This is a genomic window from Salipiger sp. CCB-MM3 (assembly GCF_001687105.1).
GTDB lineage: Bacteria > Pseudomonadota > Alphaproteobacteria > Rhodobacterales > Rhodobacteraceae > Salipiger.
The window spans coordinates 765,898-880,485 of record NZ_CP014596.1 but is presented as its reverse complement, the minus strand read 5'-3'; the positions used below and the strand labels follow the sequence as shown (position 1 = coordinate 880,485).

Sequence of the window (114,588 nt, the reverse complement as noted above, 5' to 3'; positions counted from 1 at the left end):
TCATCTCAAAGATTCAAAGCACCCCGGCGAAAGCTCGGCTTCGATGCGCGCGGCCATGGCCAGAAGCTGCCGGTCGCACCCGATCGGCGCCTCCAGCATCAGGCCGACAGGGAGCCCGTCTGCGTCGAAGCCTGCCGGAAGCGTGAGCGAGGGGGTTCCGGCGATTGTGGCCAGGGAGGTGTTCTGCACGACCACTGGGAGCGTGGGTCGCAATTCGCCCCTGACCTTGATCTGAGAATAGTCCTCGACCTTGGGTGGTTGTACAGGCGAGGTGGGCGCAGCGATCAGGTCGATTTCGTACTGCGTAAACAGGGCGCCGATGCACGCCTGCAAGGCCGAGCGGCCCTTGCGCACGAGATCGCGGTAGATGACGGCGCCGTCGGACGCGGCGGCCTCCATGGTGGCGAAGATCTCGACAACGTCCGGGCTGGCAAGCCCCTCGCGGAATTCCTGTAGGGTGATTTCGAGCTTGTCCGTGCAAAATTCCCGCCACCACGTCAACGCCTCAGTTTGCGCCGTTGGGGCATCGAACCGGCTCTGAATTTCCTCGTAGCCGAGTGCCGGAAGCGGTACGATCTCGACCGTGCCACCGGAAACGAGCTCTTCCAGCGCCGCGCGGAATCGGTCTTCGGTCGCTGGGCAATAGCCAGGCAACGCATCCGCCGGCAGACCGAGGCGCAGCGGGCGCCTCGGAACGGTAATATCGGCGGCATCATCGGGGCAGATCACGGCGTCGATTTCCGAGATATCACTGACCGAGTTAGCAAGCACACCAATTGTGTCGCGCATCCAGGAAATCGCGATGACGCCATCTGTTGAATAGCGTCCGGTCGAGGGACGCAGGCCGACGGTTCCGCAGAAGGCCGCCGGAATGCGGACCGACGCACCCGTATCCGTGCCGAGCGCCACTGGGACCAACCCGGCCGCAACCGCTGCCCCCGAGCCGCCCGAGGAGCCCCCTGCCGTCCTCCCCGCGTCGAAAGGGTTGATCACCCGCCCGTAAGCAGCGTTGTCCGATGTAATGCCGAAGGCCAGCTCATGCATGTTCAATTTCGCCGGAACCCAGGCTCCCGCCGCTTTCAGCCGGGCCACCACCGGCGCGTCTGCGCCCGGACGAAAGTTCTTGAGCGCGGGTGAAGCGCCCGTGGTCGCGAAACCAAGAACGTCGACGTTGTCTTTCACAGCGATCGGAAGGCCGGCCAACTGTCCGGTCAACCCTTCGGGCACACGGTAGTCCACCTGAGTTGTCGCGTTCAGAGGATTGCCCACGGCAATGGCACCAAGGCGGTCCGCGAGCCCAGCCGCGCCGGAGCGGGATATCTCGCGGCGGGCTTCATCGATGGTCATCCGATTGGCACATACATCTTTCATATCGTGTCCTCGCGATAGGCACGGCGCGTCGCGTCGCCCCCAGGGAACGCGCCATGCAAAAAGTTATGGGGTGTTCCGAAAGCGTTTCTCACAAGCGGCGAGAAAGCGTCCCGGCGGGCATTCTTGCAATGAACTTAGCAAGAGGCCCGGCGTACGCTTTACCCTATCGGCCAAAACGATTGACCAGATGCGCCGATCAGAAGGTCTTCCAGTCGCCCGACTGCTCAAATGCGTGGGCGGCGCGGTAGATGCTCTCCTCGTCAAAGTGCCGCCCCACCAGCATCATCCCCACCGGCAGCCCCTCCGACAGGCCGCAGGGCACGGACATGGCCGGGTGGTGGGTAATGTCGAAGGGACAGGTGATGCCGACCATCTCATGCGCGCGATCGAGGATTTCAGCCAGCGGCGCATCCGGTTCCGGCATTTTCTTCGAAGTGACGGCTGTTGTGGGCATCAGAAGAAGATCTACCTCGGCCAACTTAGCGTCATAGGCTGCGCGAAGACGGCGGCTGATGTTCATCGCCTTGCCGTAGAACCGCGTGCCGTAGGTGTCGGTGATGTAGCGGCCTGCGAGAAGGGCGATCTTGGCGGTGGGTGAGAGGTCATTCGCCGTGCGGCGCCAGCCACGGTAATGATCCATCATCGAAACCGCGTATAGATCTCGCCGCGAAGCGCCATAGCCGTCGCCCTCGAACATCGTCATGAACGAACCCTCGGTCACGATCGGCTCGAAGATGGCGCCCGCAATCTTGTGCATTGGCACCGAGACCTCGATCACCTCGGCTCCCAGCGCCTCGAGCCGCTTAGCCGCGGCGCGGACCTTCTCGTTGACGTCGGGATCGGCGAAACGGTCCTCGAAGCCCTCCTTGAGGACACCGATCTTCATCCCCCGGATGTCGCCGGTCAGCGCCTTGGTATACTCGCGCACGTCAGGTGCCTTTATCCGCGGATCAAAGCCGTCGTCACCAGCGATGACCTCGAGCAGCAGCGCGTTGTCCTCGACCGTGGCGGTCATCGGGCCGGCATGGTCGATCTCGATCTCGATCGGCATGATCCCGGTATAGGGCACCAGTCCGTGGGTCGGCTTCATGCCGTAGATGCCGCAGAAGGACGCAGGCATGCGGATCGAGCCGCCCTGATCGCATCCGACAGACATTTCGACCTCGCCGGTCGCCACGGTGACCGCGGATCCCGAGGAGGAGCCCCCCGCCGAGTAGCCGTGCCGCCAAGGATTGTGAACCGGACCTGTGGCATTGGTGAAGGAGCTTCCGGTCATGCACAGCAGCTCGCAATGCGCCTTACCGAGGATCTCGCCGCCCGCGTCGAGGATGCGGGTCACAATCGTCGCGTCGAACTCCGGTACATAACCTTCGAGCTGCGGCGTGCCGTTCATCATCGGGACACCGGCCAGCATGATGTTGTCCTTGAGCGAAACCTTCTTGCCCGTCAGCTTACCGCTTGCCGCACCTTTCACAGAGGTCTTCCAGTACCAGGCATTATGCGGGTTATCCTCGAGCAACGGCCGATGCCCGGGCGTGCGCGGATACTGCACCTCTGGCACTTCGTCAGGCATCCGGGACACCACCTCGTAGGAGGACAGTCTTGCGGCGATCGCAGCCTGGTATTCCTCAAGTTCAGCGTCGGTAAAGGCGATCCCGTAGTGGGCCGCAGTGGCTCTCAGCTCGTCTTTTGTCGGCGCATGTACGGCCATTCTCGATCCTCGGGTCGTCGTTGCGTTGCCGAGAGGGTACTGCGCGCCTGAACGCCCGGCTTTGCTCGGTGTGCCAAAAGACATGTATGGTCTGGCCAAACAGGTCGCCGCCGGCCGGACCGCAGACGGCCTGCCCCCCCTAGCGGCATGGCCCGGCGGAAAGCGGGCTGACGCACCTCCAGCAAGCCAGTCTCGCCGCGAGACCTGCGTCGCCACGGCGACGGCCGCAAATCGCGCGACCGTCCCGATACAGCCGGGCGGTCCGAGGACGGAACCGCCCCCTTGGATCAGCCGATTTCAACGCCGATTTTGCCACGGATCCCGCCCTCTTCCAGCGCGGCCTGCGCCGCAGGGACTTCGGCAAGCGGACACCACTGCGCCACGTGGCTCTTCAGGGTGCCTGCCGCGACCTCCGCGGCGATACGAAGGAGATCGTCCTGGCGGGACTCCGCAATGAAGAACTTCGCAACCTTTGCCTTCTTTTCGCGCGCGCTTTCGGCGTCTGGCGCTGCCACGGCGGAGATCAGCCGGCCACCCTCTTTGAGAATTCGCCAAGAGCGTTGCTGAGTCTCACCACCGATCAAGTCAAGTACCAGATCGACGTCAGCCAGAACCTCGTCGAACTCCTCTGTATCATAGGCAACCACACGCTCCGCGCCCTGCGCGCTGAGGAAGTCCTTGTTTCGCTCGGACGCCGTCGCGATCACCTTCGCACCCGCGCGCGCCGCCATCTGAACCGCATAGTGCCCGACGCCCCCCGAGCCACCATGGATCAGAACGGTCTCGCCCGCTTGCAGTCCGCCCTGACGGAAGAGCCCCTGCCACGCCGTAAGCGCGGCGATCGGGAGAAGTGCAGCCTCGCGCGGTGTCAGCCCGTCGGGCACCTCGGCGACCTCCTCGGTTCCCATGACGATACATTCGGCAAAGGCACCGCGGCTGAAGTCCGGCGCACCGAAGACCGGGCGCCCGATCCAACCCATGTCCACGCCTTCGCCCACCGCCTCGACGACACCACCCACGTCCCGCCCGCCGACATAGGGCAGCAGCTTCGGGGGAACCGAGGGGTAGCCTCCGCGCCTAATCATCAGGTCGACCGGGTTGATGCTGCTACCCTGTTGCCGCACCAGCAACTGCCCCGCAGCAGGCACGGGGCGCGGTATGTCGACAAGGGCGAGTACTCCGGTATCGCCAAAGGCCGAGAACTGGATCGCTTTCATCTGGGTCATCTCTTTCTCCTGGAACGGGATCGGCCGTTGACACGCGCCAAATAGTTCGGCATTTGCAAATTAGTTTGCCATGGCTATACCACTCTTACTGATGTTGACCAGTGGCCAAGTCCGACAATCCATCGTCCGCATAGCCTGGAGCAGCCGCCACATGGCGACGTCACAAAGCATCGCTTCTCACGCCAACACGTTCAGCCAGAGCACAGCCTCCGCGTCACGAAGCTCGAGTTTCTTCGTGGGCCGAGCCTTCTGTGCGCTGGCAATCTTCGCGGCCCTCCTTGCAAGCACTACACCCAGCCCACTCTACTCCGTGTATATAAGCGAATGGGGCCTGCCGCAGAGCGCGGGCACCACCATCTTCTCGGTCTACGCAGTCGGCACGCTGATCTCGCTGTTTCTGGCCGGGCGGCTTGATCGTCTTGTGACAGACCGGCGCCAGATCCTGCTGCCAGCGCTACTGATCACAGCGACCGGCGCGATCCTCTTTGCCTTGGCCGATCAGGTCTGGATGCTGCTCGTCGGACGGTTCCTGTCCGGCATCAGCACAGGACTGATCACCTCGACAGCCTCCACCGCTCTTTTCGACCTCGACAGCGAAGATAAACGCGGCCGCGCGGCCACGGTCTCGACAATTGCCTTCACCGGAGGCGCAGCGGCCGGTCCCTGTCTGTCCTCGGCCGCTCTCGCGACAAACGCTGCCCCGCTGGTCACACCCTTCCTGTGCATTGCCGCGGTCGCTGCATTCGCTTTCCTCGGACTTACACTGGCGCCTTGGCCAAAGGGCAAGCGCGCATCCAACACGCCGGCCCGCGATGCTAGGGCGTCGCTCGACGATCGGGAACGTGCGCGCTTCCTGCGTCTGGCGTGCCTGTCGGTCGCAGTGGCCTGGATGCTTGGCTCGATCCTCATGGCGACCGCAGTCAGCCTCGCGACCGACCTCTTCCATCTCAATATCCACGCCCTGGCAGGGCTACTTCCAGCCATCTTTCAACTCTTCGCAGGTATCGGCCAGATGTTGAGCGGGCGCATTCGCCCGCTGACAGCGATCTGCATTGGCTGCGGGACACTTGCGGCTCTGCAGGCCATGACGTTGGTCGGAGCGTTGGCCAGCGTATCGGCCATCTTCATCCTAGCCATGCCGCTCTGCGGCCTGTTCTACGGAGCAGCTTTCGTCGGCGGGGCGGCGCTCGTCAACCAGACCGCAGCCCCGGGCACCCACGCCTCGCAGATCGCTAAATTCTACGTTGTCGGCTACCTGTCGAACGCGATTCCGACCTTTGCCTTCGGTTTCCTGATCGACGGCCTCGGTCTCTCTACGGCCTTCACCATCTTCTCTTTGCTGCTCATCGCTCTGGCGCTGCTCACTAGCGCCACAGCGGCGCGGCGACGCAGCCAGCTTCCAGCCTAAATTCTGCGCACAATTGAGGGACTTTCGCGGCGCGCCTTCCCCAAGGCGCGCCATTTTCACGCGAATCCCCTTTTTTTGTGGGGAACTAAACCCAGATCACGCGCTTCGGCCATCGACGCAAAACTAAGCACACCTCGCGCCATGCGCATATTTCTCGCGCACCCGATCTCATTGTGATGGTTGCCTGACGGCCCTCCGTTGCGCAATTCGGACGCGGTGGAATTCTTGGATCATGCCCATCGGAAAGCGCGACATGATCCCCGTCACACAGCAGCTCAAGGCCATCACGACAATCGACTCCGCAGCCCTTCCTGCGCGAGATCGCTTCCAATTCTGGAACGAAGTTATCTGCAAGCATTTTTCCCCTGCCGAGAACACGCCACTGCAGGAAGCCGACGCCTTCCGGGCCAAGATTTCCATGCGCAGCCTCGGCAGCCTAGGCCTGAGCCGGCTGGCGACTAGCGGCATGGTCAGCCGGCGCGATCAGAATGACATTCGCCGCGACACGCTGGACTGCTTCTACATCGCCCTACTGACGGAAGGCGCGATGAAGGTCGACCAGAATGGCCGGTCAGGTCACCAGCAGGCTGGAGAATTCTGCATCTACGACTCCGCGCGTCCGTTTCATAACCACATGGACGGCTACTATGGTGGTTACTGGGTCAAGATTCCGCGCTCCGTGATGCTCAACCGCATGCCGAACGCCGAACGTCTGACGGCCCGACCGATGTCGAGCACCTCGCCGATAGGACGGCTTGCCACTAACATGCTGCGCGAGGCGCATGGCCTCGATCTGACAGGCGACTGTTCGTCGTCGAACCGCGTCGCCATGTCCTTAATCGACCTGCTTGCCGCTGCGTTCGAAAGCGAGGCCGGACTCTCGGACTTTGACACCAGCCGCCATGGTGCGCTGCTCGACCGCGCCAAATCGCACATCCTGGCACACCTCGAAGACACCGAACTGAATTCCGATCTTCTGGTGAAAGAGCTCGGCGTGTCGCGACGGACGCTGAACCGGGTCTTCGCGATCGAGGATACCACGCCGATCCGCTGGCTCTGGCAACAGCGTTTGCAGCGGGCTCATGAATTGCTCCTCGCGGGCGGAGAATACCGCGTCTCGGATGTTGCATTGAAATGTGGCTTCAGCGACTTCTCGCACTTCGCCCGCGCCTTCAAGAGCGAGTTCGGGATCACTCCGCGCAGTCTTCTCGCCCAGACTCACTGACCCCTTGCGGCAGGGCAGCATGAAAAAAAGCGGCCCGGGATATCCCGGGCCGTTCGAGTCAGGGCACGGCAATGTGCCCCCAGGGAGAAATTGTCAGACCTTGAAGACCATCGCCTCGACGGTTTCGATCATTACAGCGCAACCAATACCCATGCAGGCCGCCGCGGTGATGCGCTCGCGGGTGGCGGCAAGACCCGCGCTCTCGCGCGCCGCCACCACCAGCGTCGCCACACCGGCCGCGATGGCGAACTGGACCAGACCGAAGCCCAGTAGATAGGCCGGGATTACACCGGTCTCAGCCCCGAGAATGGCCTCGCCGTAGGCCCAGCCGTGGAACAGGCCGATGACCGGGACGACGATCCCGAGGGCCTTGACCTTGGGCAGCTCGGCGCGCAGCAGGACCGCGCCCAGAGCGACGACCGAGCCGCCGATGACCACTTCGGTGAGAGGCAGCGTCACACCCGCCAACAACAGCAAACAGCCAACCACCGTCGCCGCCGCGAAGCTCCCGCTCAACGCCAGCCGCTGACCGCTGCGGGCCGCTAGTAGGCCGACCAGCACAACGAAGGCCAAGTGATCGATACCGATGACCGGGTGCGCGAGGCCACTGATTGCGGACTCGAGGGCGTTGGTCGGCAGCTCCCCCCCCATGGCGTGGTGTGCATGCGCGGGCAGCGGTGCAAGAAGGCCGAGCGCGGCAAGGACAAGACGATGAGATGTGCGGAGCATGGGGCGGTCCTCTTTGCTGTCGGTACTGTGGCATCCGGCGCGTTGCATGCCGGGATACGCACAATCCAGACCTGCACAGCCTCGCCGATCAAGCGCGAATGCCATGCTGGCCGATCCATCCGGATAGATTGGCACATAGAGTCCAATGCCGGTTCTTGCTCATATTTTTATGGCTTTCTCACCATACAGAGCGGGGCATTTTGGCCAATCCAGTCGAGCAAACGGGCACACTCAGCACAGACAGGCACGGCCAAATCGAGTCATAGTGAGAGAAACAAGAACCACGAAACCTCGACTTCCTACGACAGGGTGAAGAACATGTCCGACCATCACCACGGCACCAAGCCGCCCTCCGATAAGGCACTGCGCGTTCGCGCGCTTGAGCAACTGCTCACCGAGAAGGGACTGATCAAGGAAGGCGCGGTCGACGCCATCGTCGATATTTTCGAACAGAAGCTGGGGCCCAAGAACGGCGCCATGGTCATCGCCCGCGCCTGGAGCGATCCCGAGTACAAGGTCCGGCTGATGACCGATGCCTCCGCCGCGATCGAGGAGTTCGGCTTCGCCGGTTTCCAAGGCGAATACATGGTGGTCTGCGAGAACACCCCCGAGATCCACAACGTCGTCGTTTGCACGCTGTGCTCGTGCTACCCGTGGCCGGTCCTCGGCCTGCCGCCGACCTGGTACAAGACCGCCCCCTACCGCTCGCGCGTGGTGATCGAACCGCGTGCGGTACTCGAGGAATTCGGTCTGACGATCCCCGACGAGGTAGAAGTCCGGGTCTGGGACTCAAACAATGAGCTGCGCTACCTCATCCTGCCGATGCGCCCTGAGGGCACCGAGGGCTGGACCGAGGCGCAGCTGGCCGAACTGGTCACTCGCGACTCGATGATCGGCACCGGCCTGCCGCTAACCCCCGATGCGCTGACCAAGGGAGAGACCGCATGAACAGCATTCACGATCTCGGCGGCATGCACGGCATGGGGCCCCTGCCCTTCGACGAAAATGAGCCGATGTTCCACGAGGATTGGGAGCGGCGTATCTGCGGCGCTCACTTGCTGACCCTGATGACCGGCCTCGCGGTCGCCGACGAGGCGCGCCACTCCATGGAACGGATCGAGGCACTGCACTGGCTGGCCTCGCCCTACTACGAGCACTGGCTCGACGGGACCGAGACCTACCTGCAGGAAAAGGGCATCGCGACCGCCGAGGAGCTGGCCTCGGGAAAGGCCAGCGCGCCGCTTCCCGAATGGGCCGCCAGGCTCGAGGCACTGGAGCCCGAAGCCGTCACCAAGATGTTCACCACCAACCACCCGGTCACCGGCGAGTCCAAGACCCCGCCGCGCTACAAGGAAGGGGACAGGGTCCGGTCGCTGAACATCAACCCGAAGACCCACACCCGTCTGCCGCGCTACACCCGCGGCAAGCCCTGCACCATCATCGCCTACCGCGGCGCCTGCCTCTATGCAGATGCCCGCTCGCAGGGCGACTACGAGGCGCTGGACCACACGTACACCGTCCGTTTCGAGGCGGCCGACCTCTGGGGGCCCGACGCCGGCGGCAAAGATGCCGTCTACATCGACCTCTACGAGACCTATCTGGAGGACCTGTGATGGACACGCGCAGTATCATCTCGGCGCTCGATCCCTGCCGCACCGACCTGACCTCTCTGGGACAGGCCGACGTCGGCGCCCCGGGCTTCGGCGAACCTTGGCACGCGCAGGTCTTCGGGCTTGCCATGGCGCTCGCGCAGGCCGGTGTGTTCAGCTGGGCGGAATGGGTCGAGACCTTCTCGACCGAGATCCGCACGCACCCGCAGAGCGGCATCGAGACCTCGGAAGAAGCCTATTACCGGCAATGGTCCGAGGCGCTGATCACCCTCCTGCGCAAGACCGGGGCGGCGACAGACGAGGAGATCTCCGAGACCGCTGAGCACTGGCGGCGCTCCTACATCGCCACCGAGCACGGCAAACCGATCGAATTTCGCCGCGACCTGCCGAACCTGCCCGACATCGACGATGACCACCATCACCACCATGCGCCGAGCACGCCGGCCGAGCCAGTCTCGGTAAGTCCCGCCGAGGCCTGATCCGCCGCACGTCCGACCGAGGCTCTTCCCCAGAGCCTCATCCGGGGCGCCAATTCCGCACACCTTCCCCAAACTCCCGCTGGCATCTTCGCCAGCGGCCCGGGCGAGCCATGCCCGCTCCAAGGCCACATCTGACGAGACCCGACTCCATGCACAAGACCGACATCAATCCCGTCATGCTCGAACGCGGCCGCTGGAACCGCGATGGCCGCGACCAGGCCTTCACCGAGTTCGACCTGAGCAAGACTGCGCTGCTGGTGGTCGACATGCAGCGCGCCTACCTCGACGAAGGCACCTGCGCCGAGGTGCCGGTGGCGCGCGAGATCGTGCCCAACGTCAACGCCATTGCCGCCGCACTGCGCGAGGCCGGTGGCAAGGTGATCTTCATCCAGAACACCTATGACGGCTCCGAGCCGGTGGTCTGGACCAGCTTCTACCACAATTTGCTGGGCAGCCCCTTCTCGACCGATCTCGTCGCCGCGCTAACGCCCGGCAACCCGCTGCATGACCTGGCCCCCCAACTCGACCGGCAGGAGGGCGATCTGGTTGTCCGCAAGACCCGCTTCTCCGGCTTCACCCCCGGCACCTCGCGACTGAACGAGGAACTGCAGGCGAACGGCATCGAGACGGTGATCGTCACCGGCACGCTGACCAACTGCTGCTCGGAAGCTACCGCCCGTGACGCGGCGCAGATGAACTACGACGTGATCTTCGTCTCGGATGCCAACGCCACGATAACCGACGAGGAGCACAACGCCACGCTCGGCAATCTCTATGTCGTCTACGCCGACGTGGTGCCCACCAGCGAGGTTCTGAGCCTCATCTCCGCGAACGCCGCCTGACCCTGCCGAAAGACAAACCGATGCACTACAGCTCCATCACCGCCCTCGCCCGTGACATCTCAGCCCGCAAGGTCTCGCCGGTCGAAGTCACCCAGCATATGCTGAACCGGATCGAGGCGCTCGAGCCGCAACTGAATGCCTATGTCACCGTGACCGCGGAACGGGCGCTGGAGCAGGCCGCTACCGCCGAAGCGGAGATTGCCGCGGGGAAATACCGAGGTCCGCTGCACGGCGTGCCCCTGTCGTACAAAGACATCCTTTACACCGATTTCGCCAAAACCACCGCCGGCACCCGGATTCACAAGGATTTCCGTCCGGGCTACACCGCGACCGTCATTCAGCGGCTCGAGGCCGCTGGCGCCGTGACGCTGGGCAAGGTGAAGACCACCGAGCAGGCCTATGCCAATCACCATCCCGATGTGACCGCCCCGTCGAACCCCTGGAATGCCGGACACTGGGCGGGCTCCTCCTCCTCGGGCTCGGGCGTGTCGGTCGCGGCGGGGCTCGCCTTCGCCTCGCTCGGCTCCGACACCGGCGGCTCGATCCGCTTTCCTGCGGCGGCGAACGGGGTGACGGGCCTCAAGCCCACGTGGGGCCGGACCAGCCGCCACGGCGCCTTTGAACTGGCCGCCTCGCTCGATCACATCGGACCCTTCGCGCGCAGCGCGGAAGATGCCGGCCTCGTCCTGCAGGCCATGGCCGGCGCGGATATCAATGATCCCACGGCGCTCACCGCGCCGGTTCCGGACTACGGCGCCGAGGCCGGCCAGTCGATTGCCGGGCTGCGCATCGGCATCGACCGCGCCTATATCTCCGAGGGCATCGACCCCGCCAACGTGGCCGCCATCGAAGAGGCCGCGCGGGTGCTGCAATCCCTGGGCGCGGTTCTGGTCGACGTGACGGTCGAAGACTGGAAGGCCGCCGCCAAGGCCTGGCTACCGATCTGCGCCCCCGAGACCGCCACGGCACATGAGGCCACCTTCCCCTCCCGCCGCGATGACTATGGCGAGACCCTCGCCGCGCTCATCGACATGGGCGACGGCTACAGCTCGCGCGAGGTCGCCCGGGCCCATCAGACCCGGCTGGGGTTCACTGCCAAGCTGAATGCGCTCTTCCGGCAGGTCGATCTGCTGCTCATCCCCGCCACCATCTGGCGGGTTCCGGATCTCGCCAACTGGGCCGACTACGCCGAGGGCGACAACTCCGAATTCATCCGCTTCACCGGCCCCTTCGACATGTCGGGGTCACCCACCGTCACGATGCCAGGCGGCTTCGACCGAAACGGTCTGCCCGTCGCCGTGCAACTTGTCGCCCCGAAGCTCTGCGAAGGGCGGCTCGTGAGAGCCGGTTCGGCCTTCCAGAAAGCCACCGACTGGCACCTCCGGCAGCCTCCTCTCGCCTCCTGAACCTGCCGAACTTCAACAGGGATCAGCCGCATCGGCTGACAGAAACCAGAAAAGGAAACAACAATGTCTTTCCGCAAATTCGCCACCGCCGGCCTGCTCGGCCTGCTCACCTCGGGCGCGGCGCATGCCGCTGCCGACCAGCACCCGAAGAAGGTCGGCGGCATCGAGGAATTCCGCCCGATCACCGACTTCTGCGGCGACAAGCCGATGCGTGTCGCCTACTCCACCGGTTCCTCCACGGACCCTTGGCGCCTGATCTCGCGTGCCGAGTTCGAACTTGAAGCCGCCAAGTGCGACAACATCAAGGAAGCTCGCTACGTTGATGCGCAGGGCAGCGTGGAGCAACAGATCTCGGACATCACCGGCCTCGCGGCGCAAGGCTTCGACGTGATCGTCGTGCGTCCCGACGGCGGTGAAGCGCTGCTGCGTGCGATGTCGCAGGCAATGAAGCGCGGCGCAAAGGTCGTGCCCTTCTACGGCGGGACCTCCTGGCCTGGCACTCCCGGCAAGGATTACGTCGGCATGGTCACGGCTGACCAGAACATCGAAGGCAAAATGGCGGCGGAATGGATCGTCGAGCAACTTGGCGGCGAAGGTAACGTTGTGATGCTCGGCGGCGCGCCTGGCGCGGTCTCGACCCGCAACACCTACAATGGTGCCATGGAGGTTTTTGCCAAGCACCCGGGGATCAAGATGCTCGAAGACGGCCCCGTGACAACCAACTGGGATCGCGCCGAGTACCAGAAGGTCATGACCAGCCTGCTCGCCAAGCATGACAAGATCGACGCGGTCATGTCGGACTACGGCATCGGGTCGATGGGCGCTATCCGTGCCTATGAGATCGCCGGCGAGAAGCTCCCGCTCTGGACCACGCGTGATGGCAACGAGCTGGCCTGCTACTGGCAGGAAAACCACGACGCCAACCCCGATTTCGAGCTCTTCACCACCTCGGCCGGAACCTGGCTGACCCGCCTTGCCCTGCGCAAGGGCGTTGCCGCCGCCAACGACGTCGAGAACGACGAGCCGACGATCATCATCGACCCGGTGATCGACAACACCGCCAGCGAAGATGCGAAGTTCAACCCGGTCTGCGATCCTGAACTTCCGATGGGTGCCCATGTCTCGACCTTCACGATGACGAAGGACGAGATGCGCGCGATCTTCGAATAACCCCACGACCGAAGGAGACCACCCAATGGGCAACCTCTTCAAACGCAACGAGTTCAGGGCGCTGGCCGCCCTGATCCTCCTGTTGGTCATCGGCGGGGTGATCGCCCCGTCCACGATCCGCCCCGCTTCCATCTCCGGGCTCCTGCCTTTTGCGGGGATCCTCGCGGTGGCCTCCATCGGTCAGCACCTCGTCATTCAGCAACGAGGCATGGACATCTCGGTGGCGGGGGTCTTCTCCCTTGCCGCCGTCGTCGTCACCGCTTTCCAATCCGGAGGGGGCGGCACGCTGGAGGCCATGGGTCTCGTCGGCCTCGCCCTGCTGACCGGCGCCGGCGTCGGGCTCGCCAACGGGCTGACCGTTACGCGTCTCGGCGTGCCTCCTCTGGTTGTCACCATCGCCATGAACTCCATCGTTTTCGGCCTGGTCCTGGCTCTGTCCGGCGGCCGTGCCTCGACGGTCGCGAAACCGATCGCCGACCTCGCTGCTTCGCGCGTCGTCGGTATCCCGGTGCCTTTCCTTGTCGCGCTCGTACTGGTTGCCCTGGTAGCCTTGGTAATCTCGCGCACCGCGCTTGGCCGCCGCTTCTCGGTGTCCGGGCTCAGCCCGAACGTCGGGCTGGCCCTCGGCTTCCGTGTCGAGCTTTTCCAAGTCGGCGCTTACATCGGGGCCGGCATTCTCTTCGCCGCCGCGGGCGTGCTCTTCGCAGGCCTGTCGAACGTTCCGACGCTTTTCGCTGGCAACGACTACATGCTGGCCACCGTCGCCGCCTATGTAGTGGGAGGCAACTCCCTCACAGGTGAGCGCGGCTCGGTGCTGGCGACCGGGATCGGCGCTTTCTTCCTGACCTATCTGGGACAGTTAGTGATCAGCCTCGGGTTCGACACCGCCGTGCAGTACCTCATTCAGGCAGCCATCGTCCTTCTCGGCGTAAGCCTTCCGTCCATCGCGAACCGTCTCAAGACCGCGTGACCGACATGAAAGCAGTTCCCATGACCGCAAACGCACAACCCGTCGCCGCAGCAGAGCCCGTTGCGCCGCCCGCCCTGATCCTCGACGCAATTACCAAGTCCTTCGGCCCGGTGAAGGCGCTCAAGGGTATCGACCTCAAGGCATGGCCGGGAGAGGTTCACGCCATCGTCGGCGAGAACGGTGCGGGCAAGTCCACGCTGATCAACTGTGCCGCAGGCGTGCTCACTCCCGACACCGGCACCGTGTCGATCAAGGGCGAGACCGCCCGGTCGCAGGCCGCGCAGGTGCGCGAGATGGGCCTGTCGGTGGCCTTCCAGCACCCGGCGCTGGCTCCCGATTTGACGGTGCTCGAGAACTTGCAGCTGGCACGACAGGACCTGACGCCTTCCGAGGCACAGGAGCTGCTCGACCGGGTCTCCACCAAGGCGTTGGCGATGGACCTCTCTACTCGCGCCGCCGACCTCTCGTTGGCGCAGGGCCACGTTCTGGAGATCGCCCGCGCGCTTGCGAGCCGCCCCGCCGTCTTCATCTTCGACGAACCCACCGAGCCTTTCCAGGACCCTGAGGTGCGGCACCTGTTCCATCTCATTGCCGAGCTGAAGGCGCAGGGCACCGCGATCATCTACATCTCGCACCGCCTGCACGAAGTCATGGCTATCGCCGACCGCGTGTCGGTGCTGCGTGACGGCGACCTGATTGAGACCCGGCCCGCCGCCGACTTCACCCCCGACGAGATCGTCAACCTGATCGTCGGGCGCCCCCTCGGGCAGGTCTTCCCGCCCAAAGGCAAGATCGGCACCGGCCCCAAGCTGCTCACCGTGGCAGCTCTGTCGGGCAAGGGCTTCCGCGACGTGTCACTGGCGGTACGTCCGGGCGAGATCATCGGTCTGGCCGGTGTCGAAGGACAAGGCCAGCGCGACTTCCTGCGCGCCCTCGCTGGGATCAATCCGAAAACCTCCGGCGACATCCGCGTCGATATGGACGAGCCGAAACCCGGTGTCGCCAACTTCCGCCGCGCCGGCGTGGCCTTCGTGCCCGACGACCGTCACGCCGAAGGGCTTGTCCTCTCGCTCACCATCCGCGAGAACGAGGGGCTCGGCCAGCTCGCCGCGATCTCGGACCACGGCCTGCTATCCGCCCGCCGCGAAAAGGAGCTTGCCGAGCAGATCCATGCCGATCTGCGGGTCAAGGCTCCGACCGTAGAGTCGACGGTCGGCCAGCTTTCGGGCGGCAACCAGCAGAAGGTTCTCATCGGCCGTGAGATCGCGATGAAACCGCGCGTACTGCTCGTCGACGAGCCGACCAAAGGGGTCGACGTGGGCTCGCGCTCGGACATCTACAACAAGCTACGCGAAATGGCCGATTCCGGCTGTGCGGTGATCGTCTCCTCGGCGGACGGCGTAGAGATCGAGGGCCTGTGCGACCGCGTTTTGGTATTCTCGCGCGGCTCAGTGGTGACCGAGCTGACCGGCGCGGATGTCAATGATGCCAAGATCACCGAGGCCAATCTTAAGGCTACCGGTATTCGCGATGGCTCGGACGCCGATGCAGGAGGCAGAAAACGCTCCGCCTTCTGGAGCTCCGACCAGATGCCCGCGGCGATCCTCGTGCTGCTGTCCGTTCTGGTGATGGGTGTCACGCAGGCTATCAACCCGTGGTTCCTCTCGGCATTCAGTCTGCAGAGCATTGCTACGCTGACCAGCATCCTTGCGCTGGCAGCCTTCGCCCAGCTCTTCGTGATCCTCAAGGGCGGCATCGACCTTGCCGTGGGGCCGCTCATCGGCTTTGCCGTCGTCCTGTCCTCGTTCTTGCTGGGGGAAGAACCGCCGGTCGGCTATGTCGGCGGCGCGCTCGTCGTCCTTGCCATATGTACGGCAGTTGGCCTGTTGCACGGTGTTCTCGTAGAGCGCCTCAAGCTGCCGGCCATCGTGGTGACGCTTGCGACCTATACTGGCCTGCAGGGGCTGTCGCTCATTCTGCGGCCCTCACCCGATGGGCTTCTCTCCGATGGCTACATGGAGACGGTTCAGATGCTGGTCGGCCCGGTGCCACTGGTCTTCGTGTTCGTCATCGCCCTAACCCTGGGCGCCGAATTCGGCCTCTTCCGGCGCCCGGTCGGCCGCGCCCTGCGCGCCGTCGGCTCGCGCCCCAAGGCTGCCGAGATGATTGGCCTGCAGCGCGGCAAGATCGTTGTTCTCGCCTTCGTCGGGAGTGGTCTTTTTGCGGGCGTCGCCGGGCTGCTTCTGGCAGCGCAGGTCGGGATCGGCTCTCCCACAACGGGCGTCAGCTACACCCTCATGAGCGTGACCGCCGTGGTGCTGGGCGGCGCACAGATCACGGGCGGGCGCGGCTCGTTCCTCGCCACACTGGCCGGGGCCTTGTTCATCCAATCGATCATTGCCGCCCTGCCCTTCCTGAACCTCGGATCGGTCTGGCAATATGTGTTGATCGGTGGCGCGACCTTCATCGCGGCAGGACTCTTCAGCCAGATGCGCAAGCCGGCCAAACCCGCGCACTGAGCGCAATCGCCCACACCGAGAGAATGGCCCGCCCGGATCGCTCCGGGCGGGCCATTCTCTTGGTGATCTCGTTTGCGACGCCGGGGACCGCTCGGCGCCTCACGTCACGCCCCCGGACAAGCTCAGGAACCGATCAGCTTGCTTGGCGGGATGTTGAATTCCTTGCGGAAGGCCCTCGCAAAATGCGACGAGTCCTTGAAGCCGAAGCGGAATGCCGCCTCGGTCACCTGCCGCACCGAACCCTCGGACATGGCGCGATAGCTTGCCGCCAGACGCTGCGACCAGATCCAGCGCATCACCGTCGTCCCTTCGGACGCGAAGAGACGATTGAGCGTGCGCGGCGAGATCCGGTTCTCCTGGGCGATCGAGGTCACCGAAATCGTGCTGTCTTCAAGACGCTCCATCAGCTCGGCCTTGATCCGCTTAAGCAGCATATGCTGGCCGGGAGTGGGGCGCTGCTCTTCGCCGCGCAGGTCCCTGGCGGCAAGGCACAGCAGGTCGAGAATGGGTGCCTCGGCATCGCGGCAGCGCTGGCTGCCGGGCAGCTCGTCGAGCGCGCAGACGTTTTTCATGAGACCGGCAGCTAGCTGCGCCATAGGTTGCGCGCCGTCGATATGCAGGGCGAACTGGCGGTCGGCACCGGATAGGCGACTGATGATCAGGGGGCGTGGGATGCGAAGCGAAATCGTCCGCGCCTTCTCGGGGAATTCGATCGCATAGATTTGGTCGGTGTCGTAGACAACCATGTCGCCGGCGCTGAAGGCGAATGAACTGTCGTTGTTGCAGAACCGCCCGCCCCCCTCGAGGCTCAGCACGCAGAGAAAGTCGTCGCGCTCGGACTGACGTATTTCCTCGACCCCGTGGCTGTAGGAAATCGGGCTGAACGTGGTATCCGAGAACTGTAACCCACCCCAGTCGTCGATCTTCATGCGCCCGCTGAAATCTTGCGCGGCACCGCCGGGCGAGACCACGGAAACATGGTGCTGGCTTATCATGTTTTGCCAGTATGCGAGCCGGTCGGCCCCCTCGAAATCGTCGGTCTGGAAGATGAGTGTCATGGCAGCTTCCCTTGCGGCCGTTCGTCCAAATCACACCTATTGAGGCGCTCTGGAACCAAGATTACCGCAGGCAAAGTCTCTATGGCAGTCGATGCCGGAAGCGCGCGGCGCAAAGCGCACACCAAACCCGCAGATGCTGCAAAACAAGCGAATTCGGGTGAAAACGCCCAACATCAAAGCGAAATGAATCTTTCACTCTCGGGGCGCATTTTCCCGGACCCTCGAAGCGAAAACGGCGCCCGTCCGGGCGCCGTGTCGATTATTGTGAGCGTTCCAGCCACTCGCCAATGCGTGTGACCATCTGGCCATAGAATAGTCTGTATGTGTCCTCAGTCACGAAGCCGATATGCGGCGTCGCGATAACGCTCTCAAGAACCCGGAATGGGTGATCGACGGGCAGCGGTTCCTGGTCGTAAGTGTCGAGCGCCGCGCCGGCGATCTGCTCTGCTTTGAGCGCCGCGATTAGGGCTGCCTCATCCACCAAGGGCCCGCGTGAGGCGTTAACTAGCCAGGCTGATGGTTTCATGAGTGCCAGTTCCGCCGCGCCGACCATGTGGTGCGAGCGTGCGCTGAGCTTCATGTGGATGCTGATCACATCGGAGCCCGAGAAAAGCTCTTCTTTGCTGACTGCGCGCACACCAAGTTTCGCCGCAAAAGCCGGATCGAGATTCTGGCTCCAGGCCACGACGTCCATGCCAAAGGCCTGTCCAACCTTGGCAACCGCGCGTCCGAAATTGCCGAGACCGACGATTCCGAGCGTCCGCCCATGGATGTCCTGCCCAACGTGCTGTTGCCAGCGGCCCGCCCGGAAATTGTTAATTTCCTGCGGCAGGCGCCGGATCGCCGAGAGGATCAGCCCCCAGGTCAGCTCGGTCGTGCCGTAGAGCAGGAACTCGGTGTGGCTGACATGGATGCCCATTTCCTCGCAGGCGGAGATGTCGATAGCGGCATTCGCCGCCGAGTTCGAAGCGATCATTTTGAGCTTGGGTAGCTGGCTCAGCAGCGCGCGGTCGAATTGGGTTCGCTCACGCATGACGCAGATGATATCGAAGTCCTGCAGCCGCTGGGCGAGCGCCTCCGGCTCAGAGAGGTGGTCGCTAAAGACTGTGATCTCGCAGCGTTCCTTCACTGTGGACCAATCGGCCATCTCCAGCGCGACCGACTGGTAGTCGTCGATTATCGCAAGTTTCATTTGGGCCTCATCAAAAAAGGGGCCACGGCGCGGCCGCGACCCCAGGGAGCAAGGAAAGGAAGGCTCAGCTGCGCAGGCGCGCGGTTTCCGCTTCGTCGATGCCACTGGCGAAGCCCTCCGCATCTAGGAGCACAGCCACGCGGTAGATGTCGCGCGCCCGCTCGACGGTCTCGTAGCCCTCGGCCACATCGTAGAGCACTGCCTGCGGATCACGGCTCGCAGGATCGCCGTAGCCGCCACCGCCGCTGTCGAAGCCGACGATGGTTTCGCCCGGCTGGAGCACAGTGTGAAGATAGCCCGGCAGCACTTCTTCGGTACCGTCGGCGTGGACCTTGATGTTGGCACCCGGGTAGGCGTCATGCCCTTTCTGGACGCCGCGCGGTCCGGTCGAAACACCGTTGGTCACCTGCATCACCACCATCTCGTTGCCGCGCGGGCCGAATTCGGTCCGGGTCGCGACGCCGCCGCGCTGGCGGCCTGCACCGGCGGTGCCGGGCACCAGCTTCATCGACTTCACGATGAGCGGCAGCCGCTGCTCCGAGATCTCGACGCTGTCGCGATAGCACAGGCCAGCCCCGGCAATCACGGTGAAGGTATCGATTCCATCCGCCGTTGCCGAGGCCGGACCGCCGCCGCCCATGAGGAACAGCTGGTTGACGTAATCCTCGTCGCCCACGCGCTCATCCTTGCCCGAGATCACCCCGGTCGAGACGCCCAGAAACATGTTCGATTCCGACAGGCCGTATCCATCGCCCAGCTCGGAGATCGAGCTTTGCGCCGTATTGCAGATCACGTCAGCCAGGAGCGTCGTCGAGGTAGATGCCGAGTGCGGAAACTTCGGGATGCCAACCACGCAGTTCTCGCGCAGCAGCACCTCGATACGGCGGAACGTTCCGGAATTCAGCGGCAAATCATGCTCGAGGCAGTTGACGATGCCGGTGATCGCCATGCCTGTGGCCGTGGCCTGACAGAGATTTACCCCGGCGTTCACGCAATCCAAGTTGTCGCGCAGATCGACGATGGCGCGCTGCTCGGCTGGGTCGATGGTGATCTTGACAAAAATTTCCACACCGTCGGGCAGAAACTCTCCCAGTTCGTCCAGCTTGCCGCGGCGCTCGAGTGTCGCGGGCGGCAGCTTGGCGATCGCCGCTGCTGCGCGGCGTTCGGAATAGTCGAGCCAGGCCTTCACGAAGGCCTTGACCCGCTCCGCGCCGAACTTTTCGGCGAACTTTTTCAGCGAGCGCTCACCGGTGCGGGCCGCGGCCAGTGCCGACTGCAGATCGCCATACCACTGGTCCGGCACCCGGATGCGCGCCTTGCACATCCGAATGATGTCTTCGTTATCGGTGAAATCCTTCTGGATCTGCACCATCGGGAAGACCAGCGCCCCTTCATTATAGACGTCGGTCGCCGCGGCGAAATAGGTGGTCGGCACCGAGTTACCGCAGTCCGCCTGATGGCACTTGACCACCGAGGTGAACAGGTGCTCGCCCTCGAAAAACACCGGCACGAGGATCGTATGGTCCGCGGCGTGGGTGTTGCCATTGTAGGGGTCGTTGTTGAGGAAGGCGTCGCCTTCCTTGAAGCCGGGATGAAAGTTCTCCATCGCCTGCCCCTGCAGGTTCGAGCCAAAAGCATGCACTGGCAGGGCCTCGGCGACGCCGATGATGTCGTGATTGGACGAGAGGATGGAACAGGAGAAGTCCCGCGCCATGCCGATCACCGAGGAGTTTGCGGTAAGGATCACGGTCGAGGTCATCTCGCGCACGATTGCGTCGAGACGGTTGCCCATGATCGCGAGTTCGACCGGATCGAAGCCGGTGTCCGGGAAGTCCTTAGGCATGGGTGCCTCCGAATTCGAAAATGTAGTTGCCCTGAGGCGAGAGACGCCCGGTCATTCCCGGCTCGACCACGATGGTTGTGGTCGGCTCTTCGATGATCAGCGGGCCCTTGATCTCGAAGCCAAGCGGGATGGTCGTGCCGTTGATCACCCGTGTCTTGGTGTGGCCGGTCTCGAGAAAGTAAGCGTCGTTGTCGCGGCTGTTTAGGTCGATATCAGAGCCCGGTCCCTGCCAGGACACCTGCGGCGAGGACAGCACCGCCGCGACGCGCAGACGCCAGTTGATCGCCTCGACCACCGTACCAAGACGGTCGACCGCATAGAGCCGCTTGTACTGCTCGGCGAAAAGCTTCTCGAGAAGCGCGACGTCGTCACAGCTCTGAGCCCATTCGACGGGCAGTTCGACCTCGAGTTCCCACTGCTGCCGTGCGTAGCGGGCTTCGACGAAGAGCTGATAGCGGAAAGTCTCGACGCCCTTGGCACGCAGCCCGCTCTCGAACTCACCGCTCTGGGCCAGCAACCCGTTCAGCGTCTCGCGCACCTGTCCGCTGTCGAAGGCATTCGACGCGGCATAGCAAGAGGTGGAGAAATCCGTTGCGATGTCCGAGAATTGGCCGCCCGCCGCCGAGATCGCGCCCGCCGTCTTGGGAATGATCACGTTCTTGACCTTCATCGAGCGCGCAATCGATAGCAGGTTCAGGCCGGCGGCGCCGCCGCCCGCGACGATCGTGCTGTCGCCGGGGTTCACGCCGTCATTGGTTGTGATGTCTTCGATCGCCTTGATCATGATCTCCGACGAGATCTGCAGGATCGCTCCCGCGGTCTCCCAGATCGACTTGCCCAGCCGGTCGGCGACGGTGCGCATGGCGGCCTCGGCCGCGGGCTTGTCGAGCTTCATACGCCCGCCGAGGAAGCGATCGGGATCGATGTAGCCCAGCACCACGGCCGCGTCGGTCACGGTCGGTTTGTCACCGCCTCGACCATAGCAGGCCGGGCCGGGCTCCGAACCCGCCGAATGCGGACCGACGCGCAACATGCCGCCGGCATCGACCCATGCGATCGAGCCGCCGCCCGCGCCCACCGAGCGGATATCGACCGTCGCCATGCCGAGCATCGTCGAGGCCATGGGCGTGCCGAGCCAGGTCTCTCGGGTGTACTTGATGGCACCATCGCGGATCAGGCTGACGTCGAACGTGGTCCCACCGGTGTCGACGATGATGACATCATCGTCGAGGTCTTCGGCGCGTGTGTAGGCGATGCCCGCGAGCGGCGCCATGGCAGGGCCGGACTTGGCCATGTAGACCGGCTTCTGCACCACGTCGTCGATGTGCATCACGCCGCCCGAGGAGGCGGAAATCAGCAGCTCTCCACCGAAGCCCGCCTCGGAGAGGTCAATTTTGAGGTCGCGCAGATGCTTCTGCATTAACGGCTTGAGCGAGGCGTCGATCGCCGTCGCCGAGCTGCGCGGATATTCTCGGATGGTCGGGTTCAGCGAGGACGACAGCGTGTAGGGTACGCCGGGAAGAATTTCCTCGATCAGCTCACCCAGACGCCGCTCGTGCGCGGGGTTGGCGATCGACCACAGCAGCGCCACGGCCACCGCCTCGACGCCCACGCGCCCCAGCTTCTCCAGCGTTGCGCGCGCGTTCGCCTCGTCTAGTGCTGTCTCGACGCCGCCTTCGGCGTTCATCCTCTCGGGGATCTCGAAGGTCAGGCTGCGCGGGATGTAAGGCGGCTCGACCTTGGCGTTGATCTCGAGCGCGTTGAGTTTGCCGCCCTTGCGAAACACCAGAACGTCGGGGAAACCTTCGGTGACCAGAAGTGCGGTCTTGGCGGTCTTGCGCTCGACGATGGCATTCGTCGCCCGGGTCGTGCCGTAGACCATCACCCGCGTTTCGGCGAGCAGCTGCGAAAGCGAGATGCCCAGTTGATCGGCAGCATTGGTGATCGAGTTCGACAGGCCGGTGAAGCTGCGTTCGGGCGTGGTGAGCGCCTTGCCGACAGTCAGGCGGCCCTGATCATCGGTGACAACGACATCGGTGAACGTGCCCCCGGTGTCGACGGAAATTCGGTACATGAGACCTCCAAGTCCTTGCTGGCCGAGGACAAATCCCCCCGGCCGGTTCTTTTGAAACTTTGTGTATTCTAACTACCTGACCCACCCCGCCGCCGCGCGTCCCGGCGCGACAGGGCATAGGTCTGGAAAGGTCACGCCGCTGCGGCGGCGCGGTCGGCCATCATCGTGACATTGATCCGCCGTCCCTCGTGGCTGTCGGAAAAGCGCGCGGCGTTGGTCTTGTGCAGGTATTTCGACGGGAAGAGCACGGCGCGATTGCCACGATAGGGCACAACGTGTTCCGCCGCCCCAGCCACCGCAATGCGGTCCCGGTTCAGCTCCGGGCGCGCGTTGTAATCCTCGAAGGCGATGTCTTCACCGATCCGCAGGTCGTAGAGCGTCATGCCCCCGACTCCGTCACCCTCCTGCAGGTGGGTCTCGTCAACCGGCCAGATGTTGAGGTTCCAGTCGCCCTGATCGGCGTGGATGTCGATGCCTTGGGACTCCTGCAGATAACGGAAGGCCCAGAGCTGCGCGACCTCCACCGGCTCGGCGAGCCGGCTGATCGTTGCCTGCATCTCGTGCGCAAGCCCCAGCACAAAAGGCGTTGCGAATCCCTCGTGCAGATGTGCCCCGAGATACCCGCGCTCGTCGCGCACGTCGAACCAGATGGCCGCCTTGAGCAGTTGGTCGAGCAGAGCCTGCCGGCCCTCTCCCGTCAGCACGTTATCGAGAATGTAGAAGCAGTCGCCCGGCTTGCCCGACAGTTCGACTCGCTCGATCAACATATCTGGCGACAGGATCTCGCAAGGCGGAGAAATCTCGGGATAATGGCTGCAACCGTCACGCAACGCGCGGGTCTTGCCGGTGAGGACACCCTTGCGCAGGTCGTCCTCAAGGTCAGCATCGAACCAATCTATCTCACCCCGTGCGCGCAGCCACGCAAGCTGATCCGAAAGGTTGCGGCAATAGGTGGGGGACAGGCGGGCTTCATCGCCAGCCACCCGTGCCTCCGCGGCACCTCCGGCCCAGAGGTCGGGCCGTCGCTTGATCCGGAACCCCCGCTCGAAGTGGCGGAACGCTCCTTCGATATCGCCCATACGCTTGCAGCACTGCGCGGCGTTGACGTGGATAGCCCAGGACTCGAATCCCATCTGGAAGACGGCCTTGTACTGGGCCAAAGCCTCGGCAAAGCGGCGTTGTCCCAACGCGTGATCCGCCGCCCCAAGAATGCGCTGTGCCTGAAGTTGTCGCTGCGACATGGAAGCCTCCATCTTGCCGATCTGCCATGCAGACTAGCCAATCAGAAGCACTGCGCCCCGCTCCACCGCGCCACAAGCGTTGCCTCCGCGCGCCAGAAACCGCAAAGGCCCCACCGTCACCGGCGGGGCCTTACTTGGAAATCTCAGAGGCGTCAGGAAGCGGTCTTGCGCTCGCCCGAAACGATCGATTGCGGCTTGCGGAAGGCTTTCGGCAAGGGCAGCTCGGAACCGCGAGTGATCCCGTCCGCCCGGTTGATCAGCACGAAGACCATGAAGATTCCGAGCAAAATCTGCTGCATGCCGAGCGGCAGGGCCAGCATGTCCCCATTGGGCAGCGCGACGCCCTCCTCGCCAAGCCGCAGCACCTCGGAAACGCAGCTCACTGCCACGACGCCAACGACGACGCCCGTGAGGCTTTCCGCACCGCCGACCACCAGCATGACCAGAAGCAAGAAGGTCAGGCTCATGTAGAAGACGTCGGCGGTAAGGATGCCAAGGAAGAAGCTGTAGACCGCGCCGCCGCAGCCCATGACCGCGCCGGAGAGCACAAAAGCCACGAGGCGCATGCGGTAGACCGAAATGCCTGTCGCCATGGCTGCGACCTCGTCATCCCGGCTCGCCCGCAACATCAGGCCGAACCGCGATTGCTGGAACAGCCAAGCGATGACCAGGGCGCCGGCCATGAAGACGAAGCTCGCCCAGATGCCGCCCAGCGAGGGTATGTTGGTCAGCGGTGCCGCACCGCCGGTGACCGAGTCCCAGTTCGAATAGATCCGGTTCACGACGAGCAGGAAAGCAAATGTCGCGATTGAGGCGGCGATGTCGGAAAGCCGCACTATGACTGCTCCCACGACAAGCGCTGCAACGGCTGCAGCCGCCATAGCCGCGAAGACCGCCAGCCATGGCGCGACATGTGCGCTCTGCACCCAGCCCGGCAAACCCGTTAGCATGATCTGTTTGAACATCGCGTCCATCGACAGCCACGCCGCCACATAGCCCCCGACGCAGGCAAAAGCTGCGTGACCGAAGGCGAAGACGCCCGAATTGCCGATGAAGATGTAGAAGCCTGTGACCAAGATGATGCGGATCAGGATTTCGGTCCAGAAACTCTGCACCGTCCCCGTGCCCATCAGCTGCACAAACAGCGACACGACGGCCAGTCCGGCAATCAGCCCGAACGGGGTCCAGACCGTTTCCAGCAGGGATTTCAGCTTGTCATTCTGCATGGATCAGACCCTTTTGTGGACGGATTTGTTGGGGAAGAGCCCATCGGGACGGACCACCAGAGCAAGGATCACGAAGCCGAAGGCAAAGGCATCGCGGAAGGGCTTGAGGTCGGACGGCAGGTAGACCTGAAGGAAAGTGATCGCCGCACCGATGAGAAAGCCTCCCACCACTGCGCCGACGAGCGAGCCCATGCCTCCGACGACCACCGCCACGAAGGCGTAGAGCGCCAACGGAGAGCCCCAAGCGTAGCTCACAGTGCCACTCTGCGGCAGGTAGAGCAGTGCCACGACCGCCGCCAGGATGCCGCTGATCGCAAAGGCGACACCGATCACCCGGTTGGCCCGCACGCCGAGATATTGCGCCATGCGGAAATCCTCGGCCGCAGCCCGCACTTCGATGCCGAACCGCGAGAACTTGAGGAAGAGGCTCAGCGCAATCATCAGCGCGGCGGTCACCCCGATGGTGATAAGCTGGATCATCGGGATGCGCAGGCCGGCGATGAAGATCGGTTCGGTCAGCCCGTACCAGAGGTTTACCCCGCGCGCTTGGCTGCCGTAGACCAGCAGCATGATGTGTTGAAGGATGTAACTCACGGTGAAGGACGCCATCATCAGCGTCGGCGCCGAGGCATTGCGCAGGGGTCGGAACACGAAGCGTTCGGTCAGCAGCGCAATGATCACTACGATCATCCCGACTGTGGGGATGACGAGGGTCCAGTGCCAGCTGCCGATGAACAGCTCCGAAGCGGCTGCCACCGAGGTGAAGGGCACGATCAGCGAGTAGGCCCCGGCCGTGATGAAATCGCCATGGGCGATGTTGGCAAGCCTCAGGATGCCGAACAAAAGGCCAACGCCCAAAGCTGCCAGCGCGAAGATCGATCCGAGGCTGAGTGCGTCGAGAATAGTCTGGAAGAACGCAATCATGTCAGACACCTTCCTTGTCGAAGCCGAAATAGGCGCGCTTGATCGCTTCGCCATCGGTGAGGTTCTCGGCACGGTCGCAAAGCTGCACCTGCCCGCCGCGCAGTACATAAATGCGGTCGGCATATTTCAGGACGCGTGCCGAGCTCTGTTCATTGATCAGAAGCGTCACTCCCCGCCGCGCCTTAATCTCGGCGAGGATCTCGTAGACCTGATCAACGATTTTTGGCGCAAGACCCAGCGAAGGCTCATCGATCATGATGAGCTGAGGGTCGGTCATGATGGCGCGGGCGATGGCTAGCATCTGCTGCTCGCCCCCCGAGAGCCGACCCGCAGGATAGTTGGCGCGTTGGCGCAGGATGGGGAAGAGATCCATCAGATCATTCATCATCCAGCGCGCATTGCCGGCATTGCCCTGCATGAAGCCGCCGAGCTTGAGGTTCTCTGCCACCGTCAGCGTCGAGAAGATCTGGCGCCCTTCCGGCACGAGCGACAAGCCACGACGCGCAATGTCTTCCGGCTTGCCGGAACTGATGTCCTGCCCCGCGAGGTAGACTCCACCGCGTTGAGCACGGGCGCCGCCAGCAATGGCGGCCATGAGGGTCGATTTTCCAGCGCCGTTCGGGCCGACGACGCAGACCGTCTCGCCAGGGTCGACATGGAGAGACACGCCGCGCAGGGCGGCGATCTGGCCATAGCTGACGAAGAGGTCGCGGACTTTGAGATAGGGTTCGGTCATTCGGCCACCTCCGCTCCGAGATAGGCGCTCAGGAAGGCCTCGTGTTTCTGGACCTCCTCGGGCAGTCCTTCGATGATGGTCCGCCCGCCGTCGAGGACATGCAGGCGGTCACTCAGCGACATCACCACATGCATGTTGTGTTCGATCAGCAGCACCGCACAGCCATGGACCGCCGGCAAGGATCGGATGATGCCCATCAATTCCTCGCATTCGGAGTCCGACATGCCGGCAGCGGGCTCGTCGAGCAGGATGTATTTCGGCGCCGAGCACAGCGCCCGCGCGATGTCCAGGCGTCGCTGATCGGTGTAAGGCAGGCTGCCGGCGATTTTGTCGTGCGCATCCGCCAGCCCCACCTGTTCGAGCACGTCCTGCGCCCGGCGCCGTGCCGCAGCTTTCGACAGCCCACTTGCGATCCCGGCGACCTGCGCGTTCTCGAGCACGTCGAGCTTCTTGAACAGCCGCCCGGCCTGGAAGGTCCGTGCCACGCCCGCGCCGCGTACCCGTGCCGGCGACCAGCCACGCGCATCTGCGCCATCGAGATGCAGCGTGCCCTTGGTGGGCTTCTGAAAGCCCGTGAGCACGTTGACCAGCGTGGTCTTGCCGGCACCGTTCGGCCCCACGAGGCCGACGATTTCCCGCGGAGCGAGCCGCAGGCTGACGTCGCTGATCGCGGCGAGACCATCGAACAGCACCGAGACGTGCTTGATCTCGAGCGCCTCCCTCGCCCTGGTCGCCGTTTCTGCGAGTGGTTCCGCCATTGAATTCAAAGCGTTGTTCCCTGTCTGAATGGAAAGGGCGTCAGGCGCGATGAGCCTGACGCCTGTAGAGGTTCTCTGTCAGTTCCCGACGCGGTAGAGGATGTTGTTGGGGATCTCCTCGTTGATGCCCCATTCCTCGACGTAGACCTGTTTGCCGTCGGTGAACTCGGAGATCTGCATCGGCATCGAGGTCTGGATGTGCAGCTGTGGCGTGAAGGTGCGCGGTCCTAGTGTGGTCGCCTCGTTGGTGAAGCCGTTCATCACCTCTACCACCGCCTGTGTCTCGGTCGTTCCCGCGGTTTCTACTGCCTTGGCCCAGAGTTCGAGCCAGGCGTAGATCGGGTAGGCGAACATGCTCGACGGCTTGTCACCGTAGGCGTCCACAAAGCTCTCGGTTAGTGCCGTGACCTCGGGACGGGCGTCGCCATCGATCAGCACCTGCGTTGGGATGTAGAAGTCGGTGAGGCCGGGCACGGCGGAAGTCCAGGCGACGCCGTCGAACATCGACGGACCCAGGAGCGGCACGTCGATACCTGCCGAACGGATCTGGCGCACTGCACCGCCCGCGCCGAGGTGCGAGCAGAGCATCACCGCCTCGGTGCCGTCATCGGCGATTGATTTCGACAGTTCGCTGACCTGCGCCGAGATCGAGGCGTCATCGAAGCGGAATTGCTCCCAGCCAGTGATCTCGCCACCAAGTTGCTCGTACATCCACTCGAAGCCGGCGCAGGAAGATTTCTGAGCCTCGCCAGCAACATCCTCCAGCACGAAGGTCTTTTTCAGCTCTTTCTTCTCAAGCGCCCAGTCGGCAATGATCGCGCCGTCAAGTTGGGAGGCGGTGCCGCCCGAGAAAGAGGCCGGACCAACGCCAAGAACGCCCGCCTTGGGGTCGACCGCACACATGAAGACCGAGATCTTGCCGGCTTTCTGAACCTGCACGGCTGCCGGAGCGCCGAAGTCGTAGTCGCAACTCACGACGACTAGGTCGGGATCCTCGGCCAGCACCTTCTGACCCGCCTTCACCGACTCGCCGAGGTCGGTCTTATTGTCGGCGGTAACAAACTCGATCTGACGCCCCAGAAGCCCGCCATTCTCGTTGCGCGCTTTGATCCAGAGCTGCGCGAAGCGATAGCCATCGGTGTCGGTCACTGATTGACGGCCCGAAAGGGCGATCGCGAAGCCGAGCTTGATCGGATCATCCTGCGCCAGGGCCCCTTGGGCTCCCGCGACAGATAGAGATGCGGCCAAGAGGCCTGATGTAATTGGTCTTTTCATGGTGAACTCCTGTTGGACGACATCGGAGGAGGATGTCATTTTTTCTTCTTGAAACGTTCGGGCGTTTCTAATCCCGAGCTCTCGGGGCGCTTCCCGCATCGGAGCCGCGGCAGCGCTGGCCCTAGGGTCAAGCGTAGATCCACTCGGAAATCAGAGCCTGCACCCACGCGCCAATTCACCTGACTGAGCGGGCCACGCTCCTGGTAAGGTCGTGCGCGGGATCCACGCATCAGGCGCGCCGAATGTCGCCCTGTCCGCAGCGCGCAGCTCCGCGCCGCCCCCGGGCCACCGGCGACGCCAACGACGGGTGCCTGCGTTCAGGCAGTTTCAGGAGGTCAGCAGCGAGCTAGGCGCAAGCTGAAACTCACGTTTGAAGGCTCGGGTGAAGTGGGACACATCTTTGAAGCCGAAAACGTAGGCCGCCTCGGTGACCTGTCGGACGGATCCGTCCGACAGCGCACGATAGCTTGCCAGCAGCCGCTGCTCCCATACCCAGCGCATCACTGTGGTACCCTCGGCCGAGAAGAGCCTGTTCAGCGTGCGCGGCGAGACATCATACATTTCGGCAATATGGCGAATGCTCAGCTCGCTTTCTCCGAGATGGTGTATGAGGTCCGACTTGATCCGCGACAACAGCCGCCCCTGCCCCGGCGAGGCCCGGCGGGTTTCTCCATAGCTCTCCCGTACCGCAAGGCACAGCACATCAAGGATCGGCGCCTCCGCCTCACGGCAATGCGCCGGGTCAGGATAGCCGTCCAGTTCAGCGATTCCCTTCAGCAGTCCCGACATGACCCGGACCATGGGCCGTTCGGCTTCCATCCGCAGCGCCATCTGCCCATCGGCCTGCGGTACGCGGCTCAGGATCATCGGCCGGGGAATACGCAGCGTGATCGTCGTGGTGCCTTGCGGAAAATACAGCGTGTAAAGCTGCAAGCTGTCGTAGAAGAGCAGATCCCCCTGCCCAAAGTCACGCTTGCTGCCGTTGATCTCGAAGACCCCAGCTCCAGCGATCACAAGCATGCAGATGAAATCGTCGTGCGACGCGCTGCGCAGCTGTCCGACGCCATGCGTGTAGGTCACTGCGCTGGTCCGGCTCTTCAGGACTTGCATCGACGCCCATTCGTCGATCTGACCGACACCCACGAAATCTGGGGCGTTCGTCGCGGCGACCGGGCTTAGAGGACCGCTCTCGACCGATATGTGGTGCTGGTTAATCAGCTCGTGCCAGCACACCAAGCGCTCGTTCGGGCTGCAGGTGCTGGTGTTCAGGGCGATGCTCATCGCGGCTCTCCTTCGGCAAGAGCGGCGCGGCAGGACGGGCAGGCCATCTCCGCGCAAGGAATGCCAAGGAAACAGCCGACCCTATGACCCAGCTGTCATGTCACAAAATGTGGCACCGCCGCGTTTCCCTGATCCCGCGGCATCGGCACGCGCGCAATGCCCACGGAATCGGCCCTATGACAAAAAAATAATCAAACACGAAACCAGACAAGCCGCTCCAACCGCCCCGTCAACGCCATTTCAGCGCCCGAACAGTCACAAACGGCACCTCCGAACCGGCTGGCACTCTGAGGCAAAAGAAGTGGCACGGGGGACAATTCCGAAAATCGCGGCGCTGGGGAACTCTCGGGGGACAAGAACAACGCCACGTATTCCAACAGCAATCCGCCAAGGGAGTTCCCCAGATGAAGGGTCTTTTCCGCCGTGATTTCTTGCGCCTTGCAGGCGCCACCTCCACCGTCACAGGACTTGGGCTCGCCTCCGGTCCGGCCATCGCCGGGCCCGGAGAGAAGACACTCCGTATGGCCTGGACTGGGGCCTCCCAAATCCTCGACCCCGCAGCCCAAAACTTGCTCGATGAATTCCAGTTCACCCGTCTCGTCTACGAGACACTGACAGAATTCGACGAAAACCTCGTGCCAAAGCCGCTTCTGGCGCGTAGCTGGTCGACCTCGGAGGACGGTTTGGTCTGGACCTTCGACCTCGTGGACGGCGCAACTTTTCACTCTGGAAAACCCTTCGGCGCGAGCGACGTAGTCTACACCTTCGAGCGGTTGACCAACCCAGAAGAGGCGCTCAACGGCACCAGCTTCTTCGATGCGGTGGCAGGCGTGAAGGCGCTCGACGCGCATCAGGTCGAATTCACACTCAAATACCCCTACGCCGACTTCTTGACTGCGCTGGCCATCAACTACGGCTCGATCGTGCCGGAAGGGGCAACAGCCGAGAGCCTCGCCTCTGCCCCCGACGGGACCGGCCCATTCCTCCTTGAGCAAATGATCCCGGGCAGTGTCATCGTCTATCGCGCGAACAAAAGCTACCGGAATCCCGAGGCTGTCGGTCTCGACGTGATCCGCCAGGAGACCGTCGCGCAGGGCAATTCGCAGGTGTCGCTGCTGCGCGGCGGCCAGGTCGACATGATCCCCTCGGTCGCGCCCCAATTCGTTCCCGTGCTGGAAAACTCTCCCGGTGTCGATGTCGTCCGCTCCAACGGTGCCGGTTTTCACAGCATCTACATCAACACCTCGGACGCGCGCTTCTCCGACGCCCGGGTGCGCGATGCGATGCGGCTGGTGATGGACCGCGAGGCCTTGGCGCAAATCGCCTACTCGGGCCTCGCCATGGCCAAGCCCGACAACGTGATCCTCTCATCAAACCCCTACTATGACGCCGATCTCCCAATTCCTGCGATCGACGTCGACAAGGCGAAGGCGCTGATGGCCGAGGCCGGCTACCCCGACGGTTTCGAGGCCAACATCTACACCACCAATGACCGGCACGGCTTGCAGCCGATGACCGTGGCCTACGCCGCCATGCTCGAGCAGATCGGCATCCGGCTGAGCATCGTGACCTGGTCCAATGGCGATCTGGGCACGCAGGGATACCGCAAAAAGGAGCTCGTGACCTTCTTCTGGGGACTGCAGCTGGGAGCCGACGCCTCGATCGCCCCCTTCTACGAGTCGAACGGCTCGTTCAATGGCGGCGCCAGCGAACCGCCCTATTTCTCGGACCCGGAGATCGACGCGCTTATCCTTGCAGGCAAAACCGAACTCGATCCCGAGAAGCGCGCGGAAATCTATACCAAGTTGCAAGAACTCACCGCGCGGCGCGGCTACATCCTGGTGCCCTATGAGACGCCGCTCGTCGTGGCTCTGTCGGACAAGGTGCGGGGCTTCCATCCCTTCCCCCGCGGCTTCCATGACTTCAAATACGTCACCCTGGTTTGAACCGGAGGCGTTCTTATGTCGCGGTTCCTCCTGTCACGGTTGGCCTTTCTTTTCGGCACACTCCTGGCAATCTCGCTCCTCATCTTCGTGATGGGATCGTTCCTGCCAAATGACGCCGCGCAGATGCGGTTAAACCTCTACGCCAACGACGAGAACCTGGCTGCGCTGCGCGCGCAGCTGGGCCTCGATCAGCCGCTCGCCCTGCGCTATCTGCGCTGGCTCGTCGGAGCCGTGCAGGGGGATTTCGGCGTCTCGACGAGCTTTAACGGCCCGATCGGTCCGATCGTGCTCCAGCGGCTGCAACAGAGCGCGATCCTGACCATTGCCGCGATGCTGCTGAGCGTACCTTGCGCGCTGCTGATGGGCACATTGTCGGGGCTGTTCCGCAACCGTTTGCCTGATCACCTTATGACCGTCGTCGGGTTGCTTGGCATCTCGGTTCCCGAGTTCGTGGTGGGCGTGCTGCTGATCACGGTTCTGGCCGACATTCTACACCTCGTACCCGCCGCCAGCATAACCGACGCCTCCCCCTTGGCAGAGCCGGTGGTTCTAGTGCTGCCAGTGCTCACCCTGACCTTGCTCATGCTGGCGCAGGTTGGAAGGCTCATGCGGTCGGGCACGGTGACGACGTTGCGCCGCGACTTCGTGCGCACCGCCCGGCTCAAGGGTATTGCCGAGCGACGCGTCGTGCTGCGTCATGTCTTTCCCAACGCTGTGCCGCCGGCGATCAGCGCCGTCGGGCTCAACTTCGGCTGGATGTTCGGCAGCCTCGCTGTGGTCGAGACGCTGTTTTCCTTCCAGGGCTTGGGCAGCCTGATCGTCTTCGCCGTGCAGAACCGCGACATCGCATTGCTGCAAGCGGCGGTGCTTGCGGTGGCCGTGGTCGTCTGCCTCGGCAACCTCGTCGCCGATCTCGTCATCATCAGCCTCGACCCCCGACTGAGGAGTGTACCGCATGGTCGCTGAGACCCTTCGAAAGCCACGGCTCCCGCTCCCGGTCTTCCCGGCCTTCCGGCGCCTAAGCCCCGCCGCCCAGATCGCCCTCGGCCTGCTGCTGGTCCTCGTCGCAATGATTGCGATCGGGCCTTCGGTTTCCCCCTACGATGCCTTCAACATCGCTCCTGCCGAAGCCCTGAAGGGCCCGTCTGTCGCGCATTGGCTGGGCACCGATCTCTTTGGACGGGATATCCTGACCCGCGTGTTGACCGGTGGCCGCACGACACTGACGCTGACCGCGATCTGTACGCTCAGCGCAATGACCCTCGGAACGCTGATCGGACTGGTCTGCGGTTATTGCGGCGGAACGGTCGACCTCGTCCTGATGCGCGTCATGGACGTTCTGCTGGCACTGCCCTCGTTGTTAATCGCACTTCTCGTTCTTGCGGTCTTCGGCAGCGGCCTCGACGTTCTGGTCCTGGCGATCACGGTGATGTTCGTCCCGCCAGTGTCGCGCGTTGCCCGCACCGCCGCCATGCAGGTCGCCCATCTGCCCTTCGTCGACGCTGCCCGTCTTCGCAACGAGCGCGCCTTGGGCATCATGTTCTACGAGATGCTGCCGAACATGATGCCGGTGCTCGGCGTCGAGGCTGGAATCCGGGTCAGTTACACACTGCTCAACCTCGCGGCTCTCGGCTTTCTCGGGCTTGGAGTGCAGCCGCCGACCCCGGATTGGGGCCTGATGATAAGCGAGGCCAATGGCTTTCTCACCACTGCGCCTTGGCTAGCGATCGGCCCGACCGCTGCGATCGTCCTCCTCGTACTTTGCGTCAACATCCTGATCGACGAGCTCACCACATGAACGTGTTGTCCCAAACCCTCGACGCGACCCGAGTGGTCCAAGTGAACGACTTAACGGTTCGCTACGGCACCTCCGGGCCGATGGCCGTCAAGAACGTGTCCCTGCGGCTGGGCAAGGGCGAATGCCTTGCCATTGTCGGTGAATCCGGTTCGGGCAAGTCGACACTGGGCCTTGCGCTCATCGGCTACCTGCCCGCCACGGCGCGCCTGATCTACGAGCGCCTGTCGATCGCCGGTCGTGAGACCAGTCAGGCCAGTGCGACTGAGCGACGGAAATGGTGGGGCCAGCGGATCTCGATGGTTTATCAGAGCCCGATGACTGCGCTGAACCCTCTGATGACCGTCGGCGCACAGCTACGCGAGGCAATTCGCGGCAGTTCGAGAGATCGGGACGCGGCCGCCAAGCGCGCCATCGCAATCTTCCGCCAAGTCCGCCTGCCGGAACCCGAGCGCATTGGCACGCGATACCCGCACCAGCTGTCGGGCGGACAACTGCAGCGGGTGGTAATCGCCATGGCTTTGGCCAACGAGCCCGACGTGATCATCATGGACGAGCCGACCACCGGTCTCGACGTGCGCACTGAGCGCGCAATCCTCGAACTGATAGATCGGCTGCGCGCCGAAACCGGCACAGCGATCATTCTGATCAGCCACAACCTCGGGCTGGTCTCGCGCCACGCCGACCGAGTGATGGTGATGCTCAGGGGTGAGTTGGTGGAGGAAGGCCCGAGCCGCGCAGTCTTCGGAGCGCCACGCCACGCCTATACCCGGAAGCTGATTGACGCGATCCCCAAGGGAGACCTAGCACACGGGGGACGCACTCGCGCGCCTGTCGGAGAGGCGCCCACGCCTCGGCAAGTTCTGCAGGTCAGTGACCTAGACGTCACCTTCCGTGGCTCCCACGGGCGGCAGGTGAAAGGGCTCGATAAGGTGTCTTTCGAGCTGCGCGAGGGAGAAATCCTCGCCCTTGTCGGGGAAAGTGGCTCGGGCAAGACCACACTCAGCCGGGTGCTCACCGGATTGCACGCGCCAGACCGGCCCGATTCCATCGATATCCGCCCTGCCCGCCCGCGCAGCGCAAGCATTGCAATGGTCTTCCAGGATCCGACCAGCACCCTCAACCCGGCGCGCAGCATCGGCTGGATGCTGAAGCGCACGCTGAAGCTCCGTGGGGTTCCACGTACCGAGCGCGATGGCCGGGCCCGCGCCCTCCTGCGCGACGTGCAGCTGCCAGAAACCTACCTCTCCCGTCGCCCTGGCCAACTTTCGGGTGGCGAGCGCCAGCGCGTCAGCATCGCCCGCGCGCTGGCACAGGATCCGTCGATCATGATCCTCGACGAGCCGACCTCTGCTCTCGACGTCTCGGTGCAGAAGGCGATCCTCGAACTCATGCTCGATTTGCGCGAGCGGCACCGGATGACGATCCTCTTCGTCACCCATGACCTTGGTGTCGTTCGATACATCGCCGACCGCGTGGCGGTGATGCTGCAAGGTCGGATCGTCGAAACAGGCCCGACGGAGGAGATCTTCCTGCGTCCTGCCCACGGCTACGTGCGCGACCTGATTTCGGCGTCGAGCACCCTAAGGGTGCAGTAAGTGCCGCTGCCGGGCCGTGTTCCCTGTTTGCGGCACGGCGGCGGCATGACTTTCAACCACAACCAGATGAGGAAACGAAGATGAACTCCCCCATCACCAAGACTTTCGATGCGGATACGACCAAAGCGCTCGAGCATGTCGACCGTGCAGAGATGGTCGATATCGCCTGCGACATGGTGCGCAGCAACAGCGTGAAGGGCGCCGAGGCGGCGCTCGCACACAAAATGGCCGAATGGTTCCGCGCACGCGGATACGAGGTTTGGTTGCACGAGCTGGATCATGGCCTTGCGCAGGTTGTCGCCACGCTCAAGGGCACCGGCGGCGGGCGCAGTCTGATGCTCAACGGCCACCTCGACACCGACCCTGTCACCACATTCGGCTGGAGCCGGGATCCCTTCGAACCGCATATAGACGGAGATAAGCTCTACGGTGCGGGTATCATCAACATGAAGGGCCCCGATGCGGCTCTGATCGAAGCGGCCGAGGCAATCCGCAAGTCTGGCGTCAAGCTCAAGGGTGATCTCGTAGTGGCGCTGGTCTGCGGCGAGCTTCAGGGCGGATACGGCATGGAAGAGCTGCTGAAAACCGGCTACCGCACCGATGCCGCGATCTGCTGCGAACCCTTCGGAACATGGAATGTGCTGACCATGAACGTCGGCACCGCGATCTTCGGCGTGTCGATCACAGGCAAGACCGAGCACATCATGTACAAGCACAACGCAGTGGACGCGATCCAGAAGATGCTCAAGGTGATCCCGGCGATCGACGCCATCGAGTTCACCTATGAGCCGCGCGCGGACCTGCCCGATATCCCCTGCATCCACGTTGGCGCGGTGATTGCCGGGCGCGGCACGGACTACAATCTCAAGGGGCCGAACTACGTTTCGGACTATGCCACCATCCTGTGCGACGTGCGCTTCCTGCCGGGCCAGACAATCGAGTCCGTCACCGCAGATCTCAAGCGTGCCATCGACAAGGTCGCGTCGGACGACCCCGAACTTGAATACAAGATCGACATCCCTGCTCCCGCCTTTTTCGGGACCGGCCTTACCAAGGGCCACGAGCCCTACGAGATCGACGCCGACGAGGAGATCGTCCAGCTGGTAGTCGAAAACCGCACACAGATCATGGGCGAGGCCCCGGAACTGGTGGGCGTGCATAACCCGGGCTCCTACTCGGGCGACGACACATCGCATCTGTGGAAGTTCGGTATCCCCTGCGTTCTCTTCGGACCGGGCCATCCGAACGGCATCCGCAGCGCCTTTGCCGACGAGTTCATGAGCATAGACGATATGGAAGCGCACAGCCGTATTCTGGTGAAGACGGCGATCGACTACTGCAACCGGGACGCCTGAAACGAAATCGGAGCGGCCGAGAGGCCGCTCCTCCCAATCCGCGCGCGGTCCGCTCCGTCTGATAAACACGGGGGCGCTTCAAACGGCCTCCTCACCTGCTGGGAAGCGTCTTGCGCAGCCAGTCAACGAACAACCGGACATTGCTCCGGAGCGGTCCCGACGGGATCGCGAGATAATAGCGAGTGCCCCATCCCTCCAGACCCTGGGGCCGCGGAAGCACTCTAAGACGCCCCTCCGCAAGCTCGCTGCCGATGATGATTTCCGGCACGAAAGCCGCACCCAGCCCCTGTTGCACCGCAGAAAGCTGAAGGAAGGGTGACCCCAAATCGACGTTTCGCAGCGCGGCCGGGTCGAGCCCCATCTCCCGAAGCAGCGTCTCCTCGCCCGCGTCACCCGCCGTCCAGACCCAAGGCAGATCGCCCGGCGCGCGACCATCTTGCAGAAGCCGCGGCGCGGCGACCGGCAGCAGAGGGCATTCCAGCAGGAGCTCCATGTCATACCCCGGCCAGTCAGGCTTCGTGCGGCCCGCGCAGATCGCAAGGTCGAGCTGCTCGCTCTGCAGCGCCGCCACGTCCGGCGAAGGCTGCACCGAGACACTTACGCCGGGATGCTGGTGCCAGAACTCATGCAACCGCGGGAGGATGACGGTCTGCGACAGATAGATTGTCGTTCCCAGACGGACCGGCAGCGCCGCCTGTTCCGCGCGCATATCCGCAACAGCCCACCTGATCGCGTCGAATCCCTCGGCCAGGGCAGTCGCGAAACGGCGGCCAGTCTCGGTCAACTCGACCCGGCGGCCCGCTCGCCGGGCAAGGGGCACGCCAAGATCGGCCTCGAGCGCGCGGACCTGCTGCGCCACCGCCGCCTGCGTGACATTCAGCGCCCGCGCCGCTTCGGCAAAGCTGCCATGGCGCGCGGTCTGATCGAAAGCGCGCAGCGCGGTGAGCGAGGGCTGCGCTACTCGGCCAGGGGATTGCATGATAGTTCACCTATCGTCCGATTATTATTCCCGAGTAGCGCATCCTCGGGCCACTGGATAGAGAAACCGCATACAACTCATTGCGTAGCTTCCCAGATGACGCGCGCCTGCTCCTTGTTGGGACAAAAGATCATGACCAGCGCTGCGAACCGATCCACCCTGAACCGTTTCATCGCCGCAAGCGGCCTCAGCAACCTTGGGGATGGGGTAGCGGTGGTGGTCTGGGCCTGGATTGGCACACTGCTGACCCGTGACCCATTGCTTGTCGCAATGATCCCCGTGGCGCTGCGCTTGCCCTGGGCGATCTTCGCCATTCCCGCCGGGATCATCACCGACAGGGTCAGCCGCAGATCGCTGATCCTCGGGGCCGACGTGCTGCGCGCCGCAGCGTTCGCGGTCGCGGCCCTGGCGATCTCCCGCGCCGCGCCGCTGGCCCCGCCGCCGGAGACAGGCGTCGCCGATGCGCTGCTCTTTGCCATCCTCGCCGGCTGCGCCCTGATGATCGGCGCGGCAGAGGTCTTTCGCGACAATGCTGCCCAGACTGTCGTGCCATCCATCGTGCCCGCCGCAGATCTCGAGATGGCCAATGGCAGGCTGTGGAGCGCGGAGCTTACCGCAAATTCTCTGGCCGGACCCGCGCTTGGCGCCTTCCTGATCGCAGAGGCCTTGGCAGTGCCCTTCGTCTTCAACATGCTGGCCTACGCCTGTGCCGTCATGCTCTTGTCGCGCATCCCGCTCGCTTCGCGTGGAGCGCAATACGCCAACCGGAACTGGAAGCGCGAGTTCCGTGAGGGCCTTGGCTTCCTCCTGCGGGCCCCGATGCTGCGCATGTTGGCGTTGCTTACCGGCCTTTGGAACATGTGCCACCAGATGATGATGATCGCTCTGGTGCTGCACATGCAGGAAAATCTGGGCACCGGCGCGCGCGCCTATGGGGCCGTGCTTGCCGCCGCCGCGGTCGGCGGGATCGCGGGGGGCCTGGCGGGTGGACGGCTCGCAATGCGTTTCGGTCGGGGACGCACCGCCCAATGGGCGCTCCTGCTAGGCTCGGCCAGCTTCCTGTTCGTCCCTCTGATGCCGGGGCCTGTGTCGCTCGCACTTCTGCTCGCGGGCTTCGGCCTCTTCGGCGTGACCTGGGATTCCGTTTCGGCCGCGTTCCGGCAGCGGATGGTGCCCGACGAAATTCTTGGACGGGTGACATCGCTCTACCGGCTGACGTCTTGGGGCATGATGCCGGTAGGGCTGGCGCTTTCCGGATGGATTGTCAAACTCGCGGAGCCATCGCTGGGACGTCCGCTTGCCCTCCAACTGCCTTTCGTGATCGCGGGCATCATAGCGGTCGCGCTTTCGGGCCTCGCCTGGCGCGCTGTCGGACGTGGCTTCACTGAACAACAGGCCGCCGCCACATCGGCGGAGGCCTGATTTCCAGTCTTTAGGCGCGCTCTCGACTGGGAACTTGAAGCCCTCCTCTCCACAGCGGAGCCTCGACCGTCTCGTCTCGCGGACGCCTTGGTCAGGCGCGCACGGCCTCCATCCCGCGGCGCCCCTGAAGGAGCACGAGGACAAGGGGAATAGCGAAGACGACCGCGCTAGCCAGCGGCACCGCGGCGTAGTCATACCCCGCCCGGATCACCGCACCGCCGACCACGGCACCAAGACCATTGCCGAGATTGAAAGCGCCGATGTTGACGGAAGAAGCGAGGCTCGGGGCGTCTTGCGCCGCGCCCATCACCCGCATCTGCATCGTCGGCACCAGGGCAAAGCAAAGCCCGCCCCAGACAAACAGCAGCACCAGCATGGCGATCAGATAGGTGTGGAGCACCGACATTGTGCCGAGAAGCACGATCAGGGCCACAAGCGTGCCGATCAAGGTGCCGCGCAGCGACTTGTCCGCAGCGATCCCGCCGAAGTGATTGCCCACCGTCATGCCGAGGCCAACGACGATCAGCGCGATGGTCACCAAGGCGGCAGAGGCGCCGACGCCGTCCTGTAGCATCGGAGCGACATAGGTGAAGACGGTGAACTGACCGGTCGAGGTCAGCACCGTCATGCCCAGGGCAGCGAGCACGGGCCGGCGCAACATGACCCGGATCTCGGCCTTGGCGTTGGTGTCCCCAGAGGCCGGCAGATGCGGCAGCGCCTTCATCAAGGCGAAGGCCGTGACGAGCCCCAGGGCGGCGATGAACATGAAAGGCACGCGCCAGCCGGTCAAATCGCCAAGGTAGGTCAAGGCGGGAACCCCGGCGACGTTCGCCACGGTAAGGCCCATGAAGACCGCCGCCACGGCGCCCGCCTGGCGGCCCGGCGCGACGAGGCCAGCGGCAACAATGGAGCCGACACCGAAGAACGTGCCCTGGCAGAGAGCCGTAATGACCCGCGCCGCGAGCAGAACCTCATAGCTCGGCGCAATCGCGGCCATGACGTTACCCGCGGCGAGGATCACGGCCAGCAGGATCAACAACCGGTTGCGCGCCATTCGGCCCGCCGCGAGCGTGACAATCGGCGCAAAGACCATCACGCCGAAGGCATAGGCCGTCACGATCAGACCCGCGGTGGGGATGGAGATTGCAAGGTCGTTCGCGATCACGGGCAGAAGGCCCATAGGAGAGAATTCCGTCAATCCGATCGCGAATGAGCCGAGGGAGAGTGCCGCAAGGGCAGGATTTAGCTTCATTCTGTCGTCTTTCGTATGTCTCTGGGTGCCGACCTGACACCCGATGTCTGCGTTCACGGCAAACTGGACGAACTCGGGCCCCGGGATTAGAGCTTGTCGCAGCACTTCATTTTTGAGGCATGGGCAAAGATGACCTCGCAATCTGACCGCTTCGGGGAAATGGAAGCCTTTCTCGCAAGCCTCGAGGAAGGCAGCTTTTCCGGCGCCGCGCGGCGCCTCGGTATGACCCCCTCAGGCATAAGCCGCACGCTAGACAGGTGTGAGGCCAGGCTGGGGGTGCGCCTGCTCACGCGCTCCACGCGATCTCTCAAGCTCACACAGGAGGGGCAGCGCTACGCCGTCCTCGCGCGCAAGATCCTCGCCGAGCTTGATCGGGCGGAGGATGAGATCACCGCGGGACTGGCGCCTTCGGGCCTGCTTAGGGTGTCGGCGGCCGTCTCGCATGGCCGGCTGCGGATCGTGCCTCAACTGGAGGAATTTGCCCGGCTCTACCCGGCGGTCGACATCGACCTGACGCTGACCGACCTGACGGAAGACCCCGCTCGGGGCGCCACGGATGTCGCAATCCGGTTCGGACGCCTTCCGGACAGCGGGCTGACCGCCCGCAAACTGGGAGAAGAGCCGATGGTCGTGGTCGCCGCCCCCTCGTATCTGGACGCAAGGGGGACGCCGGCAAAGCCCGAGGACCTGCGGAGCCACGACTGCCTGCTGTTCAACTTCGATCCATCCCGATCCCGTTGGCCCTTTTGCAGCCAAGGCAGGCGAACCGAGGTTCACGTCAGCGGCAGGTTCACCGCCAATAGCGGCGAAGCGCTCGGAATGCTGGCGGTTTCCGGCCTCGGAATTGCACGCGTGGCACGCTTTGCCGTGGAAGACGACCTGGCAGCTGGCCGCCTGCGTGAAGTGCTCCCGGGCGACACCATCGACGAAGGCCATGAAGTTCACGCCTTATTCGTCGGCGGGGACCCGATCCCCGCCCGGGTGCGGGCCTTGGTTGATTTCCTGGCCGACAGGATGGGGACGCGGTCAGGCCAATAGCGGCTTCCGGATCAGGCCCTCAGATAGGTCTCGTTCGCGAGTTTGATCGAGGTTTGTCGGCAGCGTAGCAGAGGATGAAATTGCCCCTGTCGCCGCGAGAAAAGCAAAAGGGCAGCACACAAGGTGCTGCCCTCCGGCCGGCATGAGGGAGCAGCCGCCTTAGTTGGTCGGCCAGGGCTGGCAGACCTCGTCAACGTTTTCGGCCGTGACCATCGGGTGCGGCACGTAGACGGATTTGGACATCTCGGCACCGTTGAAAAGATCGACGATGCTCTGCACCGCATAGGTCGCCTCGTCGACCGGCGATTGCAGGACGGTGCCGTACTGAAGGCCCGCTTTGATGTTCTTGATGCCGACCGGCTCGCAGCCGCCGCCAACCATCGCCATCTCGGTGGGGTCGAGCCCGGCACGCTCCGCGGCGATCAGAACACCCTGCATCATAATGTCTTCTGCGGCATAGACGCCGACAATCTCATCACCGTACTTGGTGAAAAGGCCAGCCGCGGCCTGTGTCGAAGTTCCAGTGTCCCAATTTCCCGGCTGCGCACCGAGGATCTCGAGATTGGGCGCCAGATCTGCCAACGTTTCGGTGAAGCCTTTGGTCATAGAAATGGTCTGCGCCTGACCCACGATGCCGGTGATCATGATCACGCCACCTTCCAGCGGTTTGCCCTTCGCCTCCAGCGCGTTGATCAGAAGCTGTGCCGACTTCGAGCCTTGTTCCTCGTAGTTGCCCCCGGTGTATTGCACCCAGAGGTCCTCGCGCGCCTTGTCGGGCTGCACGTCGGTCAGCAGCAGCGGGATGTCGGCGCGCTGAACCTTGCGCATCGCCGGGAAGAGCGCGGTGCCGTCGATGGTCCACAGCAGGATGGCATCGGGGCGCTTGGCGATCGCCTGATCGACCTGCGTCGCCTGTTGTGCCGGGTCGAACTTGTTGGTCACGACTTCAAGGTCGATGCCCTTCTCGGCGGCCAGCTTGCGGATCTGGTCGTTGTAGACGGCGCAATACTCGCAGATATCGTCTGCGCCGAGGAAGATGACCTTCTTGCCAGCCTGCGCGCCCTCTGCGGCGACACTTGCGGAGGCGAGGAGCGAGCCGGCGAGCAGTGCGCCGAAAGTCGATCGGATGATGTTCATTGGGTAGTCCTTCCTGTTGGTTATTCTGTTGGAAATTTCAGGCCAGTCTGGCCCGGAGCCAGGTGGCGGGTGCGCCCCCGGCAAGGACCGCGATCAGCAGCACGCCACCATTCAGCAGCAGGATCGCGGGGGAGCTGGCACCAATCAGCCCCAACCCGTTGTTCAGAACGGCCAGCACCAGCACCCCGATGGCGACGCCGAAGGGGCGCCCGACACCCCCGGAGAGCGCCACGCCTCCGAGGATCGCCGCCGAAGCACCCTGCAGCAGCAGGTTCGCGCCAAAGGTCGACGAGGCGCGGCCCAGCGTGATCGCCAGCAGAGCGCCCGCCAGTGCGGCGAAGAGCCCGCTCAGCACGAAGGTCGTTACCACCGCGCCGCGCACGTCCGCCCCGGCCATGCCCGCGGCCTTGCGGTGGCTGCCGGCGGCAATGATGTCCCGCCCCATTCGCGTGAAGGCCAACATCAGCCCCGTGACCACGAAGAGCACGATGGTGATGACCGAGCGTGGTGAGAGGACGCCGAACCAGTCCATGTTGAAGGCGTCGGTGAGGTCGTAGTTCTCGAAGTTGACGGCCTGACCGCCCTCAAGCCAGACGGCGAAGCCCGAGAGCAGGATCATCACGCCCAGCGTGGTGACCAGCGACGAAACACCAAGCTTCAGCGTCACGATGCCATTGAAGAGCCCGACCAACCCGCCGAAAGCGAGCGCGGCAAGCAGCCCCAGAACGGCATTGTCGGCTCCGCATTTCAGCATGATGAGGCCCGAAACCGCGACCATCGCGCCGCCCGAGAGGTCGAACTCCCCCGCCAGCATCGTCAGGGCCAGCCCGAGCGCGACGAGACCCAGCAGCGCGAAGCTCTCACCGAGCGCAAAGATATTGCCCGCCGCGAGGAAGTAGCTGTTGGCGGCGGTGAAGATCACTGCCATGCCAAGCAGTAGCAGCCAGCGCAGGGCGAGAAGCGGGTTTTCTGCAAGCGTTTTCATGAAGCTCTCCCTTCTCAGCGTTTCTTGCGGGCCAGCAGGGCGCCGGCTGTGACCGCCACCAGAACGGCGAGCCCTTTGACCATGAGCTGCACCTCGTAGGCGAAATTGTTGACGAGCAGGATGTTGGTGAGCACGGCGAGGAACAGAGTGCCCGAGGCCACGTCGATGATCCGACCGCGACCGCCGCCGATGGCGACACCGCCGACCAGCATTGCCGCGATGGCGCTGAAGTCGAGGTCCGCGCCGACCCGCAAGTTGCCCGTCCCGGACTGCGCCGCGATCAGTGCTCCGGCAATGGCCGCGCCGGCACCGGCCAGAACGTAAGACAGCACGACCATGCGGGTGACCCGCAGACCGGCCAGTTCCGCGGCGTCGGGATTGGTGCCACGCAGACGCAGCTCCCATCCGGCGCGGGTGCGCTGCATCAGCACCTCGCCCACGATCACGATGAGCAGAAAAAGCACCGCCTGCCACGGCACGCCCGGAATGAGGGTGCCGCTGCCCAGCCAGCTTGGCCCACCCTCCGCCAGCACGGTGCGCCCGTCGGAGACCCAGGTCGCCAGACCCGCGATCAGCGAGCCTGCGGCGATTGTCGAGATGATCGCGTTGCAGCGCAGCCAGCCCACGACAAGGCCCTGCAGCAGCCCGAAGACGAGACCCAGCGCAAGGCTCGCCGCCAGCGCGGGCAGCACGCCCCAGCCGGAGGCCGCGATATAGACGATCGAGGCGAAGGCCGCCGTGCTGCCAAGCGACAACGCAAAGAGGTTGCCGCTGATCGTGACGCTGGCCAGTCCGACCGCCGCAATCCCCACGGTCGAGGCCGCATAGAGGATCGAAGAGATGTTCGAGGCGCTGGCGAAGTTCTCGATGGAGGCACAGGCCGCCAGAAACATCACCACAGTGGCGATCTGGATCACCGTGGCCTGCACGCGCGCGGGGGCGAAAAGGCCTCCAAAGCCAGAGGTCCGGGAAAGGGTTGCTGCGCTCATGCCGCTGCCTCCGTATTTGGGGTGTCGGGACCATGCAGGATGTCGTGCAGGATCGCGTCGGCATCCATCTGTGGGCGCAGCGCGTCGCGAACCATGGCACCGCGATAGAAGGTCACAATGCGGTCCGAGGCATCGAGCACCTCCTCAAGATCAGTGGAGTAGAAGAGGATGGTGAGCCCCTCGGCCTCGGCCAGCCGCCGCAGCTGCGCGTAGATCTCGGCACGCGCACCGATGTCGACGCCGCGGGTCGGCTCGTTCAGCAGCAGAAGCCGTGGACCGAGCGCCGCGGCTTTGCCCAGCGAGACCTTCTGCTGGTTTCCGCCCGACAGGATGGAGACGTCATGCGGCAGGCGCGCCGGGTCGATGGCAAAGTTCTGCGCCAGTTGCGTCGCGCGCTCGCGGACAGCAGAGCTCACCATCCAACCATTGCGCGACACCCGGTCGAGGATCTGGCTCACGAGGTTGGTCCCGATGGCCGCCTCGAGGAAGACCCCGCGCTTGGCGCGGTCCTCAGAGACATAGGCGATCCCTGCGGCATAGGCTTCGGCGATCCCGCGCGGCGTCGCGGCTTTGCCGTCGAGCGACAGCGCGCCCCGCGCAGGATGCAGTCCGGCAAGGCTTTCGAGCAGCGTGTCCGCCCCCGAGCCGAGCTGGCCGACCAGCGAGACGATCTGCCCCGGCTGCACGTTGAGCTCGAGAGATGCGAAGCGTCCAGGAAGACTCCAGCCGGTGAGCGACAGGCGCGGCGCAACACCCTCGCGGGCATGGCTCGGCGCGATCTCTCCGGTCTGCAGCTCGTGTCCGATCATCGCCTCAACGAGCCGGGCGTTGGTCAGCTCGGCAGTGTTCGCAGTCATCACGTGCTGGCCGGAACGCAGCACGGTGACACGGTCGGTCAGCGCGAAGATCTCGTTGAGACGGTGCGAGATGATGACAATAGTCGTGCCCTGCTCGGCCTTGAGCCGACGCATCACGGCAAAGACCTTCTCGATCTCGCCATCCGACAGCGTGGCGGTAGGCTCGTCGAGGAGAAGCACGCGGGCGCCACGGGCAATGCCTCGCGCGATCTCGATCAGCTGGCGCTCGGCCAGCGGCAGCGTCTCGGCCTGCACATCGAGCGAGACATGCTCCAGCCCGACTGAATCCAGCACCTGCCGGACATGGGCGCGGAACGGGCCTCGGCGGTAGATCCGGCCTACATCGCGAGCGCCCAGCATCACGTTGTCGAGCACCGACAGGTGGGGGATGATCGACAGTTCCTGATGAACGATGGACAGCAGCGCCGGATCGACCGGCGTGCCGAGTTCGACCTGCATCCCGCCGATGCCGAGCTCTCCCTCGTCGGGCTCGACCAGCCCGCCGAGGATCTTCACAAGAGTGCTCTTGCCTGCGCCATTCTCGCCGCAAAGACCGTGGATCTCGCCTTCGGCGAGGTCGATGTCCATGCCCCGCAGAGCACGCACACCGCCGTAGCTTTTCTTCAGCCCGCGGGCACTCAGGATGGGTGCGCTCATGTCGCCTCCTTCCCGACCAGCGGCAGCTCGGCGAGCGCCTTGGACAGGTCGATCATGGCCCAGGGAAGGAACTCGGTGATGGCAAGGCCGACCATGTCGGTCTGCGCCGCGACGCCGCGCAACATGTCGACAATCTCGGGCAGTTCGAGCTTGCCCGTGGCGATGCCGTCGAATGCGCCAGCGGGCGCGTGCGGGTTGTTAAAAAGGAGGTAGTCGCGACCCTCAGGTGAGAGCACGTCGAGATCGAAATGGACCGCCACCTTCGTCGCCCCGCTGGCCTTCAGCCATTCGAGCACGGCCTGCGGGTCGGCGCGGAATTCGCTCGGGTCGATGTTGCGCATACCGCGCTCGGCAAGATAGGCCTGCTCGCCTTCCATCATGTCGTTGACGCCGACATAGAGCACGCGGGAAGGATCGACCGGGCGTGTCACGCAGGCGGTGAAGTCCGCGTCGCCGTCACCGAGAAGCATGGCGAGAACGTGAGCGTGGGCGTGGCTGAACTGGCTTTTGTTCATCACGTCCGGATGCGCATCGACCCAGATCACCGCGAGATCATCGCCGTATTTCTCAGAAAGGTAGGCGATGGGCGCGAGGTCCACGAGGCAGTCGCCGCCCACCGTCAGTACCGCCTCCGGGGCGTGAGAGGCGATGGCCTCCACCGCGGCGTCGAGCTGCGCTTTCAGCGCTGCCCGGGACTTGATCCCGTCCACCGGAGCGCGGTCCGCGCCCTCGGCGGTCGGCACCTCGATAGTCTCGACCGGACCGGTCGCATCCGGGAGCAGCGCCCCGAGAACCTTGGCGCCAACGCGGTAGGCCGGTTCGTCACCACCCTGCCATTGCGGCATTACGAGGCGCAGGGTGTTTGCGGGAGTGCGGGTCATGGGACCTCCGTCGTCTGGGTGTGTCATTGGCGACAACCCTGCCGATTTCGATGCCCCGCGGCTCGGCGCGCACGGTCAGATTCTCGGACTCACCGGCCAATCCGGATTGGCGCTACGGTCCGAGTCTGCGCACCTGCAGCGCGCCACACGCTCATGCCTCGTGCAAAATGAACGCTGCATGACTAATTGTTGTGCGTTCTTGGTGCCGACTTCCGCCTCCCACCGTGTTCGCTCTCGTCAAACTCAGACGAGTGCGTCAGAACCCTCCGATCCTTCCGCCATCACCGGGGAGATCAGAATGCAGCGCCTCAGCACCGCCGAACACGCGCCCGGAATGCAGTACGACTTCTGGCACAATATCGTCGAATCCTCCTTTGCCCATTGCGACGGGATCGCGCCGAACCGCCGCAGCTTTCGCGCCGAGATCGAGATCGCGCGTTGCGGCGACAGCGAGCTGACATCCCTCACCTCGGACGCCGTGCGCTACCTGCGCAGCGAGCGTCACCTGCGCCGGAGCGACACGGATGCCTTCTTTGTCTCGGTGATGCTCGAGGGCGGCGGCTATTTCCGCCAGAACGACCGCGCCGTGCATCATGCCCCCGGAACCGTGCTGATCTACGATTCCGCGCGACCCTACGAATACGAATATCCCGGGGCCTATCGCACGGCCCTGTTGCGCGTGCCACGACAGATGATGGAAGCCCGGATGCTCGGCGTGCGCGACCTTGGCGGTACGCTGATGTCCGCGGGCCGTCCTCAGGCTGCATTGATCCAGAGCCTCATCGTTAACCTGCTCGACACCGCGCGCGACGGTGACCTGCCGGAGCAGTTCATCGCACCGACGCTGGATCTCATTGCCGGAGCCTTCGGACAAGAGACCCCGCGCACCGAGATTGCGGGCCGGAACGATACGTTGAACCGGATCAAACGCTTCATGATCGAGAACATGGGGAACGAGGATCTCGGCGTCGCCGACATTGCGCAAGCGCAGAACATCTCCGCCCGCTCGCTGGGCCGTGCCTTCGCCGCCGAGGGCACCACGCCGATGAACTGGCTGCGCGATCGCCGCCTGACCGAGGCGCATGCGATGCTCTCGGAGGGGCGCGCGCGCTCGGTGACCGAGGCCGCCTATGACTGCGGATTCCGCGACCTGTCGTACTTCGGCCGCGCATTCAAGAAGGCCTACGGGAAGACACCACGTCAGGTCTGCGTCGTACGGCACTGACCGGCAGGCGTCCGTCTCGGTCAACTATCTGGCCGTCACGGACGAGCCTGCTCTACCCTGACATGGCATCTTCGCGGGACCAACAGATACGGAGATCGCCATGTACACCGTCGCTTTCATCATGAAGCGCAAGCCCGGCATGTCGCTGGAAGACTTCCTTGCCTATTACCGCGACCGCCACGGCCCGCGCATGGTCGAGCTGATCAAGGACAAGGGGCTGCTGGCCTATGAACACTTCCCGGTCGCGGCCCAGAAAGAGGGACGCTATCTGGCCGAGGATGGCCCCGCCTATGACGCCGTCTCCGTCTACAGCTTCGAGACCGAAGCCCAGGCCGAAGAGTGCTGGGAAATGCCGGAAGTGATCGAGGACAGTGCCGCCTTCATCGACTTCGACACGATGGTCGCGCTGCCGACCAATCGCCGCACGGTGTTCATGTTCGGCTGATCCCGCCAGCCGCCCCAACCTTCGTGACGCGCCCGCCTTCCAAGGCCGGGCGCGTTTCGCATTCCCCTGCCTTTTCTTGGCCGACCTGAGCGACTCTCTGGCCGCGGAGTCCAAGTTTCCCTGCGGCTCTCCGAGCATTCTGGCGTCATCCGGGCCGCTGCGGCCCGACACCAAGAAGCGCGCCACAAGGCCTCGTCAGGGAGACAGGAATGTCCGAACCACTGCTTGAAACACGATCCTTCGACTATGTTCCGGAAGAGGAACGGCACGGCAACGTCCGCTCTCAAGTACAACTCTGGTTCATGATCAACGCCCAGATCCTCACGATCTACACGGGCGCCGTCGGCGTCGCGACCGGTCTGTCGCTCGGCTGGGCGCTGGTCGCGATCCTCACCGGCTCTCTGGTGGGCACATTGTTCCAAGCCTTCCACGGCGCGCAGGGCCCGGTCATGGGCCTGCCCCAGATGATCCAGTCGCGCGTGCAATTCGGCTCCCGCGGGGTGCTGCTGCCGATCCTTGCCGCCACCCTCTCTCCCTTCGGCTTCGCGGTCTTCCTGATCCAGACCGCGTCCTACGCGGTGAGCGACGTGACCGGGATCGGCTCCTTCACGCTGCTCCAAGTCATCATCGCCGCAGTGGCGGGACTCATCGCAATTGTCGGGTTCCGGCTGGTGATGAAGGTCCAGAAATTCGCGTCCTGGCTCACCCTGCTCAACTTCGCGCTGCTGAGCATCGCCGTCGTCACCGTGCTGCCGATCGACACGCTGTTCCAGCAGGGCGGCTTCAGCACCCATGCGTTCTTCCTGCAGTTCGGCGTGTCCGCGATCTACCAGCTCGCCATCGCGCCGCTGGTGTCGGACTACACCCGCTACCTTCCGGCAAAGACCAGCGGCGCCAAGGTCTCGGCTTCGGTCTTCTTCGGCACCACGCTTTCGGCGGTCTGGTTGGAGGGCATCGGCGCCTTCGTAACTGCCGCTTTCCCGGACCTCGACACCATCGCCGCGGTGCGCCAGCTTGGGGATAGCTTCGGCTATGGGCTCGGGGCCTTCACCATGGTTGTCGCGGCATTGAGCTGCCTGATCACCATCTCGATCACCGCCTATAGCGGAACCCTTGCGCTGATCTCGGGCCTCGAGGCCTTCCGCCCGCTCCGCCCCACTCTCCGGCTGCGTACCGTGTCGATCTCCATCGGCATGATCCTCGCGCTCGCCTGCTCGCTAGCCATGTCGCAGGACACGCTGAACACCTTCGGTGCCTACCTCGCCATTCTCGGCTACGTCCTGATCCCGTGGACTGCGGTGAACCTGACCGACTATTACCTCGTGCGGCGCGGGCGCTACTCGATCACGGACATCATGCGCCCGGACGGCGGAATGTACGGCGCGTGGGGCGGCATCGGCATTGCGAGCTACGCCATCGGCTTCGTCGCAATGATCCCGTTCTTCAGCTCGGCCATCTACACCGGGCCGCTCGCGGCAAGCATGCACGGGGTCGATGTGTCGTTCATCGTCGGGCTGCTGGTCTCCTCGATTGTCTACGCCATCCTTGCCCGCAGGGTCGATCTTGCCACCGAGATGCAAAAGGTCCGTGAGGCTGCGCTCAACACCTTCGGCCACGCCTGAAGCGCTGACGCCCAATGAGAAAGGATGCCCGGACCGCAATCCGGGCATCACTCCGTTCCTAAGCCAGGAAAGCGAAAGCCCTGACGTCAGACAAGGGCGGTCGCCAAGAGTTGGCAGGCTCCTCGATACCGAGTGACCGGAAGACCGGGCTCACGTCGCGCTTCAGGTTACGCCTGCGCGTATCAGCACTGAAATCGCGGTCTCGAAGTGCTCGGTCATGGCAGCTTCGGCCTTGGTGCTGTCCTGCATCATGATCGCGGTGGCGATGCGTTCGTGGCAGCGAATGTTCTCTTCGCGGTTGGCCTCGGTGGCGCGTGCATGCCATCCGATCGACCATGTCTGCCTCGTGATCACCCCGTAGCTGTCTACCAGAAGCTCGTAGAGCGCGTTGCCAGAAGCGCGGGCGATCAGCGTGTGAAACCGAATGTCGAGTTCCATGATCTGCGTCGGCTCCGTCCGCAGGGCGGTGAACATCCGGTCTACGATCTCGAGAAGCTCCTTGGCCTGTTCGTCCGTGCGGCGCAGCGCGGCGAGCCCGACCGTGCGAAGTTCGAGCGTGCGGCGCACGTCGAGCACCTGCTGGATGGAGAGCTGCCCGGTATAGACCGTGTGATCGAGGAGAATCGACATCGCGTCGGCATTCATCGCGGCGACGCGGGCGCGGCGCCCATTGCCGAGCTGCAGCACTCCAAGCGCCGCCAGTGCGCGCATCGCCTCGCGCGCCACCGTACGCGACACGCCTAGCTGCGTCGCCAGTGCCTGCTCGCTCGGCAGAGCATCTCCAACCTTCATGTTTTCCTTGCGAATATAGGCCCGAAGGTCTGCGACGACGCGATCTACGAGACCCTTCTCCTGTGCGCTCATTTCCCAACCTTTCATACAGGTTCACAATTTTGATAACACCAAAAACGGATTTTAGCTTGATAATACCCTAACAGCCTGTCTACACCTTGTCCCGGGAAACCCGACGGAAGCATCACGCCGATGCGCTCTGCGCGGGACACGGAGAGACAGCTCGGCCCGCCGGGTCTGGAGGAAATCATGAAAATCACCGCGATCCGCACCTTCCGTGCGGAAGAATTTGCGAACGTGCTCTGGGTCCACATCGAGACCGACGCTGGCGTCACCGGGCTTGGCGAGACCTTCTACGGAGCCGAGGCCTGCGAGGCCCATATACACAACACGCTTGCAGTGCGGCTGTTGGGTCAAGACCCGCTGAACATCGAACTGCTGCACAAGGAAATGGTCAGCCTGCCCAACGCGCAGGCTTCGACCGGCGTCGAATATCGCGCCGCTTCGGCCGTGGACATCGCGCTCTGGGACATCTTTGGCAAGGTCGCGGACCTTCCCGTCCACAAGGTCCTCGGCGGCCAGAGCTGGGAAAAGGTCCGGGTCTACAACACCTGCGCCGGCACTCGCTATGTGCGTACCAATAAGATCAAACCGGTCGACACTTGGAACCTCGACGCCGAGCCCTCGCCCTACGAGGATCTCGACGCCTTCATGAACCGCGCTGATGAACTCGCCGAGGATCTTCTGTCAAACGGCATCTCGGCGATGAAGATCTGGCCCTTCGATCCGGCCGGGATCGAGAACAAGGGCATGTACATCACAGCCGAGCAGATGAAGGCCGCGATCAAGCCCTTCGAACTGATCCGCAAGGCGGTCGGCGACAAGATGGAGATCATGCTCGAGATGCATTCGCTGTGGAACCTGCCCACGGCGAAAGAGATCGCGCGGGCGGTCGAGCCCTATGCGCCGCGCTGGTTTGAGGATCCGATCCGAATGAACAACGCGCAGGCGCTGGCCGAATTCGCCCGCTCGACGCCGGTCTGGACCTGCGCCTCGGAGACGCTGGGCTCCCGTTTTGCCTATAAGGAATACATGGACCGCGACGCCGCGCATGTGGTGATGGCAGACCTGTGCTGGACCGGCGGGCTGACCGAGGGCCGCAAGATCGCCGCCATGGCCGACACCTACCACCGGCCCTTCGCCCCGCATGACTGCATCGGGCCGGTGGGTTTTGTCGCCGCGATCCACATGTCGTTCAGCCAGCCCAACACGCTGATCCAAGAGTCGGTCCGGGCCTTCTACAACGGCTGGTACCGCGAGCTCGTCACGGAGGTTCCGCGCATCGAAGGCGGCTATGTCTATCCGATGGAAGGGCCGGGTCTCGGCACCGAATTGGTACCGGCCTTCTTCGAGCGCGGCGATCTCAGCACCCGTGTTTCGGAGGTGAGCCCATGAGCCTGAAACTTTTCGACCTCACCGGGCGCACGGCGCTGATCACCGGCTCGTCGCGGGGCCTCGGCCGCGCCATGGCCGAGGGGCTGGCCGCTTGTGGTGCCAAGGTGGTGCTGAACGGTTCGAACGAGGCCCGCCTTGCGCAGGCCGTGGACGAGATGCGCGCCGCTGGCTTCACCGCCGAGGGTGCTTGCTTCGACGTGACCGACGAGACGGCCATCTGCACCGCTTTCGACCGCTTCGATGCTGAAGGGCTCGAGATCGACATCCTGGTGAACAACGCCGGGATCCAGTTCCGCAAGCCGATGCTCGAGCTCGACACCGCCGACTGGCAGCGGGTCATCGACGTCAACCTGACCTCGGCCTTCGTCATCGGCCGCGAGGCGGCAAAACGCATGGCGCAGCGCGGCTCCGGAAAGGTGATCAATATCGGCTCGCTGACCTCTGACCTCGCCCGCGCGACCGTCGCGCCCTACACGGTGGCCAAGGGCGGCATCAAGATGCTGACCAAGGCGATGGCCGCTGAATGGGGCGAGTTGGGCATTCAATCGAACGCCATCGCGCCCGGCTACATGCTTACCGACATGAACGAGGCGCTGGTGTCGAACCCTGATTTCGACGCCTGGGTCAAGGGGCGCACGCCGATGCGCCGCTGGGGCAAGCCCGAAGAGCTCGCTGGGCTCGCCATCTTCCTCGCCTCGGATGCCTCGAACTACGTCTCGGGGCAGCTGATCTTCGCTGATGGCGGCATGAGCTCGGTGCTGTGATGCGTGCCATCGTCATTCATGCCCCAAAAGACCTCCGTGTCGACGAGATTGCCTCGGCCCCTGCCCCCGCAGCGGGCGAAGTGCGCGTCGCAATCAGCCACGGCGGGATCTGCGGCTCGGATCTGCACTATTACCATCACGGTGGTTTCGGCTCCGTGCGGGTGCGCGAGCCGATGGCGTTGGGGCACGAGGTGTCGGGCATCGTCACCGAGATTGGCAGTGGCGTGACTGGGTTGGCCGAGGGCGACCGCGTGGCGGTGAACCCCTCGCGGCCCTGCGGCGCTTGCGAATACTGCCTGCGCGGGCTGGCCAACCATTGCCTCGACATGCGCTTCAACGGCTCGGCCATGCGGTTTCCGCACGAGCAGGGCCTCTTCCGAGCGCAGGTCACCGTGCCGGCAGCGCAGTTGGTACAGCTGTCGCCGAACGCGGATCTGGCGCTGGCCGCCATGTCCGAGCCTTTGGCTGTGTGTCTGCACGCAGTACGTCTCGCCGGCAGCCTGATCGGCAAGCGGGTGGTTGTCTCCGGCTGCGGCCCGATCGGATGCCTGACCATCGCTGCGGCCCGCCACGCGGGCGCCGAAGAGATCATCGCCACCGACATTTCGGCCACTGCTCTGAGCGCCGCCAAGCAGATGGGCGCAGACCACACAATTGACCTATCGCAGGGCTCGGATGCACTTGCGTCCCTGGGCACCGCCAAGGGTCAGGTCGATGTCGCCTTCGAATGTTCCGGCGCTCCGCCCGCCGTGGTCGCTGCCTGCACCTTCCTGCGCCCCCGCGGAATGCTGGTCACCGTTGGCCTCGGCCCCGAAACCAACTTGCCAATGAGTGCGATCGTGACCCGCGAATTGCAGATCGTCGGCAGCTTCCGCTTCGCGCCGGAGTTCGCGACAGCGGCCCGGATGATCGACGCCGGTCGCTTCGATCTGCGACCGCTGCTCACCAAGGTGCTGCCTGCTGAAGAGGCGGTTAGCGCCTTCGATTTAGCCACTGACAAAACCCGTGCAATGAAGGTGCAAATCAGCTTCCCAGCGCCTTGACCCGCACACAACCCATTGCAGTTGAAACAGGAACCCCAAGGGAGGAGCCCACGATGATCCTGAAGACAACCACCGCAGCCCTGCTTGCCGGCCTCTGCCTCTCCGGCGCCGCCTCGGCACAGGAATACAGTTTCCGCTTCCAGTCCTCGGACCCGGCCGGCAACCCGAACTTCATCTTCCAGCAGGGCTGGACGGAAACGGTCAAAGAGATGACCGACGGCAAGGTTAGCATCGAGCTGCTGCCGGTGGGTTCGATCGTCGACTACAAGGAAACGCCTGACGCGATCGCCGCCGGGATCATCGATGGCCATATCACCGACACCTCCTATTTCGCCGGTCGTGACCCGGCCTTCGGCCTCATCGCCAACCCTGTCGGCGCATGGTCCGATCCCGAGCAGATGATCGACTTCGTCGAAAACGGTGGCGGCAAGGAGCTGATGAACGAGCTGATCAATCCTTATGGGCTCGAGTTCATCGGCGTCTCCACCCCGGGCCTCGAAGCCTTTGTCTCGAAGGTGCCGCTCGACAGCGTCGCCGACCTGCAGGGCGTCAAGGTTCGCTCGCCCGAGGGGCTGATTGCCAACGTCTTCGCCGCCGCCGGCGCAAACCCGGTGAACCTGCCCGCCTCCGAGGTCTACACCTCGCTCGACAAGAGCGTCATCGACGCCGCCGACTACTCGGTCTTTTCGGTGAACCAAGAGACCGGCATGAACGAGATCGCGCCGCATCCGGTCTATCCCGGCTTCCACTCGCTGCCGCTGGTCGAGGTTTCGATGAACAAGGCCAAGTGGGACGCGCTGCCGCCGGAAATCCAGGAGCAGCTCAAGGCCTCGGTGAAGGAATTCCAGCAGACCCAGGTGAACACGCTGAAAGAGCGTGATCTCGAGGCGGTTGAAACCGCTGAGGCCGAGGGCATCACCATCCACAACTGGTCCGACGAGGAACGCGCCAAGTTCCGCGCCATCGCGCAGAACGAATGGGCGACCGTCGCCGAGGGCTCGCCGATGGCGAAGAAGGTCTTCGACACGCTGACCGCCTATCTCACCGACAAGGGCCTCCTCCAGTAAGCCCGTGGAGGCCGGCGGCACGGGTCGCCGGCCTTCCTGCATACCAATCTGACGGAGGACATGTTGATGAGCAGACCTGATAGCGCCCCCTCGGAACACGAGCACACCTCCGAGTTACCGACCCATGAGACACGAGAAGAGCCGATCCCCGAGGCGGGGCTGCTCGGCCGTGCCATCGACCGATTGGGCTTTATATTCGCGGTCGGGATCGTGGCGGCGGCGGTCTTCCTGCTGATGGAGGTCTTCCTGCGGTATGCGCTGAACGCCCCGACGATCTGGGCGCATGAGACCGCGACCTTCCTCTGCGGTCTGGCGTTTCTCTACGGCGGGCTGTTCTGCGTGTCGCGCGACCGGCACATCCGGGTGGTCCTGATCTACGACGCCCTCCCAGCGCGGGCCCGAAAGGCGCTCGACATCTTCACATCACTGGCCTCGATGATTGCCAGCGGGTTCTTTGCCTATGCGGCGTGGCTGATGCTCAGCAAGGCGGTATGGTCGCCGATGGGCGATCTGCGCCTCGAACGCTCCGGCAGCGCCTGGAACCCGCCGCTGCCCGCTTACCTCAAGATATTCCTTTTTGTTCTAATGCTTGTCATGTGCGCCCAGTTCGCGGTGATTGTCGTCAAGCAGCTCAAAAAGCCTGCAAAGGACATCTGACATGCAAGCCATGTTCGATCTGGCGGCGCTCGGCATCGGGCCCGCAACCCTCCTCATGTTCGGTCTCATGGTGGTGCTGCTGCTGACCGGCATGCCGCTGGCCTTCGTCACGCTGCTCGTCTCGCTAGTCTTTGCGCTCGGCTTCTTCGGCCCGCTGTCGATCACCGTGATCACGAGCCGGATTTACACCTTCGTCAACAGTTTCATCTTCGTCTCGGTGCCTATGTTCGTGCTGATGGCAGCGATGCTCGACCGATCCGGCGTCGCCCGCGACCTGTTCGACGCGATGAAGCTGATCGGTGGCCGGATCCGCGGCGGGGTCGCCGTGCAGACCATCTTCGTGTCGGTGATCCTCGCAGCCATGTCGGGCATCATCGGCGGCGAGATCGTGTTGCTCGGCCTGATCGCCCTGCCCCAGATGCTGCGGCTTGGCTATGATCGAAATCTTGCGATCGGTGTCGTCTGCGCCGGCGGCTCGCTGGGTGCCATGATCCCGCCCTCGATCGTGCTGATCATGTACGGTTTGACCGCCAACGTCTCGATCGGCGATCTGTTCACCGCGTCCTTCGTGCCCGGCCTGATGCTGGCCTCGCTCTACGTGGGCTACGTGCTGCTGCGATCCTACTTCTCGGAAGGCGTGGCGCCGCCCCCCACCAACGAGAAGATCCCATCTGCAGAAAAACTGCGCCTGCTCAAGGGGCTGATCCTTCCGCTGCTCGTGGTGACTTTCGTTTTGGGCTCGATCTACGCCGGTATTGCCTCTGTGACCGAAGCCTCGGCGGTCGGCGTGGCAGGGGTCGCGCTCTCTGCCGTGATCCGCGGCGAGTTCACCTGGAAGTTCCTGCGTGAAAGCGCAATGCAGACCCTCTCCACCTGCGGCATGATCGTCTGGATCGGGATCGGTGCCACGGCCCTCGTCGGCGTATACAACCTCATGGGCGGCATTAATTTCGTCGCTGGGCTGATCACCGGTGTCTCGGACAACCCGATCGTGATCGTTCTGCTGATGATGGCGATCCTCTTTGCCCTCGGGGCCTTCCTAGACTGGGTCGGGATCGCGCTGCTGACCATGCCGATCTTCGTGCCCATCGTCACGAGCCTCGGGCTCGACCCGATCTGGTTCGGCGTGCTGTTCTGCATGAACATGCAGATGAGCTTCCTGTCTCCGCCCTTCGGGCCTGCCGCCTTCTACCTGAAGTCTGTCGCGCCGCCCGAGATCTCGCTCGGGGACATCTTCCGCGCCCTGCTCCCCTTTATCGGGCTTCAGGCTTTCGCGCTCGCTATGATGCTCTGCTTTCCGCAGATCGCCGTCTACTGATGGGCTTCGACCGACACTGAAACAGGTACGGATCACATGAAGATCGTTTTCCACGGCGCCAATGCACTCACCTTTTTCGAAGGCTTCGAAACGCTCCTGGAGACCCCGCATGAGCTCGTCACAGTGTCGGACACGTTCGATGGAGCAGGAGACCTCGAGCACTACCAGACCGCCGAAATCATTGTCGGCACCCACAGCCGCGCCGAGTACCCGCCGACCTCGGCCAAGCTCTTCCAGCTTCCGGCGGCGGGCTATGACGGCGTGCATTTCCCTTCTCTCCCTGAGGGCTGCGCGGTCTGCAACTGCTTCGGTCATGAGAATGCCATCGCCGAATACGTCATGGCGGCGCTGCTCGCGCGGCACGTCCCGCTGGCCGAGGCCGACCGGCAACTCCGACAGGGCGACTGGCACTACTGGGCCGGCGGCCCCTCGGGCCTGCGAACCGAACTTGGCGCGCAGAGCATCGGCATCGTCGGGCACGGACACATCGGCCGCACGCTTGCGGCGCGAGCTCTTGCCTTCGGCATGACGGTACATGTGGCGAACCGCTCACCGGTCTCCACCCCGGACTATGCGGCCACTTATGGCCTTGCGGACCTGACGGAAATGGCATCGCACATCGATGTTCTGATCAACACGCTGCCGCTGAGCGACGGGACCGCAGGGATCATCGGCGCAGACGTCCTAAACGCATTGGGAGCAGAGGCCATCGTGATGAACGTCGGCCGCGGTCCGGTCATCGACGAGGACGCGCTCTTCGAGGTGCTCTCGACCAGAAGGATCGGTGGCGCGATCATCGACACGTGGTACGTCTATCCGACACCCGATCAGCCGAACCCAATGCCGGGGCACAAACCGTTTCACGACCTCGACAACGTGACACTGACGCCGCACATGTCAGGCTGGACCAACGGGACGATCACCCGGAGGCAGCAGGCAATGGCGCGCAACGTCGATCGCCTGGCAAGAGGTCAATCCTTGAAAAATCGTGTGCCCTGAGAAGAGATTAACCCTTCGGCGATGCCAGCAGGCCAGACCCGAACTCCCTATTCCATAGTTCGGCAATGCAATACGCCCCCAGATGACAGGGCTTCCGCCTGCTTTTCAATTCGCGCTGTATTGTCGCTGATTTGATTGTCGGACTTTAAGCCGACCTTCGTTGGTCCGGTGCTTTCGCGCGGCACCAAGCTCCACTACATTTTCCTGCCTGCAGTTGCGCCCGAAACAGATCACCTCAGGTCAAAAACGCATTTATCGCCTCCAGTGGCCGAAAGCTCTCCATGGCTTCTAGGAAGCCTAAATCACCCCATGAAGGCGTTGGGCGCCAGCGTGTTGCCGAGGAAGTAGAGGTTCTCGCGCAGCGCCTCGCGGGTGACAGAACCGCCCAGACAGACCCGCAGCTTCTCGCCCGGTGCGCCCGCGACGGTGAAAGCGTCAGAGGGCATGACCCCAAGCTGCCGCCCGGCCATGCGCGCGACGATATCGGCGCGGCCCGCGCCCTTGGGCAGGGTCAGCCAGATGTTGAAGGCATTCTCTGCGGCGGTGAACTCCGTCCCCTCCAGCGCCTCGCGCGCGATGGCCTGCCGCGCGGCGCTTTCGGCGCGGATAAAGCGGCGGATGCCGTCGGCGGTGCCATCCTCGATCCACTGCGTGGTCAGCGCCATCGACAGCGGCGAGGGCATCACCGACAGCGCCCGGATCGCCTGCGCCAGCCGGAAGGCGCAGCGCGGCGACGGTGCGATGGTGAACGCCAGCCGCAGCCCCGCGCCGATGCATTTCGCCAGCCCGCCAATGTGCCACGTCAGGTCGGGTGCCGAGAGCGCGATGGGCGCTGGGGACTTGGCGGGGATGAAGCCATAGGCGTCATCCTCGATCAGCGTCAGCCCCTCGGACCGCAGCACCTCGGCCAGCGCCAGCCGCCGCTCGACCGGGATGGTCAGCGTAGTGGGGTTCTGCAGCGTCGGATTGAGGTAAAGCGCCTTGGGCCGATGCTCGGCGATGGCGGCGCTCAACGCCTCGGGCGTCACGCCCTGCGCGTCCATATCCAGCCCGACCAGCGTCACGCCGAAGCGCGCCGCGATATTGCGGATGCCGGGATAGGTGACACGCTCGCAAAGCACCGTGTCGCCGGGCTTGGTGATGATCGACAGGATCGCCGCCATGGTTGCATGAGCGCCCGGCGTCACCGCGATGCGCTCCAACGAGGGCACCATGCCGCGCATGCTCAGCCAGCTCGAGGCGGCGGTACGGTCACGCTCGGATCCAATGGGCGATTGGTAGCGCAGAAGGTCGATGAGATTGGCCGAGACATAGTCGAGCCCGCCCTTCATACGCCCCACGAGCTCCGGATCTGTGGGCTCAGGCGGCATGTTCATCGACAAATCCTCGGCGCGCTTGCGCTCGGGGTCAGCGGCGGGCGCGGCGGCACGCTCGGCCACGAAGGTGCCGCGGCCCACATGGCTGTCGACCAGACCGCGCGCCTGCGCCTCGGCATAGGCGCGCGAGACGGTGGTGAAGTCGATGCCGAGACTGGCGGCGAGCCGCCGCTGCGGTGGCAACCGGTCACCACTGCCCAAGAGCCCCTGCTCGATATCGCGGGCGATCGCATCGGCGATGGCAAGGTAGCGCGGCTTGCCGCTGTCGGTCAGCTGGGGAGACCAGTCAATCATCTGCTTCAACTCCTGTTCGACCCAGCCTTAGCGGATCGATTCTCGGAATTGAAGGGCAATTGTATGCATCTACGCAAAACCTGAGCCCTGCGCGCCACGGTTTCAGACAGACATTGCCTGCCGAACCAGCGAAAGCTCAAAACTTCGTCTAAAGATTACGCGGAATGCATGTTTATTGTCATTATTATTGTATGCACATTGAACTGCTCATTGAGTGAATCATTTGCTGCCCAGCATCCTGTCTCCACGCAGCGACAAGGAGGGCAAGATGCCTCAGGTTACCAAAGAAGCACACAAGGACGGAGACTTTTTCGTCAACTATGAAGAAAAGGTCTTCGAAGATGTGAAGGCCGACGAAGGCGAGAAGGCGCTTGTGACCTTCCATACCGTCGCCTTCGAAGGCTCGATCGGCCTCGTCAACATTCTCAATGCAATCCGCCTCAATCGCAAAGGCTATGAGACGTCGATCCTGCTCTACGGCCCCGGCGTGACCCTCGGCATCCAGCGCGGTTTCCCGACGCTCGGCGACGAGGCCTTCCCCGGCCACCAGAACTTCGCGGTGAACCTCAACAAGTTTATGGGCGAAGGCGGCAAGGTCTACGCCTGCCGCTTCGCGCTGCAGGCGCTCTACGGCCACGGCGAGCCCTCGCTGCTGCCCGGCATCACCCCCATCGCACCGCAGGACGTGCTCGACTGCATCCTGCTGCACAAGAAGGCCAATGCGGTGATCCTCGACACCTGGACCGTGTGATCCCTCCTGTCCGGGGGCATGCATCCGCCCCCGGACGCCGGGCCGCCCGCTCCCCGGCCCGGCCCCTTTTTCCGACGTCTGCAAAGGCTAGCCCATGCGAACCGACACCATCCGCGCCGCCGCCGTCCAGATCGCCCCGGACCTTTCCGGGCGCGCGGGCACGATCGAACGCGTGCTCAACGCGATTGCCGAGGCTGCGGGCAAAGGCGCGCAGTTCATCGTCTTCCCCGAGACCTTCGTGCCCTATTACCCCTATTTCAGCTTCGTGCTGCCGCCCGTTCAGCAGGGCGCGCCGCATCTGGAACTGATGCAGGAGGCCGTGGTTGTCCCCTCGCCCGAGACGCAGGCCGTGGCCGATGCCGCCCGCAAGCGTGGCGTCGTGGTGGTGCTGGGGGTGAACGAGCGCGACCATGGCTCGCTCTACAACACCCAGCTCATCTTTGACGCCGATGGCACGCTGGCGCTGAAACGGCGCAAGATCACCCCCACCTACCATGAGCGCATGGTCTGGGGTCAGGGCGATGGCGCCGGGCTCAAGGTGGTCGACACAAAGGTGGGCCGCGTCGGCGCGCTGGCCTGCTGGGAGCATTACAACCCGCTCGCCCGCTACGCGCTGATGACCCAGCACGAAGAGATTCACGCGGGCCACTACCCCGGCAGCCTCGTGGGCGACATCTTTCGCGACCAGATCGAGGTCACCATGCGCCACCACGCGCTGGAGTCGGGCTGCTTCGTGGTGAATTCCACCGGCTGGCTGACCGAAGAACAGATCGCCCAGATCCACCCCGACCCGAAGCTGCAGAAAGCGATGCGCAGCGGCTGCATGACCTGCATCATCTCGCCCGAGGGCCGTCACCTCGCCGAGCCGCTGACCGAAGGCGAAGGCATCCTGATCGCCGATCTCGACATGAAGCTCGTGGCCAAGCGCAAGCGCATGATGGACAGCGTCGGCCATTACGCACGGCCCGAGCTTTTGTCGCTGGTGCATGACACCCGCCCCGCCGTCACCCGCCACACCTGTGAGGCCGCGCCTATGAGCACTTCTATGGCCGAGCCGGAACCCCTGCCCGAGGAGGGCCGCCCCGATGCTTGATCACGCCCAGCTCATCAACGAGCTTCAGACCCACGGCATGCGCCTCGTCGATCCCCGCGCCGGGCAGGAAAGCCGCCGTGGCGGCGCGGGCCCCTCGGACCACAAGGCGATCACCATCGGCGCGCGCACGGTGATGATCCCGGTCCACACCGCGCCCAGCTTCGACAGCCCCTATCTCGTGTCGGCCCCCGACGACACCGGCGAGGCCCATGTCACCCGCGACGGCGCCGAGGTGGCGACCGTCCGCTTCCCGACCCGCGCAAAGTTCTACCAACTCAAGACCGCGGACGGCATTCCCTACAGCCACATCGCCGCGCTGCATTCCAAAGACGTGCTGGCGACCACGGTGCTGCAGACCTGCATCCGCTACGAGAGCCGCAAGAAGACCTGCCAGTTCTGCTCGATCGGTCAGAGCCTCGCGGCGGGCCGCACCATCGCCCATAAGACGCCCGCGCAGCTTGCCGAGGTTGCCAAGGCGGCGGTGGACCTCGACGGCGTCACCCATATGGTGCTGACGACCGGCACCCCGGCAGGCAAGGACCGCGGCGCCAAGGTGCTCTGCGAGAGCGCCGAGGCGATCAAGGCCGCCGTCGATCTGCCGCTACAAGGCCAATGCGAGCCGCCCGAGAACGATGCGTGGCACCAGCGCATGTATGACGCCGGGATCGACACGCTGGGAATGCATCTCGAAGCGGTCACGCCCGAGGTGCGCGCGCGCATCATGCCCGGCAAAGCCTCGGTGCCGCTGGAGAAATACTTCGCCAGCTTCGAGGCGGCGGTGAGGGTCTTCGGGCGCGGGCAGGTCTCGACCTACATCCTTGCCGGCCTTGGCGACACGCGTGAGGCGATCCTTGAAATGGGCGAAAAGCTCTGCGCCATGGGGGTCTATCCTTTCGTCGTGCCCTTCGTGCCGATCTCGGGCACGCCGCTGGAAAGCCACCCGGCGCCGTCGTCCGAGTTCATGGCCTCGATCCTGCAGCCGCTCGGCCAGATGATCGCCCACGCCGGGATCCGCTCGGCGGACATGAAGGCGGGCTGCGGCAAATGTGGCGCCTGCTCGGCCCTGTCGAGCTATGAGAAACTGAAAGTCCCCACAGAGGGAGCTTCGGCATGATCGAGCTTGAACCGCGCCTGTTCAGCAGCCCGGGCTATTACATCCGCGCCGCCTCGAAACGCTTCGAGGCCGAGGGCGCGGCGGGCCTGCGCCACCGGGTGTTTGTCGAGGAGCAGGGCATTTTCCCCGCCCACGACCGCGACGACATCGACCTTATCGCCACGCATCTGGTGGCGCTCTCGACCTACGCCCATGAGGCCGATCAGGTGGTCGGCACGGTGCGCATCCACGAAGAGGCCCCGCGCCTCTGGTGGGGCTCGCGGCTGGCGGTGGACAGCGATTTCCGCGCCGTTGGGCGGCTCGGGGCCGAACTGATCCGCCTTGCCGTCTGCACCGCCAACGCGCGCGGCTGCGACCGCTTTCTTGCGCATGTGCAGATGCAGAACGTCACGCTCTTCCGCCGGCTGCGCTGGCGCCCGCTGGAAGAGGTGACGATCCACGGCACCCCGCACATGAAGATGGAGGCAGACCTGAGCCACTACCCGCCCTGTGCCGATCCGGTCACCGGCTGGTACCACCGCCCCCGCACCCGCGAGCCACGCAGATGACCGAGAGCGATCTAGACGCGCTGGCCGGACGGCTGCGCGACCACCCCTCGATCCGCTCGAAGCTGGGCATCGCGCGGGCGACGCGGGCGCTCGGCCTCAGTGCCGCCAGCGCCGGCCGCCCCGGCGACGATGCCGCCGCCCTGCCCCGCGACGGCGGCTTTGACCTGCTGGCGGGCGAGGGCTTCATCCCCGCCTTCATCGAGGACGATCCGTGGTTCGCGGGCTGGTGCGCGGTGATGGTGAACCTGTCGGACATCGCGGCCATGGGCGGACGCAGCGCCGCCGTGGTCGATCAGGTCTGGGCGCCAAGCGCCGAGGCCGCCGCCCCGCTGCTGCAGGGCCTGCGCGACGCCTCCGCCGCCTATGGGGTGCCGCTGGTGGGCGGGCACACCAACCTTTCCGCCCCGGCGCTAGGCCTCGCGGCCTCGGTATTTGGCAAGGCGCAGCGGCTGATCACCAGCTTTCACGCCGCGCCCGGCGATCTGCTCATCGCCGCCGTGGACCATCGCGGCAGCTACCGCAACTTCGACAATTTCTGCGCCGCGCTCGACGCGCCGCCCGACCGGCTGCGCCGCGATCTGGACCTGCTGCCGACGCTGGCCGAGGACGAGTTGACCCGCGCCGGAAAGGACATCAGCCAAGGCGGCATCATCGGCACCGCGCTGATGCTGGCGGAATGCTCAAGCGTCGGGATCGACATCGACCTCACCGCCCTAGTCCCGCCGCCCGGCATCGCCGCCGAGCGCTGGCTGCGCAGCTTCCCCAGCTTCGGCTTCCTGCTGTCGGTCGCGCCGGAAAACGCCAACGCCGTCTGCGCCCGCTTTTGCGCGCGCGGCATCGACGCCTGCGCCATCGGGCGCGTCACGGACGGGTCCGCCGTGACCCTCGGCGATGGAACCGGAAGCGCGCTCTTCTGGGACCACGCCCAAACCCCCTATCTCGATCTTGGAGCCTGCCATGCCTGAAACATTCTGGACCGTCCGTTGGCCCGACGGCGCCGAGGAAAAGCTCTACTCCCCCTCCAGCGTCGTCGCAGAGGTCTTCGAGCCCGGCCAGAGCTACCCGGCGGACGACTTCCTGCAACGCGCCCGCATTGCCATGGAGCGCGCCTCGAACCGGGTGCAGCGCAAATATGGGTTTGCCTGCAGTTCGGCCATGGATCAGCTCGACCGGATCGAGGCCAAGCTCGCGACATTCAAGGATCAGGAGGGCGCAGAAATCGCCTGCCTGCACATCTCTCAATGAGGATGGAGACGATGAAAGACACTCAGACCCCGCATATCCCCGTGGTGATCGTCGGCGGCGGGCAGGCAGGCCTGTCGACCGCCTACTGCCTCAAGAAGAAGGGGATCGAGAACATCGTCTTCGAGCGGCACGAGAAGTTTCATTCGTGGCGCAACAGCCGCTGGGACAGCTTCTGCCTCGTCACCCCGAACTGGCAGTGCCGCCTGCCCGATTTCCACTATGACCGCGAGTATGGCGGCACCGATCCGGGCGGCTTTATGCTCAGGGACGAGATCACCGACTACGTCGACGCCTTTGCCGCGATGGCGCAGCCCGACCTGCGCGAGAACGTCGAAGTGACCCGCGTGGCTCCGATCGCGCAGGGCGGCTTCACTGTCGAGACCTCCATCGGCACATGGACTTGCGATCAGGTGGTGATCGCCACCGGCGGCTACGACACGCCGATCGAGCCGCCCTACGCCAAGAACCTCTCGCCCGAGATATTCCAGATGCACTCGGTCGACTACCGCAACGTCGATCAGTTCCCCGAAGGCGGCGTGCTCATCGTCGGCACCGGCCAGTCGGGCGTGCAACTGATGGAGGATTTCTGCCGCGCCGGACGCGACGTCCACCTCGCCGTCGGCCCCGCGCCGCGCAGCCCGCGCAAGTATCGCGGCCGTGATGCCACCGACTGGCTTTATGACGCCGGGCACTATGCGATCACCATCGCCGAGCACCCCGACCCGGTGAAGGCGCTGACCCAGACCAACCACTACATGTCGGGCCGCGACGGCGGCAAAGAGATCGACCTGCGCCGTTTCCACGTCGAGCAAGGCGTCGAGCTTTATGGCTCTCTGGCGGATATGGACGGGACAACCGTCAAGTTCCTGCCCGATCTGACGAAGAACCTGGACGACGCCGATCGCTCCTACGTCGGCATCCGCACCCAGATCGACGCTTACATCGCCCGTGAAGGCATCGACGCGCCGGAGGAGCCGCCCTTCGAGAAGCTATGGGAGCCGGAAGCGGAACGCACCGAGATCGACCTCGCCGAGGCGGGCATCACCTCGGTGCTCTGGGCCATCGGCTTTCGCCCCGATTATGCGTGGATCGAGGCGGATGTCTTCGACGCCCGCGGCAAGCCCGTCTTTGACCGCGGCGTGACCGATCACCCGGGTCTGCATTTCATCGGCCTCGGCTGGCTGAACACTTGGGGCTCGGGACGCTTCCTTGGCATCGAAGAAGACAGCCACCACCTCGCCGAGCAGATCGCCGCACAATTGGCTGGCGTGGCGCAGCGGGTGGCGGGCTGATGCTGGACTCAGAAACCACAGGAGTGGGTGTGCTGACTCGTCAGCGGCTCGGGATGCAGCAGCTTTCACCGCACGGGCTATCCGAAACATGGGCGCTCGGCTTCTGCGGCGACATCCATTGGCAGATGCTTTCGGGGGCGTCGGGACAGGAGAGTTTCGGGTTTCGCGCGGCCGATGGCCTTCCGATCTACGCCGCCTTCTGCGCGACGCGGATCGATCTGACCCCCTCGCAGGGTCTATTGGGTGCCGATCTGACCATCCGATCGCGCCTTGCCAGCTTGGGTGGCACGCGCATTGGCTCGCGCCACGAGTTCCGGCAGGGCAGACAGGTGATAGGCTCGCTGCTGATGCTGTCGACTTTCGTCGCACATGACGAGACCGCCTCCAATCGCCGGATCGTGCGCGCGATGCCGGAGCGCGATTGCGTGCTGCCCGAGGCCGGGATCGCGCTGAAGGAGTTGGATGCGCGAGCCAGGAGCGTCTCGCGCACGCTGCGGGGGCAGCGGGTCGAGGAGGGAGTCGGGATCACGCCGAATCCGAGCTTGGATTTCAACGCTGTCGGGCTGCTCTACTTCGTCAGCTTCACCCGCCTTGTCGAAAGCACTGCGCAGACCGTTGACGGCGTCCGGGCCCGGGAAATCGTCTACCTGGGCAATCTCGATCAAGGCGAGACCGTCAAAGTTCAGCGCAGCGGTACCGAAGCTCTCGTGGCGCGCGAAGACGGCCACATAATCGCCCAGATCGCGGAGGTCAGATAGGAACGATGCCACCGCCGGGTCCGACAAGAACGGACCGAAGCAAATGGCCCTTACTTTCAGATTGGAAGTCCAGGTGACATTGTTCGCTGCATCTAACCCAGCCTCGAAAGATGGCCCTTTTGCCATGCCCGAGACGCTTCGCGTTGCTGCCATACAGTCCGAACCTGCCTGGTTCGACCTCGATGGAACGGTCGACAAGACCGTTGCCGTAGGCGCCGAAGCCGGCGCAAATGGTGCCCATGTAATCGGTTTCCCGAAGACTTGGATGCCCGGTTATCCTTCCCTCTGTGGTTTGGCGATGCGGCCTATCGGAAAGCGTTCATCGTATGCTGTCGGGCCACGTCAAGCACGCTTGGCAGCCCGCAACATCGCCGCGTCGAAGAAGCGGCCCGCAAAGTCGGTATCAGAGTGTCGCTGGGTGTCAGCGAGCGGGACGGCGACGATCTCTTCATGGGCATAGGGGTAATCAACCCGAATGGCGAAACTCTTGTGGTGCGCTGCAAGTCCAAGCCGTCCGGCCGCGAGTGGGATGTCTTTGCTTCTGGGCCGGGCAATGATGTGACAGTTGCCCAGACCCCGGCCGGAAACGTGGGCACCCTACGCAGCAACGAGAACCTGCGCCCGCTGATGAGAGCCGAGCTCTACCAACAAGACATCCAGATCCAATTCTCTTCTTGGCCGCACTTCGGGCTATTCTCAGGCCGGCGCGCCGTGAGTTACGTGCTGGCGGCCGGCGCGTCGGTGGCCATCGAGCGGGTAGCCAAATGCGTTATCATCGCCGCGACGCAGATTGCTTCGCAAGCTTACATCGACGAACTGCAGTTGCCGCCTGGCGCGGATGGCGCGGTTGCCGCAGGTTCTGGACCCAGCCGCATCTTTGAACCCGTGATGGGGGAGGTTATTGGCGGCCTTGCAGACCCGACTTTCGACGGGCTGATCTATGCCGACATCGGCAGAGGTGCGGTCTAGCGGCAACACGCCTACGACCCTGCTCCTGTGACAGTGACCAATACAAAAGCACCCTAGGTTGAGAAAGGCGAGGCTCTCCCCCTGCCATCCACGAAGCTCCTGATGAATCGGGGATAAAATCCCAGGGTGGCGCCGAGCGAGCGCCGCTTTGATCTCCATAGAAATCGAAGGAAAGGCCTCGCTGCCGATCAGGTGCTACGTACGCATCGAGGCTGAGCACCCATCACCACTGCGAACATTAGATTTATTGTATGGATATCCAAGCCTGAAGCGTGCTCAAGAAATGTTGAGCACCCGACTCATTGCCCGAAAAAGTGCCGAAAATATATAGTATAATCATATACTTTGGGCACCCCGATAGCGAACCGAAACAATTGCACGGATTATTATGCATACATTTTGAAATCAATACTTCCTTGCGGAGAGGTCAATGTACGCATATCACGGCCCTATCTTGAAGGCGGCCTACTCACAACCACGCGTATGCTTGGCCGCCCTCGCCCGGCAAATGAGGAACGCGGGTTTCTCAGTGGATGCCGTACCAAACAGGAAGTGAAGGCAAACGATGATCTGGGTCCCCATCATGCTCGGTCTGTTCAAGTTCACCGTGCTAGGTGCAACCTTTGTCCTCTGCATCAGGTCGCAACGCGAGGGAGAGCGAGAGGACAGAGAACGAGAAGAAGCCAGACGGCAGAAGCAGCTCCTTGCCGAACCTGTCGCTACCGCCTCAGACGAGGAATTGAAAGTCGCCGAATGAAGTCATGGGCTTGTCTTCCCTTTGACAAGACCACCGGCAATGGCAGCTGGAGAGGCTCTGCTCGGTCATCTTCATAGACTGACTCGTTATACCGCGGCTGGACCTTCGACGTGCCTTTCGCCGACCTGAAGTAGGCCGCCCGACGGAAAATGCGGCTCCACGCGCTGAGCATGGAGGCCGACCCCTCGGCACCTTCACCCGACGAGGGGCCCAGCTCTATACGGAAGGCGTCGTGCGATTCTGGATCGCCAGCATCACTCGGACCCGTCGCGCCTTCTCATCAGACCGCGCACGGCCGGTTTTTCATAACTCTTTGACCCGATGGCGCTGGTTATTCCGGGATCGCTGAGCGTGATGTGCGCCTGCACGTTGCAGTCGCCGCTCCATTGATCCCGCCCGGATCGCAGCGAAAGACCACCGACACATCTCATAACCAGCATACATGAATAAGGGGCCCGCCAGAGACGGGCCCAGTCCAGGATCAGTGGGTCAGGCCGCTGCCACCAACGGCGAGGATGTTGTAGGGCACCCCCTCGACCGGGATCGTCGCCGTTTCTTCAAGGCTTGCGGGGTCGACCAGCCGCACCATTCCCTCAAACGGATCGGTGAGCGCGATGCGGTCTCCCGCCACGGCCAGGCGCGGACGTGGATCGCGCCAGTGCCCATCCATCGAGTAAGGCTGCGTGATGCCGGCCGACCCCTCGATTTGCGCCGAGAGCATGTTCAGCCGGCTCAGCGTGCCATCCTCGGTGAGGAGGTAGGCGTATTGCGGCTTGGCCGGATCAAGCACAAAATCGACACGGCGGAACGGCAGCTCGACGCGGGTAAAATAGGGCGCCGTGGTCGGGTCGATGATCACCACCGAGTCCCGGCCATAGTCGCCGAGGAAGATCTGCATCGCCGCCGAGCCGAGCAACGTGCCGGTCTTTTCCTCGGGGAAGCTCTCGGGATAGGGCAGCATGGTGAACTCCGCAGCGTCCCCGGCTTCGGTGACAGCGATCACCCCCTCCTTGCAGCCGGCCAGAAGGTAGCTTCCCGAGAACGCCTCGCCGTGCAGGTCGGTGCAGGTCTGGACCTCGCCGATCTGCGCGCCGTCGTCGTCATAGGCGGCAATGCCGACACGCGGTGGCGCGCTGTCTTCTTCCACTGGCGCGTCAGAGGCGACGGAACTGATGATCACCTCCCCCAGCGGCGCGGCAAAACCATGGTGCGCGCGGTTCTGCGTGAATTCCGTAGCCTCGAGCATACCACCCTGCAGCGCGCCTTCGCCGAGGAAAGAGACATAGCCGCCGCGGTCGAAGTTGATCGCGGACTCGTGGCCATGGGTCACCACGTGGAAAGGCCGCGGCCCGGTCAGATGCGCGTCGAACGCCTTGGGGTCGCTGATCTCGATGTCAGCATGGTCGCCATGCCCCTCGAGCGCGATGCCGCTACGCAGGAAATCCACCCGATCGTTGTCGGATTGCACGGCGATGACAGCCTGCCCCGAGGGCGAGGCATAAAGCTTTGACGGCCCGGCAAACTCGAAGCTCCAGCGGCTTTCCGGCGCGTCGCGGTCGAGCGCCGTCACCTTGCCATCCGCCTGATCGGCAACGAAAAGCCGCCATGCGGTGCGGTCCTCGTCGGCGCTGGCCCCCTGCCCTGCGGCAAGCGCCAGCAGCGCCACGGCACCTTGTGCCATGCGTGTCCTCAGCATGATAGAAATCCTTCCTTGTGTCCTCAGGTTGCTGGGCGCTCCCGTGCCGTCTCCGGCGTCTGCCCATGAAATCCGGGTTGCGGGCGCCCTGCGGTCTCCTTAGTGTGTAATGATATAACATTGCAATATAACAAACGGAGACTTTGATGCCTGCCAAGGATACGCGCCTGCCCGTCACCGTCCTGTCGGGATTTCTGGGAGCCGGGAAGACCACGCTGCTGAACGACGTGCTCAACAACCGCGAAGGCCGCCGCGTCGCGGTCATCGTCAACGACATGTCCGAGGTCAACATCGACGCCGATCTGGTGCGCGAGGGAGGCGCCGATCTGAGCCATACCGAAGAGAAGCTGGTCGAAATGAGCAACGGCTGCATCTGCTGCACCCTGCGCGACGATCTGCTGCTGGAGGTGCGCCGCCTCGCCGATGAGGGCCGCTTTGACTACCTGCTGATCGAGGGCACCGGCATCGCCGAGCCGCTGCCCGTGGCCGCGACCTTCGATTTCCGCGACGAGTTCGGCGAAAGCCTGTCGGACATCGCCCGGCTCGACACGATGGTCACCGTGGTCGACACGGTGAACCTGCTGAAGGACTATTCCAGCCACGACTTCATCCGCGACCGCGGCGAGAGCCTTGGCGACGAGGATGACCGCACATTGGTCGATCTTTTGGTCGACCAGATCGAGTTCGCCGATGTGGTGGTGCTCAACAAAGTCAGTGACGCGGGCCCCGAGCGGATGGATGCCGCGCGCAAGATCGTCGTCTCGCTCAACCCCGATGCGCAGATCGTCGAGACCGATTACGGCAAAGTCGCCTCTGATCGCATCATGGGCACCGGGCTTTTCGATTTCGACAAGGCGCATCTGCACCCGATGTGGGCCAAGGAGCTTTACGGCTTTGCCGACCACGTGCCCGAGACCGAGGAATACGGCGTCTCGTCCTTTGTCTACCGGGCGCGGCGGCCGTTCCACCCGCAGAAGATCCACGATGTTCTGAACGGAGACCTACCGGGCGTGATCCGCGCCAAGGGGCATTTCTGGATCGCCACCCGCCCCGATTGGTTGGCCGAATACTCGCTGGCCGGAGCGCTGAGCAGCGTCAAGCCGATGGGCATGTGGTGGGCCACGGTGCCGCAGGAGCGCTGGCCCGATCATCCGCAGGCGGTGGCCTATCTCAAGCAGCACTGGCGCGAGCCCTTTGGCGACCGGCGGCAGGAGCTGGTGTTCATCGGCTCCGGCATGGACAAGGCGGCGATCTGCACGGCGCTCGATGCCGCGCTGGTGGGGGACGAGGCCAGCTTCGCGCCACAGCAATGGCAGGACCTGTCCGACCCCTTCCCCGGCTGGCGGCGCGCGCCGCAGGCGGCGTGATGCTGGACCTCGCCAGAGGCGCAGCGGCCTGCGATGTGATCGAGGGCGGCTCGGTGGAGGTCCTGCGCGACCTGCACCGGCCCGGCTGCGCCGCCGCGATCTGGCAGCGCCGGCTGCCGCCGCTGTTCAGCCAGTGGCTCGACGCTTTACCCGACGGCTGCCTTCCCAGGCTGCGCTCCGGCGTTCCGCTGCACGGCGTAGCGAACCTAGTGCAAGATACCTGCCGCGCGGCCTTCAGCGGGGCGGACGCTGGGCAAGCGCTTCTGGCGCAGGACGTCGCCCGGCTTGCCGCCGAATTCTCGCGCATCGCCGGGAAGGATGCGCTGCAGATCAGGCTCGACGTGGTGCGCGGCAATGCCTGTAGCAAGTTCCATGTGGACTACGTGCCCGCCCGGCTGCTCTGCACCTACCGCGGCGCGGGCACGCAATACGGGCTTGCCAGCGAGACGGGAGAGCCGGCGCAAGTGCAGCAGATGCAGGCGGGCTGGGTCGGCCTGTTCCGCGGGCGGCTCTGGCCCGGCGACCTGCCCTGCGGGCTGCTGCACCGCTCGCCGCCCATCGCTGGCAGCGGCGAGACCCGGCTACTGTTGGTGATCGACGCGGCGCAGGACTCCGACGACTGATCGCCACGGCCCCGCCGCCGTTCCAGGGCGGCGGGGTCTAACGTTGCAGCGACGGCAAGCCCCGTCTCAGTCGGTGCCACAGCCGGTCTCCGAAAGGTTTGCCGCTGTTCTGCGCATCTGTGCATAGCGCTGCTCGAAATCCTGCGCGATATCCTCGACGCAGATCGCGGCGAACTCGGCGAGCAGGCGCTTTTCTGCCTCGAGCAGCGTGGCATCGAGCCGCGCATCCACCGCCTTTTCCACCAGGCATTCCGCTGGCTCCGCCTCCGATCCGATGTTGAACAGCGGCGGCTGGCCCACGGCCTCATAGACATCGCGCAGGGTGATCTCGGCCAGCGGGCGGGCCAGTTGCCAGCCGCCGCCATGGCCCTTTTCCGAGGTGACCAGCCCGCGTTCCCGCAGCCCCGCCATCATCCGGCGCACCACAACTGCATTGGTCGACAGCATGCGCGCGATCTGTTCAGAGGTCGCGCGGCCCACATGCCGGTCCATGTGAATGAGCACGTGAAGCATGCGGGACATGCGCAGATCGCGGGGCATCGGCGGGGTTCCTGTTGGTGGTGCCCCCTCCTATCAGGCATCACGCAACAATGAAAGTTTCATGTGTTGCTCGCCTCGTGAAAATCACGTAACACAACAAAGTACATTACAGGGTGCAACAAGGAACGGATCCCAATGGACTTCGACGTGATCATCGTCGGCGGCAGTTTCGCTGGCCTCTCCGCCGCCATGCAGCTGGCCCGCGCCCGCAAGGACGTTCTGGTGCTCGACACCGGCCAGCCGCGCAATCGCTTCGCCGCAACCTCGCACGGCTTTCCCGGGCAGGACGGGCAGACGCCCGCCGAGATCAAGGAGCAGCTGCAGGCAGAGCTTTGCGCCTACCCGACGGTCAGCGTGCGGCAGGCAGGGGCCCGCCGCGCCGAACGTACCGGCGCGGGATTCGCGCTTGCCCTCGACGACGGCAACCGGGTCACAGGCCGCCGGCTCGTGCTGGCCTACGGCATGCGCGACAGCCTGCCCGACCTGCCTGGCCTGCGGGATCGCTGGGGCGCCACCGTGCTGCATTGCCCCTATTGCCATGGCTATGAGCTCGGCCAGCAGCCGGTCGGGGTTCTGGCTCTGAGCGAATTAGCGGTGCATCAAGCGATGCTGCTGCCCGACTGGGGACCGACCACGCTGTTCACGCAGGACACGCTGGCGCTTACGCCCGAGCAGCGCTCGGCGCTGCAGGCCCGTGGTGTCAGCATCGAGGACACCCCGGTCACCGAGCTGCTGGGGGATGCCCCCGCGCTGAGTGGCGTGCGCCTCGCCGATGGCTGTGAGGTTCCGCTCGCGGGGCTCTTCCTCGCCCCCCGCACGAGCCCGGCTTGCGATCTGGCCGATCAGCTCGGCTGCGCCTTTGAGGACGGGCCGACCGGTCCCTATATCGCGGTCGACGCGATGAAGGTTACTTCGGTCCCCGGGGTCTTCGCCGCCGGAGACCTTGCAAGCCCGGTGCCCAATGCGACGCTTGCCGCCGCTGCGGGGGTGCTTACCGGCGGCTCGGCGCATCGCTCTCTGATCTTCGATCACGACCTCAGCAGCCAGAGCTGAGCGGCGCTGGCGCCGGTCGAGGACAACGTGATCGTCCGGCTGAGCCCGGCTCAGCGCCGGCCCTTCAGCCCGGCGCTCGTGACCGACAGCATGAAGAGGATCGCCACCACGCAGACGATGGTCGGCCCGGTCGGCGTGTCGAGGTGGTAGGATGCCTCGATCCCGCCGATCACCGAACCGCCGGCGATCACCACCGAAAGGCCAGCCATCACCTCGGGGGTACGGCTGAACGGGCGCGCGGTGGCGGCCGGAATGATCAGCATGGCGGTGATCAGCAGCGCCCCCACCACCTTGATCGCCACTGCCACGGTGATCGCCAGCCCCAGCGTCAGCACCAGTTGCTCGCGCCGCGGATCGATACCTTCGGCGCGGGCGAGATCGGGATTGAGCGTGGCGGTCAGTAGCCCCGACCAGCGCCAGCCCACCAGCCCCAGCACCAGCGCCGCGCCGCCCCAGATCACCGCAAGGTCGGCGGGCATCACCGCGAGGATATCGCCGAAGAGATAGGCCATCAGATCAATCCTGATGCCGCTGAGGAAAGAGGCCGCCACCAGCCCGAAGGCCAACGCCGAATGCGCCAGCACGCCCAGCATCGTGTCCATCGCAAAGCCGCGCCCGCTCAGCGATGAGACAGTGAAGGCCATGGCGAGCGCCACCGCCAGCACCCCCGCGAAGATCGACACCGAAAAGGTCAGCGACAGCGCCACGCCGAGGATCGCCGCATGCGCGGTGGCGTCGCCGAAATAGGCCATGCGGCGCCAGACCACGAAGCAGCCAAGAGGCGCTGCGGCCAGTGCAAGCCCAAGGCCCGCCAGCACGGCGCGCAGGATGAAATCGTCAAACATGGTGTGCAGAAAGCTCATTCCGCCGCCTCTTGTGGCACCCGGTCATGCCGGTGGTCGTGGTGATGGGTGTAGAGGGCCAAGGCACCGCCCGTGCCCTCGCCAAAGAGCGCGCGATATTCGGGGGCCGAGGCGACATGCTGCGGCGCACCCTGGCAGCAAACATGACCATTGAGGCAGATGACACGGTCGCTGGCGCTCATCACAACGTGCAGGTCGTGGCTGACCATCAGAACGCCGCAGCCGCGGCTCTGCCGGACCTCTTCGATCTGGCGGTAGAAAGCCGCGACGCCCGGCTGGTCGAGCCCTTGTGTGGCCTCGTCCAGCACCAGCAGATTGGGCTCGGCCAGCAGCGCACGGGCCAGCATCACCCGCTGCAACTGTCCGCCCGATAGAGCACTGATCTGCCGCCCCGACAGCCCCGCGACCCCGGCCTCGGCCAGCGCCTGCTCGATCTGCCCGGCGCTTACCTTGCGGCGCAACCCCAGCAGCCGGGCGACGGTCATCGGCAGCGTCGGGTCGAGGGCGAGGCGCTGCGGCACATAGCCAATGCGCAGCCCCGGCGCGGTGGTGATCCGGCCGTCGCTCGGCGCAAGCGAGCCGATCAGCAGGCGCAGCAGGGTCGATTTGCCCGAGCCGTTCGGCCCGACGATGGTGACGATCTCGCCCGCCGTCATCTGCATCGAAACATTGGAAAGGATCCGGCTTTCCCCCAGACGCAGGCCGACGCCGGTAAATTCGAAGAGACTCATTGCCTGGCCTCAGCCTCGATGCAGGCCGGGCAGACCCCGATGGCTTCGACAACCGTCTGCTCGATCCGGAACCCGGCATCGCGCGCGGCCGCGCCGAGCAGCCCCTTGGAAGGCGCCGAGGTCGCCTCGGCCACCGAGTCGCACACCCGGCAGATCATGAAGGCGGGAAAATGGGTCTCGCAGGGATGCGCGCAGGCGACATAGGCATTCAGCCGCTCGACCCGATGCGCAAAGCCATGGGTCACCAGAAAATCGAGCGCCCGGTAGGCCACCGGCGGCTGCGATCCCCGGCCCTCGCGTTTTAGCCGGTCCAAGATCTCATAGGCACCGAGCGCCTTGTGCTCATCCAAAAGGATTTCGAGCACCCGACGCCGGGCCGCCGTGAACTGAAGACGCTTGTCCGCGCAGTAGCTCTCTGCGGCGGCCACCCGCTCTGCAACGCAGGCATCATGATCATGCTCGGTGAACCCGACGGCTCTCATCTCGCTCTCCAAATTATGCGTCTTGCAATGTAATAACATTACATCTACGAGTCCAGCGCATGTTACAACATAACGTGGAGTTTCTCATGTCCAGAAAACTGATCCTCGGCACCGTGTCCGCCCTCGGTCTCGCCAGCGCCGCTGCCGCAGAGGTGCCCTCGGTTGCCGCGGATATCCCCCCTGTCCACTCTCTCGTGTCGATTGTGATGGATGGGGTCGGCACGCCCGACCTTCTGGTACAGCCCGGCGCGTCTCCGCATGGCTATTCGCTGCGTCCCTCCGAGGCCGAAGCCCTCGAGCGGGCCGATGCGGTGTTCTGGATCGGCGAGGGGCTGGAACCTTGGCTGAAAGGCTCGATCGACGCTCTAGCCGAGGATGCCCATGTGGTCGAACTGGCGGAAACCGACGGCACCACCGAGCTGGAGTTCCGCGAAGGCGCGACCTTCGAGGCGCACAGCCATGATCACGGCGCGCACGAGGAACACGAGCACGAAGAGCACGATGAGCACGCGGGCGCTCACGATCACGATGACCATGACCATGACCATGACCATGACCATGAGGGTCACGACGACGATCATGACCACGAAGAAGCGCATGACCACGACGGGCACGATCATGAAAAGCACGCGCATGACGCGCATGGCCATGACCACCACGGCCACGACCCGCACGCATGGCTCGACCCTGAAAACGCGCGCGTCTGGCTCGACGTGATTGCAGCGGAACTGTCGGACCTGGATCCGGAAAACGCCGCCACCTACCGCGCGAATGCCGACGCCGGAAAGGCCGACATCGAGACGCTGATCGGCGAGATCTCGGCGCAGCTCGAGCCGGTGCGCGGCAAGAACTTCATCGTGTTCCACGACGCCTACCACTATTTCGAGAACCGTTTCGAATTCCCGGCAAGCGGCTCGATCTCGATCGGTGATGCATCGGACCCCAGCCCGGCCCGGATCGAGGAGATCCAGGATAAGGTGGCTGAGCTGGGCGTCACATGTGCTTTCACTGAACCGCAGTTCAATGGCGATCTTGTCGCCACCGTCTTCCGCGGCAGCGACGCAAAGACCGGCGTGATGGATCCGCTGGGCGCGGATCTGGAGCCGGGCAAGGACCTCTACCCGCAGCTTCTGCGCAACCTTGCAAGCAGCCTGACCGGCTGCCTCGGCTGACACCACCAAGGGGCGCCCGTGCCACGCGGCGCCCTTTCAAGCGCCACCATCACGCCAAAGAAAGACCGATGCTTGAATTCTCGCGCCGCACCTCTTGGGATGAAGGTCCGTTTAGCTAGACAAGGCACATCCAAGCGAAGGGCAAGTTCGGGCTGGCACCTTCCGAAGGCACTCGCAGCTAAAGCGCGGCCCCGCGAAGGCAAGTCTGGGCTCGGTACGGCCTTGCAGCGGCGCAGAACAAAGCTCGGCCCTGGTCCGCTCCGAATGTCGGCTTCCAGCTTTGTTGGGCTATCAGATTGTCGCCGCAGTGAACGTCCAGAACCCGCCTATTCCGTTGAAAACTCGCCTTGCCTGAAGGGCTGACCGCTGCCTCAATCTGGTTGCTGCGAGACGCCGAGGTTCGCAAACCATCCTTCGAGCTGGCAGTTGATCTACCAGGGCTTGGGGCGTGTGCCTCGAGCACGGGACCGCGCCTGACGTGTCGAACGGCGGTGTGACCAAAATCGCATTTTCTGATATCTTTCGCAATCTTCTAGGCCATTGTCCCATCGCCCCCATGATAGGTATACGAAAAGCCATGGCGCCGAATGGTCTTGACTCGGGCAGATGATGCACACCCCTTGTCCCCATGAGCCCAAGATCCCGACGCCCCGCCAGCCTGTCCCTTGCCCGCCAACCGCAGCGTCAAAAGGGCCGAGAACGGTTTGAACACATCTTGCTCGCCACGGAGCAGCTGCTCGAAACCTTGCTTGGGACTGAAATCACCTTGGCCATGATCGCCGAACGCGCCGGGGTGCCGCTGACGTCAGTCTACCACTTCTTCCCCAACCGCAACGCAGTCTTCATCGAACTGGCGCGGCACTACCACGATGCGCTCGGGCAGCTGACACATCAGCCACTGACAACGCTGCCGACGACTTGGCAGAACTACCTTCTCGCCCGCCACGCCGAGGGGCGCGACTATCTCAACAAACATCCAGCCGCGCTGCGGCTCTTCATGGGTGCGGGCGTGAGCGTCGAGGTCCGCACACTTGACCTGAACGGCAATACGGCGCTCGCTGAAGTGCGCGCCCAACAGCTGCGGCACCACTTCGACTGCCGCGGTCTCGACGACCTGGCTGAGTGGCTCGCGATCGCCTTTGGATTGATCGACGGAATTTGGGCAATCTCCTATGCCAACCACGGGCGGATCAGCGACTACTACCTCGAGGAGTCTTGGCATGCAGCGGTCGCCTACCTCCGGCGTTTCATGCCGGAGACCCTGAAGATGAAAAATTTCGACCAGCATCAGCATAATGGAATGATCTTCGATTAACTTCCACATCAGACTGGCAGAGAGTTCCGCATGTGCCGCATATTAAGGCAGGGAACGGCTCACCAAAAGGGCGGGACCTCCATATTTAACAACATTATATTAACTACTTATGAACTTTTCAGCCTTCGACTCTTCAGGGCGAGGAGTCTGGCAACGCCCACAGGCTACTGACCATCAATAGCCGTTGAGAGCCGAAAATATTCGACCTAACGTCGCAGGGATAAACGACACTTCCCTAACGACAGGTGACCCGATGAGGAGTTCAGCCGAGGACCGTGCTCTGCGTGAGCGCGCCGAGAAAGTCATTCCCGGAGGCATGTATGGGCACCTCTCCGCCCGCATGATGCCCGAAGGCTTCCCTCAGTTCTTTGCCGGCGGCAAAGGCACGCGCCTGACCGACGTGGACGGCAATATCTACATCGACTTCATGTGCGCCTACGGGCCGAATCTGCTGGGATATCGAGACCCGCAGGTCGAGGCCGCCGTAGCTGCGCAGCTTGCCCTTGGCGACACGCTTACCGGCCCCGGCCCCGCCATGGTCGAACTCGCCGAGGCGATGGTCTCGATGGTCTCCCATGCAGACTGGGCGATGTTCTGCAAGAACGGCGGTGACGCCACGATGATGGCCCTGATGACCGCCCGCGCCTACCGCGGAAAGCGCAAGGTGCTGGTCGCCAGGAATGCCTACCACGGGGCCATGCCCTGGAACACGCCGAAGCCCGCCGGCGTGCTGGCCGAGGATCGCGCGCATGTCATCTACTATGACTATAACGACGCGCAGGCTCTTGAGGATGCCGTGAAGCAGGCCGATGGCGACCTCGCAGGCATCTTCGCCTCACCCTTCCGGCACGACACTTTCGCACGCCAGGCCCCCGTCGATCCCGAGTACGCCCGTGCCGCACGACGCCTCGCAGATGACTACGACGCGCTGCTGATCGTGGACGACGTCCGCGCCGGTCTGCGAGTCGCTCGCGACTGCTCGTGGTCCGAGGTTGGCGTACAGCCCGACCTGTCATCCTGGGGCAAGGTGCTCGGCAACGGCCAGCCGATCTCGGCCTTGATGGGCAACGACCGGGCACGCGAGGCCTCGGCAAAGCTCTACGTTACCGGTTCTTTCTGGTATTCGGCCGTGCCCATGGTCGCTGCCCTGGAGACTCTGCGGATCGTCCGCGAAACCGACTATCTTGAGCGGATGCAGCACGTCGGCACCCTCTTCCGCGACGGTCTGCAAGCGCAATCCGCCGCTGCCGGAATGCCACTGACCCTGACCGGGCCAGTTACCATGCCGATCCTGATGTTCGACGAGGATCCCGACTTCCGGCTGGGCTATGCCTTCTGCCGCGAAGCCATGTTGCGGGGCATCTACCTCAGTCCGTTCCACAACATGTTCATGAATGCCGCCATGACGCCGGCGGACATCGCTGAAGTGCTGTCGGCCACCGCCGATAGTTTCGAGGCACTCAAGACCAACCGAGACAGCATCACCCCCGCGCCCGCCGTTCTGGCGCTGATGGGTGACTGATCGCGGATCGCGACAACAACAGGGAAATACCTCATGAAGAAACTGACCCGTTCGGGCCTTACGGCCCTCCTTCTGTCGGCCTCCGCGCTGACCACGCCCCCGGCACTGGCGCAGGACAGCGATACGCTGGTCATCGCCCGCGCAATGGACGTGAACTCACTCGATCCGGCGCGTGCCTTCTGTGACACCTGCCAGTTCTACCTGACCGCCGTCTACGAGACCCTGATCACGCTCGACGCGGACAATGAGACGCTGAAGCCCAACCTGGCCGAGAGCTGGGAGATCAATGACGACTTCACCGAGTTCACCTTCACCCTGAAGGATGCGGTCTTTTCCGACGGCTCGCCGGTCGAGGCCAAGGACGTGGTCTGGACGCTGGAACGCCTGAAGAACCTCAAGGGCTCGCCTTCCTTCCTGTTTGCGGACATCACTTCCGCTGAGGCGATTGACGCGAAGACCGTTAAGATCACCACCGCTGCCCCGAACGCCGAATTCGTCAACAAGGTCTCGGCTCCCTACGCCGGCATCGTGAACGCGGACCTGGCCATGGAGAACGGCGCGCTGGCCGACGAGAGCGCCGCCACGGACGACAAGGCCGAGCCCTGGTTCCTGGCCCATTCCGCTGGCTCCGGGCCCTACACGCTCGACAGCTACTCCCCCGAGAACGAACTGCGCTTCGCCCGCAACGACGCATACTATGGCGACGCCCCTGCATTTTCAGAGATCGTCGTGACGCAGATCTCTGACAGCGTCAGCCAGGCCCAGGCTCTCGAGACCGGCCAGGTCGACATTGCAATGCAGGTGGACCCCGATACCGCGGCCTCAATTCGCTCGGACGAGGTCGTGACCGAGATCGTCCCCTCCTACAACTTCCTCTACGTGGGCTTCATCCCCGGCTCCGAGGGCTACGCCGACGTGCTGACCAAGGATGTTCGTCAGGCCCTCGCACTGGCCGTCGACTATGACGCGATGCTGGAATTCACCGTTGGCGGCAATGGCGCGCAGCAGCCCGCACCCATCCCCAACGGCTTCCCCGGCACCGAGGCGCTTGAGCCGCGGGAGTACAACCCCGAGAAAGCAAAGGAGATGCTGGAAGCCGCCGGCGTCAGCGACCTGAAGCTGGTCGCAGGCTACCCCAACGACAACATCTACGGGGTCGACTTCAACATCATGATGCAGAAGCTGCAGCAGGACTTCGCCGCCGTAGGCGTTGAACTGGAGCTGCAGCCGCTGACCTGGAGCGTCTGGCGCGATGGCTACGGCTCGGGTGAATGGCCGGTGACGGCGGTCTACTACGCGCCTGACTACTACGGCTCGGGCCAGTATGTCGCCTACTTTGGCATGATCGACGGTGTGCCGTGGCTCGACACCGCCGCCGTGGATCAGAAGGAACTGCTGGAAAACACTACCGAGCAGACTCTCTACGCTGAAGCGCTGCAGGCTTCGGGTGAGGAGGCGGCAGCCAAATACACCGCGATTGGTGAGCAGATGCAGGACGAAACTGTGATCCTGCCTCTGGTGTCGCCGAACCTCGTGCTCGCCTACCGCGACGACATCGAGGGGGTCCGCTACTCGGCCTGCTGCAACCTGCCGCTGGCAGAAATCTCCCGGAAGTAAGATCATGCTCGCCTATGTCCTCAGACGGCTCATCGCGATCCCGTTCCTCCTGCTGGGTGTGGCGAGCGTGTCATTCTTCCTCTCGCAAATGACCAAGGGCGACCCGCTGGCCGCCCTTGTTCCCGAGAAGATGATGAACGACGCCGAGGTGGTCGCAGCGGTAAAGGCCGAATGGGGCCTCGATCAGCCGCTTCCCGTGCGATACGTCACCTACCTTGGCAACCTGCTGCACGGCGATATGGGGACCTCCTTCTCCACCCGCCGCCCCGTGGCGGTAGACATCGCAGAGCGTCTGCCCGCGACGCTGGAGTTGGTGATCGCTGCAATGATTCTGGGCACCGCGCTCGGCATCGGCCTCGGGCTTCTCTCTGCCCGCTTTCGCGGCAGCGTGACCGACGGGGCTTCCCGTATTTTTGCTCTGATCGGGTCATCTCTGCCGATTTTCTGGTCCGGCCTCATTCTGCTCTTCGTGCTCTCGGTGCAGTTCCAGCTGGTGCCGGGCACCGGCCGCCTGCCCGCCCGGGTTGATCCGCCACCGCATGTGAGCGGCTTCTATACTCTCGACAGTCTGCTGGCCGGCGACTGGGCCCTCTTCGGACAGAGCCTCGCGCACCTCGCGCTCCCCGCCTTCGTGCTGGGGTGGTCGGTGACCGGCATCGTTGCGCGCCTGGTACGCTCCTCGCTTATCGAGGGCTTGGGCCAAGATTACGCCCGCACCGCGCGCGCCAAGGGCGCGCCCGAGCGAGTGGTCCTGATCAACCACGCCCTGCGCAATGCCATGATCCCGCTGCTCACCATCCTCGGTTTCACCTTCGCCTACCTGATCACCGGCGCCGTGCTGACCGAGACGATCTTCGCCTGGCCAGGCATCGGCAGCTACGCCGTCCGAGCGGCCGGTAGCCTCGATTATCCCGCCATTGGCGGTGTCACGATTGTCGGCTCCATCGCCTTCCTGCTGGCCAACTTGGCGACCGACATCGCCTACGCCTGGGCGAACCCCCGAATGAAGGTTTCCTGATGAGCGACGCCTCCCTCCCTCGCCCCGTCTCCACGCGCCGCCCTTTGCGATCCCGGCTCTCAGTCCTGAGGATGCGCGGCCTACCACTGACTGCCAAGATCGGCGCGCTGATCCTGTTGTTCTGGCTCGTCGCCGCCGTCACTGTGCAGTTCTGGCCGTTGGCCGATCCGCTCATGATGGTCGCACGTCGCCTGCAGCCCCCTTCGGCCGAGCACTGGCTAGGCACCGACGCCCTTGGCCGCGATGTTCTGTCACGCACACTGCACGGCGCCGCCTGGTCGGTACCCATTGCGATCCTCGTGGTGGCCTGCGCCGTGGCGATCGGCTCGTTCTTTGGTGCCCTGGCCGGCTTCTACGGCGGTTGGACCGACAGCATCATCATGCGGATGGTCGACGTGACTGTCTCCTTCCCCCCGATCCTGCTGGCCATGGCCGTGGCCGCAATGCTTGGCCCCGGACTGGGCAACGCCTCCATCGCGATGGTCATCGTCTGGTGGCCGATCTATGCCCGTCTGATGCGCGCCCAGGTCATGGAGGTCCGGGAGCGCGAGCACGTCGAAGCCGCCATCGCCGGGGGCGCGCCGCCGTTGCGGGTCCTGCGAGTCCACGTTCTACCGCTATGCTGGACACCCACGCTGATCAACGCGACCATGGATTTCGGCCAGGTCGTCCTTCTGGCGGCGTCGCTCTCCTTCATCGGCCTCGGCGCAACGCCGCCCAGCCCGGAATGGGGTAGCATGATCTCTGAGGGCGCGGCGAAATTCTACAATTGGTGGATCGCCGCCGGCCCCGGTGCTGCGATTCTAACCGTGGTGCTGGCCACCGCCTTTTTGGGCGATGGGCTGCGCGACATGATGGACCGGAGAAGCCAATGACCGCTCCCCTCCTTGATCTTTCGGACTTACGTGTCCGCTTCCGCAACGCTCGGGGCGAAGAAGCCGAGGCCCTGCGCGGCGTCGACTTGCGGCTCGAACCCGGAAAGGTGCTGGGCCTTGTGGGCGAGAGTGGCTCGGGCAAATCCGTGACGATCATGGCCTGCCTGCAGCTGCTCCCCGGCTCCGCCCGCGTCTCCGGCAGCGCTCGGTTCAAGGGCGAACAACTGGTCGGCATCTCTCCCCGCCGCCTCAATCGCATCCGCGGTAAGGCCATTGGCTGCATCTTCCAGGACCCTCTTTCGGCTTTCAACCCGGTGTTGCCGCTGGGCGCACAGATCGTCGAGGCGATCCGGCTGCATGACCGAACCATCTCTCGGCGCGCGGCCCTGAAAGAAGTCGAGCGGCTCTTCGAGCTCGTCGCTATCCCGCAGGCCTCGAAACGGGTCCACCAGTACCCGCACGAATTCTCCGGCGGGATGCGCCAGCGTGCCATGATCGCCATGGCGCTAGCCAACAAGCCGGAACTGCTGATTGCCGACGAGCCCACCACCGCGCTTGACGTGACCGTGCAAGCACAGATCCTGGACCTGCTGTCGGACCTGCGGCGCGAGTTGGGTATCGGCATGCTGCTGATCACCCACGATCTTGGCGTTGTGGCGGGCATGGCAGACGAGGTCGCGGTCATGTACTCAGGTCGCGTGGTGGAACAGGCAGAAACAGACCCGCTATTCTACGGCACGCGCCACCCTTACACCGCCGGTCTGATCGATGCCGTTCCACGCCTCGACAGCACCGGGCCGCTGCGCCAGATCGAGGGAACTCCGCCGTCGATCTTCTCCCGCCCGCCTGGCTGCGCCTTCGCGCCGCGCTGCGGCCGCGCCGGCCCCCGCTGCCATGCCAGCGACCCCGCTCTTGAGCGGCATGGTCCCACGCGCATGGCCTGTCATCATCCCGTCCCGCTGTCCAAGGAGGCCGCCGAATGACCGAGCCCGCCCTCTCCGTTACCGATCTGGTGAAGGAATTCCCGGTGCGCACCGGCCTGTTGAGGCGCGCCGGTTCAACGGTCAAGGCCGTCTCGGGCGTTAGCTTCGACATCGCCCCAGGCGAGACCTTCGGCCTGGTGGGCGAATCCGGCTGCGGGAAGTCGACGCTCGGTCGCTGCATCCTGCGGCTGATCGAGCCCAGCTCCGGCAAAGTCCAGCTGGGACAGACAGACGTGACCGCTGCCGATGAGACGCGTCTGCGGCAATTGCGGCGCGAGATGCAGATCGTGTTTCAGGACCCGCTCGCCTCGTTGCATCCGCGCATGACCATCGGTCAAATTCTGGCCGAGGGCATGCGGCTTCTCGAGCTGCCGAAATCCGAGATCCGGACGCAGGTGAATCGGCTCATCGACATGGTCCGCCTGCCCGCCGACACCGTCGGACGTCTGCCCCACGAGCTGTCGGGGGGGCAGCGTCAGCGGATCGGCATTGCCCGCGCGCTGTCGCTGAACCCAAAGCTGATCGTTCTGGACGAGCCCGTGTCGGCGCTTGATGTCTCGATCCAGGCCGGTGTGCTAAACCTGCTCGACGAGCTGCAGAAAGACATTGGCTGCGCCTATCTATTCATTGCGCATGACCTTGGCGTGGTGAAGCACATCTCGCGTCGCGTCGCGGTGATGTATCTCGGCCGGATCGTCGAGCTTGCTCCGGTCACTACGCTCTTCGCCTCGCCCCAGCACCCCTACACGCAGTCGCTGATATCGGCCATTCCGCGGCCCGATCCGCGCGCCGAGCGCGCCCGCCAGCGCATCGTACTAAAGGGCGATCTTCCGTCGCCCATGAACCCGCCGTCAGGCTGCGCCTTCCACCCTCGCTGCCCACGCGCCACCGAGCTGTGCCGGACCACCCGCCCAGACCTCGCTGCATCCGGCGCGGGCGGCGACGTGGCCTGCCACCATCCCGGGGCGGACAGCATCGCCCCTTCAGCGCTGCGCGCCTGACCAGACCGGACTTTCCCATGACCCTTGCCTGCGGCATCATTGCCGACGACTTCACCGGCGCCATGCTGGTCGCCGCCTATTGCGAGACCGCCGGCGTCGCCTGCCCGGTCTATTTCACCGCCGAAGCGCTGGCCGATGCGCCCGATAGCCCGCTTGCGGTGCTGGCCGCCCGGACCCGGCTAGCCCCCCCGGACCAGGCACGCAGCGACATCGCGGTCGCGATTGCTGCGATGCGCGACGCCGGTGCCGAAGCCCTGGTCTACAAGGCCTGCGGCACGTTCGATTCCACTGAAGAAGGCAATATCGGCATCGCCGCCGACCTCCTGCGTGCCGAGATGGATCAGGATCTCATCCTGCTCAGTGCCGGATTTCCCGACTACGGCGTGACGGTGCATCAGGGGCACATGTTCCTCGGCGCGCGGCCGATCAATGAGAGCGACAAGCGCCACGACCCCGTCACCCCCATGCCCGACGCCAATCTCGTGCGGTTTCTCGGCGCCCAGGTGGGACGTGAGGTCGGGCTGATCTCGCACCTGGAAATGATCAAAGGCAAGCCCTTGGCCCAGGCCGCGCTTGATACCCGGCGGGCCGAGGGACATGCACATGTGCTTTGCGATCTCTGCGACGATGCCGATCTGGCGATGAGCCTTGCGCTTGCTGAAAGCGATCGGGCGGTGGTGGCCAGCGATCCGTTGACCGTGGCTTTTGCATTGGATCGCGCCCGACACAGCGGCGCCACCCTGCCCCCACCCGACCACGCTGGTGGGCCGGCCGCGCTCTTCGTCGGCTCGGTCGGACCCGTGGCCGGCGCGCAAATTGCAGCCTTCGAGACGCGCCATCCAGTACTGCGCCTCGATCTGACAGAGAATATCACAGAGCAGGCATTGATCGAAAGAGCCGCTGAATGGGCCGCTGCCCGCGTCGCGCAGGGCCCCTTCGGGATCACCACATGGGCGGATGCAGCGCAGGTCGCGCGCAGCCAGGCTGCTTACGGCCGTCTTGGCGCGGCGCGCCGCGCTGAACGGATTCTCGCTGAGATCGCGCAGCGTTGTCACGAAATCGGTATCCGCCGGTTCCTCGTAGGCGGCGGCGAGACCTCGGGAGCTATCGTCACCGCCTTGGGCCTGACAAAAGTGCGGGCCTTGCCGCTGGGCGCATTGCGCGGCGGGCTCTGCGTCGCGGAAGGTCCCGACCCGATCTCTCTCTACCTCAAGTCCGGCAAGCTTGGAGACTCCGAAGTCTTTCTCTCGGCGCTCGAGATCATGGCGCCTGCTCGTATTCCGGAGACCACCCGATGACTGAAACGATCCGCACCGCCCTGCTAGAGTACAGCCGCGCATCTGTTGCACGAGGGCTCACCGGCGGCACATCAGGGAACATCAGTCAGCGCCACGGCACCGGCATGATGGTCACGCCCTCGGGGATCGCACCCGAGCGGATGACCTCCGGGCAGATGGTCGAGATGGCCTTCGATGGCACTCACGACAGCCCTTGCGCGCCAACATCGGAATGGGCGCTGCATGCGGCAATCTATCAAAGCCGGCCCGAGGTGGGGGCAATCGTTCATGCCCATCCCCGACATTGCACCGCGCTGTCCGCTCTGCGACGCCCGATCCCCGCCTTCCACTACCTCGTGGGTGGCTTGGGCGGATTCGAGGTGCCCTGTGCTAGTTATGCGACCTTCGGCACACCCGAAATGGCACAGGCGGTGATCACGGCAATCGCACCCGGGTTCCACGGGTGCCTGATGGCCAATCATGGCATGGTCGCGTTCGGCCGCGACCTGCCGCAGGCCTTTGGCCGGGCCTTACTGATGGAAACGCTGGCTGAGCAGTATCTTTTGGCGCTGTCATCCGGCCTGGCACCCGTGCTGCTCTCGCCAGAAGAAATGGCGGACGTTGCCGCTCAGGCAGTGCGTCTCAACTATGGCTCACAAAGTTGATAGCAATTCGGGCTCAAAGGCCGCGGGATACCAGATGGGGGACACCGACTGGCTCAAACACGAGCCGAGCTGCCACTTTGGCACCTGTCCGCGTCATCCCGTAGGGAATACACCTCCCACAATTTTTCCCACAGGATCTCATGGTTGCTCATGAATGACTTGGCTAGGCTTGTGGAGCTTTTCTCTGCGTCCATGCCATGGCCGCCGCTGATGATCTACTGACCGAAAGGACCCACCATGACCGACCGCCCCGTAATGATGCTGACCGGCGGCAGCCGTGGCATCGGCGCAGAAATCGCCCGTGCGGCGCAGGCCCTCGGCTGGCACGTAAGCCTTGGGCTTCGCGACCCCGCGCGCACGCCAGAGGGGCTTGATCCGGCCTTGCTGGACACTTTTACCTATGACGCAACGGACCGCGACGCCGAGACGGCTTGGGCCGAGGCTGTCATGGCCCAGCGCGGCCGGATCGACGCCATCGTCGCAAGCGCCGGCCTCTTCACCTCGAGCAGCATTGTCGAGGCTTCCGAGGCCGAAGTGGACACCCTTCTGGAGGTCAACCTGCGCGCCCCGCGGCGGCTGGCGATGGCAACTTGGGAGGGTCTGAAAGCCGCAGGCCGCGGCCGCGTCATCATCCTCGGATCGCTCTCCGGCAAGCGGGTGGCCTCGGCCGGATCCGGGCTCTATTCGGTCAGCAAGTTCGCCGCCGTCGGCCTTGCCCACGCGCTGCGCTACGAAGGTTGGGATCACGGCATTCGCGCCACCGCGATTTGCCCCGGCCTCGTGGCGACCGACATGGGTGAAACCGCCGCTGCGGGCAGCAGAGCCGCCGATCAGATGACACAGCCGGAGGAGGTCGCGCATCTGGTCATGGAAGCGATCGGCCTGTCGAATACCGCCTCGGTGCCGGAGATCCACATCAACTGCCGCACCGACGGAATATTCTGATCGGTTCGGGCGCCCGGGAGTACGATTTGTTGCGCGAGATCGAGTTTCGCACCGGTCATTGGCCTTGGTCGCTATCGCAATGTAGGAGCAAGTCCGAACCACCAAGAAAATACCCCGCAGCACAAGTGCCACGGGGGTCATGTTCAATTGCGCTTCTTATTGCGTCTTCGGTTCCGGGCGCTCGACCGAAACCGATCTATGCTGGTTTTGGGCTCCTCAGCTAAGGTGTCCGGGTCTTCCTCGTCATCTGTCTCGGGGTGGACCGGTTGACCAGTCTTGAAGCCTCCCTGCGCAACGGGATCAACGTATTCATCGCGCCCCTGAAACGGCTTCTCGTGCTGCCCTTTGCCGAACTCTGCCTCATTCTTCGCGCGGTCAACTTCGGCCTTGGTGTAGCCAAAAATACCGATGTCCGACGCGCGCATGATGGACTTTGCCATTGAGTTCCACAGATGATGCGCCTCCCGGCGCCCCCCCTCTTGCTCGCGCGCTTCCGCTTCAGCCTTTAGGCGTGCGAGTTTTTGCTCCGCCTGCATGACACGGAGCGACTTGCCCGGCATAGCAGCGTCAACGCAGCGAACACTGATCAACTCCCCCTTCGCAAGGACTGAGATGCCACCCAGATCGTAGGGGTCGACCATGATTTCGACACTCTCACCCGGCGCCGCGATGCGATCATTAGGGCGTGCTTTGCGCTGGTTGCGAATGTACTCATTTGAATAGACCGCCCCGCTGTACCGAATGCCATCTTTCGTCACCTTTGCCGTCGTGTGATAGCCGCAGGCTTCGCGAAACTGGGCTGGCGAGGGCATCTGCGACGGATCATACTCCGCGCCCTGCGAAAGCTCTTCCCACATGGCCGCCGGCGTCCGCTGTCTGAGACCGCGATGCGCAGACTTGTGATATTCTGCCACGAACAGAAGAAACAGGGTCTGGAACTCGTCGAAGCAGATGCAAACCTCGGAAAGATATTTCCGGTCGTTTCTCGCCTGCGGGTTTCGGGCGGTATATCCGGGCAGATACCGAGCCCATTTCATATCACAGGTCCAGTAAAAGCGTTCCATGGCACCACGGAGGTTGGACACGCCTGCTGCACCATTCATCTGACAGCTCGCCAGAAGCCGTACAGCATTGGAAAACTGCGCCCCGCCGAAAGGTTCGTCACCAAACTCCGAACCGCTATCGTTGCTGCCTTCCTGCATCATACAGACGAAGTTCCAGTGCGAGTCCTTCAACCCGATGTCCCGAAACAGGTAGGTCTTGTCTCGATAAATCATGCGCAGGCATTCCAGCGAAGCCTCTTGGTTAGGCGTCTTGCTGAACGACACACCGACGATTGCGCGTGTCGCCAAATCCTCAGCGGTTGTAATCCAAGGGCTGATGAACTTGACGTTCTTGCGCTCTTCCTCAGTCATCGAGTTGTACTCCTCGCGCGTGCAGTCGAGGACTTTCATGTGCGAACGCCACGCGTCGAACAGGACAATCTGCCCGATCGCGGAGGCAGTGCGCCCCGGTTCCACGGAGCCGTATTTCCTGATGGCTGCTGCCAGGCCCTCGCGTTGCATCGTGACTTCGAAGGGGTCGAGATAGAGGTCGATCCACCGCTCATATTGGCGGTGCGAGAGTAGCTTGATCTCGGGCTTGCCGATGGAGGCACGGTAGGTATTTTCCGCCTCTACATCTTCCAACATGTCCTCGATGACCTTCCGCTTTGAAGCCGGATAGCTTGTCGCATACTTCCCGAGCCGGTCCATGACGAAGCAGAAGTCCGCACTGGCTTGGAGATCAAGATCGATCGGGTCTGACGTGGTTGGCAGGAAGACATTCGGATTTCCATTGGCACGCCGATATTTTTTAAAGTTTTCCAATAGGGTGCTATCCGCAGGGAGCCTCTTGAGACGTTGCGCCGCATTGGGCTTCTGTGTGCCGTGAAATTTGCGCGCCTGGTACGTTTCGTAGTCATCGACAAGCGAAGCACGGAACTCCTTGACGCTTTCACGCGTCAGCTTCATCCCCATGGCATGGTACCGAGCCATCAGGCGACATTGCTGCATGATCAAATCGACGCGTTCCCGCTGATGCGCATTTGCGCCGTTGAGTTCACGCGACCCATAGAGTTCGCGATCGCGCATCCGCGTGGCGCTATAGAAGCCGCGCTGGACCTCCATGATTTCTGTATCGATCAGGTGACCGATCTCATCGGGCCGGAAGTTTCGGATCTCGATTTGGCCGTCACTGGTCGCGACGGACATGCGGTAGTGTTTGATCTCCTTCGAGTGCTTGTCGAAAACCGCCGAGATGTTCGACACTTGGCAACCCTCGAAGGTCACCAGATCATTCGGGGTAAGGTTCTGAAAATAGGTCATGCTGCTGCGCTCCAGAGCTCGGTCTCGGGGGAAAAGGGATCGAGGAGGTCTTTCCGAATGTCGCCGTCGCCTACGAGACGGATGACTGCACGATGACCACGGTGGCGAAGGCCGGAGGCGTCGACGATATCCTGGAATGTGAACCGCTCGCCAAGATGCTTGGCGATCTCGAGTACGGCCTCGTCGGCTTCGGGGTCCCAGCCTCGGCGTGCCTTGTGAATGGCTTCGACAGAAGAGCGGTGGTTTGGATGAAAGAGATAGCGTGACGCCACTGCGAACCGGTCGGCCACCTCGACCGGCGTTTGGACCGCAATATTCTCCACTTCCTGCAGATAGGTCTTCCGCCGGGCTTTTTCGTCGTACTTGACGGAAACCAAGACCTCTTCCCCATTGCGCAGCAGCACATGGGCATCAACGCGAGTGAAGGTATCTCGGCCCTCCAGGTTCCGAAATGGCACGGTCGTCAGCTGTTCCTTGAAATTGATCACGTCCGGATGGCCCGCGATGTTGAGGTAGACTTGCGCTTCCTCGAAAGACGCACACCAAAATTCCTGAACGGCAGCCCGGCGGTGCAAGCGTGTCAGGAACGCAACTCTGCAGGTCCCGCTCGACTTGCCGATATCAGCCTTCTTGAGGCGGGTGCGAATGATCTTGTGGGGATCTTCCGGATCGGCGAGTGGCGGCGGTGCGAAGGTTGCTTGCCAGAGGTGAGGCAGGCCTGCATGAGGGTGATCGGCGGCGATTTCCAGTGCGTTGTTTCGCATGGCATGACTTCCTTGTTCGCGCCGGCAATCACGGCACGCGGGGTGGCGGTGAGTCGCCCTGTCGGGCGAAGATTGGAGATGGATGCAAGGCACCGGCCCGTTGCGCAGAATGCGAACGGGTTAGTTTCGCCAACGGATGTCCGCGGCGAACTTGTGCAAGGAGGTCAGCTCGACTACTTTATCGCTGTCCTACGTCGATCAGCAGCGTCGCGTCCCCTCAGGTCAGAGCCCTAAGCGCCCTGCGCTGGATCAGGTGTAATCGGCAGTTTGGCTGGCCCTCTCTCTGTTTCGCATGTGGAACCTTCCACATGGCTCTGCTTCGTTCAGAACTGTCTTGGTCCTGTTGTCACCATATCTGGCGACATTCTTGTTCTGCTCGATGCTTTCGGATGGGAGCTTTTCCACATCCGATCAGAAAGGTGCTTCATGTCAGCGGTGTCGTGTTCAGTCACGACTCGCAGATCATTCTCGATTAAAGCACATCGATCCACACCGAGTCTATTTTTCTATCTTTATCAGGTACTTGCGATTTTCTCGGTTACACTGCCCTTCGCAGATCACTTTTGCATCCTTGTCCTTGAGGCTATGCGCCGCGTCCACCTGACGACCAGCGTCACCCCCTGACATTTTCGACGTAAGCGCAAAAATTTGGCCCGGGTACATTTTGGGGCGAACTTCCATGTATAGAAAACTCAACGATGCATCACAGTCGCGACGTGCTGTCAAAGTGCCGCGCAGCTACAGGGTGGGGAGGAGAGTTGCAGAGGGTGACGTCGGAAATTTCATCCAGCGAACAACAGGATGCCTCAGGCCTCCATGCAGATGCAGCTCGCAAGCAGCCCCGCCCCCTCAGGCGACAAGTCCTCCCGCAGGATCCCACGGACTTTACGGGCCGTCGTATAGGCAACACCGAGGTACTCCTCGAGGGCTTGCAGACCAAAATCCCGCCCGGGGACCTTGGCACGCCAGCGGACGTACTCTTGCGCTGCATCGAACCAGAGCTGCGGAGACAACTTACTCGCGTGGAGCGCCGTGCCAGTCAGCACCGTGAACTGGTACCGGCAATTCCGGCAGTGGTAGGTTTTTCGCGCCTCGAGAAACCCGATGTCTTTCGAAGCACACTTCAGGCACGTGACCCCGGCGGGCCAACGAACCGTGGCGAGCCGATCTCGGCACTCTGCATCCGTCGGGAAGATCGACGCAACACCACACTCTGGTAGCCGCTGTTCGAGCCCCACCCAGTGTTGGCTGTCGTCACCGATGGAGGAACGCTTCTTGGTCATGATCTTGATGTACCTCACCGCGAGGCGCGAGACCATTCGTCCGTGAAGCACGAAAAACTCTTCCACTACATCGGCGACAAGACCGACACGAATGCTCTCTCCAGGAGTCTCGGTTCGGCCGCATCTTGTCACCCCAATGAAAGCCCGACCTAAACGTCCTGCAGCTTCAGTACTGACCCGTTCCAGCCACCAGCGCGGAACGGCATCTCCCTTTTCCTGATCGCTCCGTGCGAGCTTTCTAGCTCAAGCCTGACCGACGATGTAGCAAGCGCTAAGACAACCCTGGAACCGGCGGCGCCTAGTGCCTGTCTCTGGCGCGCTCAGCGCAGGTGCCCAATTTTCAGGCACAGCAGGACCGGCCGAGCTCAGCAAGGCCCACCCGACGCTTTATCCACAGGCCTACCCACTGTCGCTGGGGATGAAAGCGCGGAGACGTTGCGGGGATCATACCGCCGCCCTGACCCGCTGTGTGCTCCGGCTGCGCTCTGCGAAAACGAGTGCCGCGAGACAGACAAGCTGAGCGACGAAGAAGACCGCCATGGCCGGGACGAGGCCGATCCGATCCGCGAGACCGCCGGCCGCGATCACCGGGATGGAGAAGCCCCAGTAGGCATAGACGAAGAGCCCGGCCGTGGCGCGCGCGCGGCTCCCGGGGGCCAGCATAGAGACCTCCGACAGGGAGGAGAGATAGGTGAAGCCATAGCTGGATGCACTCGTGAGCGCCGTGCCCAGCAGGATCAGAGGGATCGACTGCAGCGCCGCGCCGGAAAGCAGGCCGGCAAAGCCGAGCGGGATCAGGCAAAGACCCAGGCGCAGGGCGCGTGGATTGCTCATGCGCCGCGCCAGAGGCTGGCAGAGAAACCCGATGAAGAGCGCGAGAAAGATCACCGGACCGGACCAAGCGCCCAGTCCATGCCTGTCGAGCAGCAGCGGCACCACAGCGATGGTCATGCCGGTGGAGGCCCAGCTCAGCCCCATTGCGATGCCATAGGGCGCGCTGCCCGCGGGGAAGACCGGCAAGCGCAGCATCGACACATGATGCGGCACCCATGCACGCGGCAGGGACAGGCTTGCCAGGACCAGCACAGGAACCGCGAGCAGTAGCAGCCAGAAGCTCGCGGGGGCAAAGCTCGGACCCTGTGCCATCAGGCTCAGACCGGTGGCAAGCGCGCCACCGCCGAAGCCGAGAGAGGTGGCCGAGGTCACCATCAGCGCCGCCTGCTTTGCGCGCGCCTCGCCCATCAGCTCGGTCATGTAGGCGGTCCCCGACGTCGTGGCGAGGCCAGTACCGGCCCCCAGCAGCACCCGCGCGATGACCAGCTGCACCCATCCCGGAGACAGGGCGAGCAGCAGCGTCGCTCCACCGCTCAGCAGGAGGGCGGAAACCACCGGCACCTTTCGTCCGATCCTGTCCGACAGCCCCCCCAAGAAGATCAGCGTCGGCATGAGGCCTGCCACATAAGCGGCAAAGGCCACGGTCGCCGCCATCGCGCCAAACCCGCTCGAGGCGACATAGGCCGGGTAGAGCGGCGCCTGCAGGTTGACAGCAAAGGTCACGGCGAAGAGGCAGAGCGCAAGGATGGGAACGGAAAAGCGGGGCATGGGATCCTCAAGGGCTGAACAGTCCAATCAGAATGCCGCCAGGGCTCTGGTCGCGACAGGGACAATGCCATACAGTTTCACCAAACTGTATTGATTGGATGAGCAGTACACATGGATGGGCTGACGCTTTCCCGGACCGACGGTCAGACCCTTGTCGAGCAGGTCATGGAGGCCCTGCGCACGCGGATCGCAGGTCGCAAGGCCGCGCCCGGCACGAAGCTGCCCTCGATCCGGCAGCTTGCCGATCAGTTGGGGGTGTCCCGCTCGACCGTAGTCGAGGCCTATGACCGGCTGGTCGCCGAGGGGATCGTGCAATCGCGCCGCGGATCCGGGTTCTACGTGGCCGGGCATCTGCCGCCCTTCTCGCTGAGCGACAGCGGTCCAGCCCTGGCGCGCGAGATCGACCCGCTGCGCATCACCCGGCAGGCCCTTGAGAGCCGCCACATTCGCGCCAACCCCGGCTGCGGCTGGCTGCCAAGCAGCTGGATGCCTCAGGAGGAGATCCGGCGCGCCCTGCGCAGCCTCGCCCGCGCCCCCGAGGCGGGGCTCACCGAATACGGCACGCCGCTGGGTCTGCCAGAGCTGCGCGGCCTGTTGTCCGTGCGCATGGCCGACAGCGGCGTCGAAGCGTACCCGGACCAGATCATGCTGACCGAGAGTGGGACGCAGGCGCTCGATCTCGTATGCCGACTGCTGCTCGAGCCAGGCGATCGGGTGCTGATCGATGATCCGTGCTACTTCAACTTCCTCGCGCTCTTCCGCGCGCATCGTGTCGAGGCCATTGGCGTGCCGCGCACGCCAGCCGGGCCTGACCTCGATGCCTTCGAGGCCGCGCTCAAGGAGCATCGCCCGCGGCTCTACATCACCAATTCCGGCCCCCACAATCCGACCGGCACTGTAATCTCGCCCGTCACCTGTCACCGCATCCTACGGCTGGCCGAGGCGCATGATCTGCTGATCGTCGAGGACGACATCTTCGCCGATTTCGAGGAGCGCCCTGCCCCGCGCCTGGCGGCCTTCGACGGGTTGCAGCGGGTTGTGCAGATCGGCAGTTTCTCCAAGACGCTCTCTGCCTCGATCCGCTGCGGCTACATCGCGGCCCGTACGGAGTGGGCCGACGCACTTGTGGACCTGAAGCTCGCCACCTCCTTCGGCGGGGGCGCCATGTCGGCCGAACTTTTGCTGCTCCTGCTGAAGGAAGGCAGCTACCGGCGGCATGTGCAGACCATGCGCAATCGGCTCTCAGGGGCAATGAACGCGCTGATCCCCCAACTGAAAGACATCGGCATCACGCCCTGGTACATGCCCGAGGCCGGGGTCTTCCTCTGGTGCCGCCTGCCGGATGGCATCGATGGCGCGGCTCTGACCCGCGCAGCCTGGGAGGACGGGATCGTACTCGCGCCCGGCAATGCCTTCAGCGTGTCTCAGAACTGCGGTGGCCTCATGCGGTTCAACGTCGCGCAGATGCAGGAGACAGCTATCATCGCTGACCTGGCCCGGCTGCTCTCAGGATCAACGGAGATGCTCCACTGATCGATCCGCGCGCGCAAGTCTGTGGGACCGGACCTCCCATGACATTTCCTCAGCTGTCGCCCGAGATTGAGGTCTTGAAGCGCGCGCGCGGAGCGGACCAATGCCGAGATTTTTTCTGCGCCGCCGCGAGCCCGCTCGGAGTCCGTAACTGACCGCGTTGCTCGCAGGGGATTTCACACCTGCAGCATGGGCGCGCCCATCTCTACCCGGCCCAATCCGGCCGTTCGAAGCGACCGCCGGTGCCGCAGCGCAGCGTCGCCGAAGCGGCCATCATCCTCGCCGCAGCATTTCCAACGACCCGAGGTCGGCAGGGCGGAGAGCCGTCATTCGCTGCGCCCTGGACGACGAACGGCAGCGGTGGGCAGCTAGCTGACAACAAGGTCCTCCCCGGACGAGCTCGGCGAGCGCAGGTAGCGATACTAGGCAACTTACCTGTTCGCAAGGAGTGCCCAGAAGGCGACGCTTAGCGTGCGACCCTGATGGGGTAACGGCACCCTAACGCATCCCTCAGCCCACAAATATCGCCACGAAGACATGCGCGCGCCCTGCCTGACGCCAAGATTTTCCTACAATCTGTTGCGTGAAGCGACCGCTCACATTACGACATAAGGTAAATGCCCAACTGCTTCTTGCGCTGTCGCTGCAGAAAAGCAAAGAGTGCCGCGGAAACTTTTGACTAATCGCAATGACTTAACATAGTAATGAGTGCGTGATGCGCCGTCAGCAGCATGTGTGATAGGACCGATACAGCCCTCCGGCGCTTCTAGGCTGCGTCGTAGATCCGTCAGGTTGCTACCTATCCGTGGTCTGCCTTTTGAAGCCCTGCCACAACCGCGAGAGAAAATGATCAACTACCGTAGGTCTGATATATTTACATCCGATGCTCAAACTTTGGTTAACACTGTTAACTGCGTTGGTGTGATGGGTAAAGGCATCGCGAAGGAATTCAAAAAGCGAGAACCAGAAATGTTCCTCGCGTATAAAGAAATCTGCGATAAAAAACTGCTCACCCCTGGAAAACTATGGCTTTGGCGCCAGAGTGTGCCTTGGATCTTGAATTTCCCAACGAAGAATCATTGGAAAGGCCCGTCCAAGATCGAATGGATCGAGGCGGGCTTGGACAAGTTCGCCGGAACATTTCGGGAAAAAGGCATAACGAGTATATCCTTTCCAAGATTAGGTTGCGGAAATGGAGGATTAGATTGGGAAACAGTGAGGCCAGTAATGGAGCACTACCTCGACCCCCTGCCTATTCCAATTTACATCCATGGGCTTGATGGACATCAAGTAATTCCAGAGCACTTTGCGATTCCCGATGAATCGTACCATCGACCAACAAATTTCGACGACTTCAAGGACAGCATATCCAATCAGCTAGCTTCCGACCAAGGCAAGCGGCGCAGCATACTGGATGGCTTGGATTACGAGGCGATTGTTACGCCTACTGGAGAAGTTGCCATTTCGGTGAATGGCGTGTCACATCTGATATCGGATGATGACCTCCGTGGAGTTTGGATCAACATTCAGAGCGGACAAATATCGCATCGAGATGCGGAATGGTTTAACGCAGATTTGCGGGGCTGCTTCATAGATGTTCTGGCTAGGCTCCCATTCACCAGCGCATCAGTTCTCACCAAATCTGGAGAAGACGTTCTGTCCGTGTCCTTTGCACAAGGCGCTTCGCAAACAGCAACATCTCCAGACCAAATTAGTTTCGTTTAAGAGTTAATTTATGCCGATATCTGAAACGACTGCTGATCAGCACATCTCCGCCTGGACAACCAACCTGGCGCAGCCGGTACACCCATATAGAAACCACTGGCCGAATTACCTCTTCCACCATGCACCACTAGAGAACGCGCTGAATATCGTCAGATCCGACTCTATACGGTCTAGAAATGATAGCCACCTCGAAATCCCGCGTGATGTAGCCGCCGGGGACGTTTTGGCGAGCCGCGACGAAGCTAAAAACTTTGTGCGATTTTATTTTCGTCCTGGTACGCCCACACAATACCATATCGAAGGCATTCGTGCTACCGGGGAGTGTAAGTACGGAGATAGCACTCACTGCCCCTTCCTGGTTATGTTCGTTTTTGACGCTAAATCCATACTCACAGAGGATGGTACTCATTTCTCAGATGGAAACATGCAGTCCTACGGAACCACTGTCGGAAGCGACGATGCGTTCTTTAATTCCTTGCCTTTCACACAAATCTATAGCGTTGGGCCTTGCGATTCTGACGTCACCCGAAGGCGTTGTGCGGAGGTATTGGCCAGTAGCCCGGTAACGCCATCGACCTCACTCAAGGCAATTGTCTTTCGCTCAGAGCCCGAGAAACAAACTTTCCTATATTTACTCGGCGATATTTCGGCGCAATGGTCCCACCTTTGTTACGTGTCCGATGCCCTGAAAACCTTCGAGAAAAGATATAGCTTCGTTGATCGAGTTACACTGACGAGGAACGGTGTAGGCTTCACGCTAAACGAGAGATACGATGGGGCAAAAGTTAAAGTGGACCTAGCCCTTCTTACACCCGACGGTCAGCACCAACACGCCAGTCAAACATACCGCAATCTTAATGGGAAGCCCCCTACAGAAGGCCACTATTGGATCTGGGAAAACAGCGTGCCGGATGGTGAGTGGGTAGTGCAGATAAATGTCAACGACGAATTTGCATACCGCAATATGCATTCTCTTGTTTCAGAGCTCTTTTAGGGAAGCCTTTAGCTAAAACATCACCTTCCGCCGGACCTTACGTCGGTCTAGCTTTGGCATCTATCGATACGCGCATGCCGGCAAATATATCAGAAAACCGTCGTTGGCTCCTTACCAACTTCCCCGGTTTAGACATATACGCCGATAAGGCGATGACCGAAATTGAGGAACTCGGACAGCGCTCTTTCTTCGGTGTCGAATGTCGGCTTGCTTTCAAATTTACTTCAGGCTTGACGTCGGGCCGCGCCGCATTGCCTTTCCGCTTACTCCAGACTGGGCCCGGGCGCGTATCGGACCTTCAGCATCCGTCGGCTTAGGGCGACTGGCGCTTATCTGCCGGCTTCGAGCACAGCGATAGCTTTGCCAAACGTTTCAGTGTTTGCTTGATATGGGTTGATTGCCTCGCGAAGCCAAGCTAGCATTCTTCGAATGGCAAACGAGTGGGCAGATTTTCTGAATCCAAGTGTACTTCGTACCCGTTTTTTGCACACCGGCTTGTTCCTTGTAGCGCATGAAATGCTGTTAAGCGCTATCAAAGACCGGACCCACGACTTCTACTCAAACACATGGACTGCTGTGGATGGCTGGAAGCCGAGCCAGGCCTACCGTGAGAAAGTCTTATCCCTAGACCCTAAAGGAAAGAATGATCCGCTGCGTGCGAGCATCGCTTGGCTTCGCCAAAGTAGCGCTATTGACGAACAGGATGAGACTACAATTCGGGAATTGACGGAAGAGCGGAACCGCCTTGCCCATGAACTCCGCAATGTTCTCAGTGGCACGCTGAAACACGATTTTGAGGAGTATTTTCCTAAGTTAGTGGCACTTATCGCCAAAATTGACAGGTGGTGGATTATAAACGTCGAGCTGGCAACCGATCCACACCTAATGGGCCGAGAATTCGACGAGGATCATGTAATACCCGGTTCACTCATGTTGTTGGGAGTGTTGGAGCAAGTTGTACTTGGCGACGATGAGGAAGCTTGGGAAACTTACCAAAATATCATGTCCTCGTACGAGGAGACGCGCTCCTAACTTGTTTGCTCGGGGCGCAGAGCAGGGGCAGGTCGACCAGGCGAAACGTCTACCCTTGCATCCCGAGATGCTCAAGGCAGCGAAGTGCTTACTTTGCTGGACGCGGCGATCTGTACGAAGGTCGCCTCTGGACATCCGCAGACCTAGGCACGAACGGCAGCTAAGGGCAGGGATAGCTTTACGCCGCGCCTGGCGTGAAGGTCGGCATAGGGCCGCAAGCTGCCCTGAAAGCCTGGCACAGTAAGGTCGATTTGGCTGGCTCCGCTGTGAATGTCCGCTGTCGCAAAAGCCGTCGGGTGGTTTCGCGGTTGTCGCGAGCTCGTGTTTCCCGCCCAGCGGCCGGACAACTCGATGAAGCGTGGAGCTATTTGGGCGCTCAAGCATCCTTTTCCGCCCGGCTCAGAGGCCGCCAGTGAATCCTCCTCGGCTCTTCTTGGCATGGGGTACATCCTGAACCTTTGACAGATGAAGTCCCGGCTCATACCTGACCTGCATGACAACTCCGCAGTTCCGATCTCCACTTCACACCACGCTCCGCGACCGGGAGCCTGCTTTTGCCGCGATGTCTCGACTAGCAGCGGTAGGGGGCGTCTCCGCAGCTGATTTCGGCCGCGATGTCGAGATTCCCTTTACCGCCGTGCTTAAGGGTGAGCAGTCGAGTCTGGAGGCTCTCGGCCACCTTTGTGGGCAGCCGGGCGGAGTTTTCCGCGAGTGGACACCCAAGATTGTTGGATCGGCCAAGCGCAGCATTCGGGACCATCTCTTCCCTGTGCGTCCGTTACTGACGTCCGAAGTGCGGGGTTGCCCTTGCTGCCTTCGCGAAGACATTGAAGGCTCAACCCTACCGTCGCATCGAGCGATGACATTCCGGTCCCACTGGCTGATCCACCATGTCAGCCTTTGCCTGCGTCACGAACGCGAATTGGTCGTCTTGTGGAAGGTCTCTGAACAGACACAGCGCTACGACACATCAACACAGTTTCGCCTGATTGCCGATCGCGTAATGGACGAGAGTCTCGGCGGTGATGAACGCGAAGCGACTGACTTCGAGATCTGGTTCGATCAAAGACTGACCGGCGGCCCTCACGAAAAAACGTGGCTGGATGACCACCCCCTGCATGCGGCATCCGTTTTCTGCCGGCTTCTAGGTACCGCGCTCCTGCGACTTCAAGGCATCAACGCTTCGCAAATCGCACCTGGCTCGGTGTGGGCCTGCTATCAATCCGGCTTCGATGTTGCGCGACACGGCGCGCAGGCAATTCGCAGGGAGCTACAGAAATTGAACCACTGCGCCGAACCGCGCCGTGGCCCGAAGGCCGTGTTCCCCTCGCTCTACGATGGCCTGGCATACGATTACGTTGATGATCCAGATTTCGCGCCATATCGAGAAGTCTTCGCGCAGCACCTTCGAGAAAGCTGGCCTTTAGGGCCTGGAGACGAATTACTTGGAACAGCTGTGACGGTGCGGAAGCTGCATTCGGTGCGAACTGCAGCCGAGGAGACCGGGATCGATTCCCGCCGTCTGCGCAAGTTGCTCGAGGCATCTTCCATGATCGATGCCAGTTTGCCGGACGCATGGGCTGTCTTCGAGGCCGAAGCCGCGAGGCCGATGCTTGCATCTCTGATCAACTTGACGTCCGCGAAAGAATTTTTCGATGCCTTTGATATCGGGCGTTCCCAGTTCAACCTTTTGGTTGAAGACGGCATTTTGCAGCCCTCTCTGGTGGACGCAGATACCAAGCACGTCTGGGATCCGCGTGAAGGAAGGGCCTTCATGGACCGCCTGTTGATCGGGGCCGAAACCATTCAGCAGGCCCAGCATGGTTGGGAAAGCATCGCAAAGTCGGCGCAGCGCCTGAAGCTACGTCCGGCCGATATCATCCGCGCAATTTGGGACGGCAGAATTCAGCGGGTAGCGCGCAACGCGCAGTTTGATGGATACGCGTCGATCCACGTCTACCACGATGAAGTTGCTCAGGCCCTTGCCCAAGAGACACCGTCGGCCATGTCGCTGGAAATGTTCACTAAGACGGTCGGACTGGGCAACCCGGTCTACCTGAACAGACTGGTGCGTCAAGGGCACGTGCCCACAACTGAGATGCGTAATCCCCGGACCGGCGCGATGCAGCGGTTCATTGGCACTGAGGACGCTGCTGCCTTCTACCTCCGCTTCACCACCCTTAGGATCCTCTCCCGGGCGAAAGGGACCACCTGGCAGTCATTGTCCCACAGGCTGCGTGCGGCAGGTGTCACCCCTTTTAGCCCGGATGGTTTTGACTACGGTCACGTTTACCTCAAGAAGGACGTTGAAGCGGCGCTTGCGGACTGACCAAGCGGGCCAGCTTCTCGAAAGAAAAGGGCGGTGCCTCACGGCACCGCCCTTTCTTCACCCTCCAGCCAGAAGACTGCCTTGAACCTCGCTCCGGTTTAAAAACCCGGTTTTTGTCGCAAAGACGTAATCCCGATGTCGGACGATAAACAATAAGCGAAACCGCCGATCTCACCCGCACTTGGAATGCCCGCAGCTGGAGCAGGTCATGCAGCCTTCGACCATCATCATCGAGAACTGGCCGCAGGAGGGGCAGGCTTTGCCGCGGGGCGCGTCGAGGCCGACGACCTTGGCCGTGGGATCCGCCTTCAGGCCCTTGCCCTCGCCTTCGAGGAAGCCCGTGGCGATCAGGTGCTTCTCGATCACCCCGCCAATCGCCGCAAGGATCGAGGGGATGTATTTGCCCTGAACCCAGGCGCCGCCGCGCGGATCGAACACCGCTTTCAGCTCCTCGACCACGAAGGAGACATCGCCGCCGCGCCGGAACACCGCCGAGATCATCCGCGTCAGCGCCACGGTCCAGGCATAGTGCTCCATGTTCTTGGAGTTGATGAAGACCTCGAACGGGCGGCGGTGGCCGCCGACGATGATGTCGTTGATCGTGAGGTAAATGGCATGCTCGCTGTCGGGCCATTTGAGCTTGTAGGTGTGCCCTTCGAGCGACTGCGGACGGTCCAGCGGCTCGGACATATAGACCACCTCGGCCCCGGCCTCATCGGTTTCCGTGGCCACCGAGGGGCTCTCGGCGGGGGTCTTGTCGGCGCTTTCTGACACCGACAGCACCGAGCCGGTCACGTCGTTCGGACGGTAGGTGGTGCAGCCCTTACAGCCGGTCTCATAGGCCTCCATATAGACGTCCTTGAAGCCTTCGAAGGAGATATCCTCGGGGCAGTTGATCGTCTTGGAGATCGAGCTGTCGATCCATTTCTGCGCCGCCGCCTGCATGCGCACATGCTCGAGCGGGGCCAGGGTCTGGGCGTTGACGAAATAGTCGGGCAGTTCAGCGTCGCCAAACTTGTCGCGCCACATCTGCACCGCGTAATCGACCACTTCTTCCTCGGTCCGGGTGCCGTCCTTCTGCAGCACCTTGCGGGTGTAGGCATAGGCGAACACCGGCTCGATCCCCGACGACACGTTGCCGGCGTAGAGCGAGATGGTGCCGGTGGGCGCGATCGAGGTCAGCAGCGCGTTGCGGATGCCATGGGTGCGGATCGCCTCGCGCACGTCATCGTCCATCTGCTCCATATTGCCCGAAGCGAGGAACTTCTCGGCATCGAAGAGCGGGAAAGCGCCCTTCTCCTTGGCCAGCTCGACCGAGGCCAGATAGGACGCCCGCGCGATGCGCTTGAGCCAGCTTTCGGTCTGCGCCGCCGCCTCTTCCGAGCCGTAGCGCAGGCCCATCATCAGCAGCGCGTCGGCAAGGCCGGTGACGCCAAGGCCGATGCGGCGCTTGTTCTGCGCTTCCTCGGCCTGCTGCGGCAGCGGGAAGTTCGAGGCATCCACGACGTTGTCCATCATGCGCACCGCGAGGGCCACCAGCTCGTCGAGCTTTGCCTCGGGGATCTCCGCGCCGGTCTCGAACGGCGTGTCCACCAGCCGCGCGAGGTTGATCGAGCCCAGCAGGCAGGCGCCATAGGGCGGCAGCGGCTGCTCGCCGCAGGGGTTGGTCGCGGCGATCTGCTCGATGTAGCTGAGGTTGTTGGCCTTGTTGATCCGGTCGATGAAGATCACGCCCGGCTCGGCGTAATCATAGGTGGCCTTCATGATCTTGTTCCACAGGTCGCGCGCCTTGACCGTGTGGTAGACCTTGCCATCGAACTGCAGGTCCCACGAGCCGTCCGCCTTCACCGCTTCCATGAAGGGGTCTGTGACCAGCACCGACAGGTTGAACATGCGCAGCCGCGCGCTGTCGGCCTTTGCCGAGATGAACTGCTCCACATCCGGATGGTCGCAGCGCATGGTGGCCATCATCGCGCCCCGGCGCGAGCCCGCCGACATAATCGTGCGGCACATGGCGTCCCAGACATCCATGAACGACAGCGGCCCCGAGGCGTCGGCGGCCACGCCCGCCACATGCGCGCCCTTGGGGCGGATGGTCGAGAAATCATAGCCGATGCCACCGCCCTGCTGCATGGTCAGCGCGGCCTCTTTCAGCATGTCGAAAATGCCCGACATGCTGTCGGGGATCGTGCCCATGACGAAGCAGTTGAACAGCGTCACCGAGCGCGCGGTGCCGGCGCCAGCGGTGATCCGGCCGGCGGGCAGATACTGGAAGTCCTCGAGCGCGCCGTAGAATTTCGCTTCCCATGCGTCCGCATCCGTCTCGACCGAGGCGAGCGCGCGCGCGATGCGGCGCCAGCTGTCCTCGACGCTTTGGTCGATCGGGGTCCCGTCCGCTTCCTTGAAGCGGTATTTCATGTCCCAGATCTGTTCGGCGATGGGGGCGGCAAAGCGAGTCATGGCAGCAGACTTCCTTGTTGGCTCGTCGGATGGTGAGGCGCGGCGGCAGAGTCGCGCAGCAGGTGGCAGGCCGGAGGGACTATCGCCAGCGCCCAGCCGATGCAAGAACGCATGATACGTAAGGATACACGTTTTTTCACGGCAGTCCTACCACTGCTTGAAGCTCCTCTCGCAAAGGCTACAATATATATCCATCTTTTTCACGACTCCGTGGGGCACTGCGTGGCTCAGCATATCCATCTCATCAAGCTCAGCGTCGGCACCGAAAGCGTCAAGACGCTGGCGGCCTGGCAATCGGGCCGCGCGGCGCAGACCGCCGACGGCCTGCCCTGCCATGTCACCCGCATGTGGCCCAAGCGCGAGGCCGAGCTGCTGAACGGTGGCTCGATCTACTGGGTTTTCAAGCGGATGATCCAATGCCGCCAGCGCGTTCTGCGGCTCGACGAGGTGACCGGCAGCGACGGCACCCGGCATTGCGCGCTGGTGCTCGACCCGCAGATCCACCGCGTCGCCGCGGCGCCGCGCCGGCCATTTCAGGGCTGGCGCTACCTCTCGCCCGAGGATGCGCCGCCCGATCTGACCGAGTCGCGCCCCGATGACGACGAGCTGCCGCCGGAACTGGCTGGCGCGTTGGCCGAGATCGGGATTCTCTGAGGCTCACGCCCGCAGCGTCAGCGCGTACCACAGATAAGCGGGCACTTCGCGCAGACCGGCGCGGATCCGCCGCCCCGACAGCGCCACCTTTGGCGAGGCGCTGCGCAGCCCTCCAACCTGCCGCGCCAGACCCAGCCGCCGCGCCGCCAGCCGCGCGCGCGGCGCGTGAAACCCATCGGTGACAAGCACCACCTCCCCTGCCCCCATCTGCCGCAGCAGCGGCATCGAGAAACGCAGGTTCTCCTCGGTGCTGGTTGACCGCGCCTCAAGGCAGATCGCCGCATCCGGCACCCCCGCTTCCCGGCAGAGCCTTGCGATCACCTCGGCCTCCGAGGGGCCATGCCGCCCGAGCCCGCCCGAGGCGAGCACCAGCGAAACCTCCCCTGCCCGCCAGAGCCGCGCGGCATGCAGCGCCCGCCGCTCCAGCGTCGGCGAAGGCCGGCCCCCGGCCCAGACCGCTGCCCCCAGCACCAGCGCCACGCGCGGTGCGCCTTGCTGCGCCGCCATCTCAGGTCCCTTCTTCTCTTTCCAAATACGCCCGCCGGAGGCAGCCGACAGCGCCGCGCCGGGTAAACGTCGGGGCGTATTTGAGGAACAATGAAGCATCCATCCCGCAGGCGCCCAAAGAAAACGCCGCCAGGAGAAGCTCCCGGCGGCGCACTGCTCACGTCGCGGCGGCGATCAGTTCGGGATCTCGCCGGTCAGACCTTCGACGTAGAAATCCATGCCCGCGAGCACACCGTCGTCGGCCACTTCGCCTTCGGCCAGCCAGGCCGAGCCGTCCTGCTTGTTGATCGGGCCGGTGAACGGGTGGTAGTCGCCCGCCGCGATATCGGCCTTCATCTTCTCGGCGGTGGCTTTCACGTCCTCCGGCACCGGGCCGGTGATCTCGCCGATGCCGACCATGCCGTCACCAATGCCCTGCCAGACGTTGTGGCTCTCCCATGTGCCATCGACGATCGCCTGCACGCGGTCGATGTAGTAGGGCGCCCAATCGTCGATGATCGACGACAGCCGCGGCTCGGGGGCGTAATCATACATGTCCGCCGCCTGACCGAAGCCGTAGCCGCCAGCCTTCTCCAGCACCGACAGCGGCGCGGTGCTGTCGGTGTGCGCCAGCACCACGTCGACGCCCTGATCGAGCAGCGCCTGCGTCGCATCCGCCTCTTTCGCCGGGTCGAACCAGGTCGACAGCCAGACCACCGACATCTCGACGTCCGGGTTGGCCTTCTTGGCGTGCAGGAACGACGAGTTGATGCCGCGGATCACTTCGGGGATCGGGAAGGAGCCGATGTAGCCGATCTTGTTCGACTTGGTCATCGCGCCAGCAAGATAGCCGGTGACCGCACGGCCCTCATAGAAGCGCGCCGAATAGGCCGAGACGTTGTCAGCGGTCTTATAGCCGGTGGCATGCTCGAACTTCACGTCCGGGAATTTCGCCGCGACGTTGATCGTCGGGTCCATGTAGCCGAACGAGGTGGTGAAGATCAGGTCCGCGCCCGACAGCGCCATCTGGGTCAGCACGCGCTCGGCGTCGGCCCCCTCGGGCACGCTCTCCTGCTCGATCAGTTCGATCTGATCGCCGAAGTGCTCTTTCATCTTCATCGCGGATTCATGGTGGTGCTGCGACCAGCCGCCGTCGTTCACCGGACCGACGTAGACAAAGCCGATCTTCGGCACGTCCTGCGCAAAGGCCGGGGCGGCTGCAAGAGCAAGGCCAACGGCGGCCGAGGCAAGAAGCGTTCTGCGTTTCATTCTGTTCAGTCTCCCTGAGTTCAAACTGTATTCAATACCGTCCGGTTTGCCCGGATCAGGCCTGTGCCCCGCTCACGCGGAGGCGTGGAAAGAGCGCCCCAGCGATCCGGGCGCGCCATGCACCCCGCGGGCCGAGATGACGACCAGCACGATGATGGTGATCAGATAGGGCGACATCGACAGCAGCTCGACCGGCACATTGGTGCCCGCCGCCTGAAGGTTCAGCTGCAGCACGGTGACCCCGCCAAAGAGATAGGCGCCGATCAGCACCCCGAGCGGGCGCCAGCTGGCAAAGACGACGATTGCCAGCGCGATCCAGCCCGCGCCCGCGGTCATGCCTTCGGTCCACTGCGGCACGCGCACGAGACTGACATAGGCGCCGCCGAGCCCGGCACAGGCACCGCCGAAGAAGATCGCCGCCATGCGCACCCGCACCACCTTGTAGCCAAGCGCATGGGCGCTTTCGTGATCCTCGCCCACCGCGCGCAGGATCAGCCCGGCGCGGGTGTATTTCAGGAACGCCCAGACGCCCGCCACCAGCAGCAGGCTCACGTAGACCATGAAGTCATGGCGGAACAGCATCGGCCCCAGCACCGGGATCTCGGCCAGTCCGGGGATCCACAGTTTGCCCGGCCCCGGCGCGCGCACCCCTTCGAAGGAGGCGCCAACGAGGGCCGACAGCCCCAGCCCCACCAGCGTCAGCCCAAGGCCCGTCGCCACCTGATTGGACAGAAGATATTGGGTCAGAAACCCGAAACTCAGCGACAGCACCGCCGCGCCCAAAGCCGCGCCGGCAAAGCCCAGCACCGGCGAGCCGGTGCTCACCGCCACGGCAAAGCCGATCACCGCGCCGGTGATCATCATGCCCTCGACCCCGAGGTTCAGAACACCGGCCTTCTCGACCACCATCTCGCCGATCGCCGCCAGCAGGATGGGCGTCGCCGAGACCATGATCGAGGCCACAAGAAGTACGGGATCCATCAGGCCAGCTCCCTCTTGGCAAAGCGGATGCGGTAATTGGTGAAGACATCGGTGGCCAGCAGGAAGAACAGCAGCATGCCCTGGAACAGCTGGATCGACGCGCCGGGCAGGCCGAGCATCAGCTGCGCCAGTTCACCGCCGATATAGGTCAGCGCCATCAGCAGACCCGCGAGCAGGATGCCCACCGGATGCAGCCGCCCGAGGAAGGCGACGATGATCGCGGTGAACCCGTAGCCCGAGTTGAAATCGATGGTGATCTGCCCCGCCGGGCCGGTCACTTCGAACAGCCCCGCCATGCCCGCCAGCGCGCCGGAGATGCCGAGACACAGAAAGACGATACGCGCCGGGCTGACGCCCGAAAAGCGCGCCGCCCGCGGCGCCTCGCCGGTGAGGCGGATGTTGAACCCCTGAATATGCCGCGCCATCAGCACATAGGCGGCAATCACCGCGATCAGCGCGCTCAACACACCCCAATGCAGGCCGGTGTTGGCGATCAGCTCGTCGTTGAACACCGCGGGCCATTGCTTGAAATTGCGCGAGCCGGGAAAGCCCATGCCTTCGGGGCTGCGCAGCCAGCCCGCCGAGGCCGAGGCGAGGATATTCTCGGCCACATAGACCAGCATCAGCGACACGAGGATCTCGTTGGTGCCGAACTTGGTCTTGAGGATCGCCGGGATCATCCCCCAGGCCCAGCCGCCGAGCGCGCCCGCGACCACCATCAGCGGAAACAGCAGCGCGCTTTCAGAGGGATAGAAGGCCAGTCCCACCGCGGCGCCGGTGACGGCGCCCATGATGTATTGCCCCTCGGCGCCGATGTTCCAGATACCGGCCCGGAAGCCGATCGACAGGCCGATGGCGATGAGGATCAACGGCCCCGCCTTCACTAGAAGCTGCGGCCGCGAATACCCGGCGAACTGCGGGTGAAACAGCGGATCCCAGAAGATCGTGCGGATCGCCTCCAGCGGCGGCTTGCCCAGAAGCGCGAACATGATGCCGCCAACGACCATGGTCAGCACCACGGCCAGCAGCGGCGTCACGATGGTCCAGAGCCGCGACGGCTGCGGGCGTTTTTCGAGGCGGATCATGCAAAGCCTCCCACTGGCGCCGCGCAGATGTCTGCGGCGCGCCATGCGTATTTGGAAAGAGAAGAAGCGGATGGGGCTGCGCGGAAGATCAAAGCCACGGGCTTCTTCTCTTCACAAATACGCATGTCCGCAGGCAGCCAAGCCGCGCCGCGCCGGAGGTCAGGCATCCGCATGGGCCACCTCCATGTCATGCGCGCCGCCCATCATCAGGCCGATCTTTTCGATATCGAGCTCGGCGACCGCGCGGGAGGGCGAGAGCCGCCCCTCGTTGAGCGCCGCGAAACGGTCTGAGACTTCCATAAGCTCGTCGAGGTCCTGGCTGATCACGATGATCGCCGCACCCTTGGCGGCGAGGTCAAGCAGCGCCTGCCGGATCGCCGCGGCGGCGGCGGCATCGACGCCCCATGTGGGCTGGTTGACCACGAAGACTTCGGGGTTCTGGGCGATCTCGCGCCCAACGACGAATTTCTGCAGGTTGCCGCCCGAGAGCGCCCGCGCGGCCGTGCCCGGCCCCGGCGTGCGCACGTCGAAGCGCTCGATCACCTCTTCGGCAAAGACTTTGGCGCGTTTCCAGTCGATGAGCCCGCGCTGCACCAGCGACTCGCGCCGCGCGGCGGTGAGCACGGCGTTTTCGGTCAGGCTCATATTGGGCGCGGCGGCATGGCCGAGGCGTTCTTCTGGGCCCGAAAGCAGCCCCGCGTCGCGGCGGCCGATGGGGCCGGTGCGGCTGATATCCTCGCCCTTGAAAAAGATCGTGCCCGCAGGCGCCAGCCGCTCACCCGAGAGCGCCATCAGCAGCTCATCCTGACCGTTGCCCGCGACCCCGCCGATGCCCAGCACCTCGCCGGCGCGCACCTCCAGCGAGACCTCGCGCAGCGGTGTGCCGAAAGCGCCGGGGGCGGGCAGCGACAGACCCTTGGTGCTGAGCAGCACCTCGCCCTTCGCGCCGCCACGCGCCGCGGGCGTGTCGAAGCTTGCGCCGACCATCAACTCGGCCATCTGCCGGGCGGTGACGTCGCGCGGCACGATGGTGGCCACGTTGCGGCCGCGCCGCAGGATCGAGGCGGTGTCACAAAGCGCGCGGATTTCCTCGAGCTTGTGCGAGATATAAAGGATCGAGGTGCCCTCCGAGCGCAGCTTGTTCAGCGTCTCGAAGAGGATCTCCACCTCCTGCGGGGTGAGCACCGAGGTCGGCTCGTCCATGATCAGCAGACGCGGGTTCTGCAGCAGGCAGCGGATGATCTCGACCCGCTGCCGTTCGCCCGCCGACAGCGTGCCGACGGTGCGCGTGGGATCGAGCGGCAGGCCGTAGGTTTCCGACACCTCGCGGATCTGCCGCGCCAGATCGCGGGGCTTCGGCGGGTTCTCCATGCCGAGCGCCACGTTCTCGGCCACGTCCAGCGCTTCGAAGAGCGAGAAATGCTGGAACACCATGGCAACGCCCGCGCGCCGCGCGTCCGAGGGTTTGCCCGGCGCATAGGCGGCGCCATCCATCAGCATCTCGCCGCTGTCGGGCTTCACCAGCCCGAAGATCATCTTCACCAGCGTCGATTTGCCCGCGCCGTTCTCGCCGAGCAGCGCGTGGATCTCGCCCTTGTCGATGTCGAAAGAGACATCGTCATTGGCCACGACACCGGGATAGGCCTTGGTCAGGCCCCGGATGCTGAGAAGTGTGTCCTGCACGCCGTCCCCTCCCCCTTTTTTTGCCCCAATAGCTGTCCGGCCACGCCGATGGCAATCGCCTGCGGGTGTCGTCCGTAGATTTTTTGACCAATTGGACAAGTTATGCGCGCGATTTGCGCATCGCCATGTCCAAGCGCCTGCAGCCGCTTGCGAAACCGCGCCCATTTCGTCTCGGAGCCAATCAGCCCGGCGAAGCCGAAATCATGGCTGAGCAGCGCGTGGCAGAGCGCGAGGTCAAGCTCGTGGCTGTAGGTGAGGATGAGATGATCGGCCTCCTTGGGCGCATGCGGCACCGTCAGCGCCGGATCGGCGGCGGGCAGCACGGTGACGCCCTGAGGCACCTCGTCCGGAAAGCGCTCGGGGCCGGTGTCGACCCAGGTGATCGCCAGCTCGGGCAGCGGCGCCATCACGCCCACCATGGCGCGGCCCACATGGCCTGCGCCCCAGATCCACAGCTGCCGCGCCGGGCGGGCCAGCGGCTCGACCATCCAGCCCTGCACCAGTTGCGGCTCGGGCGGTTTGCCCTGCGCGCGGGCGCGGTCGATCAGCCGCTGCACGGCGAGCGGGCGCGTGCCTTCGCCGCGCGCGATGATCTCGGCGCCCTCCAGCGCCGCCAGCGCCGCCGCGTCGAACACCTCGGTCCAGAGCGTCACCGCGCCGCCGCAGCATTGCCCCAGCCCCGGGCCGAGCGGGTGGCGGCTGACGCCCGGCGCGCGCAGCGCCTGCTCTGCCGCCATAAGCTCCAGCGCGCCGCCGCCAATGGTGCCGCTCTGGCGCAGCGTGCCGCCGTCGTTCCAGACCAGCATGGCGCAGCCCACCTCGCGCGGGGCCGAGCCCGCCACTTCGGCGATCACCACGCGGGCGACCCGGCCATGCGCCGCAACCGCTGCGCGAAGGGCGTCGAGGTCAAAGCCCATTCTGCACGCTCCGCACCGCATCCAGCACCGCTTCGGGCGTCGCCGGGGCACGCAGGTCGGGATAGGCCTCGCCGCAGGCCGCGACCGCATCCGACAGCGCAAGGAAGGCCGAGATGCCCAGCATGAAGGGCGGTTCGCCCACCGCCTTGGAGCGATAGATGGTCTCTTCCACGTTGTGCCCATCCCAGAGCGCCACGTTGAACACATCGGGCCGGTCCGAGCAGGCGGGGATCTTGTAGGTCGAGGGCGCATGGGTGCGCAGCGCGCCCTTGCCGTCCCAGACCAATTCCTCGGTGGTGAGCCAGCCCGCGCCCTGCACATAGCCGCCTTCGATCTGGCCGATGTCCAGCGCCGGGTTCAGCGAGGCGCCGCAGTCGTGCAGGATGTCGGCGCGCAGGATACGGTACTCGCCAGTGAGCGTGTCCATGACAACCTCGGTCACCGCCGCGCCATAGGCGAAGTAGAAGAACGGCCGCCCCTGCCCGCGCACACGGTCCCAATCGACCTTGGGCGTCTTGTAATAGCCCGTGGACGAGAGCGAGACGCGGCCCTGATAGCACAGCACCGCCGCCTCTTCGAAGCTGAGGTCGGTGCCGCCCACATGCACCATGCCACCCTCGAAACGCACGTTTTCCGGCCGCTCCTGATGCAGTTCCGCCAGATGCGCGGCCATACGGTCGCGGATGGTGTCGCAGGCGGCCTTCACCGCCATGCCGTTGAGGTCCGAGCCCGAAGAGGCCGCGGTGGCCGAGGTGTTGGGCACCTTGCCGGTGTCGGTGGCGGTGATCTTCACCATCTCCAGCGGCACGCCGAAGCGTGCGGCGGCCACCTGCGCGACCTTCTGAAACAGCCCCTGCCCCATCTCGGTGCCGCCGTGGTTCAGCTGGATCGAGCCGTCCTGATAGACATGCACCAGCGCCCCGGCCTGATTGAGATGGGTGAGCGTGAAGGAGATGCCAAACTTCACCGGCGAGATGGCGATGCCCTTTTTCAGCAGCGGGCTGGCCTTGTTCCACTCGGCAATGGCGGCGCGGCGGGCGGCGTAATCGCTGCTCTGCTCCAGCTTCTCGGTCAGCGCGCCGAGGATGAAATCCTCGACCGGCTGGCCATAGTGGGTCTGCTGCGGGGCCTCGGGAGCCCGCGTCTTGTGCTGCGCGCCCTCGCCCGCATCGGCTCCGGCGAGCGCCCCGCGCGAGGCCAGATCATCGCTGTCGTCATGTGCCAGCGGCTCTGTCCCCGCGGGGACAGATTGCTCTGCTGTCCCCGCGGGGACGCTTTCCGACGCCGTCCCGGCGGGGACATCCTCCTCAGCCGTCCCCACGGGGACGAGGTCGGCGTAGTAGTTGCGGCGGCGCAGATCGAGCGGGTCCATCTTCAGGTAATGCGCCACATGGTCCATCACCCGCTCGATGCCGAACATGCCCTGCGGGCCGCCGAAGCCGCGATAGGCAGTGGCGCTTTGCATATTGGTCTTGAGCCGGTGGCTCTCGACCCGCATGGCCGGGATGTCATAGGCGTTGTCGGCGTGCAGCATGGCGCGGTCGGCCACGGCAAGCGACAGGTCCTGCGCCCATCCGCAGCGGGTGTACTGGGTGAAATCCACCGCCTGCAGACGCCCCTCTTCGTCGAAACCGACGGTATAATCGATCCGGAAGTCATGGCGCTTGCCGGTGATCATCATGTCGTCGTCGCGGTCGTAGCGCAGCTTGGCCGGACGCCCGGTTTCATGCGCCGCCACGGCGCAGGCGATGGCCAGCGCGTTGCCCTGACTTTCCTTGCCGCCAAAGCCGCCGCCCATGCGCCGGGTTTCGACCCGCACCGCGTGCATCGGCAGGTGCAGCGCATGGGCGACCTTGTGCTGAATCTCGGTGGGATGCTGGGTGGAGCTGGAGACCAGCAGATCACCGTTTTCCTGCGGCAGCGCCAGCGCCGCCTGCCCTTCGAGATAGAAATGCTCTTGCCCGCCCATCTCGAGCGAGCCGCTCAGCGTGATCGGCGCGGCCTCGAGCGCTTCGGCGGTGTCGCCCTTCTGCCAGAGGATCGGCCCCTGCTCGAAGCGGCTGTCCGCCGCCAGCGCCTGCTCGATGGTCAGGATCGGCTCGCGTTGGTCGTAGGTGATCTTGGCAAGCCGCGCCGCCTTGCGCGCCGCAAGATGGCTGGTGGCGGCCACAAGAAAGATCTGCTGCCCCAGATAATGGATGGTGCCGTCCGACAACAGCGGCTCGTCGTGCAGCGAGGCCGAGCAATCGCAGTCCGACGGCAGGTCCTTCGCCTCCCAGACCTTCACCACGCCGGGGGCGGCGCGGACGGCAGAGAGGTCGATGGAGGTGATCGTCCCGGCGGCGATGGTCGACAGACCAAACGCCAGATGCAGGCAGTCCGCCGGCAGCGGGATGTCGTCGATATAGCGGGCCTTGCCCGAGACATGCAGCGGCGCCGCGTCATGCGGCAGAGGTTTCGTCACGCTCATGCGGTCACCTCGCGCACGTCGGTCGCCGCGCCGAGATCGGCCAGCAGGTAGCGGGTCAGCATGTTGCGCGCGGCGTTGAGCCGGTATTCGGCGCTGGCGCGCATGTCGGACATTGGCTGGTAGTCCTGCGCCCAGGCTTCCCACGCGGCGATCACCGCATCGTCGCTCCACGGCTGGCCGATCAGCGCCGCCTCGACCTTTGAGGCGCGCTTGGGGATCCCCGCCATGCCGCCAAAGGCGATGCGCGCCTCGGTGATCACGCCCGCTTCGGTGCGGATCACGAAGGCACCGCAGGCCGCCGAGATGTCCTGATCGAAGCGTTTCGACAGTTTGTAGACGCGCAGCCGGTCGTCCTGCCGCGGAATGCTGACGGCCTCGACGAACTCGCCGGGCGCGCGATCCTGCTTGCCGTACTCGAGGAAGAACGCCTCGAGCGGCACCTCGCGCCGGACATCGCCCTTGCG

General features: G+C 63.7%; 98 protein-coding genes and 1 pseudogene (1 of these 99 only partly in view). 57 read left to right on the top strand and 42 right to left on the bottom strand.

Features of this window, described 5'->3' with window-relative positions; all coding sequences use genetic code 11:
• The 3 genes from AYJ57_RS17775 to AYJ57_RS17765 all read right to left on the bottom strand — a co-directional run bounded on the left by AYJ57_RS17775 (position 1) and on the right by AYJ57_RS17765 (position 4,308).
• Complete coding sequence (locus AYJ57_RS17775) at positions 1-1,347, bottom strand: amidase family protein (protein WP_193789533.1); 1,347 nt, start codon at positions 1,345-1,347, stop codon at positions 1-3.
• Between the two features lie 220 nt (positions 1,348-1,567).
• Positions 1,568-3,082 carry an amidase gene (locus AYJ57_RS17770; protein ID WP_066109107.1) on the bottom strand — a complete coding sequence of 505 codons (1,515 nt, stop codon included), beginning with the start codon at positions 3,080-3,082 and terminating at the stop codon, positions 1,568-1,570.
• A 287-nt stretch (positions 3,083-3,369) separates the two neighbouring features.
• A complete protein-coding gene (locus AYJ57_RS17765) occupies positions 3,370-4,308 on the bottom strand; it encodes an NADP-dependent oxidoreductase (RefSeq protein ID WP_066109104.1) in 939 nt (312 codons plus the stop codon).
• A 151-nt stretch (positions 4,309-4,459) separates the two neighbouring features.
• On the opposite strand from AYJ57_RS17765, the gene AYJ57_RS17760 reads away from it, so the two are divergent.
• Both AYJ57_RS17760 and AYJ57_RS17755 read left to right on the top strand, forming a co-directional pair.
• Complete coding sequence (locus AYJ57_RS17760) at positions 4,460-5,716, top strand: MFS transporter (RefSeq protein WP_066109101.1); 1,257 nt, start codon at positions 4,460-4,462, stop codon at positions 5,714-5,716.
• A gap of 253 nt (positions 5,717-5,969) precedes the next feature.
• Positions 5,970-6,941, top strand: a complete 972-nt coding sequence (locus AYJ57_RS17755; protein ID WP_193789532.1) for a helix-turn-helix domain-containing protein — start codon at positions 5,970-5,972, stop codon at positions 6,939-6,941.
• A 93-nt stretch (positions 6,942-7,034) separates the two neighbouring features.
• Here AYJ57_RS17755 and AYJ57_RS17750 read toward each other — a convergent pair whose 3' ends face one another.
• On the bottom strand, positions 7,035-7,670 hold the full coding sequence (locus AYJ57_RS17750; RefSeq protein WP_066109095.1) for a HupE/UreJ family protein: 636 nt from the start codon (positions 7,668-7,670) through the stop codon (positions 7,035-7,037).
• A 318-nt stretch (positions 7,671-7,988) separates the two neighbouring features.
• Here AYJ57_RS17750 and nthA point away from each other — a divergent pair, with 318 nt between their 5' ends.
• The 8 genes from nthA to AYJ57_RS17710 all read left to right on the top strand — a co-directional run bounded on the left by nthA (position 7,989) and on the right by AYJ57_RS17710 (position 16,666).
• Positions 7,989-8,618 carry a nitrile hydratase subunit alpha gene (nthA, locus tag AYJ57_RS17745; RefSeq protein WP_083191346.1) on the top strand — a complete coding sequence of 210 codons (630 nt, stop codon included), beginning with the start codon at positions 7,989-7,991 and terminating at the stop codon, positions 8,616-8,618.
• Complete coding sequence (nthB, locus tag AYJ57_RS17740; RefSeq protein WP_066109089.1) at positions 8,615-9,283, top strand: nitrile hydratase subunit beta; 669 nt, start codon at positions 8,615-8,617, stop codon at positions 9,281-9,283. Before nthA ends, nthB begins: the two co-directional genes overlap by 4 nt.
• Positions 9,283-9,759: a nitrile hydratase accessory protein gene (locus AYJ57_RS17735; RefSeq protein WP_083191345.1), complete on the top strand. Its 477-nt coding sequence runs from the start codon at positions 9,283-9,285 to the stop codon at positions 9,757-9,759. The genes nthB and AYJ57_RS17735 overlap by 1 nt, the downstream gene beginning before the upstream one ends.
• A gap of 149 nt (positions 9,760-9,908) precedes the next feature.
• Complete coding sequence (locus AYJ57_RS17730; protein WP_066109086.1) at positions 9,909-10,601, top strand: cysteine hydrolase family protein; 693 nt, start codon at positions 9,909-9,911, stop codon at positions 10,599-10,601.
• A gap of 20 nt (positions 10,602-10,621) precedes the next feature.
• Positions 10,622-12,007: an amidase gene (locus AYJ57_RS17725; RefSeq protein ID WP_066109084.1), complete on the top strand. Its 1,386-nt coding sequence runs from the start codon at positions 10,622-10,624 to the stop codon at positions 12,005-12,007.
• 63 nt (positions 12,008-12,070) lie between these two features.
• Entirely contained in the window at positions 12,071-13,177 is a 1,107-nt protein-coding gene (locus tag AYJ57_RS17720; protein ID WP_066109081.1) for a substrate-binding domain-containing protein, read from the top strand.
• A 25-nt stretch (positions 13,178-13,202) separates the two neighbouring features.
• Complete coding sequence (locus tag AYJ57_RS17715) at positions 13,203-14,147, top strand: ABC transporter permease (protein WP_066109079.1); 945 nt, start codon at positions 13,203-13,205, stop codon at positions 14,145-14,147.
• A gap of 20 nt (positions 14,148-14,167) precedes the next feature.
• Positions 14,168-16,666 (top strand): ATP-binding cassette domain-containing protein, encoded by a 2,499-nt coding sequence (locus AYJ57_RS17710; protein ID WP_066109076.1) that lies wholly within the window; start codon positions 14,168-14,170, stop codon positions 16,664-16,666.
• Between the two features lie 122 nt (positions 16,667-16,788).
• On the opposite strand, the gene AYJ57_RS17705 is transcribed toward AYJ57_RS17710, so the two are convergent.
• The 11 genes from AYJ57_RS17705 to AYJ57_RS17655 all read right to left on the bottom strand — a co-directional run bounded on the left by AYJ57_RS17705 (position 16,789) and on the right by AYJ57_RS17655 (position 30,274).
• Positions 16,789-17,724 (bottom strand): helix-turn-helix domain-containing protein, encoded by a 936-nt coding sequence (locus AYJ57_RS17705; protein ID WP_066109074.1) that lies wholly within the window; start codon positions 17,722-17,724, stop codon positions 16,789-16,791.
• 259 nt (positions 17,725-17,983) lie between these two features.
• Positions 17,984-18,916 (bottom strand): D-2-hydroxyacid dehydrogenase family protein, encoded by a 933-nt coding sequence (locus AYJ57_RS17700; protein ID WP_066109071.1) that lies wholly within the window; start codon positions 18,914-18,916, stop codon positions 17,984-17,986.
• A 64-nt stretch (positions 18,917-18,980) separates the two neighbouring features.
• Positions 18,981-20,759 (bottom strand): hydantoinase B/oxoprolinase family protein, encoded by a 1,779-nt coding sequence (locus AYJ57_RS17695; protein WP_066109067.1) that lies wholly within the window; start codon positions 20,757-20,759, stop codon positions 18,981-18,983.
• Positions 20,752-22,833: a hydantoinase/oxoprolinase family protein gene (locus tag AYJ57_RS17690; protein WP_066109064.1), complete on the bottom strand. Its 2,082-nt coding sequence runs from the start codon at positions 22,831-22,833 to the stop codon at positions 20,752-20,754. Before AYJ57_RS17690 ends, AYJ57_RS17695 begins: the two co-directional genes overlap by 8 nt.
• 131 nt (positions 22,834-22,964) lie before the next feature.
• A complete protein-coding gene (locus AYJ57_RS17685) occupies positions 22,965-24,074 on the bottom strand; it encodes a hypothetical protein (protein ID WP_157374235.1) in 1,110 nt (369 codons plus the stop codon).
• A 152-nt stretch (positions 24,075-24,226) separates the two neighbouring features.
• A complete protein-coding gene (locus AYJ57_RS17680) occupies positions 24,227-25,300 on the bottom strand; it encodes a branched-chain amino acid ABC transporter permease (RefSeq protein WP_066109058.1) in 1,074 nt (357 codons plus the stop codon).
• A gap of 3 nt (positions 25,301-25,303) precedes the next feature.
• Positions 25,304-26,224, bottom strand: coding sequence for a branched-chain amino acid ABC transporter permease (locus AYJ57_RS17675; RefSeq protein WP_066109055.1), 921 nt, complete (start codon positions 26,222-26,224; stop codon positions 25,304-25,306).
• Between the two features lies 1 nt (position 26,225).
• Positions 26,226-26,960, bottom strand: a complete 735-nt coding sequence (locus AYJ57_RS17670) for an ABC transporter ATP-binding protein (RefSeq protein ID WP_066109052.1) — start codon at positions 26,958-26,960, stop codon at positions 26,226-26,228.
• A complete protein-coding gene (locus tag AYJ57_RS17665; RefSeq protein WP_066109049.1) occupies positions 26,957-27,718 on the bottom strand; it encodes an ABC transporter ATP-binding protein in 762 nt (253 codons plus the stop codon). Before AYJ57_RS17665 ends, AYJ57_RS17670 begins: the two co-directional genes overlap by 4 nt.
• A 78-nt stretch (positions 27,719-27,796) precedes the next feature.
• Positions 27,797-28,993, bottom strand: coding sequence for an ABC transporter substrate-binding protein (locus tag AYJ57_RS17660; protein WP_066109046.1), 1,197 nt, complete (start codon positions 28,991-28,993; stop codon positions 27,797-27,799).
• A 327-nt stretch (positions 28,994-29,320) separates the two neighbouring features.
• The gene (locus AYJ57_RS17655; protein WP_066109043.1) at positions 29,321-30,274 is read right to left on the bottom strand and encodes a helix-turn-helix domain-containing protein; all 954 of its coding nucleotides are present in this window, start codon (positions 30,272-30,274) and stop codon (positions 29,321-29,323) included.
• A 404-nt stretch (positions 30,275-30,678) separates the two neighbouring features.
• Here AYJ57_RS17655 and AYJ57_RS17650 point away from each other — a divergent pair, with 404 nt between their 5' ends.
• The 5 genes from AYJ57_RS17650 (at position 30,679) to AYJ57_RS17630 (ending at position 36,968) form a co-directional block, all read left to right on the top strand.
• A complete protein-coding gene (locus tag AYJ57_RS17650; protein ID WP_066109040.1) occupies positions 30,679-32,220 on the top strand; it encodes an ABC transporter substrate-binding protein in 1,542 nt (513 codons plus the stop codon).
• 15 nt (positions 32,221-32,235) lie between these two features.
• Positions 32,236-33,186 (top strand): ABC transporter permease, encoded by a 951-nt coding sequence (locus AYJ57_RS17645; protein WP_066109038.1) that lies wholly within the window; start codon positions 32,236-32,238, stop codon positions 33,184-33,186.
• Positions 33,176-34,018, top strand: a complete 843-nt coding sequence (locus AYJ57_RS17640) for an ABC transporter permease (protein WP_083191341.1) — start codon at positions 33,176-33,178, stop codon at positions 34,016-34,018. Before AYJ57_RS17645 ends, AYJ57_RS17640 begins: the two co-directional genes overlap by 11 nt.
• The gene (locus tag AYJ57_RS17635; RefSeq protein ID WP_066109035.1) at positions 34,015-35,613 is read left to right on the top strand and encodes an ATP-binding cassette domain-containing protein; all 1,599 of its coding nucleotides are present in this window, start codon (positions 34,015-34,017) and stop codon (positions 35,611-35,613) included. Before AYJ57_RS17640 ends, AYJ57_RS17635 begins: the two co-directional genes overlap by 4 nt.
• Before the next feature lie 80 nt (positions 35,614-35,693).
• Positions 35,694-36,968, top strand: a complete 1,275-nt coding sequence (locus tag AYJ57_RS17630) for a M20 family metallopeptidase (protein ID WP_066109032.1) — start codon at positions 35,694-35,696, stop codon at positions 36,966-36,968.
• Positions 36,969-37,059: 91 nt separating this feature from the next.
• Here AYJ57_RS17630 and AYJ57_RS17625 read toward each other — a convergent pair whose 3' ends face one another.
• On the bottom strand, positions 37,060-37,947 hold the full coding sequence (locus AYJ57_RS17625) for a LysR family transcriptional regulator (protein WP_066109029.1): 888 nt from the start codon (positions 37,945-37,947) through the stop codon (positions 37,060-37,062).
• A 96-nt stretch (positions 37,948-38,043) separates the two neighbouring features.
• Between AYJ57_RS17625 and AYJ57_RS17620 the strand changes: the two genes are divergently transcribed.
• Positions 38,044-39,369 carry an MFS transporter gene (locus tag AYJ57_RS17620; protein ID WP_237220222.1) on the top strand — a complete coding sequence of 442 codons (1,326 nt, stop codon included), beginning with the start codon at positions 38,044-38,046 and terminating at the stop codon, positions 39,367-39,369.
• 91 nt (positions 39,370-39,460) lie between these two features.
• Here the strand turns inward: AYJ57_RS17620 and AYJ57_RS17615 are convergent, their stop codons facing one another.
• On the bottom strand, positions 39,461-40,621 hold the full coding sequence (locus AYJ57_RS17615; RefSeq protein ID WP_066109024.1) for an MFS transporter: 1,161 nt from the start codon (positions 40,619-40,621) through the stop codon (positions 39,461-39,463).
• Between the two features lie 93 nt (positions 40,622-40,714).
• On the opposite strand from AYJ57_RS17615, the gene AYJ57_RS17610 reads away from it, so the two are divergent.
• On the top strand, positions 40,715-41,659 hold the full coding sequence (locus tag AYJ57_RS17610; protein ID WP_217621118.1) for a LysR family transcriptional regulator: 945 nt from the start codon (positions 40,715-40,717) through the stop codon (positions 41,657-41,659).
• A gap of 159 nt (positions 41,660-41,818) precedes the next feature.
• Here the strand turns inward: AYJ57_RS17610 and AYJ57_RS17605 are convergent, their stop codons facing one another.
• Genes AYJ57_RS17605 through AYJ57_RS17585 form a run of 5 tightly spaced genes read right to left on the bottom strand, consistent with a single transcriptional unit; the run spans position 41,819 to position 47,165 of the window.
• Positions 41,819-42,796, bottom strand: coding sequence for a sugar ABC transporter substrate-binding protein (locus AYJ57_RS17605; protein WP_083191340.1), 978 nt, complete (start codon positions 42,794-42,796; stop codon positions 41,819-41,821).
• A 37-nt stretch (positions 42,797-42,833) separates the two neighbouring features.
• Positions 42,834-43,781: an ABC transporter permease gene (locus AYJ57_RS17600; protein WP_066109021.1), complete on the bottom strand. Its 948-nt coding sequence runs from the start codon at positions 43,779-43,781 to the stop codon at positions 42,834-42,836.
• A 14-nt stretch (positions 43,782-43,795) separates the two neighbouring features.
• Positions 43,796-44,770 (bottom strand): ABC transporter permease, encoded by a 975-nt coding sequence (locus AYJ57_RS17595; RefSeq protein ID WP_066109016.1) that lies wholly within the window; start codon positions 44,768-44,770, stop codon positions 43,796-43,798.
• A complete protein-coding gene (locus AYJ57_RS17590) occupies positions 44,767-46,284 on the bottom strand; it encodes a sugar ABC transporter ATP-binding protein (RefSeq protein ID WP_066109014.1) in 1,518 nt (505 codons plus the stop codon). The genes AYJ57_RS17595 and AYJ57_RS17590 overlap by 4 nt, the downstream gene beginning before the upstream one ends.
• A complete protein-coding gene (locus AYJ57_RS17585) occupies positions 46,281-47,165 on the bottom strand; it encodes an arginase family protein (protein ID WP_066109010.1) in 885 nt (294 codons plus the stop codon). Before AYJ57_RS17585 ends, AYJ57_RS17590 begins: the two co-directional genes overlap by 4 nt.
• Before the next feature lie 298 nt (positions 47,166-47,463).
• Between AYJ57_RS17585 and AYJ57_RS17580 the strand changes: the two genes are divergently transcribed.
• From AYJ57_RS17580 to AYJ57_RS17570, 3 genes are all read left to right on the top strand, one after another.
• Positions 47,464-48,390 (top strand): helix-turn-helix domain-containing protein, encoded by a 927-nt coding sequence (locus tag AYJ57_RS17580; protein ID WP_066109007.1) that lies wholly within the window; start codon positions 47,464-47,466, stop codon positions 48,388-48,390.
• Between the two features lie 100 nt (positions 48,391-48,490).
• Positions 48,491-48,835 carry an EthD domain-containing protein gene (locus AYJ57_RS17575; RefSeq protein WP_066109004.1) on the top strand — a complete coding sequence of 115 codons (345 nt, stop codon included), beginning with the start codon at positions 48,491-48,493 and terminating at the stop codon, positions 48,833-48,835.
• 209 nt (positions 48,836-49,044) lie between these two features.
• Positions 49,045-50,457 carry a purine-cytosine permease family protein gene (locus AYJ57_RS17570; protein ID WP_066109000.1) on the top strand — a complete coding sequence of 471 codons (1,413 nt, stop codon included), beginning with the start codon at positions 49,045-49,047 and terminating at the stop codon, positions 50,455-50,457.
• 162 nt (positions 50,458-50,619) lie between these two features.
• Here AYJ57_RS17570 and AYJ57_RS17565 read toward each other — a convergent pair whose 3' ends face one another.
• On the bottom strand, positions 50,620-51,321 hold the full coding sequence (locus AYJ57_RS17565) for a FadR/GntR family transcriptional regulator (RefSeq protein ID WP_066108998.1): 702 nt from the start codon (positions 51,319-51,321) through the stop codon (positions 50,620-50,622).
• Between the two features lie 177 nt (positions 51,322-51,498).
• On the opposite strand from AYJ57_RS17565, the gene AYJ57_RS17560 reads away from it, so the two are divergent.
• The 7 genes from AYJ57_RS17560 to AYJ57_RS17530 all read left to right on the top strand — a co-directional run bounded on the left by AYJ57_RS17560 (position 51,499) and on the right by AYJ57_RS17530 (position 58,552).
• Positions 51,499-52,704, top strand: coding sequence for a mandelate racemase/muconate lactonizing enzyme family protein (locus AYJ57_RS17560; protein WP_066110435.1), 1,206 nt, complete (start codon positions 51,499-51,501; stop codon positions 52,702-52,704).
• Positions 52,701-53,468, top strand: coding sequence for an SDR family oxidoreductase (locus tag AYJ57_RS17555; RefSeq protein WP_066108995.1), 768 nt, complete (start codon positions 52,701-52,703; stop codon positions 53,466-53,468). Before AYJ57_RS17560 ends, AYJ57_RS17555 begins: the two co-directional genes overlap by 4 nt.
• Positions 53,468-54,511: an L-idonate 5-dehydrogenase gene (locus AYJ57_RS17550; RefSeq protein WP_066108992.1), complete on the top strand. Its 1,044-nt coding sequence runs from the start codon at positions 53,468-53,470 to the stop codon at positions 54,509-54,511. The genes AYJ57_RS17555 and AYJ57_RS17550 overlap by 1 nt, the downstream gene beginning before the upstream one ends.
• Before the next feature lie 53 nt (positions 54,512-54,564).
• The gene (locus AYJ57_RS17545; protein ID WP_066108990.1) at positions 54,565-55,578 is read left to right on the top strand and encodes a TRAP transporter substrate-binding protein; all 1,014 of its coding nucleotides are present in this window, start codon (positions 54,565-54,567) and stop codon (positions 55,576-55,578) included.
• A 66-nt stretch (positions 55,579-55,644) separates the two neighbouring features.
• The gene (locus AYJ57_RS17540) at positions 55,645-56,235 is read left to right on the top strand and encodes a TRAP transporter small permease subunit (RefSeq protein ID WP_083191398.1); all 591 of its coding nucleotides are present in this window, start codon (positions 55,645-55,647) and stop codon (positions 56,233-56,235) included.
• 1 nt (position 56,236) lies between these two features.
• Positions 56,237-57,553 (top strand): TRAP transporter large permease, encoded by a 1,317-nt coding sequence (locus tag AYJ57_RS17535; protein WP_066108987.1) that lies wholly within the window; start codon positions 56,237-56,239, stop codon positions 57,551-57,553.
• A gap of 36 nt (positions 57,554-57,589) precedes the next feature.
• Entirely contained in the window at positions 57,590-58,552 is a 963-nt protein-coding gene (locus AYJ57_RS17530) for a 2-hydroxyacid dehydrogenase (RefSeq protein ID WP_066108983.1), read from the top strand.
• A 302-nt stretch (positions 58,553-58,854) separates the two neighbouring features.
• On the opposite strand, the gene AYJ57_RS17525 is transcribed toward AYJ57_RS17530, so the two are convergent.
• Complete coding sequence (locus tag AYJ57_RS17525) at positions 58,855-60,222, bottom strand: aminotransferase-like domain-containing protein (RefSeq protein ID WP_066108981.1); 1,368 nt, start codon at positions 60,220-60,222, stop codon at positions 58,855-58,857.
• A 268-nt stretch (positions 60,223-60,490) separates the two neighbouring features.
• On the opposite strand from AYJ57_RS17525, the gene AYJ57_RS17520 reads away from it, so the two are divergent.
• The 10 genes and pseudogenes from AYJ57_RS17520 (at position 60,491) to AYJ57_RS17480 (ending at position 67,992) form a co-directional block, all read left to right on the top strand.
• Entirely contained in the window at positions 60,491-60,973 is a 483-nt protein-coding gene (locus tag AYJ57_RS17520) for an MSMEG_0572/Sll0783 family nitrogen starvation response protein (protein ID WP_066108978.1), read from the top strand.
• Between the two features lie 94 nt (positions 60,974-61,067).
• Positions 61,068-62,066 (top strand): Nit6803 family nitrilase, encoded by a 999-nt coding sequence (locus AYJ57_RS17515; protein ID WP_066108975.1) that lies wholly within the window; start codon positions 61,068-61,070, stop codon positions 62,064-62,066.
• On the top strand, positions 62,059-63,180 hold the full coding sequence (locus AYJ57_RS17510) for an MSMEG_0568 family radical SAM protein (RefSeq protein ID WP_066108972.1): 1,122 nt from the start codon (positions 62,059-62,061) through the stop codon (positions 63,178-63,180). Before AYJ57_RS17515 ends, AYJ57_RS17510 begins: the two co-directional genes overlap by 8 nt.
• On the top strand, positions 63,177-63,728 hold the full coding sequence (locus AYJ57_RS17505; RefSeq protein ID WP_066108969.1) for an MSMEG_0567/Sll0786 family nitrogen starvation N-acetyltransferase: 552 nt from the start codon (positions 63,177-63,179) through the stop codon (positions 63,726-63,728). Before AYJ57_RS17510 ends, AYJ57_RS17505 begins: the two co-directional genes overlap by 4 nt.
• Entirely contained in the window at positions 63,725-64,693 is a 969-nt protein-coding gene (locus tag AYJ57_RS17500; protein WP_066108967.1) for a sll0787 family AIR synthase-like protein, read from the top strand. The genes AYJ57_RS17505 and AYJ57_RS17500 overlap by 4 nt, the downstream gene beginning before the upstream one ends.
• Positions 64,686-64,973, top strand: a complete 288-nt coding sequence (locus tag AYJ57_RS17495; RefSeq protein ID WP_066108963.1) for an MSMEG_0570 family nitrogen starvation response protein — start codon at positions 64,686-64,688, stop codon at positions 64,971-64,973. Before AYJ57_RS17500 ends, AYJ57_RS17495 begins: the two co-directional genes overlap by 8 nt.
• An 11-nt stretch (positions 64,974-64,984) precedes the next feature.
• Positions 64,985-66,265 carry an MSMEG_0569 family flavin-dependent oxidoreductase gene (locus tag AYJ57_RS17490; RefSeq protein ID WP_066110433.1) on the top strand — a complete coding sequence of 427 codons (1,281 nt, stop codon included), beginning with the start codon at positions 64,985-64,987 and terminating at the stop codon, positions 66,263-66,265.
• On the top strand, positions 66,265-67,023 hold the full coding sequence (locus AYJ57_RS17485) for a Pnap_2097 family protein (protein WP_066108960.1): 759 nt from the start codon (positions 66,265-66,267) through the stop codon (positions 67,021-67,023). Before AYJ57_RS17490 ends, AYJ57_RS17485 begins: the two co-directional genes overlap by 1 nt.
• A gap of 43 nt (positions 67,024-67,066) precedes the next feature.
• Positions 67,067-67,258: pseudogene (locus AYJ57_RS26645) on the top strand (hypothetical protein); the annotation flags it as partial.
• A 26-nt stretch (positions 67,259-67,284) separates the two neighbouring features.
• Positions 67,285-67,992, top strand: a complete 708-nt coding sequence (locus tag AYJ57_RS17480) for a nitrilase-related carbon-nitrogen hydrolase (RefSeq protein WP_157374231.1) — start codon at positions 67,285-67,287, stop codon at positions 67,990-67,992.
• 1,238 nt (positions 67,993-69,230) lie between these two features.
• On the opposite strand, the gene AYJ57_RS17470 is transcribed toward AYJ57_RS17480, so the two are convergent.
• Positions 69,231-70,445 (bottom strand): metallochaperone AztD, encoded by a 1,215-nt coding sequence (locus tag AYJ57_RS17470; protein ID WP_066108951.1) that lies wholly within the window; start codon positions 70,443-70,445, stop codon positions 69,231-69,233.
• A 146-nt stretch (positions 70,446-70,591) separates the two neighbouring features.
• Here AYJ57_RS17470 and zigA point away from each other — a divergent pair, with 146 nt between their 5' ends.
• A complete protein-coding gene (zigA, locus tag AYJ57_RS17465; RefSeq protein WP_066108948.1) occupies positions 70,592-71,812 on the top strand; it encodes a zinc metallochaperone GTPase ZigA in 1,221 nt (406 codons plus the stop codon).
• Positions 71,812-72,435, top strand: a complete 624-nt coding sequence (locus AYJ57_RS17460) for a DUF1826 domain-containing protein (protein ID WP_066108945.1) — start codon at positions 71,812-71,814, stop codon at positions 72,433-72,435. Before zigA ends, AYJ57_RS17460 begins: the two co-directional genes overlap by 1 nt.
• Positions 72,436-72,501: 66 nt before the next feature.
• On the opposite strand, the gene AYJ57_RS17455 is transcribed toward AYJ57_RS17460, so the two are convergent.
• Complete coding sequence (locus tag AYJ57_RS17455) at positions 72,502-72,975, bottom strand: RrF2 family transcriptional regulator (protein ID WP_066108942.1); 474 nt, start codon at positions 72,973-72,975, stop codon at positions 72,502-72,504.
• A 135-nt stretch (positions 72,976-73,110) separates the two neighbouring features.
• Between AYJ57_RS17455 and AYJ57_RS17450 the strand changes: the two genes are divergently transcribed.
• Positions 73,111-74,028, top strand: a complete 918-nt coding sequence (locus AYJ57_RS17450; RefSeq protein WP_066108939.1) for an NAD(P)/FAD-dependent oxidoreductase — start codon at positions 73,111-73,113, stop codon at positions 74,026-74,028.
• 50 nt (positions 74,029-74,078) lie between these two features.
• On the opposite strand, the gene AYJ57_RS17445 is transcribed toward AYJ57_RS17450, so the two are convergent.
• The 3 genes from AYJ57_RS17445 to AYJ57_RS17435 are packed head-to-tail and all read right to left on the bottom strand — an operon-like array spanning position 74,079 to position 76,104.
• Entirely contained in the window at positions 74,079-74,873 is a 795-nt protein-coding gene (locus AYJ57_RS17445) for a metal ABC transporter permease (RefSeq protein WP_066110431.1), read from the bottom strand.
• A 14-nt stretch (positions 74,874-74,887) separates the two neighbouring features.
• Entirely contained in the window at positions 74,888-75,622 is a 735-nt protein-coding gene (locus AYJ57_RS17440; RefSeq protein ID WP_066108936.1) for a metal ABC transporter ATP-binding protein, read from the bottom strand.
• Entirely contained in the window at positions 75,619-76,104 is a 486-nt protein-coding gene (locus AYJ57_RS17435) for a transcriptional repressor (protein ID WP_066110432.1), read from the bottom strand. The genes AYJ57_RS17440 and AYJ57_RS17435 overlap by 4 nt, the downstream gene beginning before the upstream one ends.
• A gap of 86 nt (positions 76,105-76,190) precedes the next feature.
• On the opposite strand from AYJ57_RS17435, the gene AYJ57_RS17430 reads away from it, so the two are divergent.
• The 11 genes from AYJ57_RS17430 to AYJ57_RS17380 all read left to right on the top strand — a co-directional run bounded on the left by AYJ57_RS17430 (position 76,191) and on the right by AYJ57_RS17380 (position 88,494).
• Positions 76,191-77,276: a zinc ABC transporter substrate-binding protein gene (locus tag AYJ57_RS17430; RefSeq protein WP_066108933.1), complete on the top strand. Its 1,086-nt coding sequence runs from the start codon at positions 76,191-76,193 to the stop codon at positions 77,274-77,276.
• A 715-nt stretch (positions 77,277-77,991) separates the two neighbouring features.
• Positions 77,992-78,591 (top strand): TetR/AcrR family transcriptional regulator, encoded by a 600-nt coding sequence (locus AYJ57_RS17425; protein ID WP_066108930.1) that lies wholly within the window; start codon positions 77,992-77,994, stop codon positions 78,589-78,591.
• A 253-nt stretch (positions 78,592-78,844) separates the two neighbouring features.
• Positions 78,845-80,113, top strand: a complete 1,269-nt coding sequence (locus AYJ57_RS17420) for an aminotransferase class III-fold pyridoxal phosphate-dependent enzyme (RefSeq protein ID WP_066108927.1) — start codon at positions 78,845-78,847, stop codon at positions 80,111-80,113.
• Between the two features lie 33 nt (positions 80,114-80,146).
• Positions 80,147-81,730, top strand: coding sequence for an ABC transporter substrate-binding protein (locus tag AYJ57_RS17415; protein ID WP_066108925.1), 1,584 nt, complete (start codon positions 80,147-80,149; stop codon positions 81,728-81,730).
• Between the two features lie 4 nt (positions 81,731-81,734).
• Positions 81,735-82,748 carry an ABC transporter permease gene (locus AYJ57_RS17410; protein WP_066108922.1) on the top strand — a complete coding sequence of 338 codons (1,014 nt, stop codon included), beginning with the start codon at positions 81,735-81,737 and terminating at the stop codon, positions 82,746-82,748.
• Positions 82,748-83,623 (top strand): ABC transporter permease, encoded by an 876-nt coding sequence (locus AYJ57_RS17405; protein WP_083191334.1) that lies wholly within the window; start codon positions 82,748-82,750, stop codon positions 83,621-83,623. Before AYJ57_RS17410 ends, AYJ57_RS17405 begins: the two co-directional genes overlap by 1 nt.
• Positions 83,620-84,606 (top strand): ABC transporter ATP-binding protein, encoded by a 987-nt coding sequence (locus tag AYJ57_RS17400; protein ID WP_066108913.1) that lies wholly within the window; start codon positions 83,620-83,622, stop codon positions 84,604-84,606. Before AYJ57_RS17405 ends, AYJ57_RS17400 begins: the two co-directional genes overlap by 4 nt.
• A complete protein-coding gene (locus tag AYJ57_RS17395) occupies positions 84,603-85,607 on the top strand; it encodes an ABC transporter ATP-binding protein (RefSeq protein ID WP_066108909.1) in 1,005 nt (334 codons plus the stop codon). The genes AYJ57_RS17400 and AYJ57_RS17395 overlap by 4 nt, the downstream gene beginning before the upstream one ends.
• 17 nt (positions 85,608-85,624) lie before the next feature.
• Positions 85,625-86,905 carry a four-carbon acid sugar kinase family protein gene (locus tag AYJ57_RS17390; RefSeq protein ID WP_066108906.1) on the top strand — a complete coding sequence of 427 codons (1,281 nt, stop codon included), beginning with the start codon at positions 85,625-85,627 and terminating at the stop codon, positions 86,903-86,905.
• Positions 86,902-87,549 carry a class II aldolase/adducin family protein gene (locus AYJ57_RS17385; protein WP_066108902.1) on the top strand — a complete coding sequence of 216 codons (648 nt, stop codon included), beginning with the start codon at positions 86,902-86,904 and terminating at the stop codon, positions 87,547-87,549. Before AYJ57_RS17390 ends, AYJ57_RS17385 begins: the two co-directional genes overlap by 4 nt.
• Positions 87,550-87,786: 237 nt before the next feature.
• On the top strand, positions 87,787-88,494 hold the full coding sequence (locus tag AYJ57_RS17380) for an SDR family NAD(P)-dependent oxidoreductase (RefSeq protein ID WP_066108899.1): 708 nt from the start codon (positions 87,787-87,789) through the stop codon (positions 88,492-88,494).
• 143 nt (positions 88,495-88,637) lie between these two features.
• On the opposite strand, the gene AYJ57_RS17375 is transcribed toward AYJ57_RS17380, so the two are convergent.
• The 4 genes from AYJ57_RS17375 to AYJ57_RS17360 form a co-directional block, all read right to left on the bottom strand.
• A complete protein-coding gene (locus AYJ57_RS17375; RefSeq protein WP_066108896.1) occupies positions 88,638-90,860 on the bottom strand; it encodes a Mu transposase C-terminal domain-containing protein in 2,223 nt (740 codons plus the stop codon).
• Complete coding sequence (locus AYJ57_RS17370; RefSeq protein WP_066108893.1) at positions 90,857-91,624, bottom strand: hypothetical protein; 768 nt, start codon at positions 91,622-91,624, stop codon at positions 90,857-90,859. The genes AYJ57_RS17375 and AYJ57_RS17370 overlap by 4 nt, the downstream gene beginning before the upstream one ends.
• 806 nt (positions 91,625-92,430) lie before the next feature.
• Positions 92,431-92,907, bottom strand: coding sequence for a transposase (locus AYJ57_RS17365; protein ID WP_193789531.1), 477 nt, complete (start codon positions 92,905-92,907; stop codon positions 92,431-92,433).
• Between the two features lie 444 nt (positions 92,908-93,351).
• Entirely contained in the window at positions 93,352-94,509 is a 1,158-nt protein-coding gene (locus AYJ57_RS17360) for an MFS transporter (protein WP_066108888.1), read from the bottom strand.
• Positions 94,510-94,620: 111 nt separating this feature from the next.
• On the opposite strand from AYJ57_RS17360, the gene AYJ57_RS17355 reads away from it, so the two are divergent.
• The 5 genes from AYJ57_RS17355 to AYJ57_RS25555 all read left to right on the top strand — a co-directional run bounded on the left by AYJ57_RS17355 (position 94,621) and on the right by AYJ57_RS25555 (position 102,119).
• Complete coding sequence (locus AYJ57_RS17355) at positions 94,621-96,042, top strand: aminotransferase-like domain-containing protein (RefSeq protein ID WP_066108885.1); 1,422 nt, start codon at positions 94,621-94,623, stop codon at positions 96,040-96,042.
• Between the two features lie 843 nt (positions 96,043-96,885).
• Positions 96,886-97,764, top strand: a complete 879-nt coding sequence (locus tag AYJ57_RS25565; protein ID WP_083191333.1) for a macro domain-containing protein — start codon at positions 96,886-96,888, stop codon at positions 97,762-97,764.
• A gap of 10 nt (positions 97,765-97,774) precedes the next feature.
• Positions 97,775-98,758 carry a DarT ssDNA thymidine ADP-ribosyltransferase family protein gene (locus AYJ57_RS25560; RefSeq protein ID WP_083191332.1) on the top strand — a complete coding sequence of 328 codons (984 nt, stop codon included), beginning with the start codon at positions 97,775-97,777 and terminating at the stop codon, positions 98,756-98,758.
• 429 nt (positions 98,759-99,187) lie between these two features.
• Positions 99,188-99,790, top strand: coding sequence for a hypothetical protein (locus AYJ57_RS17350; protein WP_157374227.1), 603 nt, complete (start codon positions 99,188-99,190; stop codon positions 99,788-99,790).
• 562 nt (positions 99,791-100,352) lie between these two features.
• A complete protein-coding gene (locus tag AYJ57_RS25555; protein WP_237220221.1) occupies positions 100,353-102,119 on the top strand; it encodes a TniQ family protein in 1,767 nt (588 codons plus the stop codon).
• Positions 102,120-102,290: 171 nt separating this feature from the next.
• On the opposite strand, the gene AYJ57_RS17340 is transcribed toward AYJ57_RS25555, so the two are convergent.
• Positions 102,291-104,579, bottom strand: a complete 2,289-nt coding sequence (locus AYJ57_RS17340) for an adenosylcobalamin-dependent ribonucleoside-diphosphate reductase (protein ID WP_066108880.1) — start codon at positions 104,577-104,579, stop codon at positions 102,291-102,293.
• Between the two features lie 222 nt (positions 104,580-104,801).
• Between AYJ57_RS17340 and AYJ57_RS17335 the strand changes: the two genes are divergently transcribed.
• Positions 104,802-105,233 carry a DUF1489 family protein gene (locus AYJ57_RS17335; protein ID WP_066110429.1) on the top strand — a complete coding sequence of 144 codons (432 nt, stop codon included), beginning with the start codon at positions 104,802-104,804 and terminating at the stop codon, positions 105,231-105,233.
• Between the two features lie 3 nt (positions 105,234-105,236).
• Here AYJ57_RS17335 and AYJ57_RS17330 read toward each other — a convergent pair whose 3' ends face one another.
• The 8 genes from AYJ57_RS17330 to xdhA all read right to left on the bottom strand — a co-directional run.
• On the bottom strand, positions 105,237-105,740 hold the full coding sequence (locus AYJ57_RS17330) for a YdcF family protein (protein ID WP_066108878.1): 504 nt from the start codon (positions 105,738-105,740) through the stop codon (positions 105,237-105,239).
• Positions 105,741-105,914: 174 nt separating this feature from the next.
• A complete protein-coding gene (locus AYJ57_RS17325; RefSeq protein WP_066108874.1) occupies positions 105,915-106,988 on the bottom strand; it encodes a BMP family ABC transporter substrate-binding protein in 1,074 nt (357 codons plus the stop codon).
• Between the two features lie 72 nt (positions 106,989-107,060).
• Positions 107,061-107,969 carry an ABC transporter permease gene (locus AYJ57_RS17320; RefSeq protein ID WP_066108872.1) on the bottom strand — a complete coding sequence of 303 codons (909 nt, stop codon included), beginning with the start codon at positions 107,967-107,969 and terminating at the stop codon, positions 107,061-107,063.
• The gene (locus tag AYJ57_RS17315) at positions 107,969-109,054 is read right to left on the bottom strand and encodes an ABC transporter permease (RefSeq protein ID WP_066108868.1); all 1,086 of its coding nucleotides are present in this window, start codon (positions 109,052-109,054) and stop codon (positions 107,969-107,971) included. The genes AYJ57_RS17320 and AYJ57_RS17315 overlap by 1 nt, the downstream gene beginning before the upstream one ends.
• A gap of 159 nt (positions 109,055-109,213) precedes the next feature.
• Positions 109,214-110,737: an ABC transporter ATP-binding protein gene (locus AYJ57_RS17310; RefSeq protein ID WP_066108865.1), complete on the bottom strand. Its 1,524-nt coding sequence runs from the start codon at positions 110,735-110,737 to the stop codon at positions 109,214-109,216.
• Entirely contained in the window at positions 110,704-111,654 is a 951-nt protein-coding gene (xdhC, locus tag AYJ57_RS17305; protein WP_066108863.1) for a xanthine dehydrogenase accessory protein XdhC, read from the bottom strand. Before xdhC ends, AYJ57_RS17310 begins: the two co-directional genes overlap by 34 nt.
• A complete protein-coding gene (locus AYJ57_RS17300) occupies positions 111,644-114,124 on the bottom strand; it encodes a xanthine dehydrogenase molybdopterin binding subunit (protein WP_066108860.1) in 2,481 nt (826 codons plus the stop codon). The genes xdhC and AYJ57_RS17300 overlap by 11 nt, the downstream gene beginning before the upstream one ends.
• Positions 114,121-114,588, bottom strand: the 3' portion of a protein-coding gene (gene xdhA, locus AYJ57_RS17295; RefSeq protein WP_066108858.1) for a xanthine dehydrogenase small subunit. 945 nt of this gene lie beyond the right edge of the window; 468 of the gene's 1,413 nt are visible here — the last part of the coding sequence; its start codon lies beyond the right edge, outside the window — the gene reads right to left on this strand; its stop codon occupies positions 114,121-114,123. Before xdhA ends, AYJ57_RS17300 begins: the two co-directional genes overlap by 4 nt.

What these genes read in the sequence shown, in the direction of transcription:
- AYJ57_RS17775 (WP_193789533.1), bottom strand. Translation starts at nt 1,347, where the DNA reads ATGACCATCGATGAAGCCCGCCGCGAGATATCCCGCTCCGGCGCGGCT.
- AYJ57_RS17770 (WP_066109107.1), bottom strand. Translation starts at nt 3,082, where the DNA reads ATGGCCGTACATGCGCCGACAAAAGACGAGCTGAGAGCCACTGCGGCC.
- AYJ57_RS17765 (WP_066109104.1), bottom strand. Translation starts at nt 4,308, where the DNA reads ATGACCCAGATGAAAGCGATCCAGTTCTCGGCCTTTGGCGATACCGGA.
- AYJ57_RS17760 (WP_066109101.1), top strand. Translation starts at nt 4,460, where the DNA reads ATGGCGACGTCACAAAGCATCGCTTCTCACGCCAACACGTTCAGCCAG.
- AYJ57_RS17755 (WP_193789532.1), top strand. Translation starts at nt 5,970, where the DNA reads ATGATCCCCGTCACACAGCAGCTCAAGGCCATCACGACAATCGACTCC.
- AYJ57_RS17750 (WP_066109095.1), bottom strand. Translation starts at nt 7,670, where the DNA reads ATGCTCCGCACATCTCATCGTCTTGTCCTTGCCGCGCTCGGCCTTCTT.
- nthA (WP_083191346.1), top strand. Translation starts at nt 7,989, where the DNA reads ATGTCCGACCATCACCACGGCACCAAGCCGCCCTCCGATAAGGCACTG.
- nthB (WP_066109089.1), top strand. Translation starts at nt 8,615, where the DNA reads ATGAACAGCATTCACGATCTCGGCGGCATGCACGGCATGGGGCCCCTG.
- AYJ57_RS17735 (WP_083191345.1), top strand. Translation starts at nt 9,283, where the DNA reads ATGGACACGCGCAGTATCATCTCGGCGCTCGATCCCTGCCGCACCGAC.
- AYJ57_RS17730 (WP_066109086.1), top strand. Translation starts at nt 9,909, where the DNA reads ATGCACAAGACCGACATCAATCCCGTCATGCTCGAACGCGGCCGCTGG.
- AYJ57_RS17725 (WP_066109084.1), top strand. Translation starts at nt 10,622, where the DNA reads ATGCACTACAGCTCCATCACCGCCCTCGCCCGTGACATCTCAGCCCGC.
- AYJ57_RS17720 (WP_066109081.1), top strand. Translation starts at nt 12,071, where the DNA reads ATGTCTTTCCGCAAATTCGCCACCGCCGGCCTGCTCGGCCTGCTCACC.
- AYJ57_RS17715 (WP_066109079.1), top strand. Translation starts at nt 13,203, where the DNA reads ATGGGCAACCTCTTCAAACGCAACGAGTTCAGGGCGCTGGCCGCCCTG.
- AYJ57_RS17710 (WP_066109076.1), top strand. Translation starts at nt 14,168, where the DNA reads ATGACCGCAAACGCACAACCCGTCGCCGCAGCAGAGCCCGTTGCGCCG.
- AYJ57_RS17705 (WP_066109074.1), bottom strand. Translation starts at nt 17,724, where the DNA reads ATGACACTCATCTTCCAGACCGACGATTTCGAGGGGGCCGACCGGCTC.
- AYJ57_RS17700 (WP_066109071.1), bottom strand. Translation starts at nt 18,916, where the DNA reads ATGAAACTTGCGATAATCGACGACTACCAGTCGGTCGCGCTGGAGATG.
- AYJ57_RS17695 (WP_066109067.1), bottom strand. Translation starts at nt 20,759, where the DNA reads ATGCCTAAGGACTTCCCGGACACCGGCTTCGATCCGGTCGAACTCGCG.
- AYJ57_RS17690 (WP_066109064.1), bottom strand. Translation starts at nt 22,833, where the DNA reads ATGTACCGAATTTCCGTCGACACCGGGGGCACGTTCACCGATGTCGTT.
- AYJ57_RS17685 (WP_157374235.1), bottom strand. Translation starts at nt 24,074, where the DNA reads ATGTCGCAGCGACAACTTCAGGCACAGCGCATTCTTGGGGCGGCGGAT.
- AYJ57_RS17680 (WP_066109058.1), bottom strand. Translation starts at nt 25,300, where the DNA reads ATGCAGAATGACAAGCTGAAATCCCTGCTGGAAACGGTCTGGACCCCG.
- AYJ57_RS17675 (WP_066109055.1), bottom strand. Translation starts at nt 26,224, where the DNA reads ATGATTGCGTTCTTCCAGACTATTCTCGACGCACTCAGCCTCGGATCG.
- AYJ57_RS17670 (WP_066109052.1), bottom strand. Translation starts at nt 26,960, where the DNA reads ATGACCGAACCCTATCTCAAAGTCCGCGACCTCTTCGTCAGCTATGGC.
- AYJ57_RS17665 (WP_066109049.1), bottom strand. Translation starts at nt 27,718, where the DNA reads ATGGCGGAACCACTCGCAGAAACGGCGACCAGGGCGAGGGAGGCGCTC.
- AYJ57_RS17660 (WP_066109046.1), bottom strand. Translation starts at nt 28,993, where the DNA reads ATGAAAAGACCAATTACATCAGGCCTCTTGGCCGCATCTCTATCTGTC.
- AYJ57_RS17655 (WP_066109043.1), bottom strand. Translation starts at nt 30,274, where the DNA reads ATGAGCATCGCCCTGAACACCAGCACCTGCAGCCCGAACGAGCGCTTG.
- AYJ57_RS17650 (WP_066109040.1), top strand. Translation starts at nt 30,679, where the DNA reads ATGAAGGGTCTTTTCCGCCGTGATTTCTTGCGCCTTGCAGGCGCCACC.
- AYJ57_RS17645 (WP_066109038.1), top strand. Translation starts at nt 32,236, where the DNA reads ATGTCGCGGTTCCTCCTGTCACGGTTGGCCTTTCTTTTCGGCACACTC.
- AYJ57_RS17640 (WP_083191341.1), top strand. Translation starts at nt 33,176, where the DNA reads ATGGTCGCTGAGACCCTTCGAAAGCCACGGCTCCCGCTCCCGGTCTTC.
- AYJ57_RS17635 (WP_066109035.1), top strand. Translation starts at nt 34,015, where the DNA reads ATGAACGTGTTGTCCCAAACCCTCGACGCGACCCGAGTGGTCCAAGTG.
- AYJ57_RS17630 (WP_066109032.1), top strand. Translation starts at nt 35,694, where the DNA reads ATGAACTCCCCCATCACCAAGACTTTCGATGCGGATACGACCAAAGCG.
- AYJ57_RS17625 (WP_066109029.1), bottom strand. Translation starts at nt 37,947, where the DNA reads ATGCAATCCCCTGGCCGAGTAGCGCAGCCCTCGCTCACCGCGCTGCGC.
- AYJ57_RS17620 (WP_237220222.1), top strand. Translation starts at nt 38,044, where the DNA reads ATGACGCGCGCCTGCTCCTTGTTGGGACAAAAGATCATGACCAGCGCT.
- AYJ57_RS17615 (WP_066109024.1), bottom strand. Translation starts at nt 40,621, where the DNA reads ATGAAGCTAAATCCTGCCCTTGCGGCACTCTCCCTCGGCTCATTCGCG.
- AYJ57_RS17605 (WP_083191340.1), bottom strand. Translation starts at nt 42,796, where the DNA reads ATGAACATCATCCGATCGACTTTCGGCGCACTGCTCGCCGGCTCGCTC.
- AYJ57_RS17600 (WP_066109021.1), bottom strand. Translation starts at nt 43,781, where the DNA reads ATGAAAACGCTTGCAGAAAACCCGCTTCTCGCCCTGCGCTGGCTGCTA.
- AYJ57_RS17595 (WP_066109016.1), bottom strand. Translation starts at nt 44,770, where the DNA reads ATGAGCGCAGCAACCCTTTCCCGGACCTCTGGCTTTGGAGGCCTTTTC.
- AYJ57_RS17590 (WP_066109014.1), bottom strand. Translation starts at nt 46,284, where the DNA reads ATGAGCGCACCCATCCTGAGTGCCCGCGGGCTGAAGAAAAGCTACGGC.
- AYJ57_RS17585 (WP_066109010.1), bottom strand. Translation starts at nt 47,165, where the DNA reads ATGACCCGCACTCCCGCAAACACCCTGCGCCTCGTAATGCCGCAATGG.
- AYJ57_RS17580 (WP_066109007.1), top strand. Translation starts at nt 47,464, where the DNA reads ATGCAGCGCCTCAGCACCGCCGAACACGCGCCCGGAATGCAGTACGAC.
- AYJ57_RS17575 (WP_066109004.1), top strand. Translation starts at nt 48,491, where the DNA reads ATGTACACCGTCGCTTTCATCATGAAGCGCAAGCCCGGCATGTCGCTG.
- AYJ57_RS17570 (WP_066109000.1), top strand. Translation starts at nt 49,045, where the DNA reads ATGTCCGAACCACTGCTTGAAACACGATCCTTCGACTATGTTCCGGAA.
- AYJ57_RS17565 (WP_066108998.1), bottom strand. Translation starts at nt 51,321, where the DNA reads ATGAGCGCACAGGAGAAGGGTCTCGTAGATCGCGTCGTCGCAGACCTT.
- AYJ57_RS17560 (WP_066110435.1), top strand. Translation starts at nt 51,499, where the DNA reads ATGAAAATCACCGCGATCCGCACCTTCCGTGCGGAAGAATTTGCGAAC.
- AYJ57_RS17555 (WP_066108995.1), top strand. Translation starts at nt 52,701, where the DNA reads ATGAGCCTGAAACTTTTCGACCTCACCGGGCGCACGGCGCTGATCACC.
- AYJ57_RS17550 (WP_066108992.1), top strand. Translation starts at nt 53,468, where the DNA reads ATGCGTGCCATCGTCATTCATGCCCCAAAAGACCTCCGTGTCGACGAG.
- AYJ57_RS17545 (WP_066108990.1), top strand. Translation starts at nt 54,565, where the DNA reads ATGATCCTGAAGACAACCACCGCAGCCCTGCTTGCCGGCCTCTGCCTC.
- AYJ57_RS17540 (WP_083191398.1), top strand. Translation starts at nt 55,645, where the DNA reads ATGAGCAGACCTGATAGCGCCCCCTCGGAACACGAGCACACCTCCGAG.
- AYJ57_RS17535 (WP_066108987.1), top strand. Translation starts at nt 56,237, where the DNA reads ATGCAAGCCATGTTCGATCTGGCGGCGCTCGGCATCGGGCCCGCAACC.
- AYJ57_RS17530 (WP_066108983.1), top strand. Translation starts at nt 57,590, where the DNA reads ATGAAGATCGTTTTCCACGGCGCCAATGCACTCACCTTTTTCGAAGGC.
- AYJ57_RS17525 (WP_066108981.1), bottom strand. Translation starts at nt 60,222, where the DNA reads ATGATTGACTGGTCTCCCCAGCTGACCGACAGCGGCAAGCCGCGCTAC.
- AYJ57_RS17520 (WP_066108978.1), top strand. Translation starts at nt 60,491, where the DNA reads ATGCCTCAGGTTACCAAAGAAGCACACAAGGACGGAGACTTTTTCGTC.
- AYJ57_RS17515 (WP_066108975.1), top strand. Translation starts at nt 61,068, where the DNA reads ATGCGAACCGACACCATCCGCGCCGCCGCCGTCCAGATCGCCCCGGAC.
- AYJ57_RS17510 (WP_066108972.1), top strand. Translation starts at nt 62,059, where the DNA reads ATGCTTGATCACGCCCAGCTCATCAACGAGCTTCAGACCCACGGCATG.
- AYJ57_RS17505 (WP_066108969.1), top strand. Translation starts at nt 63,177, where the DNA reads ATGATCGAGCTTGAACCGCGCCTGTTCAGCAGCCCGGGCTATTACATC.
- AYJ57_RS17500 (WP_066108967.1), top strand. Translation starts at nt 63,725, where the DNA reads ATGACCGAGAGCGATCTAGACGCGCTGGCCGGACGGCTGCGCGACCAC.
- AYJ57_RS17495 (WP_066108963.1), top strand. Translation starts at nt 64,686, where the DNA reads ATGCCTGAAACATTCTGGACCGTCCGTTGGCCCGACGGCGCCGAGGAA.
- AYJ57_RS17490 (WP_066110433.1), top strand. Translation starts at nt 64,985, where the DNA reads ATGAAAGACACTCAGACCCCGCATATCCCCGTGGTGATCGTCGGCGGC.
- AYJ57_RS17485 (WP_066108960.1), top strand. Translation starts at nt 66,265, where the DNA reads ATGCTGGACTCAGAAACCACAGGAGTGGGTGTGCTGACTCGTCAGCGG.
- AYJ57_RS17470 (WP_066108951.1), bottom strand. Translation starts at nt 70,445, where the DNA reads ATGCTGAGGACACGCATGGCACAAGGTGCCGTGGCGCTGCTGGCGCTT.
- zigA (WP_066108948.1), top strand. Translation starts at nt 70,592, where the DNA reads ATGCCTGCCAAGGATACGCGCCTGCCCGTCACCGTCCTGTCGGGATTT.
- AYJ57_RS17460 (WP_066108945.1), top strand. Translation starts at nt 71,812, where the DNA reads ATGCTGGACCTCGCCAGAGGCGCAGCGGCCTGCGATGTGATCGAGGGC.
- AYJ57_RS17455 (WP_066108942.1), bottom strand. Translation starts at nt 72,975, where the DNA reads ATGCCCCGCGATCTGCGCATGTCCCGCATGCTTCACGTGCTCATTCAC.
- AYJ57_RS17450 (WP_066108939.1), top strand. Translation starts at nt 73,111, where the DNA reads ATGGACTTCGACGTGATCATCGTCGGCGGCAGTTTCGCTGGCCTCTCC.
- AYJ57_RS17445 (WP_066110431.1), bottom strand. Translation starts at nt 74,873, where the DNA reads ATGTTTGACGATTTCATCCTGCGCGCCGTGCTGGCGGGCCTTGGGCTT.
- AYJ57_RS17440 (WP_066108936.1), bottom strand. Translation starts at nt 75,622, where the DNA reads ATGAGTCTCTTCGAATTTACCGGCGTCGGCCTGCGTCTGGGGGAAAGC.
- AYJ57_RS17435 (WP_066110432.1), bottom strand. Translation starts at nt 76,104, where the DNA reads ATGAGAGCCGTCGGGTTCACCGAGCATGATCATGATGCCTGCGTTGCA.
- AYJ57_RS17430 (WP_066108933.1), top strand. Translation starts at nt 76,191, where the DNA reads ATGTCCAGAAAACTGATCCTCGGCACCGTGTCCGCCCTCGGTCTCGCC.
- AYJ57_RS17420 (WP_066108927.1), top strand. Translation starts at nt 78,845, where the DNA reads ATGAGGAGTTCAGCCGAGGACCGTGCTCTGCGTGAGCGCGCCGAGAAA.
- AYJ57_RS17415 (WP_066108925.1), top strand. Translation starts at nt 80,147, where the DNA reads ATGAAGAAACTGACCCGTTCGGGCCTTACGGCCCTCCTTCTGTCGGCC.
- AYJ57_RS17410 (WP_066108922.1), top strand. Translation starts at nt 81,735, where the DNA reads ATGCTCGCCTATGTCCTCAGACGGCTCATCGCGATCCCGTTCCTCCTG.
- AYJ57_RS17405 (WP_083191334.1), top strand. Translation starts at nt 82,748, where the DNA reads ATGAGCGACGCCTCCCTCCCTCGCCCCGTCTCCACGCGCCGCCCTTTG.
- AYJ57_RS17400 (WP_066108913.1), top strand. Translation starts at nt 83,620, where the DNA reads ATGACCGCTCCCCTCCTTGATCTTTCGGACTTACGTGTCCGCTTCCGC.
- AYJ57_RS17395 (WP_066108909.1), top strand. Translation starts at nt 84,603, where the DNA reads ATGACCGAGCCCGCCCTCTCCGTTACCGATCTGGTGAAGGAATTCCCG.
- AYJ57_RS17390 (WP_066108906.1), top strand. Translation starts at nt 85,625, where the DNA reads ATGACCCTTGCCTGCGGCATCATTGCCGACGACTTCACCGGCGCCATG.
- AYJ57_RS17385 (WP_066108902.1), top strand. Translation starts at nt 86,902, where the DNA reads ATGACTGAAACGATCCGCACCGCCCTGCTAGAGTACAGCCGCGCATCT.
- AYJ57_RS17380 (WP_066108899.1), top strand. Translation starts at nt 87,787, where the DNA reads ATGACCGACCGCCCCGTAATGATGCTGACCGGCGGCAGCCGTGGCATC.
- AYJ57_RS17375 (WP_066108896.1), bottom strand. Translation starts at nt 90,860, where the DNA reads ATGACCTATTTTCAGAACCTTACCCCGAATGATCTGGTGACCTTCGAG.
- AYJ57_RS17370 (WP_066108893.1), bottom strand. Translation starts at nt 91,624, where the DNA reads ATGCGAAACAACGCACTGGAAATCGCCGCCGATCACCCTCATGCAGGC.
- AYJ57_RS17365 (WP_193789531.1), bottom strand. Translation starts at nt 92,907, where the DNA reads ATGACCAAGAAGCGTTCCTCCATCGGTGACGACAGCCAACACTGGGTG.
- AYJ57_RS17360 (WP_066108888.1), bottom strand. Translation starts at nt 94,509, where the DNA reads ATGCCCCGCTTTTCCGTTCCCATCCTTGCGCTCTGCCTCTTCGCCGTG.
- AYJ57_RS17355 (WP_066108885.1), top strand. Translation starts at nt 94,621, where the DNA reads ATGGATGGGCTGACGCTTTCCCGGACCGACGGTCAGACCCTTGTCGAG.
- AYJ57_RS25565 (WP_083191333.1), top strand. Translation starts at nt 96,886, where the DNA reads ATGATCAACTACCGTAGGTCTGATATATTTACATCCGATGCTCAAACT.
- AYJ57_RS25560 (WP_083191332.1), top strand. Translation starts at nt 97,775, where the DNA reads ATGCCGATATCTGAAACGACTGCTGATCAGCACATCTCCGCCTGGACA.
- AYJ57_RS17350 (WP_157374227.1), top strand. Translation starts at nt 99,188, where the DNA reads ATGGCAAACGAGTGGGCAGATTTTCTGAATCCAAGTGTACTTCGTACC.
- AYJ57_RS25555 (WP_237220221.1), top strand. Translation starts at nt 100,353, where the DNA reads ATGTCTCGACTAGCAGCGGTAGGGGGCGTCTCCGCAGCTGATTTCGGC.
- AYJ57_RS17340 (WP_066108880.1), bottom strand. Translation starts at nt 104,579, where the DNA reads ATGACTCGCTTTGCCGCCCCCATCGCCGAACAGATCTGGGACATGAAA.
- AYJ57_RS17330 (WP_066108878.1), bottom strand. Translation starts at nt 105,740, where the DNA reads ATGGCGGCGCAGCAAGGCGCACCGCGCGTGGCGCTGGTGCTGGGGGCA.
- AYJ57_RS17325 (WP_066108874.1), bottom strand. Translation starts at nt 106,988, where the DNA reads ATGAAACGCAGAACGCTTCTTGCCTCGGCCGCCGTTGGCCTTGCTCTT.
- AYJ57_RS17320 (WP_066108872.1), bottom strand. Translation starts at nt 107,969, where the DNA reads ATGGATCCCGTACTTCTTGTGGCCTCGATCATGGTCTCGGCGACGCCC.
- AYJ57_RS17315 (WP_066108868.1), bottom strand. Translation starts at nt 109,054, where the DNA reads ATGATCCGCCTCGAAAAACGCCCGCAGCCGTCGCGGCTCTGGACCATC.
- xdhC (WP_066108863.1), bottom strand. Translation starts at nt 111,654, where the DNA reads ATGGGCTTTGACCTCGACGCCCTTCGCGCAGCGGTTGCGGCGCATGGC.
- AYJ57_RS17300 (WP_066108860.1), bottom strand. Translation starts at nt 114,124, where the DNA reads ATGAGCGTGACGAAACCTCTGCCGCATGACGCGGCGCCGCTGCATGTC.